83 protein-coding genes and 1 other RNA gene are annotated in these 88119 nt (G+C 68.0%); 45 read left to right on the top strand and 39 right to left on the bottom strand.

Annotated elements, in window-relative coordinates; translation table 11 throughout:
* Nucleotides 1-155: 155 nt before the first annotated feature.
* From K6V06_RS17965 to K6V06_RS18010, 10 genes are all read left to right on the top strand, one after another.
* Nucleotides 156-1169 carry a PhoH family protein gene (locus tag K6V06_RS17965; RefSeq protein WP_222245492.1) on the top strand — a complete coding sequence of 338 codons (1014 nt, stop codon included), beginning with the start codon at nucleotides 156-158 and terminating at the stop codon, nucleotides 1167-1169.
* Between the two features lies 1 nt (nucleotide 1170).
* Entirely contained in the window at nucleotides 1171-1923 is a 753-nt protein-coding gene (gene ybeY / locus K6V06_RS17970; protein WP_255581935.1) for an rRNA maturation RNase YbeY, read from the top strand.
* 164 nt (nucleotides 1924-2087) lie between these two features.
* Nucleotides 2088-2963, top strand: a complete 876-nt coding sequence (locus K6V06_RS17975) for an HlyC/CorC family transporter (protein ID WP_222245494.1) — start codon at nucleotides 2088-2090, stop codon at nucleotides 2961-2963.
* Complete coding sequence (lnt, locus tag K6V06_RS17980; RefSeq protein WP_222245495.1) at nucleotides 2960-4588, top strand: apolipoprotein N-acyltransferase; 1629 nt, start codon at nucleotides 2960-2962, stop codon at nucleotides 4586-4588. The genes K6V06_RS17975 and lnt overlap by 4 nt, the downstream gene beginning before the upstream one ends.
* Nucleotides 4589-5153: 565 nt before the next feature.
* Nucleotides 5154-6128 (top strand): glycine--tRNA ligase subunit alpha, encoded by a 975-nt coding sequence (glyQ, locus tag K6V06_RS17985; protein WP_222245496.1) that lies wholly within the window; start codon nucleotides 5154-5156, stop codon nucleotides 6126-6128.
* A complete protein-coding gene (locus K6V06_RS17990) occupies nucleotides 6125-6721 on the top strand; it encodes a hypothetical protein (RefSeq protein ID WP_222245497.1) in 597 nt (198 codons plus the stop codon). The genes glyQ and K6V06_RS17990 overlap by 4 nt, the downstream gene beginning before the upstream one ends.
* Nucleotides 6722-6823: 102 nt before the next feature.
* Nucleotides 6824-8959 (top strand): glycine--tRNA ligase subunit beta, encoded by a 2136-nt coding sequence (glyS, locus tag K6V06_RS17995; protein WP_222245498.1) that lies wholly within the window; start codon nucleotides 6824-6826, stop codon nucleotides 8957-8959.
* Nucleotides 8960-8976: 17 nt separating this feature from the next.
* Nucleotides 8977-9597 carry a D-glycero-beta-D-manno-heptose 1,7-bisphosphate 7-phosphatase gene (gmhB, locus tag K6V06_RS18000; protein ID WP_222245499.1) on the top strand — a complete coding sequence of 207 codons (621 nt, stop codon included), beginning with the start codon at nucleotides 8977-8979 and terminating at the stop codon, nucleotides 9595-9597.
* 10 nt (nucleotides 9598-9607) lie between these two features.
* The gene (locus K6V06_RS18005) at nucleotides 9608-10360 is read left to right on the top strand and encodes a 1-acyl-sn-glycerol-3-phosphate acyltransferase (RefSeq protein ID WP_222245500.1); all 753 of its coding nucleotides are present in this window, start codon (nucleotides 9608-9610) and stop codon (nucleotides 10358-10360) included.
* A complete protein-coding gene (locus K6V06_RS18010) occupies nucleotides 10360-11232 on the top strand; it encodes a M48 family metallopeptidase (RefSeq protein ID WP_222245501.1) in 873 nt (290 codons plus the stop codon). The genes K6V06_RS18005 and K6V06_RS18010 overlap by 1 nt, the downstream gene beginning before the upstream one ends.
* On the opposite strand, the gene K6V06_RS18015 is transcribed toward K6V06_RS18010, so the two are convergent.
* Nucleotides 11226-13076 (bottom strand): hypothetical protein, encoded by a 1851-nt coding sequence (locus K6V06_RS18015; protein WP_222245502.1) that lies wholly within the window; start codon nucleotides 13074-13076, stop codon nucleotides 11226-11228. The genes K6V06_RS18010 and K6V06_RS18015 overlap by 7 nt on opposite strands.
* 176 nt (nucleotides 13077-13252) lie before the next feature.
* On the opposite strand from K6V06_RS18015, the gene gloA reads away from it, so the two are divergent.
* From gloA to K6V06_RS18030, 3 genes are read left to right on the top strand one after another with little or no spacing between them, the layout of a single operon-like run.
* Nucleotides 13253-13660 (top strand): lactoylglutathione lyase, encoded by a 408-nt coding sequence (gene gloA / locus K6V06_RS18020; protein WP_222245503.1) that lies wholly within the window; start codon nucleotides 13253-13255, stop codon nucleotides 13658-13660.
* Nucleotides 13661-13716: 56 nt separating this feature from the next.
* Entirely contained in the window at nucleotides 13717-14598 is an 882-nt protein-coding gene (locus K6V06_RS18025) for a DMT family transporter (protein WP_222245562.1), read from the top strand.
* Between the two features lie 28 nt (nucleotides 14599-14626).
* Nucleotides 14627-15049 carry a DUF1801 domain-containing protein gene (locus K6V06_RS18030; RefSeq protein WP_222245504.1) on the top strand — a complete coding sequence of 141 codons (423 nt, stop codon included), beginning with the start codon at nucleotides 14627-14629 and terminating at the stop codon, nucleotides 15047-15049.
* Between the two features lie 19 nt (nucleotides 15050-15068).
* Here the strand turns inward: K6V06_RS18030 and rsmA are convergent, their stop codons facing one another.
* From rsmA to K6V06_RS18050, 4 genes are read right to left on the bottom strand one after another with little or no spacing between them, the layout of a single operon-like run.
* Nucleotides 15069-15881 carry a 16S rRNA (adenine(1518)-N(6)/adenine(1519)-N(6))-dimethyltransferase RsmA gene (gene rsmA / locus K6V06_RS18035; protein ID WP_222245505.1) on the bottom strand — a complete coding sequence of 271 codons (813 nt, stop codon included), beginning with the start codon at nucleotides 15879-15881 and terminating at the stop codon, nucleotides 15069-15071.
* A 10-nt stretch (nucleotides 15882-15891) separates the two neighbouring features.
* Nucleotides 15892-16968, bottom strand: coding sequence for a 4-hydroxythreonine-4-phosphate dehydrogenase PdxA (pdxA, locus tag K6V06_RS18040; RefSeq protein WP_255581936.1), 1077 nt, complete (start codon nucleotides 16966-16968; stop codon nucleotides 15892-15894).
* Between the two features lie 2 nt (nucleotides 16969-16970).
* Nucleotides 16971-18485, bottom strand: coding sequence for a peptidylprolyl isomerase (locus tag K6V06_RS18045; RefSeq protein WP_222245564.1), 1515 nt, complete (start codon nucleotides 18483-18485; stop codon nucleotides 16971-16973).
* A 10-nt stretch (nucleotides 18486-18495) separates the two neighbouring features.
* Complete coding sequence (locus tag K6V06_RS18050) at nucleotides 18496-20919, bottom strand: LPS-assembly protein LptD (protein ID WP_370637498.1); 2424 nt, start codon at nucleotides 20917-20919, stop codon at nucleotides 18496-18498.
* Between the two features lie 156 nt (nucleotides 20920-21075).
* Between K6V06_RS18050 and K6V06_RS18055 the strand changes: the two genes are divergently transcribed.
* The 16 genes from K6V06_RS18055 to K6V06_RS18130 all read left to right on the top strand — a co-directional run bounded on the left by K6V06_RS18055 (nucleotide 21076) and on the right by K6V06_RS18130 (nucleotide 36488).
* A complete protein-coding gene (locus K6V06_RS18055) occupies nucleotides 21076-22110 on the top strand; it encodes an aminoglycoside phosphotransferase family protein (RefSeq protein WP_222245506.1) in 1035 nt (344 codons plus the stop codon).
* Nucleotides 22110-22901 (top strand): AzlC family ABC transporter permease, encoded by a 792-nt coding sequence (locus K6V06_RS18060; protein ID WP_222245507.1) that lies wholly within the window; start codon nucleotides 22110-22112, stop codon nucleotides 22899-22901. Before K6V06_RS18055 ends, K6V06_RS18060 begins: the two co-directional genes overlap by 1 nt.
* A complete protein-coding gene (locus tag K6V06_RS18065; RefSeq protein WP_222245508.1) occupies nucleotides 22898-23221 on the top strand; it encodes an AzlD domain-containing protein in 324 nt (107 codons plus the stop codon). Before K6V06_RS18060 ends, K6V06_RS18065 begins: the two co-directional genes overlap by 4 nt.
* Complete coding sequence (gene murU / locus K6V06_RS18070) at nucleotides 23218-23946, top strand: N-acetylmuramate alpha-1-phosphate uridylyltransferase MurU (RefSeq protein ID WP_222245509.1); 729 nt, start codon at nucleotides 23218-23220, stop codon at nucleotides 23944-23946. The genes K6V06_RS18065 and murU overlap by 4 nt, the downstream gene beginning before the upstream one ends.
* Before the next feature lie 62 nt (nucleotides 23947-24008).
* Entirely contained in the window at nucleotides 24009-25394 is a 1386-nt protein-coding gene (locus tag K6V06_RS18075; RefSeq protein ID WP_222245510.1) for an aminopeptidase P N-terminal domain-containing protein, read from the top strand.
* Nucleotides 25391-25939, top strand: coding sequence for a hypothetical protein (locus tag K6V06_RS18080; protein ID WP_222245511.1), 549 nt, complete (start codon nucleotides 25391-25393; stop codon nucleotides 25937-25939). Before K6V06_RS18075 ends, K6V06_RS18080 begins: the two co-directional genes overlap by 4 nt.
* Nucleotides 25920-27176 carry a UbiH/UbiF/VisC/COQ6 family ubiquinone biosynthesis hydroxylase gene (locus K6V06_RS18085; protein ID WP_222245512.1) on the top strand — a complete coding sequence of 419 codons (1257 nt, stop codon included), beginning with the start codon at nucleotides 25920-25922 and terminating at the stop codon, nucleotides 27174-27176. The genes K6V06_RS18080 and K6V06_RS18085 overlap by 20 nt, the downstream gene beginning before the upstream one ends.
* 364 nt (nucleotides 27177-27540) lie before the next feature.
* Nucleotides 27541-28587, top strand: a complete 1047-nt coding sequence (dusB, locus tag K6V06_RS18090) for a tRNA dihydrouridine synthase DusB (RefSeq protein WP_222245513.1) — start codon at nucleotides 27541-27543, stop codon at nucleotides 28585-28587.
* Nucleotides 28584-28817 (top strand): Fis family transcriptional regulator, encoded by a 234-nt coding sequence (locus K6V06_RS18095; RefSeq protein ID WP_222245514.1) that lies wholly within the window; start codon nucleotides 28584-28586, stop codon nucleotides 28815-28817. Before dusB ends, K6V06_RS18095 begins: the two co-directional genes overlap by 4 nt.
* A gap of 16 nt (nucleotides 28818-28833) precedes the next feature.
* Entirely contained in the window at nucleotides 28834-30408 is a 1575-nt protein-coding gene (gene purH / locus K6V06_RS18100) for a bifunctional phosphoribosylaminoimidazolecarboxamide formyltransferase/IMP cyclohydrolase (RefSeq protein ID WP_222245515.1), read from the top strand.
* Nucleotides 30409-30643: 235 nt separating this feature from the next.
* Complete coding sequence (gene ruvC / locus K6V06_RS18105; protein WP_222245516.1) at nucleotides 30644-31189, top strand: crossover junction endodeoxyribonuclease RuvC; 546 nt, start codon at nucleotides 30644-30646, stop codon at nucleotides 31187-31189.
* A 91-nt stretch (nucleotides 31190-31280) separates the two neighbouring features.
* Entirely contained in the window at nucleotides 31281-32498 is a 1218-nt protein-coding gene (locus K6V06_RS18110) for a glycerophosphodiester phosphodiesterase (RefSeq protein ID WP_255581938.1), read from the top strand.
* Between the two features lie 91 nt (nucleotides 32499-32589).
* Nucleotides 32590-33171 carry a Holliday junction branch migration protein RuvA gene (gene ruvA / locus K6V06_RS18115; protein WP_222245517.1) on the top strand — a complete coding sequence of 194 codons (582 nt, stop codon included), beginning with the start codon at nucleotides 32590-32592 and terminating at the stop codon, nucleotides 33169-33171.
* Between the two features lie 81 nt (nucleotides 33172-33252).
* Nucleotides 33253-34326 (top strand): Holliday junction branch migration DNA helicase RuvB, encoded by a 1074-nt coding sequence (gene ruvB / locus K6V06_RS18120; protein ID WP_222245518.1) that lies wholly within the window; start codon nucleotides 33253-33255, stop codon nucleotides 34324-34326.
* 122 nt (nucleotides 34327-34448) lie between these two features.
* Nucleotides 34449-35657 (top strand): ankyrin repeat domain-containing protein, encoded by a 1209-nt coding sequence (locus tag K6V06_RS18125; protein WP_222245519.1) that lies wholly within the window; start codon nucleotides 34449-34451, stop codon nucleotides 35655-35657.
* Nucleotides 35658-35753: 96 nt separating this feature from the next.
* Entirely contained in the window at nucleotides 35754-36488 is a 735-nt protein-coding gene (locus tag K6V06_RS18130; RefSeq protein WP_222245520.1) for a queuosine precursor transporter, read from the top strand.
* Between the two features lie 51 nt (nucleotides 36489-36539).
* Here the strand turns inward: K6V06_RS18130 and K6V06_RS18135 are convergent, their stop codons facing one another.
* The 4 genes from K6V06_RS18135 to tyrS are packed head-to-tail and all read right to left on the bottom strand — an operon-like array spanning nucleotide 36540 to nucleotide 39700.
* Complete coding sequence (locus K6V06_RS18135) at nucleotides 36540-37214, bottom strand: histidine phosphatase family protein (protein ID WP_222245521.1); 675 nt, start codon at nucleotides 37212-37214, stop codon at nucleotides 36540-36542.
* 60 nt (nucleotides 37215-37274) lie between these two features.
* Nucleotides 37275-37934 carry a YbhB/YbcL family Raf kinase inhibitor-like protein gene (locus tag K6V06_RS18140; RefSeq protein WP_222245522.1) on the bottom strand — a complete coding sequence of 220 codons (660 nt, stop codon included), beginning with the start codon at nucleotides 37932-37934 and terminating at the stop codon, nucleotides 37275-37277.
* 34 nt (nucleotides 37935-37968) lie between these two features.
* Nucleotides 37969-38454: a D-aminoacyl-tRNA deacylase gene (gene dtd, locus K6V06_RS18145; RefSeq protein ID WP_222245523.1), complete on the bottom strand. Its 486-nt coding sequence runs from the start codon at nucleotides 38452-38454 to the stop codon at nucleotides 37969-37971.
* 4 nt (nucleotides 38455-38458) lie between these two features.
* Nucleotides 38459-39700 carry a tyrosine--tRNA ligase gene (tyrS, locus tag K6V06_RS18150; protein WP_222245524.1) on the bottom strand — a complete coding sequence of 414 codons (1242 nt, stop codon included), beginning with the start codon at nucleotides 39698-39700 and terminating at the stop codon, nucleotides 38459-38461.
* Nucleotides 39701-39924: 224 nt separating this feature from the next.
* Here tyrS and K6V06_RS18155 point away from each other — a divergent pair, with 224 nt between their 5' ends.
* A complete protein-coding gene (locus K6V06_RS18155) occupies nucleotides 39925-41301 on the top strand; it encodes a M23 family metallopeptidase (RefSeq protein WP_222245525.1) in 1377 nt (458 codons plus the stop codon).
* A gap of 36 nt (nucleotides 41302-41337) precedes the next feature.
* Nucleotides 41338-42477: an anhydro-N-acetylmuramic acid kinase gene (locus K6V06_RS18160; RefSeq protein ID WP_222245526.1), complete on the top strand. Its 1140-nt coding sequence runs from the start codon at nucleotides 41338-41340 to the stop codon at nucleotides 42475-42477.
* Nucleotides 42478-42566: 89 nt separating this feature from the next.
* On the opposite strand, the gene erpA is transcribed toward K6V06_RS18160, so the two are convergent.
* The 4 genes from erpA to rplM form a co-directional block, all read right to left on the bottom strand.
* Nucleotides 42567-42935 carry an iron-sulfur cluster insertion protein ErpA gene (gene erpA, locus K6V06_RS18165; RefSeq protein WP_222245527.1) on the bottom strand — a complete coding sequence of 123 codons (369 nt, stop codon included), beginning with the start codon at nucleotides 42933-42935 and terminating at the stop codon, nucleotides 42567-42569.
* Nucleotides 42936-43067: 132 nt separating this feature from the next.
* Nucleotides 43068-43484, bottom strand: a complete 417-nt coding sequence (locus K6V06_RS18170) for a polymer-forming cytoskeletal protein (RefSeq protein WP_222245528.1) — start codon at nucleotides 43482-43484, stop codon at nucleotides 43068-43070.
* Nucleotides 43485-43727: 243 nt separating this feature from the next.
* A complete protein-coding gene (rpsI, locus tag K6V06_RS18175) occupies nucleotides 43728-44120 on the bottom strand; it encodes a 30S ribosomal protein S9 (protein WP_222245529.1) in 393 nt (130 codons plus the stop codon).
* 11 nt (nucleotides 44121-44131) lie between these two features.
* Complete coding sequence (gene rplM, locus K6V06_RS18180; RefSeq protein WP_006576930.1) at nucleotides 44132-44560, bottom strand: 50S ribosomal protein L13; 429 nt, start codon at nucleotides 44558-44560, stop codon at nucleotides 44132-44134.
* A gap of 399 nt (nucleotides 44561-44959) precedes the next feature.
* On the opposite strand from rplM, the gene K6V06_RS18185 reads away from it, so the two are divergent.
* The 9 genes from K6V06_RS18185 (at nucleotide 44960) to K6V06_RS18225 (ending at nucleotide 55219) form a co-directional block, all read left to right on the top strand.
* Nucleotides 44960-45481, top strand: a complete 522-nt coding sequence (locus tag K6V06_RS18185) for a sigma-70 family RNA polymerase sigma factor (protein ID WP_222245530.1) — start codon at nucleotides 44960-44962, stop codon at nucleotides 45479-45481.
* A gap of 6 nt (nucleotides 45482-45487) precedes the next feature.
* A complete protein-coding gene (locus K6V06_RS18190) occupies nucleotides 45488-46555 on the top strand; it encodes a FecR domain-containing protein (RefSeq protein ID WP_222245531.1) in 1068 nt (355 codons plus the stop codon).
* 90 nt (nucleotides 46556-46645) lie between these two features.
* Nucleotides 46646-49108 carry a TonB-dependent receptor gene (locus K6V06_RS18195; protein WP_222245532.1) on the top strand — a complete coding sequence of 821 codons (2463 nt, stop codon included), beginning with the start codon at nucleotides 46646-46648 and terminating at the stop codon, nucleotides 49106-49108.
* A gap of 13 nt (nucleotides 49109-49121) precedes the next feature.
* Nucleotides 49122-49862, top strand: a complete 741-nt coding sequence (locus tag K6V06_RS18200; RefSeq protein ID WP_222245533.1) for a DUF4198 domain-containing protein — start codon at nucleotides 49122-49124, stop codon at nucleotides 49860-49862.
* Nucleotides 49863-49865: 3 nt separating this feature from the next.
* Nucleotides 49866-50165, top strand: coding sequence for a DUF3649 domain-containing protein (locus tag K6V06_RS18205; protein ID WP_222245534.1), 300 nt, complete (start codon nucleotides 49866-49868; stop codon nucleotides 50163-50165).
* Nucleotides 50162-51793 (top strand): PepSY domain-containing protein, encoded by a 1632-nt coding sequence (locus tag K6V06_RS18210; protein WP_222245535.1) that lies wholly within the window; start codon nucleotides 50162-50164, stop codon nucleotides 51791-51793. Before K6V06_RS18205 ends, K6V06_RS18210 begins: the two co-directional genes overlap by 4 nt.
* Complete coding sequence (locus K6V06_RS18215) at nucleotides 51793-52074, top strand: DUF3325 domain-containing protein (protein WP_222245536.1); 282 nt, start codon at nucleotides 51793-51795, stop codon at nucleotides 52072-52074. The genes K6V06_RS18210 and K6V06_RS18215 overlap by 1 nt, the downstream gene beginning before the upstream one ends.
* A gap of 210 nt (nucleotides 52075-52284) precedes the next feature.
* Nucleotides 52285-54255 (top strand): kelch repeat-containing protein, encoded by a 1971-nt coding sequence (locus tag K6V06_RS18220; RefSeq protein ID WP_222245537.1) that lies wholly within the window; start codon nucleotides 52285-52287, stop codon nucleotides 54253-54255.
* A 541-nt stretch (nucleotides 54256-54796) separates the two neighbouring features.
* Nucleotides 54797-55219 carry an OsmC family protein gene (locus tag K6V06_RS18225; RefSeq protein WP_222245538.1) on the top strand — a complete coding sequence of 141 codons (423 nt, stop codon included), beginning with the start codon at nucleotides 54797-54799 and terminating at the stop codon, nucleotides 55217-55219.
* Between the two features lie 19 nt (nucleotides 55220-55238).
* Here K6V06_RS18225 and rnpB read toward each other — a convergent pair.
* The 4 genes from rnpB to K6V06_RS18245 form a co-directional block, all read right to left on the bottom strand.
* An RNA gene (rnpB, locus tag K6V06_RS18230) (RNase P RNA component class A) lies at nucleotides 55239-55570 on the bottom strand.
* A gap of 12 nt (nucleotides 55571-55582) precedes the next feature.
* Nucleotides 55583-56425: a DUF3025 domain-containing protein gene (locus K6V06_RS18235; RefSeq protein WP_222245539.1), complete on the bottom strand. Its 843-nt coding sequence runs from the start codon at nucleotides 56423-56425 to the stop codon at nucleotides 55583-55585.
* A gap of 11 nt (nucleotides 56426-56436) precedes the next feature.
* A complete protein-coding gene (gene pyrC / locus K6V06_RS18240; RefSeq protein ID WP_222245540.1) occupies nucleotides 56437-57471 on the bottom strand; it encodes a dihydroorotase in 1035 nt (344 codons plus the stop codon).
* A gap of 58 nt (nucleotides 57472-57529) precedes the next feature.
* Entirely contained in the window at nucleotides 57530-58858 is a 1329-nt protein-coding gene (locus tag K6V06_RS18245) for a glycerate kinase (RefSeq protein WP_222245541.1), read from the bottom strand.
* A 167-nt stretch (nucleotides 58859-59025) separates the two neighbouring features.
* On the opposite strand from K6V06_RS18245, the gene K6V06_RS18250 reads away from it, so the two are divergent.
* On the top strand, nucleotides 59026-59856 hold the full coding sequence (locus K6V06_RS18250; RefSeq protein WP_222245567.1) for a class II glutamine amidotransferase: 831 nt from the start codon (nucleotides 59026-59028) through the stop codon (nucleotides 59854-59856).
* Between the two features lie 175 nt (nucleotides 59857-60031).
* Here the strand turns inward: K6V06_RS18250 and K6V06_RS18255 are convergent, their stop codons facing one another.
* From K6V06_RS18255 to K6V06_RS18280, 6 genes are all read right to left on the bottom strand, one after another.
* Nucleotides 60032-60766 (bottom strand): amino acid ABC transporter ATP-binding protein, encoded by a 735-nt coding sequence (locus tag K6V06_RS18255; RefSeq protein ID WP_222245542.1) that lies wholly within the window; start codon nucleotides 60764-60766, stop codon nucleotides 60032-60034.
* Complete coding sequence (gltK, locus tag K6V06_RS18260) at nucleotides 60763-61446, bottom strand: glutamate/aspartate ABC transporter permease GltK (RefSeq protein WP_222245543.1); 684 nt, start codon at nucleotides 61444-61446, stop codon at nucleotides 60763-60765. Before gltK ends, K6V06_RS18255 begins: the two co-directional genes overlap by 4 nt.
* A gap of 9 nt (nucleotides 61447-61455) precedes the next feature.
* A complete protein-coding gene (locus K6V06_RS18265; RefSeq protein WP_222245544.1) occupies nucleotides 61456-62184 on the bottom strand; it encodes an amino acid ABC transporter permease in 729 nt (242 codons plus the stop codon).
* A gap of 64 nt (nucleotides 62185-62248) precedes the next feature.
* Nucleotides 62249-63148 carry a glutamate/aspartate ABC transporter substrate-binding protein gene (locus K6V06_RS18270; RefSeq protein ID WP_222245545.1) on the bottom strand — a complete coding sequence of 300 codons (900 nt, stop codon included), beginning with the start codon at nucleotides 63146-63148 and terminating at the stop codon, nucleotides 62249-62251.
* 269 nt (nucleotides 63149-63417) lie between these two features.
* Entirely contained in the window at nucleotides 63418-64722 is a 1305-nt protein-coding gene (locus K6V06_RS18275) for a Glu/Leu/Phe/Val dehydrogenase (protein ID WP_222245546.1), read from the bottom strand.
* 130 nt (nucleotides 64723-64852) lie between these two features.
* Nucleotides 64853-65806 (bottom strand): LysR family transcriptional regulator, encoded by a 954-nt coding sequence (locus tag K6V06_RS18280; protein WP_222245547.1) that lies wholly within the window; start codon nucleotides 65804-65806, stop codon nucleotides 64853-64855.
* Between the two features lie 161 nt (nucleotides 65807-65967).
* On the opposite strand from K6V06_RS18280, the gene K6V06_RS18285 reads away from it, so the two are divergent.
* Both K6V06_RS18285 and K6V06_RS18290 read left to right on the top strand, forming a co-directional pair.
* Nucleotides 65968-66573 carry a cysteine dioxygenase family protein gene (locus tag K6V06_RS18285; protein WP_255581940.1) on the top strand — a complete coding sequence of 202 codons (606 nt, stop codon included), beginning with the start codon at nucleotides 65968-65970 and terminating at the stop codon, nucleotides 66571-66573.
* A 59-nt stretch (nucleotides 66574-66632) separates the two neighbouring features.
* Complete coding sequence (locus K6V06_RS18290; RefSeq protein ID WP_222245569.1) at nucleotides 66633-67091, top strand: Lrp/AsnC family transcriptional regulator; 459 nt, start codon at nucleotides 66633-66635, stop codon at nucleotides 67089-67091.
* Between the two features lie 155 nt (nucleotides 67092-67246).
* Here the strand turns inward: K6V06_RS18290 and K6V06_RS18295 are convergent, their stop codons facing one another.
* The 4 genes from K6V06_RS18295 to K6V06_RS18310 form a co-directional block, all read right to left on the bottom strand.
* Nucleotides 67247-68020, bottom strand: coding sequence for an ABC transporter permease (locus K6V06_RS18295; protein ID WP_222245548.1), 774 nt, complete (start codon nucleotides 68018-68020; stop codon nucleotides 67247-67249).
* Nucleotides 68021-68022: 2 nt separating this feature from the next.
* Nucleotides 68023-68895: an ABC transporter ATP-binding protein gene (locus K6V06_RS18300; protein ID WP_255581941.1), complete on the bottom strand. Its 873-nt coding sequence runs from the start codon at nucleotides 68893-68895 to the stop codon at nucleotides 68023-68025.
* Nucleotides 68892-69911 (bottom strand): ABC transporter substrate-binding protein, encoded by a 1020-nt coding sequence (locus K6V06_RS18305; RefSeq protein WP_255581946.1) that lies wholly within the window; start codon nucleotides 69909-69911, stop codon nucleotides 68892-68894. The genes K6V06_RS18300 and K6V06_RS18305 overlap by 4 nt, the downstream gene beginning before the upstream one ends.
* 336 nt (nucleotides 69912-70247) lie before the next feature.
* Nucleotides 70248-72125: an ABC transporter ATP-binding protein/permease gene (locus K6V06_RS18310; protein WP_222245550.1), complete on the bottom strand. Its 1878-nt coding sequence runs from the start codon at nucleotides 72123-72125 to the stop codon at nucleotides 70248-70250.
* A 157-nt stretch (nucleotides 72126-72282) separates the two neighbouring features.
* Between K6V06_RS18310 and K6V06_RS18315 the strand changes: the two genes are divergently transcribed.
* Complete coding sequence (locus tag K6V06_RS18315) at nucleotides 72283-72687, top strand: acyl-CoA thioesterase (protein WP_222245551.1); 405 nt, start codon at nucleotides 72283-72285, stop codon at nucleotides 72685-72687.
* 183 nt (nucleotides 72688-72870) lie between these two features.
* On the opposite strand, the gene K6V06_RS18320 is transcribed toward K6V06_RS18315, so the two are convergent.
* From K6V06_RS18320 to clsB, 6 genes are all read right to left on the bottom strand, one after another.
* Nucleotides 72871-73647 carry an enoyl-CoA hydratase gene (locus K6V06_RS18320; RefSeq protein WP_222245552.1) on the bottom strand — a complete coding sequence of 259 codons (777 nt, stop codon included), beginning with the start codon at nucleotides 73645-73647 and terminating at the stop codon, nucleotides 72871-72873.
* Between the two features lie 70 nt (nucleotides 73648-73717).
* Nucleotides 73718-74917: an acetyl-CoA C-acyltransferase gene (locus K6V06_RS18325; RefSeq protein ID WP_222245571.1), complete on the bottom strand. Its 1200-nt coding sequence runs from the start codon at nucleotides 74915-74917 to the stop codon at nucleotides 73718-73720.
* A 19-nt stretch (nucleotides 74918-74936) separates the two neighbouring features.
* Entirely contained in the window at nucleotides 74937-77363 is a 2427-nt protein-coding gene (locus K6V06_RS18330; RefSeq protein WP_222245553.1) for a 3-hydroxyacyl-CoA dehydrogenase/enoyl-CoA hydratase family protein, read from the bottom strand.
* A gap of 86 nt (nucleotides 77364-77449) precedes the next feature.
* Entirely contained in the window at nucleotides 77450-79237 is a 1788-nt protein-coding gene (locus tag K6V06_RS18335) for an acyl-CoA dehydrogenase C-terminal domain-containing protein (RefSeq protein WP_222245554.1), read from the bottom strand.
* 73 nt (nucleotides 79238-79310) lie between these two features.
* A complete protein-coding gene (locus K6V06_RS18340) occupies nucleotides 79311-79901 on the bottom strand; it encodes a TetR/AcrR family transcriptional regulator (protein WP_222245572.1) in 591 nt (196 codons plus the stop codon).
* Nucleotides 79902-80244: 343 nt separating this feature from the next.
* Nucleotides 80245-81660 (bottom strand): cardiolipin synthase ClsB, encoded by a 1416-nt coding sequence (gene clsB, locus K6V06_RS18345; protein WP_222245555.1) that lies wholly within the window; start codon nucleotides 81658-81660, stop codon nucleotides 80245-80247.
* Between the two features lie 130 nt (nucleotides 81661-81790).
* Between clsB and K6V06_RS18350 the strand changes: the two genes are divergently transcribed.
* Complete coding sequence (locus K6V06_RS18350; protein ID WP_222245556.1) at nucleotides 81791-82369, top strand: molybdopterin-guanine dinucleotide biosynthesis protein B; 579 nt, start codon at nucleotides 81791-81793, stop codon at nucleotides 82367-82369.
* 21 nt (nucleotides 82370-82390) lie between these two features.
* On the opposite strand, the gene K6V06_RS18355 is transcribed toward K6V06_RS18350, so the two are convergent.
* From K6V06_RS18355 to K6V06_RS18380, 6 genes are all read right to left on the bottom strand, one after another.
* Nucleotides 82391-83194: an endonuclease/exonuclease/phosphatase family protein gene (locus K6V06_RS18355; protein ID WP_222245557.1), complete on the bottom strand. Its 804-nt coding sequence runs from the start codon at nucleotides 83192-83194 to the stop codon at nucleotides 82391-82393.
* The gene (gene nudB, locus K6V06_RS18360) at nucleotides 83191-83682 is read right to left on the bottom strand and encodes a dihydroneopterin triphosphate diphosphatase (RefSeq protein ID WP_222245558.1); all 492 of its coding nucleotides are present in this window, start codon (nucleotides 83680-83682) and stop codon (nucleotides 83191-83193) included. The genes K6V06_RS18355 and nudB overlap by 4 nt, the downstream gene beginning before the upstream one ends.
* Nucleotides 83683-83822: 140 nt before the next feature.
* On the bottom strand, nucleotides 83823-84704 hold the full coding sequence (locus tag K6V06_RS18365) for a hypothetical protein (RefSeq protein ID WP_222245559.1): 882 nt from the start codon (nucleotides 84702-84704) through the stop codon (nucleotides 83823-83825).
* Nucleotides 84705-84919: 215 nt separating this feature from the next.
* Nucleotides 84920-86728 carry an aspartate--tRNA ligase gene (gene aspS / locus K6V06_RS18370; RefSeq protein ID WP_222245560.1) on the bottom strand — a complete coding sequence of 603 codons (1809 nt, stop codon included), beginning with the start codon at nucleotides 86726-86728 and terminating at the stop codon, nucleotides 84920-84922.
* A gap of 44 nt (nucleotides 86729-86772) precedes the next feature.
* The gene (locus K6V06_RS18375) at nucleotides 86773-87438 is read right to left on the bottom strand and encodes a DUF502 domain-containing protein (protein ID WP_222245573.1); all 666 of its coding nucleotides are present in this window, start codon (nucleotides 87436-87438) and stop codon (nucleotides 86773-86775) included.
* Nucleotides 87439-87475: 37 nt separating this feature from the next.
* Nucleotides 87476-87823: an FmdB family zinc ribbon protein gene (locus K6V06_RS18380; RefSeq protein ID WP_222245561.1), complete on the bottom strand. Its 348-nt coding sequence runs from the start codon at nucleotides 87821-87823 to the stop codon at nucleotides 87476-87478.
* Between the last annotated feature and the right edge of the window lie 296 nt (nucleotides 87824-88119).

The raw sequence follows: 88119 nt of genomic DNA on the forward strand, positions 1-88119 counted from the left end.
CCCGGGGGTAATGGCGCGGGGCGGCCCGGCGGCCGTGCGGGGGGCCCCGCCCCCGGTTTCCGGCCCGGTTGGGGCAATGCCCCGGGGCGGGGGGGGGGGGGCCGGTGGGGGCCCCCCCCGCGCCCCGGAACCACCGAAAGGAGCTCTCCCGCACGATGAAAATGCCATCCGCCGAATTCGTCGCGCCCAAGGACGACAACGTCCGGCTGCAGAACCTGTGCGGTCCGCTGGACGAGAACCTGCGCCAGGTCGAACAGGCGCTGGACGTCACCATCCAGCGGCGCGGCCACAAGATGACGGTGCGCGGCGCCAACGCCAGCGAAGCCGCCGCCGCGCTCGAACGCTTCTACAATCAGGCGCGCACGCCGCTGTCGATCGACGACGTGCAGCTGGGGCTGGTGGAGACGCGCCAGATCGCCGCCCATGGCGAGGCCCTGCCCGCGAGCGCCGGTGTTGCTGTCAACGACGCCGCCGCAGGCGAGGACGAGGGCGACGAGTCGCCGGTCCTGCATACGCGGCGCAGCGGCCTGCACGGCCGCACCGCGGCGCAGCGCGACTACCTGCGCAAGGTGCTGTCGCACGACCTGACGCTGGGCATCGGCCCCGCGGGCACCGGCAAGACCTATCTGGCGGTGGCCTGCGCCGTGGATGCGCTGGAGCGCGACGCGGTCAAGCGCATCATCCTGACCCGGCCGGCGGTCGAGGCAGGCGAGCGCCTGGGCTTCCTGCCCGGCGACCTGGCGCAGAAGGTCGACCCGTACCTGCGGCCGCTATACGACGCGCTATACGATCTGCTCGGCTTCGACCGCACGCAGAAGATGTTCGAGCGGCAGATGATCGAGATCGCGCCGCTCGCCTACATGCGCGGCCGCACGCTGAACCATGCCTTCATCATCCTGGACGAGGCGCAGAACACCACGCCCGAGCAGATGAAGATGTTCCTGACCCGCATCGGCTTCGGCTCCAAGGCGGTCATCACCGGCGACACCACGCAGATCGACCTGCCACGCGGACAGAAGAGCGGGCTGATCGAGGCGCAGCACGTGCTGCGCGACGTGCGCGGCATCGCCATTACCCGCTTCAGCAGTATCGACGTGGTGCGCCACCCGCTGGTCGCGCGCATCGTCGAGGCTTATGACGACTATCACGCCCAGCACAAGGACACCTGACTTGACTCGCCGCACTCCCTCTGCCGCCGCCGCGCCGGCCGCCGCCAGCCTGATCCTGTTCGACGCCGACGGACGCGCGCGCAAGAGCCATGCGCACGCGCTGCGGGTGCAGCTGGCGGACGGGCGCAGCCTGACACTGGACTTGTCGCAGGCCGCCGACGGCGTGGTGGCGCTGGTGGGCGAGCACAACGACCCGCGCCAGCGCGCCGGGCTGCTGGTGCGCCCCGACGGACAGGACGCGGTGGCGGTGGCGGTGACCGCGACGCCGGCGGTCACCACCACGGGCACCCCCGCGACGCCGCCCGCGCTGGAACTGGACGTGCAATACGGCGACGGCGTGCGCGGCCGGCGTGGCCTGCCTTCGGCGGCGCGGCTGCAGACCTGGATCCGTTCGGCGCTGTTCGCCGACGCCGAGCTGACGGTGCGCTTCGTCGACGAAGAGGAAGGCCGGACGCTGAACCGGGGCTTTCGCGGCAAGGACTACGCGACCAACGTGCTGACCTTCGCCTACGCGGAGAGCGAGGACGACCCGGTCAGCGCCGACATCGTGCTGTGCTGTCCGGTGGTCGAGCGGGAAGCGCGCGAGCAAGGCAAGACACTGGAAGCGCACTACGCCCATCTGGTCGTGCACGGCGCGCTGCATGCGCAAGGGTACGAGCACGAGGACGATGGCGAGGCCGAGGAAATGGAAGCGATCGAAACCGAGACACTGCTCGCGCTCGGGTTCGCCGATCCCTACCAGGTGCAAAGCTGACAGCCTGCAAGAGGCGGCGAGGCGCGGCGAGATCACTTTAACGAAAAATCGCCGGGTTTTATGCGCCGTTGCCGGCAATCGTGCGGCCCCCGGCACATTGCGCCGGCGGCCTGCCGCACGATTGGTGTATCCTTGCCCAGGTATCAACCACGCGCTTTTGCGCCATGAACGACCCTTACCCTAGTTCGAAGCACATCGACCGTCCCCGGTCTCTGCTCGAACGACTGAGCGATCTCATCTCACCCGAACCGGATTCCCGGGACGAGTTGCTCGAAGTCCTGCAGGACGCCCATGCCCGCAATCTGATCGACGCCGAGTCGCTGTCGATGATCGAGGGCGTATTCCAGGTATCCGAACTGACCGCCCGCGACATCATGGTGCCCCGCGCCCAGATGGACATGGTCAATATCGCGGACGCGCCGGAAACCTTCATCCCCTACATGCAGCAGACGGCGCACTCGCGCTTCCCGGTCTACGAAGGCAGCCGTGACAACATCATCGGCATCCTGCTGGCCAAGGACCTGCTGCGCTACTACACCGACGACGATTTCGACCTGCGCGCGACGCTGCGCCCGGCGGTCTTCATTCCCGAGTCCAAGCGGCTGAACATCCTGCTGCGCGAGTTCCGCAACAACCGCAACCATATCGCCATCGTGGTCGATGAATACGGCGGCGTGGCGGGTCTGGTCACCATCGAGGACGTGCTCGAGCAGATCGTCGGCGATATCGAGGACGAGTTCGACCTCGACGAGGACGACGACAATATCGTCGCGCTGCCCGATGGCAGCTGGCGCGTGCGCGGGCTGACCGAGATCGAGCAGTTCAACGAAACCTTCGGCACCGCCTTTCCGGACGACGACGTCGATACCGTGGGCGGGCTGCTGGTCAACCACGTCGGGCAGGTGCCGCACCGCGGCGAAGTCATCTACCTGCCGCCGATGCGTTTCGAGGTGCTGCGCGCCGACGCGCGCCAGTTGCACCTGCTGCAGGTCCGGCGCGAACTGCTGGACGACGCGCACGACGGCGTGGCTCACGCATGACGCTGGGCGTAGACGATCCGCGCGCGCTTGACGCAGCGCGCGGGGGCCGCGCGAACGGCGGCGCGGGTCGCATTGCCCGCTCGGTCCGCGCCGCCCTGCAACCGCGCGTACTGCTGGCGGCGGTGCTCGGCGCCATTCATACCCAGGGCTTCGCCCCGCACAACTGGTGGTGGCTGCAGATCCTCGCGCTGGCCGGGCTGGCCGCGCTGGTCGCCGACACCCGGCGCGTGCGCGACGCCGCGCTGACCGGCTTTGCCTTTGGCCTGGGCTGGTTCCTGTCCGGCATCTGGTGGCTTTACATCAGCATGCACGTCTACGGGCTGATGCCCGGGTGGATGGCGGCGCTGGCGGTGTTGCTGTTCGGCACCTACCTGTCCATCTACCCGGCGCTGGCCGCCACGCTATGGCGGCGCTTCTCGCCGCCGGGCACGTCGCGCTGGCCGGCCGTGCTGGGCGGGCCGGTGCTGTTCGCCGCCGCCTGGGCGCTGTCCGAATGGCTGCGCGGCGTGGTCTTCACTGGCTTTCCGTGGCTGGGCAGCGGCTATGCGCATACCGACGGACCGCTGGCCGGCTATGCGCCGCTGGTCGGGGTCTATGGCATCGCCGCGCTGGCCGGGTTGTGCGCGGCCGCGCTGGCGGCCGGCATCCGGGCCTTGCGCGCCGACGGCGGCCTGCGCCTGGCTGCCATGCCCGTTCCGACCGCGGCGGCCGTGCTCGCCGTGGGCGCTGCCCTGGGCCCGGCCAGATGGACCGAGCCGGTGGGCGAGCCGATCTCGGTGCGCCTGCTGCAGGGCAATGTGCCGCAGGACATCAAGTTCGAACAGGCGGGCATCGACCGCTCCAATGCGCTCTACCGCGACATGATCACGGCCGCGCCGGCGGATCTGGTGGTGACACCGGAGACGGCGTTCCCGCTGATCCTGCAGGACATGCCGGTCGAGATTGCCACCGCCCTGCGCGACTTCAGCGCGCACAGCGGCACCGCGGTGCTGTTCGGCGCGGCCGGCGCCGATTCGCCGGTGGACTTCACCAACAGCGTCTTTGGCATCGGCCCCGGGCTGAGCAGCCTCTACCGTTATGACAAGCACCATCTGGTGCCCTTCGGCGAGTTCATTCCGCTGGGCTTCCGTTGGTTCGTCGACATGATGAAGATGCCGCTGGGCGACTTTCGCCGGGGCGGGCTGGCGCAGTCGCCGCTGCCGGTACGCGGGGTGCTGGTCGCCCCCAACATCTGCTACGAGGATCTGTTCGGCGAGGAGATCGCGCGTACGCTGCGCGGGCAGTCGGCGCCGGCCAATATCCTGGCCAACGTGACCAATCTGGCCTGGTTCGGCGACACCCTTGCACTGGACCAGCACCTGCAGATCTCGCGGATGCGGGCGCTGGAGACGCAGCGGCCGATGCTGCGCGCCACCAATACCGGGATGACGGCGGTCGTCGCGCCGGACGGCTCGGTGCAGGCGCGGCTGCCCACCTTCACCACCGGCGCGTTGAGCGCCAATGTGCAGGGCACACGGGGGCTGACGCCTTACGTGCGCCTAGGCAATGCACCGGTGGTCGCGGCCTGTGTGCTGGTGCTGCTGTTCGCGGCATGGCGCGTGCGTGCAAGCGCCCAGGCGCGCTGAGCGAAGGCATCGGCGCAGCAGCAGCCGCTCCCCTGTCGCGACCACTGCGGCGGGGGCCGCTGCGCCGTTCGTCGGTCCCTTTAGACCGCGACGCGAACCAGCAGGGATACCGCCGCGGCGCCTGCCATCACGAGCAGCGCGACCAGATAGGGCTTGCGGGTAAGGATCGACATATCGGGGTCCCCGTTGGAGAGAAAGGTCTCGAAAGGCGCGGCGCCGCGATGGCGGCCGCGCCGGCTGGTCTGGTCCGGACCCGGGATGATCGTGGCGAAGCGCTCCCTGGGCACTTTCCGTCATTGATACTGTATACAAAACGCCTTATCGGTCGAGTCAGACTCAGTCTTAAGTCGCATTGGGATTTACCCCAATCCGCCTCCCCGCGCGGTTGTTCAAGCGGCGTCTGCGCGGCTGCCGGGGCGGCGAGAAAAACCCGCTAGAATTCTGGGTTTGGTAAATCCTGGCCGCGGCGGCCGCATGGCCGCCAGCCGCCCCGCCCGATGCCAGGCGCTCCGTCCCCGCACGCCATCCCGGGCACCCACGAACTGTCGCGATTTCCGCTTCGCCTATGCTGACTTTCCAACAAATGATCCTCAACCTGCAGGCCTACTGGGACCGGCAGGGATGTGCGCTGTTGCAACCCATCGATCTGGAGGTCGGCGCCGGTACGTCGCACGTTCATACCTTCCTGCGGGCGATCGGCCCCGAGCCGTGGCGGGCCGCCTATGTGCAGCCGTCGCGCCGCCCGAAGGACGGCCGCTATGGCGAGAATCCCAACCGGCTGCAGCACTACTACCAGTACCAGGTGGTGCTCAAGCCCGCGCCCGAGAATATCCTCGAGCTGTATCTGGGATCGCTGGAAGCGCTGGGTCTGGATCTGAAGCAGAACGACATCCGCTTCGTCGAGGACGACTGGGAAAACCCGACGCTGGGCGCCTGGGGGCTGGGCTGGGAAGTGTGGCTCAATGGCATGGAAGTGACGCAGTTCACCTACTTCCAGCAGGTCGGCGGCATCGATTGCAAGCCGATCACCGGCGAAATCACCTACGGCATCGAGCGCCTGGCGATGTACCTGCAGGGCGTGGAGAATGTCTATGACCTGGTCTGGACCGAGTGGGAAGAGAACGGCATGACCCGGCGCCTGACCTATGGCGACGTCTACCACCAGAACGAAGTCGAACAGTCCACCTACAACTTCGAGCAGAGCAATACCGAAATCCTGTTCCGCCATTTCGCCGAGCACGAGAGCGAGGCGCGCCGCCTGATGGGCGCGGCCGACGGCGGCAAGGATGCGACCGGCACCGAGGCGGCGCAGGACGGCAACCCGGCCGCCGCGGCCCGCCTGGCCCTGCCCGCCTACGAACAGGTGCTCAAGGCCGCCCATACCTTCAACCTGCTCGACGCCCGCGGTGCCATCTCGGTCACCGAGCGCGCCGCCTATATCGGCCGCATCCGCAACCTGTCGCGCCTGGTCGCGCAGGCCTACTACGACTCGCGCGAAGCACTGGGCTTCCCGATGTGCGAGCGCGAGGCCAGCGCATGACAGCCCGGGCGCGCCGGATGCTGTGCTTCGCCGTGGCGCTGGTCGCCGCGGGGACCGCGCGCGCCCTTGTGCCTCCCGTTCATGCGCAGGCGCAGCAGGTACTGGTGCCGCCCGCCCCGCTGGCCAACGTCTGCGAAGGCGACGCCCATGGGCTGCAGCAGGCCATCGAGCAGACGCTGAAGCCCGCGGCCAATGCACTGGACCAGTGGACCATGCTGGTGCGCTCGATGTCCTGCGATCTGTCGGGATCGCGCGACCTCGGCTGGCGTCGCGTGCCGCTGCGGGCGTACGAGAGCGCGATCCGCTATCCGTTGACCTGGGTCGAAACCAGCAGCCGCAACGGGCGCCAGCGCCGCATGGTCCGGACCTATCATTCGGCGGCCCAACTGCCGTCCCGGATCGACTTCTGGATCGGCGGACGGATCGACGAGATCCGCTACGACCGCCGCCAGCGCCGGCTCGAGGCCCGCTTCTCGGCCCATGGCACCCGCACCGCGGGGCAGGACCGGCCCGCCGCCTGCCAGGCCACGACCCTGCAGTTCCGCCAGCAGCACGGGCTGTGGCTGCTGTCCGGCGTCGAGCCGCGCTGCTGAGGACCGCCACCGCATGGCCTGCCGCCTGTCTCGCACCTCGTTCACCATTTCCATGGCGCGCCGCCCTGCGCGGCCCGCCTTCCAAACCGCTGGATACGATTCATGTCGCAACCCCTGACCGACTCGCTGCTGATCGAACTCTTTACCGAAGAGCTGCCGCCCAAGGCGCTTGCCCGCCTCGGCGACGCCTTCGCCCAGGGGCTGTTCGCCGGCCTGGGCGAGCGCGGCCTGCTCGACGACGGGGCGCAGTTGACGGCATACGCCACCCCGCGCCGGCTTGCCGCGCTGGTCAGCGGCGTGCGTGCCGCGGCGCCGGACCGTGAGCAGCGCGAGAAGGTGCTGCCCGTCTCCGTCGCCCTGGACGCCGCCGGCGAGCCAACCGCGCCGCTGGGCAAGAAGCTGGCCGCGCTGGCCAGGTCCGTTGGCGTCGAGGCCATCGAATGGCGCGAGCTCGAACGCGCCGGCGAAGGCAAGGCCGAAGCGCTGTTCTACCGCTATACGGCGCGCGGCGCGACGCTGGCCGAGGGTCTGCAGGCAGCACTGGACGAGACCCTGCCGCGGCTGCCGATCCCCAAGGTCATGAGCTACCAGCGGCCGGACGGCAGCACGGTCCACTTCGTGCGTCCCGCGCACCGGCTGATCGCGCTGCACGGCGACAAGGTAGTGCCGGTCTCGGTGCTGGGCCTGCAGGCCGGCAACGCGACGCTGGGCCATCGCTTCCTGTCGCAGGGCGAGATTGCCATCCCCAACGCCACGCAGTATGCGTCGGTGCTGGAGCAGCAGGGCAAGGTCATCGCCAGCTATGCCGAGCGCCGCGAGCGCATCCGCGCCGACCTGCTGGCCGCGGCCGGCGAGGACCGCGTGGTCATGCCTGAAGCGCTGCTCGATGAAGTCAATTCGCTGGTGGAGTGGCCGGTGGTATACGCCTGTCACTTCGAGCCGGACTTCCTCGCCGTGCCGCAGGAATGCCTGATCCTGACGATGCAGACGAACCAGAAGTACTTCGCGCTGACCGACGCCAACGGCCAGCTGCGCAATCGCTTCCTGATCGTCTCGAACCTTGCCACCGACACGCCGCAGTCGATCATCGGCGGCAACGAGCGCGTGGTACGCCCGCGCCTTGCCGACGCCCGCTTCTTCTTCGACCAGGACCGCAAGAAGACGCTCGCCTCCCGCGTGCCGCAACTGGCCAGCGTGGTCTATCACAACAAGATCGGCACGCAACTCGAGCGCGTGCAGCGGCTGCAATCCATCGCGGGCCATATCGCCGACGCGCTGAACGCTGCCGGCGTCGCCGTCGACAAGGCGGCCGCCATGCGTGGCGCCGAGCTGGCCAAGGCGGACCTGCTGACCGACATGGTGGGCGAATTCCCCGAGCTGCAGGGCACCATGGGCACCTACTACGCCCGCCACGACGGCGAGGCCGACGAGGTGGCGCAGGCCTGCTCCGAACACTACCGGCCGCGCTTTGCCGGCGACGCGCTGCCCGCCAGCAGCGTAAGCCTGGCCGTGGCATTGGCCGACAAGCTGGAAACGCTGGTCGGCATCTGGGGCATCGGCCTGCAGCCGACCGGCGAGAAGGACCCGTTCGCGTTGCGCCGCCACGCGCTGGGCATTCTGCGCATGCTGATCGAAACGCCGCTGCCGGTCTCGCTCGACGCGTTGCTGACGCTGACCGGGCAAGCCTTCGCCGGCGTGCCGGCGGTCAAACCCGCGAGCGCCGAGATTACCGAGTTCCTGTACGACCGCCTGCGCGGCTACCTGAAGGACAAGGGCTACACCACCAATGAAGTCGAAGCGGTCGTGAGCCTGCGCCCGCAGCGCCTGGACGACATCCTGGGCCGCATGGAAGCGGTGCGCACCTTTGCCGCGCTACCGGAAGCCGCCGCGCTGGCCGCTGCCAACAAGCGGATCACCAACATCCTGCGCAAGAATGCGGAAGCCAGCACCGAGGCAATCGGCGCCGTGGACCCCGCGGTCTTCCAGGAGGCAGCGGAGACCGACCTGCATGCCGCCATCGAAGCGGTGCGGCCCGGCGTGGAAGCGGCGTTTGCCCGTGGCGACTTCACCGGCGCGCTGCGCGACCTGGCCCGGCTGCGCGACGCGGTGGACCGCTTCTTCGACGGCGTGATGGTGATGGCCGAAGACGCGCGGCTGCGGCAGAACCGCCTTGCCCTGCTCGCCTCGCTGCACGACCTGGCCAACCGCGTCGCCAACATCTCGACGCTGGCCGCCTGACGGAGACCGATCGCGCCATGCCCCACAGCACGCCCAAGTTCGTGATCCTCGACCGTGACGGGGTCATCAATCTCGACAGCGACCAGTTCATCAAGAGCCCCGAGGAGTGGATTCCCATCCCGGGCAGCCTGGAAGCGATCGCCGCGATGAACGAAGCGGGCTACCGCGTCGTCGTGGCCAGCAACCAGTCGGGCATCGGCCGCGGCCTGTTCGAGATGAGCGCCCTGAACGCGATGCACGAGAAGATGTACAAGGCGCTGGCCCGGTTGGGCGGGCGCGTCGAGGCGATTTTCTTCTGCCCGCACACCGCGGCGGACGAATGCGATTGCCGCAAACCCAAACCCGGCCTGATCGCACAGGCGGCGCATCGCTTCGGTATCGACGTGCGTGGCGTGCCCATCGTGGGCGACTCGCTGCGCGACCTGCAGGCTGGCGTGGTCTACGGCTGCGTTCCCCATCTGGTGCGCACCGGCAAGGGCGAAGCGACGCTGGCCAAGGGCGAGCTTCCCCCCGGCACCCGCGTGCACGACGACCTGATGGCCTTCTCGCGCTGGCTGCTGCAGCGCGACAGCGCCGCCAAGGCCGCCCCCGCCTCCACCGACAACTGCCCGCCGGCGCAACCCGGCCAACCGGCGTGATCGCTCTCCCATGATTTTCATCCGTTCGCTGCTGTTCGCGCTGTTCCTGCTGGTGTGGACGCCCCCGTACGCCTGCGCCTGCTTCATCGCCTTCCCCTTCATGAACGCCGAGGGCCGCTATCGCTTCGTGCGCGGCTGGCCGCGCACGGTGATTGCCGGCGCGCGGCTCATCTGCGGCATCGACTACCGCATCGAGGGCCACGAGCATCTGGATGCCGTGCTCGACAAGCCGGTGGTGCTGCTGTCCAAGCACCAGTCGGCCTGGGAGACCGTCGCCCTGGTGGCAACCATGCCCAAGCCGCTGTGCTTCGTCTTCAAGCGCGAGCTGCTGTTCGTGCCGTTCTTCGGCTGGGCGCTCGGCATGCTGCGGATGGTCCATATCGACCGCAAGGACGGTTCGCGTGCCTTCGCCTCGGCGGTCCGGCAGGGCCGCCAGCGGCTGGCCGAAGGCGCCTGGATCATCATGTTCCCCGAAGGCACCCGCACGCCCTCCGGCCTGGAGAATCCGCGCTACAAGAGCGGCGGCGCCCGGCTTGCCGTGGAAACGGGGGCGCTGGTGGTGCCGATCGCCATCAACTCGGGCCGGCTGTGGCCGCGCAACTCCTTCCTCAAGTATCCGGGCACCATCACCATCTCGATCGGCCCGGCCATCTCGCCGGCCAACAAGGTGGCGGACCAGCTCAACCAGGAAGTGGCGCGCTGGATCGAGCGCGACATGCGGCGCATCGATCCCGACAGCTACCGGACCTCAGCGACCGCCTGATGGCACGCCCGGGCAGCGACAGCATGGACCGGCAGATGGAGCTGCCCTTGCTCGATGCAGGGCCGCTGCCTGACGCGGCGGGAAACCGGGGCCACGGCCCCGCAGTGCCGGCGGACGAGCCGCCGGCCCGCCACTGGCCGCCGGTGCATGCCAATTCGCGCCGGCTGCAGCTGGGCGAGCGCGCGCTGCACTACACGCTGAAGCGCTCACCCCGCCGCACGATTGGCTTTACCATCGACGACCGGGGGCTGACCGTCGCCGCGCCGCGCTGGGTGACGGTCGGCGACATCGAGTCGGCCATCGGGCAGAAGCAGCGCTGGATCTTCACCAAGCTGGCCGAATGGCAACGGCGCGACGCCCAGCGCGTGCTGCCGGCGCTGCAATGGCGTGACGGCGCCACCGTGCCCTTCCTCGGCAAGCCGGTCACGCTGCGGCTGCCCTCCCCCACCGGCACGCTGCTGTTCGACGCCCTGACCGGCACCTTGCATCTTGCGCTGCCCGACCAGGCCGACGAGCAGCAGATCCGTGACCGGGTGCAGGCCTGGTTGCAGACCCAGGCGCGCCGGCTGTTCGCCGAGCGGCTTGATGTGTATGCGGCAAAGCTGGGCGTGCGGCACAAGGCCTTCGCGCTCAGTTCCGCCAATACCCGCTGGGGCAGTTGCACCGCCGACGGCAAGATCCGCCTCAACTGGCGGCTGCTGCATTTCCCGCTGTCCGTGATCGACTATGTCGCCGCCCACGAACTGGCGCATCTGAAGGAAATGAACCACGGCCCGCGCTTCTGGCAGACCGTGGCGTCGATCTTTCCCGAGTTCGAGCAGGCGCGGGCAACGCTGAAAGCGGACGCCCGTGACACCGTGCCGGCTTACTGAGCCTCGGGGAGTTCGAGCAGGCTGTGAAGCTTGAGGTGGCGTTCCTCGAGCTCGCCGACGATGGTGTAGCGCCCGCCCTCCACCACCAGCGGCATTTTGGCCCAGGCGTTGCTGCCGAACCACAGGAACAGGAAGAACCGAAAGAAGGGATTGCGCTGGCGGTGCTTGACCTTTGCATCCTTCAGCAGCGGCGCGAGGTCCTTCTCCGCAGCGCCTCTGTGCAACATGCGTACGATGAGCTCCTGGGCACCAGACGCATCCGTCTGCTGCGGGCCGTAGCGGGCCACCTGCTTCCAGTTCCCTTCCTGCATGGCTCGACGCAGCACCCATGCGCCGGCCTCGCTGTCCGCCCCGATGTCGTAGCTCTGGGTGAGCACCGTGGACAGTCTCATTGCCGCGGTCTGGCGACCCCGCGTTTCCAGCGAGTCAGCGAAATTCAGCAGTTCCCCGCCGAGGCGAGGCCCTGACCCCCTCGCGTTCAACGCCATTGCCCAGTGTGACTTGTCTGCCAGCAGCGCTCTCGTCAAGGTCGCCGCGCGTTGGTCAAGCAACTCCTCCTTCGCATCGTCGCCTGGATAAAGCAGCGTATCGACAAATGCGGCCCGCCACTCGGGCGAGACGTCGAGGGCTGATTGCGGCCAAGGCAAGTGGACTGCGTCGAACAGCGCCATCAATGGCCTCGCCGCTCTGGCGCTCGTGCATTCATCGAGCACGGTGCGCCCTTCGACGTCCCTGGTGTCCAGCCGCGCGCCATCTGCGACGGCGATGGGAATCAAGGCGAGGCAGCGGTGCCTGACCAGCAGATGCAGTACGCTCGCCCCGCCGACCGACGTCTGGTACACGCTCTGCTCCAGGCCCAGACCAAAAACGGCGGACAGCAGCGCGGTAACGTGCTCCGGCGCGACCGTACCAGCCTTGGTGGCCTCGTCCAGCGCCACGAGAAGCGGAGGGGCGGGGGGCCGATTTGTTACGGTATGCAGCAATCTGAGCAGCCACGCCGCTACCTCGATGTTGCCCGCGCGAATCAGCCTGCATGCGGTTTCCGCGGCAGATTCCGCGGCGTGTTCCGGTTCGTCCGGCAAGGACTGCGATGCCACCGTCTCGCGCAGAACGGGGGGAATCACCTCATGGATCTCCAGCATTTGCTCCCGGTAGTCCGCTACGATGGGCAGGTTCTCGCTGCACGCGATGCCGTCGATCCAATGCAGGATCCGCGCAGCGCTTGCCTCCTCATTGCGCACTGCGGCGAACGGATCGATGGGAGAAGGCTTGAATTCCAGATCGGCTCGCTCGGCGGTATCGACCAACCGCACCAGCGCATCCACGTCCAGGCTGGCCAGCGCCTCTCCCCACTGCATCACGAGCGCGTCCTGCGCCGTCTTGCGGAAATTCGGTTCAGCTTCGACCAGTTGCTTCAGTGCATCCGCCGCCTCCGACCGCGGGGGTATTGCAACACCGCCCTGGGCTGCCGGGTCATCGCAGCCTTTGATCAGCATTTCGACCGTGAGGCGCATGGCGTCGGGGAACCTCTCGCGCAGTTGCGACTTGACCGACTGGAGTTGCAGCAAGCGGCTCAGGAGGAGAGCCTGCCCGTTGTCCGCCGCGTAGCGGATCGCTGGCAGCAGGTTGACCCGCAGGTCGGCCTGCACGTCCTTCTCGATCTCGTCGCGGTCGCCTTGGCGCAGCGCCTGCAGCAGCGGTTCGGACGGAGCGGCGGCCAGCTGAAAGGGGTGCCGAACGCCCCGCTCCTCGTCGACGTCCTTGTCCGGGTTCCGAACCGACGGGCGGGTCAGCTCCAGCTGGCGACCGTCGCCCGGTGTCCTGGCACGTTGCAATCGGATCATGATGACCCCCCGCTTGTCGGGCAGAAGAAAGATGCGGGACTTTCACGCCAACTGGGTTCCGACGCTTTCTGTTCGTCCAATTGACTATTGGTTCCGAACCGACAGAAGCCGATTTCATCGTATCGGCGTAAACTATCGGCTTCCCCGCTTAACCCTTTCGCCAAGAAATTAAAGACATGCGAATGCTCCACACCATGCTGCGCGTCGGCGACATGCAGCGCTCGATCGACTTCTACACCCGTATCCTCGGCATGCAGCTGCTGCGCGAGAGCGACAACCCCGAATACAAGTACCGGCTTGCCTTCGTCGGCTACGGCCCGGAGACCGAGACGGCGGTGATCGAGCTGACCTACAACTACGGCGTCGACAAGTACGACCTGGGCACCGCCTACGGCCATATCGCGCTGGAGACCGACGATGCGGCCGCCGCTTGCGAGCGCATCCGCGCGGCGGGCGGCAAGGTGACCCGCGAAGCCGGCCCGGTCAAGGGCGGCACCACGGTGATCGCGTTCGTCGAGGACCCGGACGGCTACAAGATCGAGCTGATCGAGCGCAACACCACCCGCGACGCCAGCCGACCGTGACGACCGCGGGCGCGATCGCGAGCCGCCGCCCGCTGGACGGGCTGGCGGTGGGCCTGATGGTGCTGCTGTGCGCGGCATGGGGCCTGCAGCAGGTGGTGATCAAGTCCACCGCGCCGCTGATGGGTCCGGTGCTGCAGGCCGGCCTGCGCTCGTTGATCGCCGCGCTGCTGGTGCTCGGCTTTGCGCTGTGGCGCCGCATCCCGCTGACGCAGCGTGACGGCACGCTGGCCGCGGGCATCGGCGCCGGACTGCTGTTCGGCGCCGAGTTCTTTTGCATCTTCGTCGGGCTGGAGCACACCACCGCCTCCCGCATGGCGGTGTTTCTCTATACCGCGCCGATCTTCACCGCGCTCGGCCTGCACCTGGCCATCCCCGGGGAACGGCTGGGCCCGACCCAATGGGCGGGCGTCGTGCTGGCCTTCGCTGGCATGGCACTGGCCTTCGCCGATGGCATCCTGGCGCCAGCGAACGGCGATGGCACGCTGCTGGGCGACGCGCTGGGCATCCTGGCCGGCGCCCTGTGGGCGGCGACCACCGTGCTGGTGCGCGCCACCCGCCTCGCCTCGGCGCCGCCAAGCAAGACGCTGCTGTACCAGCTGGCCGTCTCCGCCGCGATGCTGCTGGCGATGGCGTGGGCCTTCGGCCAGCAGGCGCCGGTGATCTCCACGGCCGGCGAGGGCTGGTTCGTCTTCGCCAGCCTGTTCTATCAGTCGGTGCTGGTTGCCTTCGCCAGCTACCTGACCTGGTTCTGGCTGCTGCGCCACTACCTGGCGTCGCGGCTATCGGTGTTTTCCTTCCTGACGCCGCTGTTCGGCGTCGCCTTCGGCGTGATGCTGATGCAGGACCCGGTCGGTCCCCGCTTCGCCGTCGCGGCGGCGCTGGTACTGGCCGGGATCGTGCTGGTCAACCGTCCGCCCGCGCGCAAGGCACGGGCGTAACGTCTACGTTTCTGCTGGAGGATCGGCGATGGACGAAGCGAACCGGGACAAGCCCAGGCTGCTGGCGGGCGGCAATCCGCAGATACCGAAGGGCCATGGCGACGCGCCGGTGCAGGCGTATATCGATGCCATGCCGGGGTGGAAGAGCGCGCTCGGTCGACGCATCGACGCGCTGATTACCGAGGCCGTTCCCGGCGTACGCAAGGCCGTGAAATGGAACTCGCCGCTCTACGGCATGGAGGAGCAGCACTGGTTCCTGGGCATCCATTGCATGACCCGCTACGTGAAGGTAGCTTTTTTCCGCGGCGCCGAGCTGGACCCCGTACCGCCCGGCAAGTCGAAGCAGCAGCACGTGCGCTACCTCGATATCCATGAGGACGATGCCTTCGACGAAGCGCAGTTCACCCGGTGGGTGAAGCAGGCAAGCCGCTTGCCGGGCGAGAAGATGTAGCGCTCGTTCGCGCCGCGCTTCAGCCGCCGATGCGCCGCGCCAGTTCGACGTACTCGGCCACCGGCACCTCCTCGGCGCGGCGGCCCAGGTCGAAACCGATCGCATCGAAGTCGACCTGATCGCGCATCATCGACAGCGTATTGCGCAGGACCTTGCGCCGCTGCGAGAACGCCGCGGTGACGACGTCGCCGAGCACCTGCATGTCGCAGGTTGCGTAGGGCGAGCGCAACCGGCCGTCCTCCTGGCGGGGCCAGGGAATCATCCGCACCACCGCGGAATCGACCTTCGGCGGTGGCTGGAACGATTCGGGCGGCACGTCCAGCACGTACTCCATGTGATAGCGCACCTGCAGCATGATCGACAGGCGCCCGAAGGCCTTGCTGCCGGGCTCGGCCACCATCCGCTCGACCACCTCCTTCTGCAGCATGAAATGCTGGTCGCGCACCTGGTCGGCGAACTCCATCAGGTGGAACAGCAGCGGACTGGAGATGTTGTAAGGCAGGTTGCCGACGATCCGCAGCGGGCGGGCAGAGCCCGTCAGCTGGCCGAAATCGAAGGCCAGCGCATCGCCGGCGTGGATGGTCATGCGCCCGCCATAGCGGCGGTGCAGCCGCTCGACCAGGTCGCGGTCCAGTTCGACCACGTGCAGATGGTCGAGACGGTCCAGCAGCGGCTGGGTCAGCGCGCCCAGCCCCGGGCCGATCTCGACGACGAGGTCGTCGCTGCGCGGGTCGATGGCATTGACGATGCCGTGGATGACGGCATCGTCGACCAGGAAGTTCTGGCCGAATCGCTTGCGGGCGGTATGGCCCTGATGAACGTTGGAACGCATCGCGGTGAAGTCAGAGGCCGGTCGCGCGGGCGGCGGCCGTGTGGCCGGCCATCGCGATGGCAGTACGGATCGCCTCGATCATGCTGCCGTGCTCGGCCTTGCCGGTCGCGGCCAGGTCCAGCGCGGTGCCATGATCGACGGAGGTGCGCACGAACGGCAGCCCCAGGGTGATATTGACGCCATGGCCGAAGGTGCCGTACTTGAGCGGCGCCAGGCCCTGGTCATGGTACATCGCCAGCACGCAATCGGCATCGCGCAGCAGCCGCGGCTGGAACAGGGTGTCGGCCGGATAGGGGCCGCGCGCGTCGATGCCTTGCGCACGGGCCTGCGCCAGCGCCGGCACGATGATGTCGATTTCCTCGCGGCCAAGATGGCCGCTCTCGCCGGCATGCGGATTCAGGCCGGTGACGAGGATGCGCGGCGCGGTGATGCCGAACCGTTGCTGAAGATCACGGGCGACGATGGCCAGCGTATCGGTCAGCAGTGGAATCGTCAGGGCATCGGGCACCGCCCGCAGCGGCAGATGGGTGGTGGCCAGCGCCACGCGCAGCATCGCGTTGTCATGGGCGGGCTGCGGTCCTGCCAGCATCATCACGACGTGGGCGACCCCCGCACGTTCGGCGAGATACTCGGTATGGCCGCTGAACGACACGCCGGCATCGTTGATGGTGCTCTTCTGCACCGGCGCGGTGACCATCGCGTCGAAGCGGGTAGTGACTTCGCTGCCGGGCCCCGCAAGCAGGCCGGCCAGCGCGGTATCGAGCAGCGCGAGCACATGCCGCCCGTTGCGCGGATCGAGCCGGCCGGGCTCGGCCGGCACGGCCAGCGGCACCGGGCACAGCGCCACGGCGCCCCGATCCATCGCCCGCTGCCACGCGTCCTGATGGCCCATCGCCGCGGCACGCGCGGCCAGCAGGCCCGGGTCGCCGATCACATGGAAACGCGCCGGACAGCCCTGCTGCAGCAGGTCCAGCACGGCCGCGACGGTGATATCCGGGCCGATCCCCGCCGGCTCGCCGGTCGTGATGGCGATCGCGGGCACGGCGGCCGAAGCCGCGGAGGAGGCAGGGTCGGGGTCGGTGGGCATGGTTATCGGTTGACGCGGTATTCGACGTAGGCCGCTTCGCGCAGCTGCTGCAGCCAGTCGTCATAGGCCGCGCGCAGCTTCTGCTCCCGTACCTGGGCACGGGCGAAGTCGCGCTGCTTCTCGGCCGACACCTCGACTTCGCGGCGGTCCAGCACCTGGATCAGGTGCACGCCGAACTGGCTGACCACCGGCTGCGACACTTCGCCCGGGCGCAGGCGGTTCATCGCCTGCTCGAACTCGGGCACCAGCTCGCCCGGGGAGATCCAGCCGAGTTCGCCGCCATTCTGCGCCGAGCCGTCCTGCGAGTAGCGGCGTGCCAGGTCGGCGAAGTCGCCGCCGTGGGTGACGCGGTCGCGCATGGTCGACAGCTGCCGCTGCGCCTCGCCCTCGGGCATGTTGGGGCCCGTGCGGATCAGGATATGGCGCACCTGGGTCTGGGTGATCCGGCTGGGCATCGCGTCACCGCCGCCGGCCGACCCCTGGCGCTTGCTGGCCAGCTTCACCACATGATAGCCATTGGCGCTTTCGATGACCTCCGGCACCACCGCACCGGGTTCGAGATCGAGCACGGCGTTGGCGAACTGGGTCGGCAGCCGGCCGATCTCCCGGTAACCGAGCGAGCCGCCGCGGGCCGCTTCCGGCCCCTCGGACTGGCTCTGCGCCAGCTGGGCGAAGTCGGCGCCGCCCTGCACCTGCTTGAGCAGCCCCTCGGCCTTGGCGCGCAGCTCGGCCTTCTGGGCTTCGCTGGCGTTTTCCGGCACGCGCACCAGGATATGGGCCACGTCGTACTCGACCGGACCGCCCGCGGCAGCGCCGCCGCCACTGGCCTGGGCCGCCTGGGCGGCCAGGAAGTTGTCGATCTCGCCGTCGTACACCTGCACCTTGGAGTCGACCTCGCGCTCGCGCAGGCGAATCACCTGCACCTGCTTGCGCAATTCGCCACGGTACTTCTCCCAGCTCATGCCGCTGCGCTCGACCTGATTGCGCAGCGCCGTGACGCTGATCTTGTTCTGCTGCGCCACCGATTCGATGGCGCGGTCCACTTCCTGGTCGTTGACGCGAATGCCGGCGCTCTCCGCGGCCTGCGTCTGCACGCGCTCCATCACCAGGCGCTCCAGCACCTGGCCCAGCAGATCGGCGCGCGGGGGTACCGGGCGACCCGCGGCGCGGACCTGGGCCTCGATCTCGTCGGCGCTGTCGAGCAGCTCGCGGCGGGTGATCACCGAGTTGTTGACCACCGCCACGACCTCGTCCACCAGCTGCGAACGGCCTTCGCCGCCGCCCTGCGTGCCCTGGCCCAGTTGCGGCTGGGAGGGCGAGGCGGGCGCCGCGGAGGCGCCGGATTGCGGCACGAAGATGCCGGTGGCGCGCGGCGAGTTGGGCGCGCGCAGTTGCGCCGCGGCGGGCAGCGCCGCGGCCGCGACCAGCGTCCCCAGCAGCGCGCCGAGCAGGACGCGAGCGGTGCGGCGCGACTGTCCGCGGGCCAGGGGTACAACAGAGACTGCGTGACGCTTCATCATTAATCCGTCATTCGTAATGGTCGAACTGGGTCTGGGGGATCGGTGCCGCCACGGCGGGCGTGTAGCCCGGCACGTTCAACCTCAGGATATCCAGCGGATTGGAACCGATCTTGGACAGGCCGCGGAACTCCACCTGCAGGAAAATGCGGCCGTTGTAGCCCTGCTGTGTATTGCGGAAGCGCTGGTACGCCACCCGGCCAACCCAGCAGTCGGCCGCGTACTCGAGGCCGAGCAGCGTGTCGACCAGCTCCTTGCCGTTCAGGTCATAGGCCACCCGGCCGATGCCGTAGGCATTGCGCGTGATTGGCCACTGGCTGGAGATCTCGAACTGATCGATGGCGGTATTGTCCGTCACCGTGGTCGGCCGCCGGTAGCGGTAGCCCACGTTCAGCAGCTTGCGCGCCTCCGGCCGCCAGGCGAAGGCGATGTTCGATTGCACCACGCGGTCGTTCTCGGGGTTGTACTGCACGCCGAGATTGACATAGTAGCCACGGAACATCTGGATGGTGGTGGCGGCCAGCAGGTCCGAATAGCCACGCTTGACTGCCTCGTCGCTGGCGGTGCCGAACAGCTGCACGCGCTGGCCGTCGAAATCGAAGCGCTGCGCCAGCGTGCCGCGGAAGCGCTCGATACCGGTTTCGGTTTCGATCAGGCGAGTGGTGACACCGGCCGTCAGCTTGTTGTTGTCGGCGATGCGGTCATAGCCGGTGAACGGGTTCTCGCTGAAGATCTGCCCGTAGCCGAAGTCGGACTGCACCGTGTCAAACAGCGGGAATGCGCTCTGATCGCGGAACGGCGTGTAGACGTAGAACAGGCGCGGCTCCAGCGTCTGCAGGTAGTTCACGCCGAACAGCCGGCTGATGGTCGGCGCCTCGCGCTCGAAGGTCATGCCGGTATCCAGGCTGACCGTCGGCACCGTGCGCGTCAAGGTGTTGTCGCGGCCCGGCGTATTGCTGGACGGCTCCATCTGGTACTGCGTGGCGTTGAACATCACCTTGGGCGTGACGAACCAGCCGGCGCGCACGATCGGATAGCTGATCGAGGGCTGGATGAAGACGCGCTCGCCCTGCGGCTGCTGGAACCCGTCCGTCGTCAGCGGGATGCGGAAGCGCGTGTAGTCCGCTTCCACCTGCACGTCGAAACCGCCCCAGTTGTAGCGGGTGAAGCGGCCGTTCAGCTGCGGCACCCGCTCGTACGGGGGCTGGCTTGGCGCCAGCGTCTGGAACTTCTGCACGCGCGCCAGCACGGTGAAGTCCTGCCAGTTGTAGGTGACGCCGCCTTCCTGCACGTACTGGCGCAGCGTGGACTGCGCGACGGTGCGCGTCAGGTCGTCCGGATAGCGGTCGTCCGATACCCGGTTGACGTTCAAATAGGCGTTCAGGCCGGTGGCGAGGTTCTGCGAATGCTGGATCGAGTAGAGCCAGCGGTTCGTGTTGGTCTGCTTGTCGTTGGGCAGGAACTCGCCGCGAATGCGCCCGGAATAGCCGTCGCCGATATAGCGGAAGTCGCCGCCGAGCTGCGCGCCCCGGGTGGTCAGCACGCGCGGGTACAGCGTCAGGTCGCGGTTGGGCGCGATGTTGAAGTAGTACGGCACCGTCAGGTCGACACCCGAGCGCGAGCTGTAGGCCAGCAGCGGCGCCAGCACGCCGCTGCGGCGCTCGTCGTTCAGCGGGAAGCTGACCTGCGGCGCAGCCAGGATCGGCACGTCGAAGAAGCGCAGCACCGCGCCGTGCGCCGTGCCCACCTGGCGGTCGCTGTCCAGATCGAGCTGGCGCGCGCTGAAATACCAGTCGGCGTTGTCGGGCGAGCACGTCGTGTACGACGCGCGTTGCACCTTGCTGCGGCTGGGGTCGAGGAAGTCGATGCGCTCGGCCCGTCCGGAGCCGCCGGTCTGCTGGAAGTAGTAGTCCGGCGACAGCATGTAGCCTTCATTGGCCTCGATGCGCAGCTTCGCCTCCGGTCCCACCACCAGCGCGCCGTCGCGCGCCAGCCGCACGTTGCCGACCGCGTGGGCTTCGTCGGTGTCCTGATCGTAGCTGAGCCGGTCGCCCTTGACGACCGCGCCGCCACGGCGCAGCTCGGCATTGCCCTCCAGCTCCAGGCCGCGCTCGTTGTAGCCGCGAATGCGGTCGCCGGACACGAAGGTCGGCGCATCGCCGTCGGCATCCGGCCCGGCGCTCCAGGTCGCGGGCTCGGACAGGTAGGGAATCAGTTCACCGGAGGTCGGCGGCTTGCGCGGATCGCCGGCCGGCGCGGCTTCCTGCGGCGGGGCCGCCAGCGCGGGGATCGCGGAACCGACGGCCTGCCCCTGCGCCTGCGCTCCGATGGCCCATCCGGCCATTGCCAGCACCAGCGGCCGCAGCGCGTGGGCGGGCAGGCGGGCCGGCATCCGGATTGCTGTGTTCTTCGATGATCGTGATAGTCGGGTCATGCGAGCGGTTGTCGGTCGAGCGGCGCGCCGGCTCCAGGGGAACCTCCGGCGCGCTTCCAGGCAGGGCTGTGGGGCGCGGCGGGACCCGGCAGTGGAGCCCCCGGCACCGTGTGCCGGTCGGGTATTATACGGGGCAACTTATCGACCCTTTCCGGCATGGCAGCACTTCCCACCGACCCGCGCCAGGACCAGCTCAAAGCGTGGGTGTCCGGACTCGCTCCGGCATGGTCCATCGATCCCGATTCCTGCGCCCCTGCTTCCGCGGACGCCAGCTTCCGGCGCTACTTCCGGCTGCGCAGCGCCAACCCCTCGCATCCGACCGTGATCGCGATGGACGCGCCGCCCTCGCACGAGGACTGCCGGCCCTTCCTGCATGTGGCGGGCCTGTTCGCGCAGGCCGGCGTCACCGTACCGCAGGTGCTCGCGCAGGATCTGTCGCAGGGCTTCCTGCTGCTGTCGGACCTGGGCAGTACCACTTATCTGTCGCGGCTGGACGTCACCAACGCCCGCGCGCTGTACGGCGATGCGGCGGCGGCGCTGGTCAAGCTGCAGCTGGCCACCCGCCCCGACGCCCTGCCTCCGTATGACCGGGCGCTGCTGCAGCGGGAGCTGGACCTGTTCCCCGAGTGGTACGTGCAAAAGCATCTGGGCGTGACGCTGGACGCCGGCCAGCAGGCCGACCTGGCCGAAGTCATGCAGACGCTGATCGCCAACAACCTGGCGCAGCCGCAGGTCTACGTGCACCGCGACTACCACTCGCGCAACCTGATGGTGCTCGACGGGGAAGGCAACCCCGGCATTCTCGACTTCCAGGACGCGGTGATCGGCCCGATCACCTACGATGCGGTCTCGCTGTGGCGCGACGCCTATATCGAGTGGGACGAGGAGCTGCAGCTGGACTGGCTGATCCGCTACTGGGAGCGCGCCCGCAAGGCCGGCCTGCCGGTCGCGGGCGATTTCGGCGAGTTCTACCGCGACTTCGAATGGATGGGCCTGCAGCGGCATCTGAAGGTGCTCGGCATCTTTGCCCGCCTGTACCACCGCGACGGCAAGGACGGCTACCTGGCCGACATGCCGCTGGTGCTCAAGTACGCGCGCTCGGTGGCCGGCCGCTACGGCGAGCTGCGCAAGCTGGTGCGCCTGTTCGATACGCTGGAGGGCGTGCAGCGCCCGGCCGGCTACACCTTCTGATGGCTCCCGCGGGCGGCAGCCGCAGCCGCAGCGCCGAGTGGTGGGCGGGCGTGCGCGCGCTCGCGCCGATGCTGCTCGGCGTGATGCCGTTCGGCCTGATCTACGGGGTGCTGGCAGTCGGTGCCGGCATGCCGGCGTGGCTGGCCTGCGCGATGAGCGCGATCGTCTTCGGCGGCGCCTCGCAGATGATCCTGACCCAACTGTGGGCGGCGGGCACCCCGGCGGCGGTGGTCGCGGCCACGGTGGCGATGGTCAACCTGCGGCACGCGCTGTATTCGGCGACGATGGCGCCGGCGCTGGCCCACCTGCCGGCGCGCTGGAAAGCCCTGCTTGCCTATCTGCTGACCGACGAGGCGTTTGCCGCGATGACGCGCCGGCTCGGCGAGCCGGACGCGCAAAGCCCGTATCGCCACTGGTACTTCTTCGGCGCCGGCGCTTCGCTGTGGGCCAGCTGGCAGCTGTCGACGCTGGCCGGCGTGCTGGTCGGCGCGCAGGTGCCGCGCCACTGGCCGCTCGACTTCTTCCTGCCGCTGACGTTCATCGGCATCATCGTGCCGGGGCTGCGGCATCGCGCTCATGTCGGCGCCGCGGTCACCGCCAGCGCCCTGGCGGTCGCCTGCTTCGCCATGCCGCACAAGCTGGGGCTGATGGTGGCGGCACTGGGCGGCATCGCCGTCGGCATGCTGCTGCTCGGCAGCGGCGGCGGGCGTCGGCAGGGCGCCGACGAGCGCCCCGACGCCGCGCCGCCCACCGACGAGCGCGACCGCCGCGCCGCGGAGCGTGCCGCATGAGCCCGTGGATGCTGCTCGGCGTGATGGTGGCCGCCGGTCTGGCGACCTACCTGATCCGCCTGTCCTTCATTGCCATCGAAGGCCGGCTGCGGCTGCCGCCTTGGTTTCGCACCGCGCTGCAGTTCGTGCCCGCGGCGATGCTGTCCGCGCTGATCGCCCCCGACCTGCTGATGCGCGATGGCGCGCTGGCGCTGTCGCCGGACAACACGCGCCTGCTCGCCGGCCTGCTTGCCATCGTCATCGCCGCCTGGACCCGCAGCGTGGCCTGGACCATTGCCGGCGGCATGGCTGCCCTGCTGCTGTTGGAGATGCTGTTTTGAAAGCGATGATCTTCGCCGCCGGACGCGGCGAGCGCATGCGGCCATTGACCGATACCTGCCCCAAGCCGCTGTTGCCGGTCGGCGGCAAGCCGCTGATCGTGCGCACCATCGAAGCGCTGGTGCGCGCCGGACTGACCGATATCGTCATCAATCATGCCTGGCTGGGCGCGCAGATCGAGCAGGCGCTCGGCGACGGCAGCCGCTTCGGCGCCACCATCGCCTGGTCGGCGGAAGGCGCCGAGGGGCTGGAAACCGCCGGCGGCATCGCGCGCGCCATGCCGCTGCTGCGGCCCGTGCCGGGCCGGGACGATGCCACCGGGGAGGTCTTCCTGGCGGTATCGGGCGACATCTTCTGCGATTTCGACTTCCGCACGCTGCTGCCGGTGGCCCGGCGCATGGCCGGCGCCGCGCGGCCCGGCATGCATCTGGTGATGGTGCCCAATCCCCCCTTTCATCCGCAGGGCGACTTCGCGCTGGACGACTCGGGCCGGCTGTGGCTGCCGGCCGACGCGCCGGCCGAAGGCGTGCAGACGCTGACCTTCGGCAACATCGGGCTGTACGACCTGCGCACCTTCGCCGACATCGAGCCGGGGCGCAAGATCGCCATGACGCCCTACTACCGCGCCGCCATCGCGGCCGGCCTGGCCAGCGGCGAGCGCTACGACGGCCGCTGGGAAAACGTCGGCACGCCGGCCCAGCTTGCCGCGCTCGACGCGCAGCTGTAGCGGGGCGCGCCGCCAGCGGCGTTAGAATCGGGCCATTCCCCGCAACTTGGAACGGCCCTCACATGACCGCACCAGATTCCGCACTTCTTCAGGCCTGCCGCGCACGGCGCGAGCGCGTGCTCGCGCATCTGCGCGCCGCCGGCGGCGGCGTGGCGGTGCTGCCCACCGCGCCGGAAGTCATGCGCAACCGCGACAGCGACTTTCCCTATCGCCACGACAGCTACTTCTACTACCTGAGCGCCTTCACCGAGCCCGAAGCGGTGCTGGTGCTGCTGGCCGGTCCCGCCGCGGGCCAGGACCGCAGCATCCTGTTCTGCCGCCCCAAGCACGAAGAGCGCGAGATCTGGGACGGCTATCGCTACGGCCCCGAGGCCGCGCGCGAGGCCTTCGGCTTCGACGAGGCGTTCTCGATCGAGGAGATCGACACGCGCATGCCGCAGCTGCTGGCCAACCAGCCGATGCTGTCGTACCCGCTCGCGGCCAGCGCCGAGATCGACCGCCGCGTGCGCCGCTGGCTCGATGGCGTGCGCACCCAGGGCCGCGCCGGCGTCACCGCGCCCGGCGCCGCCCAGGACATCCGCAAGCTGCTCGACGAGATGCGGCTGATCAAGGACGCGGGGGAACTGGCGCTGATGCGGCGTGCCGGCGAGATTTCCGCCAGCGCCCATGTGCGCGCCATGCAGGCGAGCCGCGCAGGCCTGCGCGAATACCATCTGGAAGCCGAGCTGCTCTACGAATTCCGTCGTCACGGTGCGCAGAGCGTGGCCTACAACTCCATCGTCGCGGCTGGGCCCAATGCCTGCGTGCTGCACTATCGCGCGGGACCGGCCGAGCTGCGCGACGGCGACCTGTGCCTGATCGACGCCGGCTGCGAGCTGGACGGCTACGCGGCGGACATCACCCGCACCTTCCCGGTGTCGGGACGCTTCTCGGCGCCGCAGCGCGAGCTGTACGACATCGTGCTGGCCGCGCAGCAGGCGGCCATCGCGCAAACCCGAGCCGGGGTGCCGTACAACGTGCCGCACGACGAGGCGGTGCGGGTGCTCGCGCAAGGCATGCTCGACACCGGGCTGCTGGACCGCAACAAGGAAGGCAGCGTCGACGACGTGATCGCCAGCGGCAGCTATCGCCGCTTCTACATGCATCGCACCGGCCACTGGCTCGGCATGGACGTGCACGACGTGGGCGAGTACCGCGTGCCCGGCCCGGCCCCGGCAGAAGGCGAGCGGCCATGGCGGCCGCTGGAGCCTGGCATGGTGGTCACCGTCGAGCCGGGCATCTATGTGCGTCCGGCCGAGGACGTGCCGGAGCATTACTGGCATATCGGCATCCGCATCGAGGACGATGCGGTGGTGACGAACGCCGAGTGCGAACTGTTGACCCGCGGCGTGCCGGTCGTCGCGGACGAAATCGAGGCGATGATGCGCGAGCGAGGCGCGGGACGATGAGTGGGTGGATTCGCAAGCTCTTTGGCCGGGCACAGGAGGCAACCGACGCACAGGCGCCGGCCCAGCCCTTTATCGTCAATCTGTTCGACGACTGCGTGGTGGTGCACCGCCCCGACGGCCAGCGCGAGGAAGTCCAGTGGCAACATCTGGCCAGCGTGGTGGTACGCGTCTCCGCGCGCGCCCCGTGGACCGGTCGCGCCTGGCTGATCCTGCCCGGCGACGTCGGCGCCGACGGACGCCAGCAGGGCTGCGTGGCGCCGTTTGACGCCATGAACTTCGACACGCTGCTCACCCGGCTGCAGGCCCTCCCCGGCTTCGACCGGGCCGCGCTGGACCAGGCGCTGGACGACGCCCGTGCCGGCAAGACCCGCGCCGATACGGTTTGCTGGGACCGCGCGCAGTCCATCGCCGCGGCGGAACAGCCCGTGGAACAGCCCACGATGCAGCACGCGGCGGCGCCGCACGCCGCCGCGCCGGCTGCACACCAGCCATTCGACCCGGCTGGTGCCATCAGGGGGACGACCGATGACAGGACCGCAAACTGACCTTGCCGCCGAGCCGGTGCTGCTGCTCGCCGACGATGGCTCGATCGATGTCGCCATCATCGGCGGGGGGCCGGTGGGCCTTGCCCTCGCTACTCGGCTGCTGCTCGCCACCCCGTGGCGGGTGGCGCTGATCGACGCGGCCACCCCGGCGCGCGCGTTGCGCGATCCGCGCTCGATCGCGCTGTCGCATGGCAGCCGCGAACTGCTGGCGCAGATCGGCGCCTGGCCCGGGGCGGTCACGCCGATCGAGACCATCCATGTGTCGCAACGCGGCAGCTTCGGCCACGTCAAGCTGCGGCACGAGGACTACGGCATCCCGGCACTGGGTTATGTGGTGCGCTACGGCGACCTGTGCGCGAGCATCGAACAGGCGCTCGCCCGTGCGGCGTCCAGCGGGCGGCTGGTGCGGGTGCAGGAGACGCGCATCGACAAGGTGGAACAGCCCGCCGGCAACGAGGCGGCGGGCATGGTGCGGCTGCATGGCACCGGCGCGGACGGCAAGCCGGTGGCGCTCGCCGCCACGCTGGCGGTGCAGGCCGAGGGCGGCCTGTTCCATGAACGGCGCACCCAGGCGGCACGGCATGGCGGCCGCAATCGCGATTACGGCCAGACCGCCATCGTCTCCCACGTACGGTGCTCCCGGCCGATGCCTGGGTGGGCCTTCGAGCGTTTCACCGCGCAGGGGCCGCTGGCGCTGCTGCCGCATGACCTGCCGGAGGCCGAAGGCGGCGCGGGCTATGCGCTGGTCTGGTGCTGCGCGCCCGACGAGGCGGCGCGGCGCCTCGCACTGCCCGAGCCGGTCTTCCTGGCGGAACTGGAGCAGACCTTCGGCCCGCGGATGGGGCGCTTTGTCTGGACCGGCAAGCGGCACGCATTCCCGCTCGGACTGCAGGCGGCCGAACTGACCGTCGAGGGCCGCGTCGTCGCCATCGGCAACGCCGCGCAGACGCTGCACCCGGTGGCCGGACAGGGCCTCAATCTCGGCCTGCGCGATGCCTTTGCGCTGGCCGACGAGCTGCGCACCGCCTGCACGCCCGCGACGCTGGCGTCGTTCGCCAGCCGCCACCGGCTCGATCGCGCGGTGACCATCGGCGTGACGGACCTGCTGCCCCGCACCTTCGGGGTCGGCGGGCCGCTGGCGGCCCATGTGCGGGGCGCCGGGCTGGCCGCGCTGGCCTGCTTCGCGCCGCTGCGCGACGCGCTGGCGCACCAGATGATCTACGGCATGCGGCGCTGACGCCGTGGCGACGGCCTGCTCTGCCGTCCGGCGCCCGGCCCCCTGCACCCCTGCCGCCGCCCGCGCAACAGCGGCCCTTGCTCATTTATTGGGCAGCGGGCCGGTTTAGCGGTAAAATCCCGCCCTCGCGCCAGGCCGGAGCTGACCGCCGGGGGCAATCGCCACCGGAAACGGCTTCCCGCCGCCGCCAGCGGTGTCCGTGGCCATTCCTGCTCGCGCGCCGCGCCAGCGATGCATCCGGCCCAGCCCTGGCTGATCCGCCTGCATTGCGCAGCCCCGAACGCCGCCGTTACCCCGACGCCACTCGCCCCAGCGGCTGCGCCGGTGTCCCGGCATTTCCGCCAACGCCAGCCGGACCGCCGCCGTGCAAATCGGACCCCATCGACTTCGCAACAACCTGTTCGTCGCGCCCATGGCCGGCGTCACCGACCGTCCGTTCCGCCAGCTGTGCAAGCGGCTGGGCGCGGGGTACGCGGTATCGGAGATGGTGGCGTCCAACGCGCAGCTGTGGAAGAGCGAGAAGACCATGCGCCGCGCCAACCATGCCGGCGAGGTCGAGCCGATCTCGGTGCAGATCGCCGGGGCCGAGCCGGGGATGATGGCCGAGGCGGCACGCTACAACGTGGACCGTGGCGCGCAGATCATCGACATCAACATGGGGTGCCCGGCCAAGAAGGTCTGCAACGTCGCGGCCGGATCGGCGCTGCTGCAGAACGAACCGCTGGTGGCCCGCATCGTCGAGGCGGTGGTGGGCGCGGTCGGCGACCGCGTGCCAGTCACGCTGAAGATCCGCACCGGCTGGGACCGCGAGCACCGCAATGCGCTGCGCGTGGCCCGCATTGCCGAGCAGTCGGGCATCAGCATGCTGACCGTGCACGGGCGCACCCGCGCCGATCTCTACCATGGCGAGGCCGAGTACGAGACCATCGCCGCGGTGAAGGCGGCCGCGTCGATCCCGGTGGTCGCCAACGGCGACATCGACTCGCCGCAGAAGGCGCGCCATGTGCTGGCCGTGACTGGCGCCGACGCCATCATGATCGGCCGCGCGGCGCAGGGACGCCCCTGGCTGTTTCGCGAGATCGAACATTTCCTGGCGACGGGCGGCCTGCTGCCGCCGCCCGAGGTGGCGGAGATCCGCGCCATCATGAACGAGCATCTCGAGGACCATTACGCCTTCTACGGCGAATTCACCGGCGTGCGCACCGCGCGCAAGCACATTGCCTGGTACACGCGCGGCCTGAAGGGCGCGAACCTGTTCCGGCACCGGATGAACACGCTGGAGAGCACCGCCGAGCAGCTCGCCGCGGTCAATGCGTTCTTCGACGAACAGGCGGCGCTGTCCGACCGGCTGGTCTACGACCAGACCGACGAGGCGCAACAGAACACCAACAAGGAGCTGCTGGCAGCATGAGCCGCAACGCCATCGACCAATGCATCCGGGACAGCCTGAGCGCGTATTTCCGGGACCTGGACGGCGAGCAGCCGTCCAATATGTACGACATGGTGCTGGAGGCCGTCGAGCGGCCGCTGCTGGAAACGGTCATGGCGCGTACCGACCGCAACCAGTCGCTGGCCGCCGCCTACCTTGGCATCAATCGCAATACGCTGCGCAAGAAGCTGCAGCAACACGGTTTACTTTGAAGCGTCCCTCCCCACCATGATCAAGCAAGCTCTCCTCTCCGTTTCCGACAAGACCGGCATCGTCGACTTTGCGCGCGAACTGCATGCGCTCGGCGTGACGCTGCTGTCCACCGGCGGCACCGCCAGGCTGCTGGCCGAAGCTGGCCTGCCGGTGACCGAAGTGGCCGACTACACCGGCTTCCCGGAAATGCTCGACGGCCGCGTCAAGACGCTGCATCCCAAGGTGCACGGCGGCATCCTCGCGCGCCGCGACCTGCCCGAGCACATGGAAGCACTGGCCCGTCACGACATTCCGACCATCGACCTGCTGGTGGTGAACCTGTATCCGTTCCAGCAGACCGTCGCCAAGGATGACTGCACGCTGGCCGACGCCATCGAGAACATCGATATCGGCGGCCCGACCATGCTGCGCTCGGCGGCGAAGAACCACCGGGACGTGACCGTGGTGGTCGATCCCGCCGACTACGCCGTGGTGCTGGACGAGATGCGCGCCAACGGCAATGCGGTCGGCTACGACACCAATTTCCGCCTGGCGACCAAGGTGTTCGCCCACACCGCGCAGTACGACGGCGCGATCACCAACTACCTGACCAGCCTGGGCAGCGACAAGTCGCACCAGGGCCGCAGCGCCTATCCGCAAACGCTGAACCTGGCCTTCGAGCAGGTGCAGCAGATGCGCTACGGCGAGAACCCGCACCAGTCGGCGGCGTTCTATCGCGACCTGAAGCGTGTGGACGGTGCCCTCGCCAACTACGTGCAGCTGCAGGGCAAGGAACTGTCGTACAACAACATCGCGGACGCGGATGCGGCGTGGGAGTGCGTCAAGTCCTTCTCCGCGGCGGACGGCGCGGCGTGCGTCATCATCAAGCACGCCAACCCCTGTGGCGTGGCGCTCGGCGCCAATGCGCTGGAAGCCTATGACAAGGCGTTCAAGACCGATTCGACCTCGGCCTTCGGCGGCATCATTGCCTTCAACGTCGAGCTCGACGGCGCGGCGGCGCAGGCCGTGGCAAAGCAGTTCGTCGAGGTGCTGATCGCGCCGTCGTTCACGGCGCAGGCGCGCGAAGTGTTCGCCGCCAAGCAGAACGTGCGGCTGCTGGAAATCCCGCTGGGCAACGGCGTCAACCAGTTCGACTTCAAGCGCGTCGGCGGCGGCCTGCTGGTGCAGAGCCCCGACGCCAAGAACGTGCAGCCGGGCGAGCTGCGCGTGGTGACCAAGCGTCATCCGACGCCCGGGGAGATGAGCGACCTGATGTTCGCCTGGCGCGTGGCCAAGTTCGTCAAGTCCAATGCCATCGTGTTCTGCGGCGGCGGCATGACGCTTGGCGTCGGCGCCGGCCAGATGAGCCGCGTGGATTCGGCGCGCATCGCCAGCATCAAGGCCCAGAATGCCGGTCTCACCCTGGCCGGCTCGGCGGTGGCCTCGGATGCGTTCTTCCCGTTCCGCGACGGCCTGGACGTGGTGGTCGATGCCGGCGCAACCTGCGTGATCCAGCCCGGCGGCTCGGTGCGCGACGATGAAGTCATCGCGGCAGCCGACGAGCGCAATATCGCGATGGTGCTAACCGGCACCCGGCACTTCCGGCATTGAGCGCCGCGGCGGCAGCGTCCGAGACGCCAGCTGCCAGGCCGGTTTGCTCCCCTCGCCCGCTTGCGGGAGAGGGGCCGAGGGAGAGGGCAGGCGGCGGTGGCCATGCCGCGCGGTCGGCAGACCAACCCCTCTCCCCGGCCCTCTACCCTTGAAGGGGAGAGGGAGGAAACCGGCAGCCCACCCACCGCTGCGCGTTTCCGCCTACACTAGCCCATCCCCGGGCCCAACCTTCCCCATGCGCATTCTCGGCATCGACCCCGGCCTTCGCACCACCGGCTTCGGCGTGGTCGAAAAGCACGGCAACCGTCTGGCCTATGTCGCCTCCGGCACCATCCGCAGCGACGGCAATGGCAGCCTGCCCGAGCGCCTGAAGACCCTGTACGACGGCATCGCCGAGGTCACGCGCACCTATGCCCCCGATTGCGCCGCGATCGAGAAGGTCTTCGTCAACGTCAATCCGCAATCGACGCTGCTGCTGGGCCAGGCGCGCGGTGCGGCGATCTGCGGCCTGGTCGGCCACGGGCTGCCGGTGTTCGAATACACCGCGCTGCAGCTGAAGGTGGCAGTGGTCGGCTATGGCCGCGCCACCAAGACCCAGGTGCAGGAGATGGTCACGCGGCTGCTGGCCCTGCCCGGCCAGCCCGGACCCGATGCGGCCGATGCCCTGGGCGTGGCGATCTGCCATGCCAACGGCGGCGATACGCTGAGCACGCTCAGCGGGCTGGCGCCCGAACTGGCGCGCAAGGGCATCCGCCTGCGCCGTGGCCGGCTGGTCGGCTAGGCCCCTGCCGGTCTGTCCCTCGACCGCTGCACGGTGACGAAGACGTCACCGGCTCGCTTACAATCGGGTCAGATCCGCTACTGGAGCCCCGATGTCCCGCACTCCCTCGATCCGGTCCGGCATGCGCCGGCGTCTTTTCCTGCTGCCCGGCGCCTGTGTTGCCGCGCTGCTGACCAGCTGCGCGATGGTGGGCCAGCAGCCGGCCCCGCCCGCACCTGCAGCGGAACCGGCCGCGACGGCGCCGGTTCCGGCGAAGCCGAAGGCCCTGGTGATTGGCCACCGCGGCGCCAGCGCGCTGCGCCCCGAACATACGCTGGCGGCCTACGCCAAGGCGATCGAGGATGGCGCCGACCTGATCGAGCCCGATGTGGTGATGACCCGCGACGGGGTGCTGGTCGCGCGCCACGAGAACGAAATCGGCGGCACCACCAACGTCTCGGCGCTGAAGCAGTTCGCCAGCCGCAAGCGCATCAAGGTAATCGACGGCAAGCGGCTGGAAGGCTGGTTCACCGAGGACTTCACGCTGGCCGAACTGAAGACGCTGCGGGCACGCGAGCGCATTCCCACGCTGCGCCCGTCCAACACCGAATACGACGACCGCCTCGAGATCCCGACCCTGGATGAGGTGCTGCGCCTGGCCGCCGACGCCTCGAAGCGCAGCGGCCGCACCGTGGGCGTCTACATCGAGACCAAGCACTCGAGCTACTTCCGCGGCATCGGCCTGCCGCTGGAGGAGGCGCTGCTGCGCGCGCTGCGTGCCAATGTGCATGCGCGCCAGGCACCGGTGTACCTGCAGTCCTTCGAAACCGCCAACCTGCGCATGCTGCGCCAGCAGATCGGCAAGTCGATGCCCAACGTCAAGCTGGTGCAGCTGATCGGCGGCGCCCGCAGCAAACCCGCCGACTGGGTGCTCGCCGGCGATACGCGCACCTACGCGGACATGGTGACGCCGCTGGGGCTGCGCGAGGTCGCCACCTACGCCGACGGCATCGGCCCCGAGCGCGGCCATGTGCTGCCGCGCAACGCGGCCGGTGCGATCGGCAAGCCGACCGCGCTGGTGGCCAATGCGCATGCGGCCGGGCTGGTGGTGCACCCCTACACGCTGCGGCCGGAAAACGCCTTCCTGCCGAAGAACCTGCGCGGCCCCGGCCCGGAGGACAAGCGCCACCCCGCCGGCATGATCGCCGAAGCGCGCGCGCTGCTCGACGCCGGCGTGGACGGCTTCTTCACCGACGATCCCGCGCTGGGACGGCGCGCGGTGGACGGCGCGGCAGCCAGCGGCAAGGGGGCGAGCAGCGCCGCGCGTTGAGCCCGTCGGGCCGCCCCCGCTGGGCTACACTGCGGCCCTTGCGAACTTCAATCGGCCGTGCCCCTCGCGGGCGCGGCCTTCCTGCGCGAACATGATCGGACGTATTGCCGGCACCCTCATCGAGAAGAATCCTCCGCACCTGCTGGTCGACTGCCACGGCGTGGGCTACGAGGTGGACGTGCCGATGAGCACCTTCTACAACCTGCCCGCGGTCGGCCAGCCGGTCACGCTGCTCACGCAGATGATCGTGCGCGAGGACGCGCACCTGCTGTTCGGCTTCGGTACCGCGACCGAGCGCAACACGTTCCGCGAGCTGATCAAGATCACCGGCATCGGCGCGCGCATGGCGCTGGCCGTGCTGTCCGGCCTGTCGGTGACGGAGCTGGCCCAGGCGGTGACGCTGCAGGAAGCCGGCCGGCTCACGCGCATCCCGGGCATCGGCAAGAAGACCGCCGAGCGCCTGCTGCTCGAACTGAAGGGCAAGCTGGGAGCCGAGCTCGATCTGCCGGCCGGCGCCGCACATCCGCACGACAGCGCGGCGGACATCCTCAACGCCCTGCTCGCGCTCGGCTACTCGGAGAAGGAAGCGGCCGCCGCCACGCGCCAGGTGCCTGCCGGCACCGGCGTCTCGGAAGGCATCAAGCTGGCCCTGAAGGCGCTCTCCAAGGGCTGAGCGCCGCTGCGGCGCGGTTCCCCCTGACCCGCCCGCGGCGGCCGGTCGGCTACAATCGAGGCAGTCTTTTGCCCCTGCCTCATGATCGAAACCGACAAGCTCGTCCCACACCGCCCGGAGCGCAACGACCGGGTCATCGCCGCCACGCCGGCCTCCAGCAGCGAGGAGGCCTTCGAACGCGCGCTGCGGCCACGCCTGCTGGACGAATACGTCGGTCAGCAGAAGGTGCGCGACCAGCTCGACATCTTCATGCATGCGGCGCGCAACCGCCGCGAGGCGCTGGACCATGTGCTGCTGTTCGGCCCGCCGGGCCTGGGCAAGACCACGCTGGCCCATATCATCGCCCGGGAGATGGGCGTGAGCCTGCGCCAGACCTCGGGCCCGGTGCTGGAGCGCCCCGGCGACCTGGCGGCGCTGCTGACCAACCTGGAAGCCAACGACGTACTGTTCATCGACGAGATCCACCGGCTTTCGCCGGTCGTCGAGGAAATCCTGTACCCCGCGCTGGAGGACTACCAGATCGACATCATGATCGGCGAAGGCCCGGCGGCACGCTCGGTCAAGCTCGATCTGCAACCGTTCACGCTGGTCGGCGCCACCACGCGCGCCGGCATGCTGACCAACCCGCTGCGCGACCGCTTCGGCATCGTGGCCCGGCTCGAGTTCTACAGCGCCGAGGAACTGGCCCGTATCGTCACGCGCTCAGCGCAGCTGCTGCACGCCCGCATCGATCCCCAGGGGGCGCTGGAGATTGCCCGCCGCTCGCGCGGCACGCCGCGCATCGCCAATCGCCTGCTGCGGCGTGTGCGCGACTACGCCGAGGTCAAGGGCGACGGCAACATTACGCGCGAGATCGCCGACGCCGCACTGGCAATGCTGGATGTAGACCGGGTCGGCTTCGACCTGATGGACCGCAAGCTGCTCGAGGCCATCCTGCACAAGTTCTCGGGCGGACCGGTCGGCGTCGACAACCTCGCCGCCGCCATCGGCGAGGAGCGCGATACCATCGAGGACGTACTGGAGCCCTATCTGATCCAGCAGGGCTATCTGCAACGCACCCCGCGCGGCCGGGTGGCCACCGCGCTGGCATACCGGCATTTCGGCCTGGCGGCCCCGGGCGGGATGCAGGGGAGCATTCTTCCGGACGAAGGCTGAAGCTCGCCATGCCGGTGCGCATGCCGGGGCGGTTCAGGAACGGTGCTCCCGCGCAATATTGCTAAAGGCGCGCGCGCATGGGCGGACAAAATCGGACCTTCCCCTATTCCGGAGTCCGCAACATGTTCGTGCATCAAGCCGGTACCCCCGCCCCGCAAGCCCCCATCAATGGCCGCAATTGCGGACCGGAACTGATCGCTGCCGTGCGGGAGGGGCGGCGCCATGACATCGAGCGGCTGCTTCATCAGTCCCCGGCCAGCGTGCAGTACCAGGACAACCACCTGAATACGGCCCTGCATCACGCGATCCTCGAGGGCCGCAGCTACGGCACGATCAAGCTGCTGCTGGGAAGCAATGCCAATCCCGGCGTCCGTAACGCGGACGGCGATACCTGCATGCACCTCGCTTTCGCACGCCGCCCCGTCTTGGGACAACTGCCAATCCTGCTGCTCGCCGGCACATGGAACGAGGAAGGGCTGGGCCTGGGCGCCATCGAACTGGAAAACCGCAGGGGCAAGACCGCGATCGACGAGGCGCGTGACTGCCGCGGCCAGGTGTTCCCGGGCTACATGGAAGCGGTGATGATGACCGAGGCAAGGCTGCGCGAAAGGAAGCGGGCGCTGACCGGCCAGCTTCGGCAAGCGATCCGGACCGATGACCCCTGTGCCGCGCGGGCAGCAATGGCACGGCTGCACTGGCCTTTCGACCTGCCCGTTGGCGAGAACGGCGACGTCCCGCTGATGGAGGCGGTCCGCCTGGGCGCGGACCGGGTTGCGGCCTGCCTGATCGGCGCCGCGAAAGAGGCGGGCGTGGCGACTCGCGTGCTCAATCGCAAGGATCGAAGCGGAGAATCGACGCCGCTGGCGTGGGCAGTACGCGCGGGCAGGGAAGAACTCGTGGAAGCGCTGCTGATCAACGGTGCGGCACCGAACGTCGTCGTGGTGGACGGCTACACCGCCCTGCACATTGCCGTACAGGAAAAGCACGCGAAGATCGTCCAGCTGCTGTTGAACTACGGCGCCGATCCCAACGTGCACGCTTCGTCGGAGCGCAATACCCCGCTGATCCTCGCTACAAAAGGGGCATTGACCGACATTGCGCAACAGTTGCTCGACCACGGCGCGAGGACCGATGCCAAGGACACGCACGGCTGCGATGCCACCGTCTATGCGGCGCAAGGGGGCCACATCAAACTCGCGTTCAAGCTGAGCCGAGCGCAACAGCTGGACGTCGAGGATCCGGCTGCCGCTTCGCAGGACGAGCGCAAGCCGCGCGGCTTCCGCCACCCGCCACGCCGGGCAGCGTTCCTGGCGTGCTGCGCGATCGTATAGGGTGCACCGGTCGACGCCCCCTCCCATGCGCCTGGCACGGGCAAGGCGCGCCCCTCGTCGCGCTGGCATAATCCGCCGAAACTCTCAGGGAACCTCATGTCCGAGCCTTCGGTAGCCGGCGCGTCCTCCGGACACGTCGGGCGCGTCTATCGCTACTACGACCTGGTGATGGTCGCCTTCGTCACCGTGCTGCTGTGTTCCAACCTGATCGGCGCGGCCAAGGCGGCGCAGGTCGACGTGCCCTGGGTGGGTCCCGTCACCTTTGGCGCCGCGGTGCTGTTCTTCCCCATCTCGTATGTGTTCAGCGACGTACTGACCGAGGTCTACGGCTACGGCCGTGACCGGCGCGTGGTGTGGGCCGGCTTTGCCGCGCTGGCCTTCGCGACGCTGATGAGCGTGGTGGTGCTCGGCATGCCGGTCGCGCCCTTCATGGCCGACTATCAGAAGAGCCTCGAGGACGTATTTGGCAACACCTGGCGCATTGCACTCGGTTCGCTGCTGGCTTTTTGCTGCGGCAGCTTCACCAACAGCTACGTGCTGGCGCGAATGAAGATCTGGACGCGCGGGCGCTGGCTATGGACGCGCACCATCGGTTCGACCATGGCCGGCGAGCTGGTCGACTCGTCGCTGTTCTATGTGATCGCGTTCTACGGCATCTGGCCGCTCGAACAGGTGGTGCAGGTGGCGGTTGCGCAGTACGTGATCAAGACCGGCTGGGAGGTCGTGATGACGCCGCTGACCTATCGCGTGGTGGCCTTCCTCAAGCGCGCCGAGAACGAGGACTGGTACGACCACAACACCGACTTCAATCCGTTCCGGCTGCGGGTATGACGGGACCAGGGGGCGGCAACGCCGCCCCTTCGCCCCGGCAGGGTCGCGGGTTCAGGGCACGCGCCGATCGACCTCGTCCAGTGTCACGGCCTGCAGATGGGAAACGTCCGCCCACTGGGAAACCGTCAGCCGCTGGCCATCGCAACGCAGCCGGTTGATGCCGGCATTGAGCAGCGCGTGCTCGCGCGGCGCCTCCAGCGTCATGCCGGTGGCCTCCCGGTAGAGGCAGTCGAGCACGCCGCCGTGCGTCACCAGCGCGATGCGCTCGCCGGGATGGCGGCGCACCAGCGCCAGCACCGCCTCGACCGCGCGCTCGTGAAAGCCGTGCAGCGATTCGCCCTGCTCCGGTGCCCAGCCTGGCACCCGTGCCTGCCAGCAGGCGAAGTCCTCGGCGCGGCGCTCGGCCACCTCCGCGTACGTCATCCCTTCCAGCACGCCATAGCAGCGCTCGCGCAGCCGCGGCTCGGCGCGCACCGTCAGCCCGGTCAGTTGCGCCAGGGGCGCGGCGGTCTGCATCGTCCGCGACAGGTCGCTCGCATAGATCGCATCGATCGGCTCGCCGGCCAGCGTGTCGGCCAGCGCCCCGGCCTGCGCCTGCCCCAGCGCGTTCAGCGGGATATCGAGCTGGCCCTGCAGCCGGCGCTCGCGGTTCCAGGCCGTTTCGCCGTGTCGGATCACGATCAGATGGGTGATGGCCAGCGACTGCGGCCCGGGCGTTGACATCATGCCGATTCCTTGCGCGCGCCGGGTGCGCGCCCTGTTGCGTTGTTGTGTGGTCCGGCTTGATCAGCCGGCCTGGGCGGCAACCAGCCGCGGATTCAACGTGTAGGTGCCAGTCACGCTCGCCTGGGCCAGCACATGGCCCTGCATCGCGTCACGGACCTGCTGGCCGGTGAACTTGCCTTCGATCGGCAGCCGGTCGATATCCAGCGCATACACGGTGAAGACGTAGTGGTGGATGATCGAGTCGTTCCACGGCGGGCAGGGGCCGTCGTAGCCGTAGTAGTCCCCGCCCATGTCCTTGTCGCCGGCGAACCAGCTGGTGTAGTCGTTGATGCCATGGCGCAGCCCGCCCGCCGCGGCGGTGCCGCCGGTTGCTTCCGGCCCCGGCTTGCCTCGGGCGATCACGCCATCGCTGTGCGAGCCGGCCGAAATGGTGGTCAGGCCGGGCGGCAGGTCGATCAGCACCCAATGGAAGAAGTCCACGCGCGGCAGGTCGGCCGGCACCTCGCGGCCTTCCTGGTTGACGTCGTCGCCGCGGCTTGGCACGTCGCGGTCGTGGCAGATCAGCACGAACGAACGGGTCTCCTCCGGGGCGCCCTCCCAATGCAGATCGGGATTGCGGTTCGCAGACAGCGCGACGTGGTTCGCTGCGTCCGGCACGGCGAAGGCGAATTCGCCCGGAATCGGCGCCATGTCGGCGAAGGCATTGGTCCAGAGTTTCATGCTTGGCTCCTTGCGCTGTTGGGTTTCTGTTACTTCAGGCGGCCCCGCGCTCGCGTCCGGCCGCGGGAGGCACCCGCAGCCAGAACGTGACAGGACCGTCATTGACAAGGCTGACCTGCATCATCGCGCCGAATTCCCCGGTCTGCACCACAGGATGCGTCTGGCGGGCGCGGGTGACGAAGTGGTCGTACAGGCGGCGGCCCGTCTCCGGGTCGGCCGCGGGCGTGAAGCTGGGACGCGTGCCGCTGTTGGTGTCCGCCGCCAGCGTGAACTGCGACACCAGCAGCAGACCGCCTGCGGTGCCGTTGCCGTCGATGTCGCGCACCGGCAGGTTCATCCTGCCATTGGCGTCGCTGAACACCCGGTAGCCGAGCAGCCTGGCCAGCAGACGCTCCGCCTCGGCCTCGCTGTCGCCGCGCTCGGCACAGACCAGCGCCAGCAGCCCGGCGCCGATCTCGCCGGTGACGCGCTCGCCGACGGTGACACTGGCGCGCGCCACGCGCTGGATCAGGGCGATCATCGGCTCAGCTCAGTGTGACGCGGGCGAAACGGCGCTTGCCCACCTGCACCACGTACGTTCCAGCCTCGACCTTCAGACCCTTGTCGCTGATGACAGTGCCGTCGATGCGCACGCCGCCCTGGTCGATATTGCGGTTCGCCTCGGATGTCGAGGGCGCCAGGTTGGCCTGCTTGAGCAGTTGCCCGATCGCCAGCGGCGCGCCGGTCAGCGCCACCTCCGGGATCTCGTCGGGCACGCCGCCACGGGCGCGATGGTTGAAGTCCTCCAGCGCCTTCTCGGCGGCCTGGGCATTGTGGAAACGCGTGACGATCTCCTGCGCCAGCAGTACCTTGCAATCGCGGGGGTTGCGGCCCAATCCCACTTCCTGCTTCATCAGGTCGATCTCCGACATCGGGCGGAACGACAGCAGCTCGAAGTAGCGCCACATCAGGTCGTCCGAGATGCTCATCAGCTTGCCGAACATCTCGCTGGCCGGTTCGGTCACGCCGATATAGTTGCCCTTGGACTTGGACATCTTCTCCACGCCGTCCAGGCCGACCAGCAGCGGCATGGTAAGGATGCATTGCGGTTCCTGGCCGTATTCCTTCTGCAGCTCGCGCCCGACCAGCAGGTTGAACTTCTGGTCGGTGCCGCCCATTTCGAGATCGGCCTTCAGCGCGACGGAATCGTAGCCCTGCATCAACGGGTAAAGGAACTCATGGACCGAAATCGGAATCCCAGACCGGTAGCGTTTGGTGAAGTCGTCGCGCTCCATCATCCGGGCGACGGTGTACTTCGCCGCCAGCTGGATCATGCCGCGCGCGCCCAGGGGATCGCACCACTCCGAGTTGTAGCGGATCTCGGTGCGGGAAGGGTCGAGCACCAGGCTGGCCTGCTGGTAATAGGTCTGCGCGTTGAGCTCGATCTGCTCGCGCGTCAGCGGCGGCCGGGTCGCATTGCGGCCGGACGGGTCGCCGATGGTCGAGGTGAAGTCGCCGATCAGGAAGATGACCTGGTGACCCAGGTCCTGCAGCTGCCGAAGCTTGTTCAGCACGACAGTGTGGCCGATATGGATGTCCGGTGCGGTGGGGTCCAGTCCCAGCTTGATCCGCAGCGGCGTACCGGTGGCCTCGCTGCGCGCGAGCTTCTGCAGCCATTCGGATTCGATCAGCAGTTCGTCGCAGCCGCGCTTGGTCACTTCCAGCGCGTGCAGCACGGACGGAGTCAGGGGGTAGGAGTTCGGGGCGCCGGAGGAACCTTCAGTCATGACGTAAGTCTTTGAAATACATGATTATTCTGGCAGACACCAGCGCAGTGTCTGATATAATCCGCCAGTTCGGCCCGGCAGGATGCGCTCCGCCAGGCTTCTCGAAGATGAAACCGCCATTGTAGGCGGCAAACAAGACAGCCCGCGCCGCACCTCGGGGGAGGAAGGCAGACGCAGCAGATCGTCGCGGTAGCGGAGCCCGAACCAAGGTTGAATTTTACGTGATGTGGTCCAGACTCCGCGAAGTTTTCGCGCGTGAGCTCGTGGTGCTCGTCGATCCGACCCATGCCCTGCATGCGCGCCGCCGCAAGCAGCTGACGGCATCGGTCGCGACGGTGTTCACGCTTGGCATGGCTGCCGCCATGGGCGTGGCGCCGAGCACGGCCTACGACGATCCCGACGCCCCCCGCGTGCTCGAAAGCATGCGCCTGCCCGATTTGCGCGATCAGCTCGACCAGCTGACCGATACCAGCGCCACCTACGTCCGCCAGGAACGCATGCAGCGCGGCGACACCATCGCCGCCCTGCTCAAGCGCCTCGGCGTGGACGATCCCGACGCACAGGAATTCATCCGCAAGAACTCCACCGCGCGCGGCCTGTTCAAGCTCGAGCCCGGCCAGACCGTGCAGGCGGAGATCGACCAGAGCAACCTGCTGGTCTCGCTGCAGGCGAACCTGGGCGGCGACGTTTCCTCCTCGCGGGAGCTGGTGATCGAACGCGTCGGCGACGTGACCAACCCTCGCTTCAAGGCGCGCGTGCAGACCGTCGACAACGAGCTGCACTACCAGATGGGTTCGGGCGTGATCGGCCCCGGCGGCTTCTTCAAGGCGATGGACGCGGCCAACGTGCCGGACGACGTGGTCGAGCAGATGATCTCGATCTTCTCCGGCGTGATCGACTTTCACCATGACATCGTCAAGGGCGACCGCTTCCGCATCGTCTACGAGTCCGGTTATCGCGACGGCGCCTTCGTGCGCAACGGCCGCGTGGTGGCGATCGAGCTGATCAACCGCGGCCAGCTGCACCAGGCGCTGTGGTACTCGGCGAACGGCAGCAACGGCGCCTACTACACCTTCGATGGGCGCAGCATGAAGCGGCCCTTCCTGCGCTCTCCGGTCGAGTTCTCGCGGATGTCGTCGGGTTTCGGCCTGCGCAACCATCCGCTGCACCATGAGTGGTCCCAGCACAAGGGCGTCGACTTTGCCGCGCCGACCGGCACCAAGGTGTTCGCCACCGGCGACGGGGAAGTCCAGTTCCTGGGCCGTCAGAACGGCTACGGCAACATCATCGTGCTGCGCCATCACAACGGCTACTCGACCTATTACGCACACCTGTCGCGCTTTGCCACCATCAAGCAGGGCCAGCAGGTGTCGCAGGGCCAGCTGATCGGCTATGTCGGCTCGACGGGCTGGGCAACCGGTCCGCACCTGCACTACGAGTTCCGCCACAACGACGTGCCGCAGAACCCGCTGTCGATCACGCTGATGGAGTCGCCGGCGCTGACCGGTCGCGCCCGCCAGCAGTTCCTCAGCTACAGCGGCGAGCTGATGAGCCGGATCAACGCGCTGCGCACCTACAACGTCGCCTCCAACGGCAACTGACGCGGCCGGACACCGGCCCGCGCACAAGAGCAAGCGATGACCGCCTCGGGCAGCAGTGAGCGCTATATCGGGCTGATGTCCGGCACCAGCATGGACGGCGTGGACGGCGTGCTGGTGGATTTCGCCGGCGCCTCGCCGGCCGTCCTCGCCGCGGTGCATCAGCCCTTCCCGGATGCGCTGCGAGAGGCGTTCGGCGCGCTGCAGCAGCCGGGCGAGGACGAAATCCACCGGGAGGCGCTGGCCGCCAATGCCCTGGCGCACGTCTATGCCGATTGCGTGAAGGCCCTACTGGGGGCCGCACGCCTGTGCGCCGGCGACATCATCGCCATCGGCGCGCACGGGCAGACCATCCGCCACCGGCCGGGCCGCTACGACGGCATCGGCTATACCCGGCAGAGCCAGCATCCTGCCTTGCTCGCCGAGCTGTCCGGCATCGACGTCATTGCCGATTTCCGCAGCCGCGACATCGCCGCCGGAGGACAGGGCGCGCCGTTGGTGCCGGCCCTGCACCGGGCGCTGTTCGCCGCGCCGGGCGAGGTCCGGGTGGTCTGCAATCTTGGCGGCATCTCCAATATCAGCATCCTGCCGCCCCTGCAGGGCGACGCCGGGCAAGGCACCGTGCTGGGCTTCGATTGCGGCCCGGCCAATGCGCTGCTGGACCACTGGATCGAAGCTCACCAGGGCCTGCCCTACGATGCCAACGGCGACTGGGCTGCCAGTGGGCAGGTCGATGCCGCGCTGCTCGACGTGCTGCTGGCCGAGCCGTATTTCGCGCTGCCGCCGCCCAAGAGCACCGGCCGCGATCTGTTCCATCCGCAGTGGCTGCGGGACAAGCTGGGCGATACGCCACGGCGGCCGCAGGACGTGCAGGCGACGCTGGCCGCGCTGACTGCCGAGGCCATCGCGCGCGACATCCGGCGCCATGCGCCCGAGGCTCGGCGGCTGATGCTGTGCGGCGGCGGGGCCCACAACGGCTATGTGCGGACCCGGCTGGCCCAGGCGCTGCCGGGGGTCACGGTGGAAACCACGGCGCAGCACGGCGTTCCGGTCAGTCAGGTGGAGGCGCTGGCGTTCGCCTGGCTCGCACGCCAGTTCATGCTGCGCGTGCCCGGCAATCTGGCGAGCGTGACCGGCGCAGCCGGCCCCCGCGTGCTCGGCGCCCTCTATCCCCGCTGACCGCAATAAAAAAGCGCACCCGAAGGTGCGCTTTTTTGTCGTTCCCGCACAGGCGGGAAGCCAGCGGCCTTGCCAGACGCCGAAAAGACTCAGACCGAGAACGACGAGCCGCAACCGCAAGTGGTCGTGGCATTCGGGTTCTTGATCACGAACTGCGCGCCGTTGATGTCTTCCTTGTAATCGATCTCGGCGCCCACCAGGTACTGGTAGCTCATCGAATCGATCAGCAGCGTCACGCCGTTCTTGACCATCGTCGTATCGTCTTCATTCACTTCCTCGTCGAAGGTGAAGCCGTACTGGAAGCCGGAACAGCCGCCGCCCTGCACAAACACGCGCAGCTTCAGGTCGGCGTTGCCCTCCTCCGCGATCAGATCCTTGACCTTGTCGGCGGCGCTGTCGGTAAAGACGAACGGGGCCGGCACGTCCTCGGTGACGGGTGCCTCTGCAACTGCGTTCATGGGGTGTTCTCCTGTTAGGTACGCCGTATTTTAAGCGTACTGGGAAGATCGTGCCGATCCCCCATCGATTCAAGGGGTTCTGGCTCCGGGACGTGCGCCTCGCGGCCACATGGCGGTGCCAGCAGTACCGCCTCAGGCGCTTTCTTCTTCCGCGGCCGGGGCGTTTGTCAGGTTGGGCAGTGCCTTGGGCTCGGAGTTTCCGAGCGGAATCAATCTTCCTTCCACCAGCGCGCCCTGATGCATTTCCAGAGCCGCATAGTGCACCTCGCCCTGCACGCGGGCCTTGGGCTGCAGCTCCAGCAGCTCGCTGGCGTGGACCGGACCGGTTACCGTGCCGTTGAGCACCAGGTGGCCGACGCGGACCTCGCCTTCGACCACGCCCTTCTCGCTGATGACCAGCATGCTGGACTGGTCGGCCGGCGCGATCACGTTGCCGCGCACCCTTCCATCCAGGCGCAGGCCGCCGGTAAAGGTCAGATCGCCTTCGACCACGGTGTGCTCGCCGAGCAGCGTGTCGATCGTCAAACCCTTCTTCTTCGAAAACAGCATTGCGGCCTCACTTGCAGCGATTGAGGCCGCCATTGTATCTGCCACGATGCATGGACAGCCTGAAAGGGCTGGATCGGTGGCACGGATGCAACGGCCATCGCGCAAAAAAATGCCGAACGAAGCACACCAAGCCACCTGCAAGGGCGAGCGACAAAAGAAAAAGCCGCACGGCAATGGCGTGCGGCTTTTCCGGCTGGCGTGGCTGTGGCTTGCCCAGGGGCAGGCCGCGGCCACGGCGGCATATCAGCGCTTCGAGAACTGCTTGCGACGACGTGCCTTGTGCAGACCAACCTTCTTGCGCTCGACTTCACGAGCGTCACGGGTCACGTAGCCCGCCTTCGACAGCGCCGACTTCAGCGAAGCGTCGTAGTCGATCAGCGCGCGGGTGATGCCGTGGCGAACCGCGCCTGCCTGGCCGGTTTCGCCGCCGCCGGTCACGTTCACCTTGATGTCGAAGGTTTCAGCGTTGGCGGTCAGTTCGAGCGGTTGGCGCACGATCATCAGCGAGGTTTCGCGAGCGAAGTACTCGTTGATCGGCTTGCCGTTGACGACGATGTTGCCTTGGCCCGACTTGATGAAGACACGGGCCACAGCGCTCTTGCGGCGGCCAGTACCGTAGTTCCAATTTCCGATCATGGATGGCCCCCTTAGATTTCCAGCGCCTTCGGCTGCTGCGCTTCATGCGGATGCTCGGCTTCGGCGTACACCTTCAGCTTCTTGATCATCGCATAGCCCAGCGGGCCCTTCGGCAGCATGCCCTTGACAGCCTTTTCCAGGGCACGGCCCGGGAAACGCTGTTGCATCTTGCCGAACGTGGTTTCGTAGATACCGCCCGGGTAACCCGAGTGACGGTAGTACTTCTTGTCGGTTTCTTTGGTACCGGTTACGCGCAGCTTGGCGGCGTTGACGACGATGATGTAGTCGCCCGTGTCGACGTGCGGCGTGAATTCCGGCTTGTGCTTGCCGCGCAGACGGCGTGCCACTTCGCTGGCGACACGGCCGAGGACTTTGTCCGTCGCGTCAATCACGAACCAGTCGCGCTTTACCTCATGAGGCTTGGCGGAAAAGGTCTTCATGATTTTTCCTGAGACTTGTAGAACCTGCCCGAAACATTGTCATCGGCCGACCGGCCCTTTGGACCTGGTTTGCCGGACGTCCTGCTTGTATGTGCAGGCTCTCCCTGTATTCTTCTTCCGCGGGCATGACGGAAAGCCGTCGATTATAGCCGGCAGGCGTCAACTCGCACAAGCAAATATTCCGGCGGTCGTCAAGGCGAGGGCCGCGGCGCAACGCGACGGGCCCCGGCGCCACACTGCCCGCCCGTTGTGGCGCCACTGCCGCTTTCCCGCCTTGACAGGGCCGTCGCCGCGCTGATATTAGTAATGATTATTATTACTATGTGCATCTTCTAATTCTTTCCGCTAGCCGTGCCCTTCCAGGGAAGCGGGTAGTACACCCGCTGGACGGGCCACGACATGACGACGCTGGGCATTCCTCCCGCCTCCACCATCGAAGCGCTATATAGCGACCACCATCTGTGGCTCAAGGGCTGGCTGCATCGGCGGCTCGGCAGCGCCGAGCAGGCGTGCGATCTGGCCCACGACACCTTCGTGCGGCTGCTGAGCAGCGAGCGCGTGCCGGCCACGCTCGACGAGCCGCGCGCCTACCTGACCACCGTGGCGCAGCGGCTGGTGTCCAACCACTGGCGACGCGAGAAGCTGGAGCGCGCCTATCTGGAAGCGCTCGCCCAGGCGCCCTCGCCGCTGGAGCTGTCGCCCGAGGAACGCGCCATCCTGCTCGAGACGCTGTTCGAGCTCGATTGCCTGCTCGATGGCCTGCCCACGCCCGTGCGCCAGGCGTTCCTGCTGTCGCAACTCGACGGCCAGAGCCATGCCGAGGTCGCGGCGGCGCTCGACATCTCGATCCCGACCGTCAAGCGCTATCTGGTCAAGGCGCTGCAGCGGTGCTACTTCGCCGATCTTTCCTTCATAGGCTGATCCCCCGTGGCTTCCCCCTGGTATCGCGCCACCGCCGACGCCGCCACCATTCCGGCCGACGTCGCCGAGCGCGCGCTGGAATGGCTGCTGCTGCTGCAGGAGCAGCCGGTCGCTGCCGGCGTGGTGGAGCAATGGACGCGCTGGCGCGCGGCGCACCCCGACCATGAGCGCGCCTGGCAGCGCATCGAATCCGTGCGCGGCCGGCTGCAGCCGCTCGCTGCCCCGGTCGTCTTCGATATCGCCCAGGCCGCCCTGACCGCGCCGCCACACCCCGGCCGCCGCCGCGCCATCAAGACCATGGCGGTCGCCGCGCTCGCTGGCGCGGTGACCTGGTCGGTCGGCCGGTCGCCGCTGCTTCCCGCGCTACAGGCCCGCTGGCTGGCCGACCATCGCACCGCGGTGGGCGAGCGGCGCGAGGTGCGGCTGTCCGATGGCACCACGCTCTGGCTCAATACGGCCAGTGCGGTCAACGTACGGTTCGACGCCACCCAGCGCCGCATCCGCCTGCTGGCCGGCGAAATCCTGGTCAGCACCGGCCACGGTGCGCAGGCCGGCGCGCGGCCCTTCCTGGTGGAAACGGCGCAAGGCACGGTACAGGCGCTGGGAACGCGCTACGCGGTGCGGCAGCATGAAGAGGACAGCGAGGTCGGCGTTTTCCAGGGTGCGGTCGAAATCCGTCCGCGTGACGGCCAGGGGCGGTCGCGCGTGCTGCGCGCGGGCTCTCGCGCCGCCTACACCGCCAGCGACATCTCGGCCTCCAGTCCGGCGGAAGCGGCGCGCATCGCGTGGGCGGAAGGCGTGATCGTCGCGCGCAGCATGCGCCTGGACGCGTTCGTCGCCGAGCTGGCGCGCTACAGCGAGGACCCGCTGTCGTGCGATCCGCGCGTGGCGGGGCTGCGGGTGTCGGGCTCCTTCCCGCTGGACGACATCGGCCGGGTGCTGGACGCGCTGGCCACCACGCTGGACGTGCGGACCGTCGTCACCGGGTCATGGGGCCAGCGCGCGATACGAGTGATACCGGGCTCGCGCGCGCCGGGGACGTCCGATACCGCCCGGCCAGACCCACCAGGATAAAAAACTTGTCCCGAAGTGATCCGTTTTGCGATCTCGCGGGTCATGGAGGATGAGCCATCCACTTCTCCTCCATTCCGAGGTCACAACATCATGGGTTACAACCTGGGTCACGGCGCCCGCAAGCGCCAGCCGGAAGTCCTTCGCCGCACGCTGCTCGCACGGGCCGCCCGCCATATCGCCCTGGGCGCCGTCCCCGCGGCCGCGCTGCTCGCCGTTCCCGTGTCGGTGCAAGCGCAGGCGGCCCAAGCGGGCAGCTACAACATTCCGGCCGGTACGCTCGAAGAGACCCTGAACCGCTTCGGCCGCGACGCCGGCATCATGCTGTCCTTCAAGCCGGAACTGACCGCCGGGCACAGGAGCCCGGGGCTGCAGGGCAACTATTCAGTGCGCGGGGGCCTCGATGCGCTGCTGGCCAATACCGGGCTGGTGGCGGTGCCGCAGTCCAACGGCAGCTATGTCGTCAATGCCGCCCCCGCCGCCGCACCTGCCGGCGCCGCCGATGCGAACCTGACGACGCTGCCCATGGCCACCGTCACCGCGTCGGCCATCGACGCGCTGCCGGCCCCGTACGCCGGCGGCCAGGTGGCGCGCGGCGGCGGCCTGGGCATGCTGGGCACGGCCGACGTGATGGACGTGCCGTTCAGCACGACCAACTACACCGAGCAGATGCTGCAGGACACGCAGGCGCGCACGCTGGCCGACGTGGTCACCAACGAGGCCTCGGTCCGTACGCTCACCTCGACCGGCGGCTTCGCCGACGAATTCCAGATTCGCGGCTACACCGTGGGCAGCGGCGATGTCGGCATGAACGGCCTGTACGGCATGGCCTCGGGCAGCCGCATGCCGGCCATCATGATGGAGCGCGTGGAGGTGCTCAAGGGCCCGGGCACGCTGATGTACGGCATCCCGCCCAGCGGCAGCATCGGCGGCGCCATCAATATCGTCACCAAGCGTGCCGGCGATACGCCGCTGACGCGCCTGACCGGCACGTTCCAGAGCAAATCGGTGCTTGGCGTGCAGGCCGACATCGGCCGGCGCTTCGGCGAGAACAAGGAATGGGGCGTGCGCTTCAACGGCGCCTACCAGAACGGCAAGACCACCATCGACGATGGCCGCATGGAGCAGACGGTAGGCGCGATCGGCCTGGACTACCGCGGCCGCGACCTGCGCTGGTCGCTGGACGCCTACACGCAGCACGAAGGCATCGACGAATTCCGCCCGCAGATCGCGTTCGCCGCCGGCGTGACCTCGGTCCCCGGCGCCCCGTCCGGGCATCGCAACTTCTATCCCGGCACCAGGCTGAACCTGCATGACACGGCGGTGACGAGCCGGCTCGAATACGACATCGCGCCGAACCTGATGGTGTGGGGTGCGCTCGGCTATCACGACGGCTCGACCTACCAGGACTTCCCCTCGGGACGTGCCAATGCGGCCGGTGACTTCACCGTGAACGGCGCCTGGTACGACGCCTACAACAAGACCAGCACCGCCGAAGTCGGCGCGCGCGCCAGCTTCGACACCTTTGGCGTCGGTCACACCCTGACCTTCAGCGCGACCCGGCTGGAGCGCGAGGAGGGCAATTTCTACTTCGCCAACCCGGCGTCCTCTGGCGTGCCGTCGAACATCTACAACCCCGCGCCGGTGCCACCGGTGCTGGGCGTGCGCGGCGACGTGACCAAGGCGTCGGAGACCGAGCTGACCAGCTTCGCGCTGACGGACACGCTGTCCTTTGCCAACGATCGGGTGCTGCTGACCGGCGGGCTGCGTCATCAGCGTGTCGCGGTGGACAACTTCTCTACCGCCACGGGCGCGCTGACCGGAAGCTACGACGAAAGCGCGGTCTCGCCGCTGGCCGGCATCGTCATCAAGCCGCTGTCCAACGTGTCGGTCTACGGCAACTACACGGCCGGCCTCACGCGCGGCGGCGCCGCACCGGCCGGCACGGCCAACGTCGGCCAGGTGTTCCCGCCGTTCAAGTCCAAGCAGTACGAAGCAGGCGTCAAGGTCGACTGGAGCAACAAGATCGCCACCACCGTGTCGGTGTTCCAGATCGAGCGCCCGAACGCGCTGACCGATCCGGTCACCAATATTTACAGCTTCGACGGCGAGCAGCGCAACCGCGGCCTCGAACTGTCGGCCTACGGCGAAGTCATGCGCGGCCTGCGCCTGATGGCCAGCGCGACCTTCTTCGATGCCGAGCTGACCCGCACCGCCGGGGGCGTCAACGACGGCAAGGACGCCAACAACGTGCCCAAGCGCACCTTCAACCTGGGCGTGGACTGGGACACCCCGTGGGTGCAGGGCCTGAGCCTGTCGGGCCGCGTGCTGCATACCTCGTCGATGCCGTTCAATGCCGCCAACACGCTGAGCCTGCCCAGCTATACCCGCTACGACGTCGGCGCGCGCTACCGTACCCGCCTGGGCAACACGCCGGTGGTGTTGCGCGCCAATGTGCTGAACGTGTTCAATTCGGACTACTGGCTCGCCAGCGGCATCTACGCGACAGCGGCCGCTCCCCGCACCCTGATGCTGTCCGCACAATTCGACTTCTGAGGCCCATTCCATCATGATCAAGCAGATTCCTTGCGCGCTGTCCCTCGCGGCACTGGCCGCCGCCGCCTTCACCGGCACGGCCCAGGCCCATCAGATCTGGATCGAGCCGGCCGGCCAGCAGGCCGTGGTGCGCTTCGGCGAATTCGCCGAGAACGTGCGCGAAGCCTCGCCGGGCAACCTGGACAAGCTCGGCCCGACCCGCGCCACGCTGGTCTCGGCCAAGGGCGACAAGACAGCGGCAGGTGCCAAGACCGCCGACGGCTTTGCCCTGCCCTTCCAGCCCGCCGCCGGCGATGCGGTGGTCGCCGAGGCCGCGCAGTATCCGCTCTACAAGTTCAAGAAGGCCGATCGCGAGATGCTGGGCTGGTACTACCCGACCGCCCGCATGACCACCGATTTCGCCGCGCAATCGCCGCGCAACACGCTGGACGTGGTGCCGGCGGGCAAGCCCGGCGAGATGCAGGTGTTCTTCCGCGGCAAGCCGCTGCCCAAGGCCAAGGTCGCGCTGGTCACGCAATCGGGCTGGGCCAAGGAGAAGCAGACCGACGAGCAGGGCAAGGTCGCCTTCGACATGCCATGGAAGGGCCTGTACGTGGCCGAGGTGACCCGCGACGACACCAGCGGCGGCGAGCGCCACGGCCCGAACGGCCTTGAGCGCTACAACACGGTCAATTACGTCGCCACCTTGAGCTGGGTGAAGCCGGACGGCCTGGAGCCGGTGCCGGTGCCCGCGCCGGCCCCCGCCGGCAAGTAAGCCGTGCCCGGCGCCGTGACGCGGGCCGTCAGAGCCGGCCCGCTGCTCTCCCGTATCGTCGCCGCCGTGTTCGGCGGCTACGCCCTGGCGGCGCTGGCCAGCGTTGCGGCACTCGCGCTGCCGATCAGCCGGCCCCAGGCGGTGCTGACCGGCATGCTGGCCAGCTTTGCGATCTACGCCGGCGCCGTGATCTGGGTCTTCGCGGTACGCAGCGCCACGCGGGCCTGGGCCGGCCTGCTGCTGGCCGCCCTGCCCCTGCTGCTGGCGGCGTGGCACGTGGGCACCCCGGGAAGCGGATCATGATGGCGGCCGACCGAGACGCGGCGCCCCCGAAGGCGCGCGGCATCCGCCAGACCATGTCCGACCTGCACACGTGGGCCGGGCTGCTGGTGGGCTGGTTCCTCTACGCGATGTTCCTGACCGGCACGGTCAGCTATTTCAAGGACGAGCTGTCGCAATGGATGCGGCCGGAACTGGCGCACCAGAGCGCGGCGCCCGACCCCGCCGCCGTGGCGCAGCGCGTTGCGTCGACGCTGGCCGTCGAAGCGGCCGGCAGTCCGCAGTGGAGCCTGCAGCTACCGACCGACCGCATCAACGTGGTCAACGCCTTCTGGCGCATCCCCGCGCCGGCGCCCGGCGCGCGCCCCTTCGGCGAAGCAGCCTTCGACCCCGCGACCGGCGAGCGCGTGGCCGCGCGCGACACCCAGGGCGGCGACTTCTTCTACCGCTTCCATTTCCAGTTCCACTACCTGCCCGCACAGTGGGGACGCTGGCTGGCCGGCTTCTGCGCGATGTTCATGCTGGTGGCCATCGTCAGCGGCGTGATCGTCCACAAGAAGATCTTCACCGACTTCTTCACCTTCCGCTGGGGCAAGGGCCAGCGCTCCTGGCTCGACGCCCATAATGCGCTGTCGGTCTTCGGGCTGCCGTTCCACCTGATGATCACCTACACCGGGCTGGTGACGCTGATGACGCTGTACATGCCCTGGGGCGAGCGGATCGCGTTCCAGACACCCGCCGAGCGCCAGCAGATGACCGCGCAGCTGAATGCCTTCCTGCCGCCGGGCAAGCCGACCGGCGAGAAGGTGCCGCTGGCACCGATCGATGCGATGGTGCGCCAGGCGCAGCAGCGCTGGGGCCAGCACAACATCAGCCGGGTCACCGTGACGCAGGGCGGCGACGCCGCCGCGCGCGTGATCGTCTCGCGCGGCGAGGCGGCGCGCGTGTCGATGAGCCCGCAATACATGCTGTTCGAAGGCGCGAGCGGCAAGCTGCTCGACGTGCGGGACGAGGTCGGCGCGGCGGCGGAGGTGCGCGGCGTCATGTATGCGCTGCACCTGGGCCGCTTCAGCGACCTGCAGCTGCGCTGGCTGTATTTCATCGTCAGCCTCGCCGGCACCGCGATGGTGGGCACCGGGCTGGTGATGTGGACGGTCAAGCGGCGCCAGAACCTGGCCGATCCGGCACGGCCGCACTTCGGCTTCCATGTGGTCGAGCGCCTGAATATCGCCGGCATTGCCGGCCTGTCGGTGGCGATGACGGCCATGCTGTGGGGCAACCGGCTGCTGCCTGCGGACCTGCCCGCGCGCGCCGAGATGGAGATCCGGGTCTTCTTCCTCGCCTGGGCGGCCACGCTGCTGCTGGCACTGGTGCGCCCGGCAAAGCGCGCCTGGATCGAACTGCTTTGGCTGGCGGCCGCCCTGCTGGCGTTGCTGCCGCTGCTGAACGCGCTGACCACCGCGCGGCCGCTGTGGCACAGCATCGCGCGCGGCGACTGGGTCTATACCGGCTTCGACCTGATGGTGTGGGCGCTGGCGGCATTGCACGCGCTGCTCGCCGTACGGGTCGCGCGGCACCGGCCGAAGCAGAAAGCGGCACGCAAGGGCCGGCGGACGGTTGCCGCCGGTGCGGTCAGCGAGGAGGCAGCCTGATGTCCCTGTTCGCCCTGGCCGTCTGCCTCGTTGCCTTTGGCGCGCTGGCGCTCGCCATGGAGCGCCACCAGCAAGCACTGTTCGGTGCGCCCCTCGCGCCGCCGCGGACCCGGCTGCTGCGCGCCGCCGGTTGGCTCGGCCTTGCCGTCGCGGCGGCCCTGCTCATCGGCCGCCACGGCTGGGCGCTGGGACTGGTCTACTTCAGCGGCCAGACCAGCGTCGCGGCCGGCATCGTGCATGGACTGCTGATCTTGCAGGAGCGCCGGCAGGCGACGCGGTAAAACTGACGGCCCGATGTCCTCTCCTCCCTCTCCGGTCCGCACACGGCAAGCGGGCGCGGGGAGCACGCCGGACGCGGGGGCGGCGCTGCCGCCTCGGGTCCGGAGCCCCGTCCTTTCCCGGGGATTTGAAGTAACCTATCGGTCGCGCGGCGGAATGCTTGGCAAGGCACCCGCATTCGGCGTCAACACAAATAACGTACGGGCACAGTCATGATTGCTTCCGCCATTTCCGCCACGCAGCAGCGTTGGCGCGACAGCTTTGTGCCAGGCCCGTCCTGGATCGCCATCCTGCTGCTGTGCCTGGCGTCCTTGCTGACCGCCTGTGGCGACGGCGGCGACGGTGGCGACGAGGCCGTCGTCACCGAGCCACCCGCTGGCTTGAGCTACGCCATGACCTCGGCCGTTTATGAGACGGAAGAGCCTATTGTGCCCAACCGCCCCAGCGCCAGCGGCGGCGCCGCCGAACGCTACACGGTTGCACCATCCTTGCCGGCCGGCCTCGTTCTCGACCCGCTGACGGGCGTCATTACTGGCACGCCTGCTGCTGTCTCGCCTGCCACCATCTACACGGTGACGGCCGAGAACGCCGGGGGCAGCGCAACCGCCCGCGTGCAGATAGAGGTGCGCAACACGCCGGCCGCCCCGGCCGGACTCGCCTACCGCGAACCCGCTGTCACCTACACCGTTGGCGAAGCCATCGCGGCCAACGCGCCGACCAGCAGCGGCGGCCCGATCTCGGCGTACAGCATTGCTCCGGCGCTGCCCGCCGGCCTTGCCTTCGATACGCAGACTGGCGCCATCACGGGCATTCCCACCGCCGTGTCCGCAGAAGCGGACTACACCGTGACCGGAAGCAATGCGGCGGGCGACACCACCGCCACCTTGCGTATCGCGGTGCAAGCCGCCGTGGTGGCGCCCGCAAGCCTGAGCTACAGCACACCCGCCGCGCTGTACGTCGCGGCCGAAGCCATCATTCCCAATACCCCGGTCCTCTCCGGTGGCGCCGCGGCCGAGTTCTCGATCAGTCCGGCATTGCCCCCGGGCCTGAGCCTGAATACCGAGACCGGCGTGATCGCCGGCACCCCCACGACAGTACAGGGCCAGGCGCTGTACACCGTCATCGCGCGCAACCGCGCAGGCAGCGCGCAGACCCAGGTAGCCATTGCCGTTACCTCGCGGGGAAGCTGGACAGCGGCCGCGCCGCTGCTCGTGCCTATGCACTATTCCTCCGCGACGACGCTGGCCGGTGGCAAGGTACTGCTCGCCGGAGGCTACACCGCGAGCGGCATCACCAATGCATGCGCCATCTACGATCCGTTGGCGAACAGCTGGACCGCCACGGGAAGCCTTGCCACCGGGCGCTCGGAAGGGACGGCAACGCGTTTGCCCAATGGCCGGGTACTGGTTGCCGGCGGCAGCACGGGCGGCACGGTCGGAACCGCCACGGCCGAGCTTTACGACCCGGTGACCGGTATGTGGCAGGCCACCGCCAGCATGGCGGAGGCCCGCATCCGCCATACCGCCACACTGCTGCGGAACGGCAAGGTCCTCGTGATCGGCGGCTATACCCGCAGTGGCGGCACCGTCCACGTCTCCGGCACCGCGGAACTGTATGACCCGGCCACCGGCACCTGGAGCGCACTGACCACGCGTCTTGCAGAGCCGCGCGGCCAGCATTCGGCGACACTGCTCGCCGATGGCTCCGCCGTGCTGGTAGTAGGGGGGGGCGGCAACGGGTTCGCGTCATCGTCCGAACTGTTTCCGGTCGGGGACAGCGGGCTCACGACTCCGGTGGCGGGAGGAGGCCAGGCCACCGTCAGCCAGGCGGTGCGGCTTGCCAGCGGCAAGGTACTGGCCATCGGCGAGGACGCCACGGCAAGGCTCTATGATCCCGCGACGTCCTCGTGGACGACCAGCACCATGAATGCGCAGCGCTTGCTTCCGACCATGACGCTGCTGCCGGACGGCCGCGTGTTGGTGGCTGGCGGAGCGGCCGTGGGAGGTAGGTTGGCGAGCACGGAGATCTATAACCCGGATGCCAATACCTGGACGGTGGGCGCCAGCATGTCCACGCCGCGCGGTGCGGCCATGGAGGCGCTGCTCTCCGATGGCAGTGTGCTGGTCATCGGCGGGTTCAATGAGAGCGGCGAGGTGTGGGGCGTGGAGCGATTCCGACCCTAGCCTTCGACACCGCCTTGGCGCTCCCGGTTTTCTCCCCTCTCCCACGTGGGAGAGGGGCCGGGGAAGCGGGCAATCGACGCATCTGCACCCTGCATCGCCCAGTTCGGATCGCACCGACGAAAAAAAACCCAAGCCGGTCTGGCCTGGGTTTGAATCCACCAAAGGAGGAGGGTGGAGGAGACACTGGGAGAGAGACAGGCGGCCGCGGAGGCGGTTCACTCGACGCGTCGCTCGCGTGTCGCTCAATGACTGCAATTATACCGATGGGCTTGTGCGACGCAAGAAAATTTACAATAAGAAATCGCATTTCGTTATGCGAAAAACGCCACAGATCGAACGTTGGCGCGGAAACGTGCGCCAAATCAACGGTTTGCTGTCATAACTTTGTCATCTAGCCGTCATGATAGAGTGACGACGCTGGCATAACGGCGGTTGCGGCGCGCTGGACGGCCAGCGCCAAACCCGCAAAGCGGCGAAAATGCAAGCCCAGGGATCAACTGGCGCCGCCAGCCGGCGTCCGCACCACCAAGGAACTCAAGCGATGGAATGCAAGGTAACGTGGATGGGCAACGAAGGCATGAGCTTCGTTGCCCAGACTGGCAGCGGCCATATCGTGGCGATGGACGGCGCACCGGAAGGCGGCGGTCACAATCTGGCGCCGCGGCCGATGGAAATGGTGCTGCTCGGTACCGGCGGGTGCACCGCCTACGATGTGGTGCTGATCCTGAAGCGGGGACGCCAGGATGTGCGCGGCTGCACCGTCAAGCTCGAAGCCGAGCGCGCGGGCGAGGACCCGAAGGTCTTCACCAGGATCCACTTCCAGTTCACCGTGACCGGCCGCAACCTGAACCCGGCAGCGGTGGAGCGCGCCGTGCAGCTGTCGCACGACAAGTACTGCTCGGCGTCGATCATGCTGGCCAAGACCGCGCAGATCACGCACGGCGTGGAGATCGTCGAGGGCTGAACGCCCTGACGGGAAAGAGAGGCAAAGCAGGCCGATAAGCCGGATTCTGTGCGCGGCGGACGGATCCGCCGCGTGACAACCATTCCTCTAGGCCGGCCGTTACCGGCCGGCTCCAGCTCCCTACCCGCAGACTCGGCGGGCCGCTTCATCGTCTGCCTATTTGGGATTGCTCCGGGTGGAGGTTACCGCGTTTCACCCTTCGCACCGGGAGACCCGGGGCGAAGACTCGTCTCTGTGGCCCTATTCCGCACGTTGCCGTGGATGGCTGTTAGCCACCACCCTGCCCTATGGAGTCCGGACTTTCCTCCCCCTGCCCGTTACCGGGCAGGCAGCGGTTGTCTGTCCTGCTTTGCGGCCCGCAGTCTAGCACCAATGGCGGCCGGCGTCGCCTGACCATGCCTGTGCCGCGCGCCGCCCGGGCCGGAACACGGCAGCATCGTCGTAGAACGACGGCTCCGCATTGGCATCGCACCAGCCCGGAATGCCGAGGACCGGCAAGGGCGCGAACGCGCGCCCATGCAGCGCCTCGCCATCCCGTGCCGCTGCCAGGCCGTGGGCCAGCGCCTGGTCCACGGCGGGCTCGCCCGGATCGTCCGCCGCCAGGGGAAATGGCAGCGTCCATGCATGCGCGGTCAGGGACTTGTACGGCGCCGCCAGCTTCTCCAGCAGCGCGTGGCCGAACGGCAGCACGGTCCGGCCGGCATGCCAGTCGCCCCGCTCCTGCACGAACAGCGCACGCCAGTCGAACGCACGCAGCTGCGCCTCGGCCCGCGCGTCACGAAACAGGAAGATTGCGCCGTTCTCGTCGAACAGCGTGGCGGCATCGCGCACCGGACCGCGCCGGCCCTGCACGCCGTCGGCGGCGATCGCTTCGGCCTGCAGGCGGTTCAGCATCGCCTTGGCGCGCGGAAAGCGCAGCCACACCAGGCCGTTGAAGATGTCGTGCAGATTGTCGCGCGTCGGCACTTTGCCGGTGGCGAAGATATGCGCCTCATAAGCGCGGCCCTCGGGCAACTCCTGCTGCGTCACGAACCGCAGCGGCAGGCCGGCGCCGTTGCGGACCTGCCCGGCGTCGCACGCGGCGTCCAGGCAGTCGTTGAGCGCCTGCGCGGCGCTGGCGCCCTGCTGCAGGCGCGCGGCCAGCCGGCGCCCGTCGTCCGCGAAGCCCGCAAACCAGGGGCGGCTCCAGTCGATCGCCGCCAGCATCTCGCCCAGCGTCAGGCCGCCTTCCAGCGCAGCGTCTCGCCGGCCCGCAGCGGCACCAGTTCGGCCTCGCCATAGGGCAGCGACGCCGGCAGCTCCCAGTCCTCGCGCCGCAGGGTCAGCGTGCCGGTATTGCGCGGCAGGCCGTAGAACGCCGGGCCATGGAAGCTGGCGAAGGCCTCGAGCTTGTCCAGCGCGCCAGCGGCGTCGAACGCCTCCGCGTACAACTCCATGGCGTGCAGTGCGGTATAGCAGCCGGCGCAACCGCAGCTGTGCTCCTTCAGGCCGCGCGCGTGCGGCGCGCTGTCGGTGCCAAGGAAGAAGCGCGGGTTGCCGGAGGTGGCGGCGGCCACCAGCGCCTCGCGGTGGGTCTCGCGCTTGAGCACCGGCAGGCAGTAGTAATGCGGCCGGATGCCGCCGACAAAGATCGCGTTGCGGTTGAACAGCAGGTGATGGGCGGTGATGCTCGCGCCGATCGGCCCTTCCGCCTCGCGCACATAGTCGGCCGCCTCGCGCGTGGTGATGTGTTCGAACACCACCTTCAGCGCCGGAAAATCGCGCCGCAGCGGCTGCATGACCTGTTCGATGAAGACCGCCTCGCGGTCGAACAGGTCGATGGCCGGATCGGTGACCTCGCCGTGCACCAGCAGCGGCAGGCCGACGCGCTGCATCGCTTCCAGCGCCGCGCTGCAACGGCGGATGTCGGTCACCCCGGCATCGCTGTTGGTGGTGGCGCCGGCGGGGTACAGCTTGACGCCGTGGACGAAGCCGCTTTCCCGCGCCGCCACGATCTCGTCGGCCGTGGTGTTGTCGGTCAGGTACAGCGTCATCAGCGGCTCGAACGACAGCCCAGCCGGCAGCGCCGCCAGGATGCGGTCGCGGTAGGCGCGAGCCTGCGCGACGGTGGTGACCGGCGGCTTCAGGTTCGGCATCACGATGGCGCGGGCGAACTGCCGCGCGGTGTCGGGCAGCACCGCGGCCAGGGCGGCGCCATCGCGCAGATGCAGGTGCCAGTCGTCGGGGCGGGTCAGGGTCAGGGTTTGCGTCATGTCAGGAAAGCGGCGCGGGTCCGCCCGGCGGGGTTCCGGGCATCGCCGCAAGCAGGCATCAAAGAATCAGGATGGCGCGATAGTCGTTCACGTTGGTGCGCGTCGGCCCCGTGACCACCAGGTCGCCAAGGGCGTCGAACAATCCCCAGCTGTCGTGCGCTTCCAGCTGGCGCCGCGCCGGCATGCCGGCGGCCTCGGCCCGCGCCAGCGTGCCGGGGTCGGCCACCGCGCCGGCGTTGTCCTCCGAGCCGTCGATCCCGTCGGTGTCGGCGGCGATGGCATGCACGTCCGGCATGCCATCCAGCTCGGTCATCAGCGCCAGCAGGAATTCCGAGCAGCGCCCGCCGCGTGGCCGCACGCCGCCGGCGCCGTGCACGCGCGGCAGCGTTACCGTGCATTCGCCGCCGGAAATCAAGGCCACCGGCGCGGCGAAGGGGGCATTGTACGCCCGCACCTCGCGCACCAGCGCGGCATACACCCGCGCCACCTCGCGCGCTTCGCCCGTGACCGTATCGCCCAGGATGACCGGCTTGACCCCGCGCGCGCGGAAGAGCGCCGCGGCGGCGGCAAGGCTGTTGTGCGCGGTGGCGATCATGCGGTTGTCGACGCGCTCGAACAGCGGGTCGCCCGGCTTGGGCGTTTCCTCCCGCTTGCCGCATGCGCCCGCTTGCAGCACCGCCAGCACCGCCGCGGGCACGCTTGCCTCGTAGCGGGCGAGGATGGCCAGCGCCTCCTGGTAGGTGCTGGGGTCCGGCACGGTTGGCCCCGAAGCGATCGCGCTGGGATCGTCGCCGGCGACATCGGAGATCATCAGCGCGGTGACCGGCGCACGGCTCGCCTGCGCCAGCCGGCCGCCCTGGATGCGCGACAAGTGCTTGCGCACGATGTTCATCTCCGTAATCGGCGCCCCGCAACGCAGCAGCTCCTGCGTGGTCGCGCGCAGGTCCGCCATCGACACGCCCTCGGCGGGCAAGGACAACAGACTGGATCCGCCGCCCGATACCAGCACGATCAGGCGGTCCCGCTCGTCCAGCGACGACACCAGCTGCAGGATCTGCGCCGCGGCGCGCTCGCCCGCCTCGTCCGGGACAGGGTGCCCGGCTTCGATCACGGACACGTGCTCGGTCGGCATGCCGTGGCCATAGCGGGTCACCACCAGCCCTTCGAGCCGCGCCCCACTGCCTGCATAGGCCCGTTCCACCGCCACCGCCATCGACGCCGCGGCCTTGCCGGCGCCTACCACCAGCGTGCGGCCGTCACGGGACGGCTCGGGCAGATGCGCCGCCACGATCCGCAGCGGATCGGCGGCGGCCACGGCGGCATCGAAGGACTCGCGCAGCAGGCGGGGGGCGTCCAGGCCGGTCGATTCGCGCTTGGTTTCGCTCATGGCGAGATGGGAGGGACAGTGGATTGGGTCGGTCGACGAGATTCCCCGGCCTCGGCTTGGCAGAACGGCCGGGCAGGCGAGATAATGTCCGCATTCTATTGCAATCCGGCAGCGTGCCGGTCCGCCCTGGCGCGGCACCGCCCGCGTTGCCGCACCTGTCGCCCGCCATGTGTCAGCTGCTCGGCATGAATTGCGCCACGCCGACCGACGTGACGTTCTCCTTCACCGGCTTCGCCGCCCGCGGCGGCCTGACGGACCATCATGCCGACGGCTTTGGCGTGGCGTTCTTCGAGGAGAAGGCGTGCCGGCTGTTCATCGACAACCAGTCCGCCGGCACCTCCCCGGTCGCGGATCTGATCAAGCGCTACCCGATCAAGTCCAGGAACGTCATCTCGCATATCCGCAAGGCGACGCAGGGCTCGGTGCGGCTGGAGAACTGCCACCCCTTCATGCGCGAACTATGGGGCAGGCACTGGATCTTCGCCCATAACGGCGACCTGAAGGGCTTTGCGCCGTTTCTGGGCGGGGTCTATCAGCCGGTTGGCGATACCGACAGCGAACTGGCGTTCTGCGCGCTGCTGCAGGGCCTGCGCAAGCGCTTTCCCGGCTCGCAGCCGCCGCTGAACGAACTGGGCCACGCGCTGGCGGACATCACGCGCGACATCACGGTACACGGCGTCTTCAATTTCCTGCTGAGCAACGGCCAGGCGCTGTTTGCCCACTGCTCCACCCGGCTCTTCTATCTGGTGCGGCAATGGCCGTTCTCGACCGCCCATCTGATCGATGCCGACCTGTCCGTCGATTTCGCCCAGGTGACGACGCCCGAGGACCGGGTCGCCGTGATCGCCACGGTGCCGTTGACCGACAACGAAGTGTGGACGCCGTTCGCGCCGGGAGAACTGGTGATGTTCGAGGACGGTCAGCCGACCGCGACGTGGATGGTGCCGATTCCGCCCGAGGTGCAGGCGCGCAATGCGTTGAATACGGCTTGTACTTGAGGGGCAGGCGCCGGCATGGAAAGGCAAGCGCCCGATGCCCTCTCCCCCGCCCCTCTCCCACAAGTGGGAGAGGGGAGCAAACCGGGAGCGTGCGACATGCTGGTGGTTCGCTCCCCTCTCCCGCCTGCGGGAGAGGGGCCGGGGGAGAGGGCCAGCGAGGGCCCGCTAGCCGCGCTCAGTGCTGCAGGATCTTCGACAGGAAATGGCGCGCCCGCTCCGAGCGGCCTTCGATATTGCCGAAGAACTCTTCCTTGGTTGCGTCCTCGACGATGTGGCCCTGGTCCATGAAGATCACCCGGTTGGCCACCTTGCGCGCGAAGCCCATTTCGTGGGTCACGCACATCATGGTCATGCCTTCGTGGGCCAGCTGCACCATCACGTCCAGCACTTCATTGACCATCTCCGGGTCCAGCGCCGACGTGGGCTCGTCGAACAGCATGCAGATCGGATCCATCGACAGCGCCCGGGCGATCGCCACGCGCTGCTGCTGACCGCCCGACAGCTGGCCGGGATATTTGTCCGCCTGGTTCTTCAGGCCGACGCGCTCCAGGTACTTCATGCCCTTGGCCATCGCCTCGTCGCGCGAGCGGCCCAGCACCTTGACCTGCGCGATGGTCAGGTTCTCGGTGATCGACAGGTGCGGGAACAGCTCGAAGTTCTGGAACACCATGCCCACGCGCGAGCGCAGCTTGGGCAGGTTGGTCTTGGACGAGCCGACCGAGGTGCCGTCGACCAGGATGTCGCCCTTCTGGAACGGCTCCAGGCCGTTGACGGTCTTGATCAGCGTCGACTTGCCCGACCCGGACGGACCGCACACCACCACCACTTCGCCCTTGGCCACCTTGGTAGTGCAGTCGGTCAGCACCTGGAAGCTGCCATACCACTTGGAAACGTTGTTGATTTCAATCATACAGCCACCTTTTTCTGGTAACGCTTGACCAGCAGCGAAGCGGAGAAACAGATCACGAAGTAGACGAAGCCAGCGAACAGCAGCATCTCGACGATGCGCCCATCGCGCTCGCCGATGCCGTAGGCCTGACCGAAGAAGTCAGCCAGCGCGCTGACGTACACCAGCGACGTATCCTGGAACAGGATGATGCCCTGGGTCAGCAGCAGCGGGACCATGTTGCGGAACGCCTGCGGCAGGATCACCAGCCGCATGGTCTGGCCATAGGTCATGCCCAGCGCCTGCGCGGCGTACAGCTGCCCGCGCGAAACGCTCTGGATGCCGGCGCGGATGATTTCCGAGTAGTAGGCGGCCTCGAACAGCGCGAACGCCACCAGCGCCGAGGTCATCCGCAAGTCGGTGGCAGGCGACAGGTTGAACAGCCCCTGCAGCACCTGCGGGATGATCAGGAAGAACCACAGCAGCACCATCACCAGCGGAATCGAGCGGAAGATGGTGACGTAGCCCTGGGCGAACCAGTTCAGCGGCTTGATGGACGACAGCCGCATCATGGCCAGGATCGTGCCCCAGACGATGCCGACCACCACCGCGGTGCCGGTGATCTTCAGCGAGACCAGCATGCCCTCCCAGAGCACGTGCAGCGTGTCGGCGTTGATCGAGGTGAAATCGAAGGAATATTCCATGGCGCCCCCTTACTTGCTGCCGATCAGGCCCGGCACGCGGGCGCGCTTCTCGACCCAGCGCATCACCAGCATGACGACCAGGTTGATCAGCATGTACATCAACGTCACCGCGATGAACGACTCATAGGGCCGCGCGGTATAGTCGACCAGCTGGCGCCCTTGCGCTGCCAGTTCCAGCAGGCCGATGGTCGAGGCCACCGCCGAGTTCTTGAAGATGTTCAGGAACTCGGACGTCAGCGGCGGCACGATGACGCGGAAGGACATCGGCAGCAGCACGTAGCGATAGGTCTGCGGCAGGGTGAAACCCATCGCCAGGCCGGCATTGCGCTGGCCGCGCGGCAACGAGTTGATACCCGAGCGCACCTGCTCGCAAACCCGCGCGGCGGTGAAGGTGCCCAGGCAGAACATCGCCGCCAGGAACTGCTGGAGGAACGGATCCATCTGCTTGATCGTCTCGCCGAACGGCAGCAGCTCGGGCGCGACGAAATACCAGATGAACAGCTGCACCAGCAGCGGAATATTGCGGAAGATCTCGACGTAAGTGGCCGCGATGCCCGCCAGGAAGCGGTTGGGCACGGTGCGCAGCACGCCGAGCACGGACCCGATGACCAGAGCGATGACCCACGAAGTCAGCCCGAGCGCGATGGTGACCTTCAGACCGGAGATCATCCAGTCCAGATAGGTCTCGTTCATCGCGGCTTCTTCGAGGAATACACCCCAATGCCAGTTGTAATTCATTGATGCGTCCTCAAAAAGAAACGGAAGGACCAGCCTTCCGTTTCGCACTCCTGATTCAAACGTCTCAGTCGAGCGCCTTGTCGTTCGGGTTCTTGATGAGTGCCTTCATGTCATCGGACATCGGGAAGTCCAGGTTCAGGCCCTTCGGCGGCACCGGTTGCGTGAACCACTTGGCGTAGAGCGTATTGATCTCGCCATTCTTCATCATGCCGGCGATGGTGGTATCGGCAATCTTCTTGAACGGCGCATCGTCCTTGCGCAGCATGCAACCGTAGGATTCGCGCGATTGCGGCTTGCCGGTAACGATCCAGTCGGCTGGATTGCGCGCCTTGGCCCGCTCGCCATACAGCAGCGCGTCGTCCATCATGAAGGCGACGGCACGGCCGGATTGCAGCGTCAGGAACGACTGGCCATGATCCTTGGTGCTGATGATGTTCATGCCGAGCTTCTGCTCGTCGTTCATGGTGCGCAGCAGGCGCTCCGAGGTGGTGCCGGCGGTGGTCACCACGTTCTTGCCCTTCAGGTCGGCCCAGTCCTTGATGCCGCTGTCCTTCTTCGTCATGAAGCGGGTGCCGATGATGAAGATAGTGTTGCTGAAATCGACCTGCTTCTGGCGCTCCAGGTTATTGGTGGTGGAGCCGCACTCGATATCGATGGTGCCGTTCTGCAGCAGCGTAATGCGGTTCTGCGAGGTGATCGGGATTTCCTTGACCTGCAGGTTCGGCATCTTCAGCTGTTCCTTGATCGCCTCGACGATGCGGACGTTGATGTCATAGGAATAGCCGACCTGGCGCACGCCGCCGAGGTTGTAGTTGAAGGGAACCGAGGATTCCCGCACGCCAAGCGTGATAACACCGGTGTCTTTGATCTTCTTCAGGGTACCCGTCAATTGCTCGGCGGCCTGCGCCGTTCCGCAGAGCACGCCTGCTGCCACCATCACCGAAGCCAACTTGGCAACGTTCATAACATCTCCTTGACCATGAGAGAAAGGCGGGACTCTACAAGAAACGTCCCCCCGACGAAATAGTATTGCGCAAGGGGCCACCCCCAGACAACGGGAATTTCCCTAGCCGCCGCATTGCAGCAATCGCTCGCGCAAGTCGTCATGGCAGCCACCCCGGCAAAGAAAAAAGCGGCAGCCGGAACAAATTCCGGCTGCCGCTTCGTCTTCCACATGCCTGACTTTGGTGCGTTGCAGCACGAAAGCCGCCCCATCCCGAGGCTTTCCTCTAATCAGGGATAGAGACCGCGCATTTCGCGCGCCTGAAGAATCCGCGTACAGGCCACGATGAACGCCGCGGTACGCAGCGTTACCTTGTTCTCCTGTGCGACCTGCCAGATCGACCGGAACGCCTCTTGCATGATCCGTACCAGCCGCTGGTTGATTTCTTCCTCCGTCCAGAAGAAGCTGGAGAAGTCCTGTACCCATTCGAAGTACGACACGGTCACGCCGCCGGCATTGGCGATCACGTCCGGCGCCACCAGGATGTTGCGCTCGCGCAGGATGTCGTCGGCTTCCGGCGTGGTCGGGCCATTGGCGCCCTCGATCACCAGGCGGGCCTTGATCCTGGGCGCGTTGTGCACCGTGATCTGGCCTTCCAGCGCGGCCGGGATCAGGATGTCGCAATCGACCTCCCAGAACTGCTCGGCGCCGATGGTCTCGGCGCGGAAGCCCTCGATGGTGCCGGTCTGGGCGGCGTGCTCCATCATGGCCGGGATATCCAGGCCCGCCGGATCGTACAGCGCGGTCTTGTGGTCCTGCACCGCGACGATCTTCGCGCCCGCCTCATGGAACAGCTTGGCGGCCACCCCGCCGACATTGCCGAAGCCCTGCACGACGACCCGGGCGCCCTTGATGTCCATGCCCAGGTTGCGCGCCGCCTCGGCGCCGACCACGAACACCCCCCGGCCGGTCGCTTCCCGGCGCCCCAGCGAGCCGCCCAGCGAGATCGGCTTGCCGGTCACGACGCCGGTCGCGGTGCTGCCCGAATTCATCGAATAAGTGTCCATCATCCACGCCATCACCTGCTCGTTGGTGTTGACGTCCGGCGCCGGGATATCCTTGTTCGGCCCGATGATGATGTTGATTTCGCTGGTGTAGCGGCGCGTGACCCGCTCCAGCTCGGCGCGCGACAGCTTGCGCGGATCGACGCGGATGCCGCCCTTGGCGCCGCCGTAGGGCACGTTCACCGCGGCGTTCTTCACCGACATCCAGGCGGACAGCGCCATCACCTCGGACAGTGTCACGTCCTGGTGGAACCGCACGCCGCCCTTGCCCGGGCCGCGCGACAGGTTGTGCTGCACCCGGTAGCCCTCGAAGTGGGCGATGGTGCCATCGTCCATCTCGATCGGCACATCCACGATCAGCGCGCGCTTGGGGCGCTTGAGCGTCTCTACCCAGCGGGCCAGCGAGCCCAGGTACGGGGTCACGCGGTCGATCTGTTGCAGGTAGATGCCCCAGGGGCCGAGATTGTCGGTGTTCAGATAGGAAGGAACGCCGTGCGCGGATGCGGTAACGATACGGGAGTCGGATGACATCGCAGTGAGGTCCAGAAATGGAAGTGGCACAAGCTTAGATTCCGCCCTTGCGGGAATCCAATGCTGTTTGTGAATCCCGTCATGCACAAGATGCATAACCTTTCGACCGCGAGACCCCCGCCTCGGCAAGCTACTGTGGGCCCGCGCTCAAGCTGGCCCAGACCCGGTCGACCAGCTCCCGCTTGCGCCGCAACTGCGCGCTGCGGCGGTCGTTGCCATGCTCGCCCGGCCGGGCCCGGTACAGCCGGATCTCCATGTCGATCGACAGCGGCGCGCCACGCGGCGGATCGGCCCGCACCAGCCGGCCCTGCGCCACGTCCTCGCGCACCGCGCTCTCCGGCAGGAAGGCAAGGCCGTGGCCGGCCAGCGCCATGACCTTCAGCGCCTCGGCCATGTCCGTTTCATAACACTTGTCCAGCTTCAGCGACTCGGTCGTATCGGACAGCAGCATGTCCACCATCCGGCCGAGGAACGCGTTCGAGGTATAGCTTAGGAAAGAAATCGGCTTCCTGTCGGTGCCTGGCAGCCGGTACATCGGCTTGCCAGTGGCATCCGGTACGCTGAACGGCGCCATGCGCTCGACGCCGAGCACCAGCATGTCGTAGTGGGACGGGTCCAGCTGGATCGCCTGGCGGGGATGGTGATAGACCATCACCAGGTCGCAGCCGCCCTCGACCAGCATCAGCACCGCGTCGTGCACATTCAGCGCCCGCAGCCGGCAGGGCAGCGTGCCGACCTTGCGCTCCAGCGCCTTCAGCCATTCCGGAAAGAAGGTCAGCGACAGCGTATGCGGCACGGCGAATTCCAGCATCTGCGCATTGGCCGAGCGCTGGCCGCGCATCAGCGCGCGCGTCTCGCTGACCTGGGCCAGCATCGCCAGCGCCTGCTCGTAGAACACCTTGCCGGCCGGCGTCAGGCTGGTCGGGTAGCTGGAGCGGTCGATCAGCTCTGTTCCCAGCCAGGCCTCCAGCGACTGGATTCGCCTGGAAAAGGCAGGCTGGGTGACATGCCGCAACTCGGCGGAGCGGGAGAAGCTGTGCGTCTCCGCGAGGGAAACGAAGTCTTCGAGCCATTTGATTTCCATGCCGCGCATTATCGCGCAGCGCGCGCGACTTGGCGGCACCGGGAGGGCGGCAACTACATTTCCTTAGATGGCCGAAAATTGGAATGGTATGCTCGTGCTCGTGCATCTGACGCAGAGTTTTGGGCGGGTATGCTCGCGCCGGCGAGCTAGCATCTGGAGCAATGACATTCCGCCATGACGCCATGATGCTGACCGCCTCGTCCCAGCCGCGCGCGCTGCCCGGCAACACTGCGCCCCCCGCCGCCGACACCGGCGCCGGAGAGCGGCCGTTCGACCTGCTCGATGGCGAGATGAACCAGTGGTTTGCCGCCGCGACGCGGAGCCTGGCGTCGGGGCTGGCGGCCGGGCTACCCGATGACGCGACCCTGCTCGGGATGCTGTCCGCCGAGCAGCGTGAAGGCAGCCCGCACGGCTATGTACGGCACCTGGTTCATGCCGATCCGCTCGGGCGCTTCAGCGCGATGCTGCTGGTCTGGCGGCCCGGCCAATGGAGCCCGGTCCACGGACACCGGACCTGGTGCGCGTATCGGGTACTGGAGGGCGCCTTGCGGGAGCGGCATTACCGCTGGGACCCGGCCCGCGCCGCGGCGCTGCCCCAAGGCGGCGCCGACCGCCCGGCCGGCTCGCTGATTTGCGTGCCGTCCGGGCTTGGGCATATTCATGCCTTTGGCAATGACGGAAACACGGTGGCGATTTCGCTGCACCTCTATGGTGTCGACGCCGGCGCCATTGCCACGGGCATCAACCTGCCGGTGCACGCCGCCTGAGCACGAAGGCGGCGCCGGCGATTGCAACGGAGGGCTGCGGCCCCGCAAGCATGGACAGACTGGACCGCTACGACCGCCAGATCCTGGCTGAGCTTCAACAGAATGCCGACCTGCCCATTGCGGAGCTGGCCGAGCGCGTCGGACTGACCTCGACGCCCTGCTGGCGCCGGATCCAGAAGCTGGAGCAGCGCGGCGTCATCCACCGCCGCGTCGCCCTGCTCGATCCCGCGCGTCTGAATGTCGGCGTGACGGTGTTCGTGTCGGTTCGCACCAACCAGCACAGCGCACGCTGGCTGAAGACCTTCCACGGGCTGGTGGCGTCGATCCCGGAGGTGATGGAGTTCTACCGGATGGCCGGCGATACCGACTACCTGTTGCGGGTGGTGGTACCCGACATCGCCGCGTACGACCGGGTCTACAAGCGGTTGATCCAGGGCGCGGAGCTGGCCGATGTCAGTTCCAGCTTCGCCATGGAGCAGATCAAGTACACGACGGCGTTGCCGCTGGACTATACCTGAGGTCGCAACCCGCGCTGTTCGGTTTTCCCCCTCTCCCCTTCAAGGGGAGAGGGCCGGGGAGAGGGGTTGGTCTTCAAGCGGCGGCGCAACGCCGGCGCCCCTTGCCCTCTCCCCCGGCCCCTCTCCCGCAAGCGGGCGAGGGGAGCAAACCCGCGTCACCCCCGGTGCGCCCAGCCCGTGACCCGCTTCTCCACCACCGCGAAGAACTCGTACATCGCCATCGCCATCACGGCAATCACTACCAGTCCGGCGAAGGCGAGCGGCATCTTCATCGCCGAGCCCGCCGATACCAGCAGATAGCCGATGCCCTCGTTGGCGGCATTCATCTCCGACACCGTGGTGCCGACGAAGGCCAGCGTGATGGCGACCTTCAGCGAGGCGAAGAAGAACGGCATCGCGCGCGGCAGGCCGACCTTGAGCAGCACATCGGTGCGCCGTGCACCAAGAACGCGCAGCACGTCCTCCAGCTCGGGCTCCAGCGTCGCCAGTCCGGTGGCGATATTGACCATGATCGGGAAGAACGAGATCAGGAACGCCGTGAGGATCGCTGGCCCGGCGCCGAGACCGAACCAGACCACGAGGATCGGCACGAATGCCGCCTTGGGCAGCGCGTTGAAGGCGGTCATCAGCGGATAGCCGGCCGCGTAGGCCAGCCGCGACGAGCCCATCAGCAGACCGAGCACGACGCCGACCACGATGGCCACGCCAAAGCCGACCATGGTGGTCCAGAAGGTCCGCCATGCATGGCCGGCAATGGCGTCCCAGTACTCCAGCAACGCGGCGACGATGGCGCCCGGGCTGGGCAGGATGAAGTCCGAGATCTCGAAGACCATGCAGACGCCCTGCCACAGCAGCAGCACCGCGGCGAGCAGCAGCCAGGGCGCGACGCGCTCGATGCGCTGCTGATGGGAGGTGGATAGCGTAGTCATCGTCAATGCTGCCTGACATGGCCGATCTTCTCGCGCAATCGATGCACGAGGTCGGCGAAGGGTTCGGTATAGGTCAGCTCGAGTTCGCGCGGGCGCGGCAGGTCGATCTCCTTGCGCATCAGGATGCGTCCCGGCCGCTGGCTCATCACGTACACCGTATCGGCGAGAAAGACCGCCTCGCGCAGATCGTGGGTCACCAGAATCACGTTGAAGCGCTGCGCCTGCCACAGATCGCGCAGCACGCACCACAGCTCCTCGCGGGTGAAGGCGTCGAGCGCGCCGAACGGCTCGTCCAGCAGCAGCATGCGCGGCTCGTGGATCAGCGCCCGGCAGATCGAGGCACGCTGCTGCATGCCGCCGGACAGCTGCCACGGGTACTTGTCCTCGTAGCCAGCCAGGCCGACGGTGCGCAGCAACATGCGGGCGCGCTCGACATATTGGTCGCGGCGCGCGCGCAGGGTGGAGCGGTAAGGCTCGACGATCTCCAGCGGCAGCATGACGTTTTCCAGCGTCGTGCGCCACGGCAGCAGCGTCGGCGCCTGGAACGCCATGCCCACCATCTTCAGCGGACCCGTGACCTTCTGGCCGGCGATGCGGACCACGCCACGGGTCGCGGGTTTCAGCCCGGTGGCGAGCTTCATGAAGGTGGACTTGCCGCAGCCGGACGGGCCGACGATGGCGATGAACTCGCCGGGGTCGGCCTGCAGCGAGATGTCCTCGACGGCAAACTCGCCCTTGCGCGCCAGTTCGTCGCTATAGGCAAGCCAGACCCGGTTGAAATCGACGAACGGCTGCGGCGCCGGGGCGCCTGCCGTTTCCCCCGTAGTCTCCCCGGCCGGCGCACTGCCGCGCCGTAGTGCCTCGGCTTGCGTCATCGCAGCACGTCCAGCTCTGCGGGTGCCGGCAGATAGGCATCGGTCCACAGCGCATCCGGATCGATCCGCGCCTTGGTGCCGAATGCATCGGCCACCTGGGACGCCATCAGCGACAGGCGTGGCTTGCTGACACGGCCAAAGCCCTCGGCGCGCGCGTCGGGCGAGCGCACCACGTTGTCCAGCGCCAGTTTCAGGCGCTTGGTTTCGAGCTTGACGTCGATGATGCCGTCGCGCGCCTTGACCGACTGGATGCCCTCATCGGGCCGGGCGATCACGTCGCGCGCGGACCTGGCGAACGCGCGCAGGAAGGCCTTGACCGCCTCGGGGTTCTTCTTCAGGAATTCCTCCGAGGTGATGATCGCATTGCCATACAGCTTGACGCCGTATTGCGGGTACGGCAGCACGACGATGTCCTCGTCCTTCACGCCGCGCGCATTGAGGTTGAGGATCGAGGTGAACGAAAAGCCGGTGATCGCATCGAGGTCGCCGCGCACCAGCATGGTTTCACGCAACGTCGGGTCCATCGCCTGGAAGTTGAACGTGCCGGGCAGCGCGTTGGCCTTGGCAAAGATCGGGAAGGCGCGGCGGCCGGCGTCGAACACGGGGGCGCCCAGGCGCTTGCCGGCCAGGTCCTTCGGCGCGCGGATGCCCGACTTCTTCAGCGCGAGCACCGCCGCCGGGGTGTTGTTGTAGACCATCATCACGGCCACCGGCTTGTTGCGCGCGTCCGGGTTGTTGCCGTGGAATTCCATCACCGATGCCAGGTCGGCGAAGCCCATGTCGTAGGTGCCCGAGGCGATGCGATTGACCACGTTGCCCGAGCCGTTGCCGGCGTCGATGCTGACGTCCAGCTTCTCGGCCTTGTAGTAGCCCTTCTGCTCGCCCTGCAGGAACAGCGCGGCCGGTCCTTCGAAGCGCCAGTCCAGCTGGAAGCGGACCTTGGTCTGGGCGCGTGCGGTGGCGGCGAATTGTGTCGACAGCACCAGCGCGGTGCCCAGCACCGTGGCGAGCCGCATCACGTGGCGGCGCGCGGTGGCACGGGGCACCACAGCGGACCGTTCGTACCCGGGCTCGGCAGCAGGCGTGACGGCAGGGAAATGGGCGGCGGATCTGGCTCGGCGGTACAGCATCGGTGGCTCTCCTTTTCGCGGTTCGGGCGTTTGTTGTTGCCCTACCGTCTGCAAGCCACATGCCAGCAAGATGCGCCCCACCGTGGGGCATCCCCGCATCGGGCTGTCTACCCAATGTTGTGCAGCGCCGGCTCGCATTGCCGATTGCCTGCGCGGATTGTCGACAAACAATGGCTGCCGCCAGGGCGCGGCGCCGCGGCAAAGGCCGCGGTCCCCTTCGGTTCAGGCAATGCCTGCCGCGTCTTCGCTGGCGGCGGTGCCGGCGGCGTCCTGTGCCGCGCTGCGGGCCTGGATGTGCCACATCTCCGCATAGCGGCCGTTGGCCAGCATCAGCGAGGCGTGGGTGCCGCGCTCGACGATGCGGCCGCGCTCCATCACCAGGATCTGGTCGGCATGCACCACCGTCGACAGCCGGTGCGCGATCAGCAGCGTGGTGCGATCCTGCGCGAGCCGCATCAGCTCGTGCTGGATCGCGCGCTCGGTGCGCGTATCCAGCGCGGAGGTCGCCTCGTCGAAGATCAGGATCGGCGGATTCTTCAGCAGCGTGCGGGCGATCGCCACGCGCTGCTTCTCGCCGCCGGACAGCTTCAGGCCGCGCTCGCCTACCTGGGTGTCATAGCCGTGCGGCAGGTCGCGAATGAAGGGTTCGATCTGCGCGGCGCGGGCGGCCTCCATGACCTCCTCGGGCGACGCGTCGGGGCGGCCATAGGCGATGTTGTAGTAGATGCTGCCGTTGAACAGCACCGTGTCCTGGGGCACGATGCCGAGCGCGCGCCGCAGGCTCTCCTGGGTGACGTCGCGGATGTCCTGCCCATCGACGAGGATGGCACCCTCGCCCACGTCGTAGAAGCGGAACAGCAGCCGGGCCAGTGTCGATTTGCCGGACCCGCTGTGGCCGACCACCGCGGTGGTGGTGCCTGCCTCGATGGTGAAATCGACGCCGTCCAGAATGCGGCGGTCGGGCTCGTAGCCGAAGCGGACATTGGCGAAGCGCACCTGGGCGCCGCGCACCTGCAACGGCCCTGCGCCCGGCTTGTCGACCACCTCCTGGTTGGTGCCGAGCAGCACGAACATCCGGTCCATGTCGGTGGTGGCCTGCTTGATCTCGCGATAGACCACACCGAGGAAGTTCATCGGGATATAGAGCTGGAGCATCAGCGTGTTGACCAGCACCAGGTCGCCCAGCGTCAGCGTGCCGGCCGCGACGCCCACCGTGGCGCGCCACAGGATCAGGATCAGGCCGATGGCGATGATGGCCTGCTGCCCGGCATTGAGCAGCGACAGCGAGTTCTGCGAGCGGATCGCCGCCGCCCGGTAGGTCAGCAGGCTTTCGTCGTAGCGGGACGCTTCATACGCCTCGTTGCCGAAGTACTTGACCGTTTCGAAGTTCAGCAGCGAATCGATCGCCTTCTGGTTGGCGCGCGAATCGAGTTCGTTCATGCGGCGCCGCAGATGGGTTCGCCATTCGGTGACGACGACGGTGAAGACGATATAGGTCAGCAGCGCGCCCCCGGTGATGCCGGCAAACCACCAGTCGTAGTGCAGCAGGAAGAAGCCGATTACCAGCGCCATCTCCACCAGCGTGGGCAGGATGCTGTAGAGCGAATACGAGATGAGCGACTGGATGCCGCGCGTGCCGCGCTCGATGTCGCGGCTCATGCCGCCGGTCTGCCGCTCCAGGTGAAAGCGCAACGACAGGCCATGCAGGTGGCGGAACACCTGCAGCGCGATCTCGCGTACCGCGCTTTGCGTCACCTTCGAGAACAGGATCTCCCGCAACTCGGTGAACAGGGTAGTCGATAGCCGCAGCAAGCCGTAGGCGACGATCAGCGCCACCGGCACGGCCAGCAAGGCACGCGGTTCGCCGGGGCCGATGTTCATGGCGTCGATCAGGCGCTTCATCAGCACCGGCACGCCCAGGTTGGCGAACTTGGCCGCCACCAGGCAGCCCAGCGCCAGCATCACACGCCATTTGTAGTGCCAGAGATAGGGCAGCAGGTTGCGCACCGTCTGCCAGTCACTGCGCTTGCCCTGCTGCGACCCGAACAGCGCCGACGGCGCGGGGGGCGCGGCGTCTGCGGAGGAGGAAATGCGTCGCATACGTTAGAATTCCGGCGAAGATGCGATTGTCGCACCGATCCGCAAAGCGGGTCGGCGCGCGCCTCCATCGCCTCCACTGCATTCACCACGCCGCGTCCAGCGGCGCCTTCCCTGTCCCTTCCGCGCCATGCGCGCGCGTTTTTTCCAGCATCACAATATGAGCGATACCGAGATCCTGTCGAGCCTGCCGCCGGGCAAGAACCCCGCACTGCGCGTCGTCCCCATGCCCGCCGACGCCAATGTGCATGGCGACGTGTTCGGCGGCTGGATCATGGCGCAGGTGGACATCGCCGGCTCGATCCCGGCCGTCGAGCGCGCCCAGGGCCGGGTCGCCACGGTCGCCGTGAACTCCTTCCTGTTCCGGCACCCCGTATTCGTCGGCGATCTGGTCAGCGTCTATGCGGATATCGTCAAGACGGGACGCACCTCGATCACTGTCTCGGTGGAGGTCTATGCGCAGCGGATGCGCCACAGCAACGAGATCGTCAAGGTGACCGAGGCAACATTGACGTATGTGGCAACGGATGACAATCGGCAGCCGAGGGTGTTGCCGAAGGTGTGATGTACTGAGCGTTGTGATCGCTCGCTGGCCCTCTCCCCCGCCCCCTCTCCCGCTGGGCGGGAGAGGGGAGCACACCGAGAGCCCTTGCCTGCCGCCGGCTTGCTTCCCCCTCCGCCGGTTTGCTCCCCTCTCCCACTTGTGGGAGAGGGGCCGGGGGAGAGGGGCAGCGAGCGCCGAACGCGATCAGCTGAACCGTGAGAAATCCGGCTTGCGCTTCTCGAAGAAGGCCGTGAACGCCTCCTTCGCCTCGGGCGATTGCAGCAGCCGCCCGAACACCTGCCCTTCCTCCGCCATCCGCGTCCTCACCGCGGCGATGTCGCCACCCTTCATCAGCCGCTTGGTCTCGCGCAGCGACGACGCCGGCAACGTGGCCAGCTTGCGGGCCTGGGCCAGCGCCACGTCGGCCAGCTCCGCGGCCGGCACCACCCGCGTCACCAGCCCGATCTGCTCGGCATGCGCCGCATCGAAGGGCTCGCCCAGCAGCAGCTTCTCCGCGGCGCGCTGGTAGCCGGCAAGACGCGGCAGCAGCAGGCTGGAGGCCGCCTCCGGGCACAGGCCCAGCGCCACGAACGGCAGCGAGAAGCGCGCGCTGTCCGCGGCATAGACCAGATCGCAATGCAGCAGCAGCGTGGTGCCGATGCCGATCGCCGGGCCGCTGACCGCCGCCACCACCGGCTTGGCCGCTTCGCTGATCTCGCGCAGGAAGCGGAATGCCGGCGCTTCGGCCGCCTCCTCGGCGGTGCGCGGCGGCCGCTGCATGAAGTCCTCCAGATCGTTGCCGGCGGTGAACACCTCTCGCTTGCCGCGGATCAGGATCACCCGCACGGCGTCGTCGCCGGCAGCGGCGGCGAAGGCCTCGGCCATCTGCGTGTACATCGCGGAGGTGATGGCGTTCTTCTTGTCCAGACGATCGAACTCGATCGTCAGCACGCCCTGGTCGATGGTGGTCAGGATGCTCATTCTTCTGTCTCCTCGGTGGCGGCTCGGGCCGCCATTCGTCGTTGAACTTCGGCGCGATCCCCCAGCTGCCTCAGACCCGCTCGAAGATGCCAGCGGCGCCCATGCCCGTCCCCACGCACATGGTGACCATGCCGTACTTCAGCTTGTGCCGGTGCAGCGCATGAATCGCCGTGGCCGAGCGGATCGCACCGGTCGCGCCGAGCGGGTGGCCCAGCGCGATGGCGCCGCCCATCCGGTTTACCTTCGACGGGTCCAGCCCCAGGTCGCGGATCACCGCCAGCGCCTGCGCCGCGAACGCTTCGTTCAGCTCGATCCAGTCGATCTGGTCCTGCGTCATGCCGGCCGCCTTCAGCGCGGCCGGAATCGCTTCCTTCGGGCCGATGCCCATGATCTCCGGCGGCACGCCGCGCACGGCGAACGAGACGAAGCGCGCGAGCGGCGTCAGGTTGCACGACTTGAGCACCTTCTCCGACACCAGGATCAGCGCACCGGCGCCGTCCGAGGTCTGCGAGCTGTTGCCCGCCGTCACGCTGCCCTTGCTGGCAAAGACGGGACGCAGGCGCGCCAGCCCTTCCAGCGAGGTGTCGGGCCGCGGGCCTTCGTCCAGCGCGATGGTGCGCGTCTTCGTGTCGATCTGGCCGCTGGCCAGATCCGGAAACTTCTCGACGATCTCGACCGGCGTGATCTCGTTGGCGAATTCACCGGCCTGTTGCGCCGCCAGCGCCTTCTGGTGTGAAGCGAGCGCGAACGCGTCCTGGTCCTCGCGGCTGACCTCCCATTTCTTCGCCACCTGCTCGGCGGTCAGGCCCATGCCATAGGCGATGCCGACGTTCTCGTCGCGCGTGAAGATCGACGGGGACATCGACGGCGTATTGCCCATCATCGGCACCATGCTCATCGATTCGACACCGGCAGCGATCATCACGTCGGATTCGCCCACGCGGATGCGGTCGGCCGCCATCGCCACCGCGCTCAGGCCCGAGGCGCAGAAGCGGTTGACGGTGATGCCGCCCACCGAAGTGGGCAGGCCCGACAGCAGCGCACCGATGCGCGCGACGTTCAGGCCCTGCTGGGCTTCGGGAATCGCGCAGCCAACCACCGCATCCTCGATCAGGGCCGGATCGAGATTGGGCACCTGCGCCAGCGCGGCGCGAATGATGGTGGCCAGCAGATCGTCGGGACGATAGTGCTTGTACGCGCCCTTGGGGGCCTTGCCGATCGGCGTGCGGGTCGCGGCGACGATGTATGCGTCTTGCAGTTGTTTCATGATCTGGTTCCTCGCATGCCGGTTAGTTGCGCACGGGCTTGCCGGTCTGCAGCATGCCCATGATGCGCTCCTGCGTCTTGGCGGTGCCGAGCAGGTCGATAAAGGCGCGCCGCTCCAGCGTCAGCAGCCAGTCCTCGTCGACCAGCGCGCCGCCTTCGACGTCGCCGCCACAGACCACTTCCGCGATGCGCATGCCGATCGCGAAGTCATGCGCGGAGATGAAGCCGCCATCGCGCAGGTTGACCAGCGATGCGCGGATGGTGGCGATGCCCGAGCGACCGGCCACCGGCACCAGCGTCCCGGGCAGCGGCGGCCGGTAGCCCGCTTCCCCCATCGCGCGCGCTTCGTTGATCGCCACGTGCAGCAGCTCGTGCACGTTGAAGACGATCGGGTCGGTCGGCTGCAGGTAGCCCATCTGGCGCGCCTCGATCGCCGAGCCGGAAACCCTGGCCATCGCCGCGCTCTGGAAGCGCGGCGTCAGGAACTGCACGTAGTTGGTGCTCCCCACTGCCTGCGCGGCGCGGCCTGCCGCGAGCGCCGCTTCCTTCAGGCCACCACCGGCCGGCACCAGGCCTACGCCGACTTCGACCAACCCGATATAGGTTTCCATCGCCGCGACACGGCGGGCGGCATGGAGCATGATTTCGCAGCCGCCGCCCAGCGCAATGCCGGATGCGGCCGTCACCACCGGCACCTGCGCGTACTTGACGCGCATCATGCCGTCCTGGAACTTCCTGACGAAGGGCTCGACGCCCTTGGCGCCGCCCATCATGAAGGCCGGCATCGCCGCTTCCAGGTTGGCACCCGCCGAGAACGGGCCACCCGGGGCGCCCAGCTGCAGCGAGGTCGGCTGCCAGACCACCAGTCCCTTGTAGCCCGCCTCGGCCAGATCGATGGCCCGCATCAGCCCGTCGAGGGTGTCCGGGCCCATGGTGTTCATCTTGCCCTTGAAGGACACCACCAGCACGTCGTCCTGGCCCGGCGCCTCCCAGATGCGCACGGCGTCGTTCTCCTCGACGGTGCGGCCCGCCTGGCGCGGATCCGCGGCCTGCGTGCCCTGCAGCGCGGCGCGGAACAGCTGGCGGTCGTAGACCGGCAGCGCCTTGCGCTCGACGAAGGCCTGCGCCGCCGGCGACCACGAACCCTGGGCCGAGTGCACGCCCTGGTTGTCCGCCACCGGCCCCGAGAACACCCAGTCGGGCAGCGCCACGCTCGCCAGCGCCTTGCCGGCCTCGACATCCTCGCGCACCCACTGCGCGACCTGCTGCCAGCCGGCGGCCTGCCAGTCCTCGAAGGGGCCGCTGTTCCAGCCGAAGCCCCAGCGGATCGCCAGGTCGACATCCGCCGCCGATTGCGCGATCTGCTCGAGATAGACGGCGATGTAGTGGAAGACGTCGCGGAACACTGCCCACAGGAACTGCGCCTGCGGGTTGGACGATTCACGCAGCAGCTTCAGCCGCTCGGCCGGCGCCTTCTTCAGCATCCGCGCGACGATCTCGTCGGCCTTGCGGCCCGCGTCGACGTAGCCGCCGCTCTGCGGATCCAGCACCTTGATCTGCTTGCCTTCCTTGCGATAGAAACCCGCGCCCGTCTTCTGTCCCAGCGCGCCGGCATCGATCAGCTTCTGCAGCACCTCGGGCGTGCGGTAGACCGGCGCGAAGGGATCGTCCTTCAGGTTGTCCTGCATGGTGCGGATGACATGCGCCATGGTGTCCAGCCCGACCACATCGGCGGTGCGGAAGGTCGCGGACTTGGCGCGGCCCAGCTTCGATCCCGTCAGGTCGTCGACCACGTCGAACGGAATGCCGTACTTCTGCGCCTCGGCGAATACGGCGAGGATCGAGAAAATGCCGACGCGGTTGGCGATGAAGTTGGGCGTGTCCCTGGCGCGCACCACGCCCTTGCCCAAGGTGGTGGTCAGGAAGCCTTCGAGCTTGTCGAGGATGGCAGGGTCGGTCGCCTCGGTCGGGATCAGCTCGACCAGATGCATGTAGCGCGGCGGGTTGAAAAAATGCACGCCGCAGAAGCGCGTCTTCAGTTCCGGAGCAAAGCCGTCCGACAGCGCGGTGATCGACAGCCCGGAGGTGTTGGTGGCGAAGATCGCGTCGGGCGACAGATGCGGCGCGATCCTGCCGTACAGGTCGTGCTTCCAGTCCATCCGCTCGGCGATCGCCTCGATCACCAGATCGCATTCCTTGAGCAGCGCGAGGTCATCCTCGTAGTTGGCCGCGCGGATCAGCGCGGCGTCGTCCTTCAGGCCAAGCGGCGCGGGGGACAGCTTCTTCAGGTTGTCGATGGCGCGCAGCACGATGCCGTTCTTCGGGCCCTCTTTGGCCGGCAGATCGAACAGCACCACCGGCACGCGGGCATTGACCAGATGGGCTGCGATCTGCGCGCCCATGACACCGGCGCCAAGCACGGCGACTTTTCTGACGATGAAATTTGACATGCTCGCTCCTGCTGGTGAGCGGTGAATGGTTCTCGTCTTGCGCCCCTCTCCCGCGGCGCGGGAGAGGGGCGCAAACCAGATGGTGCTTAGAACAGCTCCGCGTCCAGCGCCATCAGCGAGGCGGCGCCCGCCCGGGCCATGCGAATCTGGCTGGCGGTTTCCGGCAGCAGCCTGGCGAAGTAGAAGCGGGCGGTGGCGAGCTTGGCGACGTAGAACTTGTCGCCGCTGTCCTGCTTGTCCAGCGCGATCTTCGCCATCCGGGCCCAGAAGTAGGCGAACACCAGATGGCCGACCACGCGCAGGTACGGCACCGCGGCGGCGCCGACTTCGTCGGGATTGCCCATGGCCTTCATGCCGATTTCCATGGTCAGCTTCTGCACCTTGTCGCCCAGGTCCGCCAGCGGATTGACGAACTCCTGCATCGCCTCGTTGGTGCCCTCTTCCTCGACGAACTGCTGCACCAGCTTGCCGAACGCCTTCATCTTCGCGCCCATGTCGCCCAGGATCTTGCGGCCCAGCAGGTCCAGCGCCTGGATCGTGTTGGTGCCCTCGTAGATCATGTTGATGCGGGCATCGCGCACGTACTGCTCCATGCCCCATTCGGCGATATAGCCGTGGCCGCCGAATACCTGCATGCCCTCGTTGGTCGACTGGAAGGCGTTGTCGGTCAGGAAGGCCTTGATCACCGGCGTCAGCAGCGCGACCAGGTCGCCGGCCTGCTTGCGCACCGCCTCATCCGGGTGCGACAGCTCGCGGTCGATCTGCAGCGCGGTCCAGTAGCTGAAGGCGCGGCCGCCTTCGGCGTAGGCCTTCTGGGTCAGCAGCATGCGGCGCACGTCGGGATGCACGATGATCGGGTCGGCCGGCTTGTCCGGTGCCTTCACGCCGGTCAGCGAACGCATCTGCAGCCGCTCCTTCGCATAGGCCAGCGAGTTCTGGTAGGCCACTTCGGTCAGCCCCAGCCCCTGCATGCCCACGCCCAGACGCGCGGCGTTCATCATCACGAACATCGCGTTCAGGCCCTTGTTGGGCTCGCCCACCAGCCAGCCGCGCGCGCCATCGAGGTTCATCACGCAGGTGGCATTGCCGTGGATGCCCATCTTGTGCTCGATCGAGCCGCAGCGGATGCCGTTGCGCTCGCCCGGCTTGCCGTCGGCATCCGGAATGAACTTGGGGACGACGAACAGCGAAATGCCCTTGGTGCCCTGCGGCGCGTCGGGAAGACGGGCCAGCACCAGGTGGATGATGTTCTCGGCGAGGTCATGCTCGCCGGCGGAGATGAAGATCTTGGTGCCCGTCAGCAGGTACGAGCCGTCGCCGGCGGGCTCTGCCTTCGTGCGCAGGATGCCCAGGTCGGTGCCGCAATGCGGCTCGGTCAGGCACATGGTGCCGGTCCATTCGCCGGAGACCAGCTTGGGCAGATAGCGGTCGCGCAGCTCCTGCGTGCCGTGCGCATGCAGGGCCTCGTAGGCGCCGTGCGACAGGCCAGGATACATGGTCCAGGCCTGGCTGGCCGAGTTCAGCATCTCGAACAGCGCATTGTTCACGAGGATGGGCAGGCCCTGGCCGCCGTAGTCGGGATCGCAGGCCAGCGCCGGCCAGCCGGCTTCGACATACTGCCGGTAGGCCTGCTTGAAGCCCGACGGCGCCGTCACCACGCCATCGCCATGGAAGGTGCAGCCTTCCCGGTCGCCAGTCTGGTTCAGCGGGAAGACGACCTCCGCGCAGAACTTGCCGGCTTCCTCCAGCACCTGGTTGATGGTGTCCGCGTCGACTTCGGCGTGACGCGGCATCGCCTGCAGTTCTGCCTCGACGCCCAGCAGTTCATGCAGCACGAACTGCATGTCGCGCAGGGGAGCGGTGTATTGGCCCATCAGAATCTCCTTTGGATTTGTGGATGCCGCCACGCCGCCCGTGCCTCCAGGGCACGTCGCGCCTGTGACGGCGTCAGGTCCGGTAGGACTGGATCAGCTTGTTGAGTGCGACCATGGCAAGCTCGGCGCTGTCCGGCAAGCGCAGGAAACGGGCATCGTGATGCAGGCCCAGTTCCAGGCTGTACATCTCGAACAGCATCAGGCGCGGATCGCAGTCCGCGCGCAAATGGCCCTCTTCCCTGGCCTGGTCGATCGCGCGGGTCAGGGCGGCACGCCAGATGGTGACGCTCTTGACCAGTTCGTCGCGCACCGGGCTTTCCGCGCGGTCGTCGTACTCGACGGCGCCGCTGATATAGATACAGCCGGTGGTCACTTCCTGGATGCGCTTTTCCATCCAGCGCCGCACCATCGACCACAGCCGCGGCAGTCCCCGCGGCTCCTTCAGCGAGGGGTAGAACACCTCCTGCTCGAAGCGCCGGTGGTACTCGCGCACGACCTCGACCTGCAGGTCCTCTCGCGAACCGAAGTGCGCGAAGACGCCGCTCTTGCTCATCTGCATCCGTTCCGCCAGCAGGCCGATGGTCAACCCTTCGAGCCCGTCGCGGGACGACAATTCCAGCGCGGCGTCCAGAATCGCGGCGCGTGTCATCTCCCCCTTGCGCATGGGCGCGGGGGAGGCGGACGTGCCGGTTTCGAGACGGACTGACTGGTGTCGCATGATCTGTTTCTCCGTACTTTTTCAGCCGCTGCGCCGGCATTGCTGTACACCGGGGCAAGGGCGTTGGCTATCGCGTTCCCGACCTGCCCTGGGACGCCTGGCGAATGCACGCAGTCTAAGCCAAAAAAGAACGGTCGTTCAGATTATTCTGGCGCACGCCGACGGCATCAAGCTTTGAATTAGACCGGCGCTTCTAATCGCCCCGCGCTGCAGCACAAGTGCGCCCATGCTGCGTGCGCGGCTTCGCAAGCGTGTTTCGCGACATCGCGTTGCCGCATTGCGGCGAAGCTCAGTACCGGCCCGCGGCGCCGGCGACCATGACGCCGAAACGCAACAGCAGATAGGCCGCCCAGTCGCCGAAGCGCCGCAGCGCACCGCGGCGCGCGTGCGCTTCGGCGACGACCTGCCGGCTGCGCAAGGCGATGGCCCGCTCCAGTTCGTGGCGCAGCCGGGCGGCGAAGCCGGCGTCGTACACCGCCACGTTGGCCTCGCGGGCCAGCAGCAGGCTGAACGGGTCCATGTTGCTGGACCCCACCGTGGCCCAGCTGTCGTCGACGACGGCCACCTTGGCGTGCAGGAAGCTCTCGTTGTATTCGTGGATCTCGACGCCCGCTTCGAGCAGCGTGGCATACAGGGCGTGCGTTGCGTAGTGCTGCAGCTTGTATTCGACCATGCCTTGCAGCAGCAGCCGCACGCGCACGCCGCGCCGGCGGCAGGCCAGCAACGCTCGGCGCATCTTGTGACCGGGCAGGAAGTAGGCGTTGGCAATGATGACATCGCGCCGGGCGGCACCGAGCGCCTGCAGATAGGCGCGCTCGATGGTGCGCCGGTTGCGCAGGTTGTCGCGCAGCAGCAGCGCCGCGCGTACTCCGCGAGTACTGCCGCCATTGCTGCCCCCGCGGTTCGCCAGTCCCGCCGGCGCCTCGCCCGGCGGATCGGGCGGAACCGCGGCCGCCTGTCGAGGCTGCGGGAATTCCGCGGCAAGCGCCGCCAGCCCGCGCGGCTCGGCACGCAGGGCAACGCGCCACCAGAGCCGCTCGGCCGTCAGCGCCACTTGCCCGGCGACCGGGCCGGTCACCCGCACGGCGAAGTCGTAGCGCGGACCCAGCTGGGCCTCGTCGAACGGCCCATGATTGTGGTCGTCGATGATGTTGATGCCACCGACGAAGGCAATCTCGCGATCGATCACGGCAAGCTTGCGATGCAGCCGGCGCAACTGGCTGCGGCCGGGACGGAAGCGCCGCAAGGGCCGGTAGATGCGCACCTTGACGCCACCGTTGAGCAGCCGCTCCTTCAGTTCCGCCGGACAGCCGTCCGCGCCGAAGCCATCCAGCAGCAGCCGCACCGATACGCCGCGCGCCGCCGCGCGCATCATCGCATCGGCGACCGCGCGCCCGACCGTGTCGTCCTCGTAGATATAGGTTTCGATGCTGACCGACAGTTGGGCGCCGTCGATGGCGTCGATCAGGGCGGGAAAGAAGTCGCCGCCGCCGCGCAGCAGTTCTACCTGGTTGCCGTCCAGCGCACGATTGCCGGCCGCGCGCGGCAGCCGCGCCCAGGCAAGCCGATCCGCGACCCGGCTTGCGCCGCTGCGCCGCGGCGCCGTGTCGGGCGGCTGCGGGGACGCGACCGGCGCCGGCTGCTGCCCGGCAGCCGGCTGGCCGGCGGTCAGATGTTCGGGTTCCTTGCTATCGATACTGGACATGCCTCGATTATCCGTCGGGAGCGGGCGGCTTCTGCACGTAGCAGCGACTCTGCTATCGTGCGGACGTCATCCCGCACGGAAGCCCGGACGGGCCCTTCCTCTCTTCATATTCCATTTCCGCCTTCGCATCGTGAGACGTTTCGGCATTGCTGGCAGTTCAGGAAGCGGCAAGACCACCCTGCTGGAAGCCCTGCTGCCCTGGCTGGCGCCACAAGGGTTGGCGCTGGCGTGCATCAAGCACACCCACCATGCGCTGCCCCTGCCGGGAGCCGTCGACGGCGCGCTTGCAGTCCGCGTGCAGCCATCGGCCGACCAGCCGGGCAAGGACTCCTGGCGGCTTGGCCGCGCCGGCTGTCCGTGCGTGATCCTGGCGGGCCCCGGCCCCGGCCCTGGTCCTGTCGCGGCGACCGGGGCGGCGACCGGGGCGGCAGCACTGGAAGCGGCACTGGCGCTTGTCCCCGCCAGCACCGATCTGGTGCTGATCGAAGGCTTCAAGCAGGTGGACCTGCCCACCCTCGAAGTGTTTCGCCCGGCGGTGGGCAAGCCGCCCCTGTGGCCGAGCTGCCCCGGCATCGTCGCGGTCGCCACGGATGCCGTCGACGCGATCCGGGCGCGGACCGGCCTGCCGGTTCTCGATCTGGCCGACATCGATGCGATCGGCAAGATGGTGCTGCGCCATGCGCAAGCCTGGGCCGGCCAGCGCTGCTGACGGCGCCGCGACCGAGAGCGTTCAGGGCCCCACGTCGGCGACGTCGCCGCCGATCTTCTCGGCGTGCAGCGGATTGACCTCGGGCACCTGTGGCCGCGCCAGTTCGGCCACCAGCGGCACGTGGTCCGAGCGCTGGGCCCAGTCGCGGCCCGTCAGCACCCGCGCCCGCTCGATATCGAATCCCCGCACATAGATGCGGTCCAGTTGCCACCAGGGCATATGGCTGGGAAAGGTATGCAGCCGGCTGCCCCGCGCCTGAGACGCCTCCATCGCGCCGAGGGTATTGCAGATCAGTGCGTCGAGCCGGTGGTTCCAGTCGTTGAAGTCCCCGGCGATCACCAGCGGCGCATCCGGCGGCACCACGCTGCGCACGCGCTCGACCAGCGCCTCGGCCTGCCGGGCGCGGCTGCGGGCGAACAGGCCGAAATGCACGCAGATCAGATGCGACTCCAGCCCATGGATGTCAGCCACCGCATGCAGCAGGCCGCGCTGCTCGAAGCGGTGGTCGGAAATGTCCAGGTTTTCCGACATCAGGATCGGATGGCGCGACAGGATCGCATTGCCGTGATGGCCGTGATCGTAGACCGCGTTGCGGCCGTAGACCGAATGCTTGTAGACGTCGGTCGCCAGGTAGTTCAGCTGGGTATGGTCCGGATCGAACAGTTCGGCGGCGATCAGCCGGTCGTTGCGGTCCTGCACCTCCTGCAGGAAGACGATGTCGGCGTCCACTGTCTGCAGGCCGTCGCGCACGTGCTGGATGCGCGGCTTGCGGGAGATCCCCGTCAGGCCCTTGTGGATGTTGTAGGTGACCACCCGCAGCTTCATTGTGCCTCCCCGAGATCCGCCGCCCGCGCCGCGCCGCCTGCCCTGCCCGCGCTGCGCCAGGTCAGCTCGCGGATCGCCTCGGCATTGCTGCGGGAGAAGCACCGCTGCGCCGCCTCCTCCAGCGGCAGCCAGGCCCACTGCAGGTGTTCGCGCGGCGCCAGTACCACCGGCAGCGGCGTGGCGACGCACAGCCCGAACCAGTGCTCGACGTTGCGGGTGATGCCGGGGGCGTAGCGGTGACGCCACTCCGGATAGATCTCGTATTCGATGTGATGCCCCCAGTCCTGCAGCGAATGCTCGCCGGCAATGATGCCGGTTTCCTCCGCCACCTCGCGCGCGGCGGTCAGCGCCAGCGGCTCGTCCAGGCTGTCGAGACTGCCGGTGACGGACTGCCAGAAGCCGGGCCGGTCCGCCCGCTCCAGCAGCAGGACCTGCAGGTCGGGCGTGTGGATGACGACCAGCACGGATTCCGGGATCTTGTAGGGCATGGGATTGAGCAGGATCAGGCCAACAGCTTAACGCACGGGCCTGTCGTTTCCACCGGCGTCCGTCCGACATGACGCCTGCGGCCGGCGGAATCTAGGTGCGCTATACGGCGCTTGAGAAGGTGGCGCCGCCTTTTGGAACGTCAGGCCTGCTCCTCGCGCGGCACGGCGGGACGCTGCCAGCTGTCGAAGACGTCGGGCGAATCGCCATGGCCCCAGGCGGCACGAAGTTGCTGCATCAGTGGCGCCAGGGCCTCGGTGTAGCGGGCGGCGGCGGACTGCGCGTCGCGCGCCAGCGCCTCGGCGCTGGCATGGGCGCGCGCCTGCAGTTCGCTGCGCGCCTGCGCCACTTCCTTCTCGCGCTGGCCCAGCGAGTGGTATTTCTGGATCAGGAAGCGCTGGTAGTCGCCCGCTTCCGCCGCCGGGGCGGATTGCGCGTTGACCTGTTCGAAGCGCAGCACGATGCTGGCGGTTTCCTGTTCAATCTGGGTCGCTTCCGCGCTCAACGCCAGCAGCTGATCCTGCAAGGCCAGCGCCTCGCGCCGCTGCGCCTGCAGTTGCGACGCCAGCGACTCGAAGGTGCGCTGCGCCGCCAGGTAGGCCTGGACCACCGGCTGCGGGGCCACCACCAGCAGCGGATCCGCCCCGCTGCCACGGCGCCCGGTCAGCAGCGCATCCTCATGCAGCCGCAGGTTGCCGACCTCCTCCAGCCAGCGGCCGCGGGCCATCACGGCGGCGACGGTGTCCAGCGCGACCTTGCGCAGCGCTTCCGCGCGCTGCAGCTGCACGGCGTTGACATCTCCCGCGCCACCCGCCTGGGCAGCCGCGGCCTGGGCAATATCCGGCACGCATGCGGCCACCGTGGTCGCCACCGATTCCGACATCGCCTGGGCGGACTTGCGCACTGCGCGGCGCAGCTCGAACTTGGCCAGCAGCATCATCACCAGGCCGGCTACCAGCCAGGTCAGGATGATCTCGGCATGCTCGAGCAGGAATGCGCGGATCAGTTCGATATCCAGTGTCACGTTGATCTCCTAGCAGGACAGGCATGGGTGCGGTAGCCGTCACCGCCAATGGGTGGACAGACCGCCGGCCGAGTGGGTTCGTTCCGACAGGAAACAATTGGAAACCAGCGGCGGCGCGCGGTCAAAGCCGAACCGCGCGGCACCGGGGCGGTGCCGGGGCGGCGCCACAAACAAAAACGGCCGCGCTTCGCGCGCGGCCGCCTCGCTGCCGGGTATCAGCCGGCCGTCTTCGGCTCGGCCTGGCGCAAGCGGATATGCAGCTCGCGCAGCTGCTTCTCGTCGACCGAGCTCGGCGCCTGCGTCAGCAGGTCCTGCGCGCGCTGGGTCTTCGGGAAGGCGATCACGTCGCGGATCGAATCGGCGCCGGCCATCATCGTGACGATGCGGTCCAGGCCGAAGGCGATGCCGCCATGCGGAGGCGCGCCGTACTGCAGCGCGTCCAGCAGGTAGCCGAACTTGGCGCGGGCTTCTTCCTCGTTGATCTTCAGCGCGCGGAACACCTTGCTCTGTACGTCCTCGCGGTAGATACGGACCGAGCCGCCGCCGATCTCCCAGCCGTTCAGCACCATGTCGTAGGCCTTGGCGATGCACTTGCCCGGGTCGGTGGCCAGGTATTCCAGGTGCTCGTCCTTCGGGCTGGTGAACGGGTGGTGCATGGCCACCCAGCGCGCGTCTTCCTCGTCGTACTCGAACATCGGGAAGTCAACCACCCACAGCGGCTTCCACGCGTCTTCGAACAGGCCATTGGCCTTGCCGAACTCGGAATGGCCGATCTTCAGGCGCAGCGCGCCCATGGCGTCGTTGACCACCTTGGCCTTGTCCGCGCCGAAGAACAGGATGTCGCCGTCCTGGGCGCCGCTGCGCTTGAGGATCTCGGCGATGGCATTGTCGTGCAGGTTCTTGACGATCGGCGACTGCAGGCCGTCACGGCCCTTGGCCACTTCGTTGACCTTGATCCAGGCCAGGCCCTTGGCGCCGTAGATGGCAACGAACTGGGTGTAGGCATCGATCTCGCCGCGCGAGATCTGGCCGCCGCCCGGCACGCGCAGCGCGACCACGCGGCCGTTCTCGTTGTTGGCCGGCGCCGAGAAGACCTTGAAGTCGACGTCCTTCATGACTTCGGTCAGCTCGGTGAATTCGAGCTTGACGCGCAGGTCCGGCTTGTCCGAACCGAAGCGGGCCATCGCCTCGCGGAACTCCATCACCGGGAACTGGGCGTCCAGATCGACGTCGATGGTGTTCTTGAACACCGTGCGGATCATGGTCTCGAACAGATCGCGGATGTCCTGCTCGTTCAGGAACGAGGTTTCGCAGTCGATCTGGGTGAACTCGGGCTGGCGGTCGGCGCGCAGGTCCTCGTCACGGAAGCACTTGGTGATCTGGTAGTAGCGGTCGAAGCCGGACACCATCAGCATCTGCTTGAAGATCTGCGGCGACTGCGGCAGCGCGAAGAAGTGGCCCGGGTTGACGCGCGAGGGCACCAGGTAGTCGCGGGCGCCTTCCGGCGTGCTCTTGCCCAGCATCGGCGTCTCGATGTCGATGAAGCCCTGCGCGTCCAGGTACTTGCGCACTTCCATCGCCACCTTGTAGCGCAGGCGCAGGTTGTACTGCATCTGCGGGCGGCGCAGGTCCAGCACGCGGTGCGTCAGGCGGGTGGTTTCCGACAGGTTGTCGTCGTCCAGCTGGAACGGGGGCGTGACCGACGGGTTCAGCACCGTCAGCTCGTGGCACAGCACCTCGATCTTGCCCGAGGTCAGGTTGGCGTTCTCGGTGCCCGCCGGCCGCGCGCGCACCTTGCCGGTGACGCGGATGCAGAACTCGTTGCGGATCTCTTCGGCAACCTTGAACATCTCCGGACGGTCCGGATCGCAGACGACCTGCACCAGGCCCTCGCGGTCACGCAGGTCGATGAAGATCACGCCACCGTGGTCGCGGCGACGCTGGACCCAGCCGGTCAGGGCCACTTCCTGGCCCGTCAGTTGTTCGGTCACCAGACCGCAGTAGTGAGTACGCATGGAGGACATAGCGAGAGTTCCGGGAAAGCACGGCCGCGACACGGCGCGCGGTATCAATGGGGTTGCGTTGGGTCGGTCGCGGCGGACGCGCCGGCGGCGGGCACGGGGCCAGCCTTGCGCGGCAGTTCGGCCGGGGCCACCACGCCCATCGACACGATGTATTTCAGGGCGGCATCGACCGTCATGTCGAGCTCGATGGTGTCGGCCTTCGGCATCATCAGGAAGAAGCCGGAGGTCGGGTTGGGCGTCGTCGGCACGTAGACGCTGACGTACTCGCCCTGCAGGTGATTCTGCACGTCGCCGCCGGGGCGGCCGGTCAGGAAGGCAATGGTCCAGGAGCCTTCCCGCGGATACTGCACCAGCAGCGCCTTGCGAAAGGCATTGCCGGACGAGGACAGCAGCGTGTCGGACACCTGCTTGACGCTCGAATAGATCGGCCCCACCACCGGAATGCGGTGCACCAGCGCCTCCCACCAGCGCACCAGGCGCTGGCCGATGAAGTTGTGCGCCAGCATGCCGACCAGCAGGATGAACAGCAGCGTCAGGATGGCGCCCAGGCCCGGCACGCGCATGCCGAACAGCTGGCGGTCGAACTGCCACGCTTCGGGCAGCACCGCCAGGCTCTGGTCCATGGTGCCGATGATCAGGCTCAGCACCCACAGCGTGATGCCGAGCGGCACCAGGACCAGCAGGCCGGTCAGGAACCAGGTCTTCAGCATCGAGGTTTTCTTGTTGGATGCCACGTGTCTTCCTGCTTCAGTGGCAGGCGCAGGACGTGCCGCAGCCGCCCGAACCGCCGGTGGAGGCGGCCGGAGCAGCCGAGGCAGCCGGCGCCGCGGCAGCGGCCGCGCCGTCGGACGAAGCGGCCGCGCCGCTGCCGTTGTCGGCACCGCTGCTGGCGCCGCCGGCGCCGCTATTGCCGCCGCGGAAATCGGTCACGTACCAGCCGGAGCCCTTGAGCTGGAAGCCGGCGGCGGTCAGTTGTTTCTTGAAGGTGCCGGCCGAATTGCAGGACGGGCAGTCGGTAAGCGGCGCATCGCTCATCTTCTGCAGCACATCGCGGCCATGGCCGCAGGCGTCGCAACGGTAGGCATAGATCGGCATGATGGGTCTCCAGGAGATCCGGTATGGGGTCAGACGGAAAAATGGCACGGCATGGCCGGATGGCCATGCAAAGCCTTGAATTATAAACCGTTGCCGGGTCGGACGGCCGGGGGAAATAAGCGGGGCTTTGGAGCGTTGTCGCGCATGGAAAGACCAACCCCTCTCCCCGGCCCTTGTATCTTAATGGTTGGGATTTGGACCGGCTCAGTAGCCCGACTGCCCTCTGGGACCTCAAGCCCGTGGGAGAGCGCTGGGATCTGGGTCGGACCGTTCTTTCTTGCAACCCGTACGGTTGT

It is taken from the genome of Cupriavidus sp. AU9028 (genome assembly GCF_019795295.1).
Lineage (GTDB): Bacteria > Pseudomonadota > Gammaproteobacteria > Burkholderiales > Burkholderiaceae > Cupriavidus.

Bases quoted from the DNA above. Each gene is read 5' to 3' on its own strand.
- K6V06_RS17965 (WP_222245492.1), top strand. From the start codon at position 156: ATGAAAATGCCATCCGCCGAATTCGTCGCGCCCAAGGACGACAACGTC.
- K6V06_RS17975 (WP_222245494.1), top strand. From the start codon at position 2,088: ATGAACGACCCTTACCCTAGTTCGAAGCACATCGACCGTCCCCGGTCT.
- lnt (WP_222245495.1), top strand. From the start codon at position 2,960: ATGACGCTGGGCGTAGACGATCCGCGCGCGCTTGACGCAGCGCGCGGG.
- glyQ (WP_222245496.1), top strand. From the start codon at position 5,154: ATGCTGACTTTCCAACAAATGATCCTCAACCTGCAGGCCTACTGGGAC.
- K6V06_RS17990 (WP_222245497.1), top strand. From the start codon at position 6,125: ATGACAGCCCGGGCGCGCCGGATGCTGTGCTTCGCCGTGGCGCTGGTC.
- glyS (WP_222245498.1), top strand. From the start codon at position 6,824: ATGTCGCAACCCCTGACCGACTCGCTGCTGATCGAACTCTTTACCGAA.
- gmhB (WP_222245499.1), top strand. From the start codon at position 8,977: ATGCCCCACAGCACGCCCAAGTTCGTGATCCTCGACCGTGACGGGGTC.
- K6V06_RS18005 (WP_222245500.1), top strand. From the start codon at position 9,608: ATGATTTTCATCCGTTCGCTGCTGTTCGCGCTGTTCCTGCTGGTGTGG.
- K6V06_RS18010 (WP_222245501.1), top strand. From the start codon at position 10,360: ATGGCACGCCCGGGCAGCGACAGCATGGACCGGCAGATGGAGCTGCCC.
- K6V06_RS18015 (WP_222245502.1), bottom strand. From the start codon at position 13,076: ATGATCCGATTGCAACGTGCCAGGACACCGGGCGACGGTCGCCAGCTG.
- gloA (WP_222245503.1), top strand. From the start codon at position 13,253: ATGCGAATGCTCCACACCATGCTGCGCGTCGGCGACATGCAGCGCTCG.
- K6V06_RS18025 (WP_222245562.1), top strand. From the start codon at position 13,717: ATGGTGCTGCTGTGCGCGGCATGGGGCCTGCAGCAGGTGGTGATCAAG.
- K6V06_RS18030 (WP_222245504.1), top strand. From the start codon at position 14,627: ATGGACGAAGCGAACCGGGACAAGCCCAGGCTGCTGGCGGGCGGCAAT.
- rsmA (WP_222245505.1), bottom strand. From the start codon at position 15,881: ATGCGTTCCAACGTTCATCAGGGCCATACCGCCCGCAAGCGATTCGGC.
- pdxA (WP_255581936.1), bottom strand. From the start codon at position 16,968: ATGCCCACCGACCCCGACCCTGCCTCCTCCGCGGCTTCGGCCGCCGTG.
- K6V06_RS18045 (WP_222245564.1), bottom strand. From the start codon at position 18,485: ATGAAGCGTCACGCAGTCTCTGTTGTACCCCTGGCCCGCGGACAGTCG.
- K6V06_RS18050 (WP_370637498.1), bottom strand. From the start codon at position 20,919: ATGACCCGACTATCACGATCATCGAAGAACACAGCAATCCGGATGCCG.
- K6V06_RS18055 (WP_222245506.1), top strand. From the start codon at position 21,076: ATGGCAGCACTTCCCACCGACCCGCGCCAGGACCAGCTCAAAGCGTGG.
- K6V06_RS18060 (WP_222245507.1), top strand. From the start codon at position 22,110: ATGGCTCCCGCGGGCGGCAGCCGCAGCCGCAGCGCCGAGTGGTGGGCG.
- K6V06_RS18065 (WP_222245508.1), top strand. From the start codon at position 22,898: ATGAGCCCGTGGATGCTGCTCGGCGTGATGGTGGCCGCCGGTCTGGCG.
- K6V06_RS18075 (WP_222245510.1), top strand. From the start codon at position 24,009: ATGACCGCACCAGATTCCGCACTTCTTCAGGCCTGCCGCGCACGGCGC.
- K6V06_RS18080 (WP_222245511.1), top strand. From the start codon at position 25,391: ATGAGTGGGTGGATTCGCAAGCTCTTTGGCCGGGCACAGGAGGCAACC.
- K6V06_RS18085 (WP_222245512.1), top strand. From the start codon at position 25,920: ATGACAGGACCGCAAACTGACCTTGCCGCCGAGCCGGTGCTGCTGCTC.
- K6V06_RS18095 (WP_222245514.1), top strand. From the start codon at position 28,584: ATGAGCCGCAACGCCATCGACCAATGCATCCGGGACAGCCTGAGCGCG.
- purH (WP_222245515.1), top strand. From the start codon at position 28,834: ATGATCAAGCAAGCTCTCCTCTCCGTTTCCGACAAGACCGGCATCGTC.
- ruvC (WP_222245516.1), top strand. From the start codon at position 30,644: ATGCGCATTCTCGGCATCGACCCCGGCCTTCGCACCACCGGCTTCGGC.
- K6V06_RS18110 (WP_255581938.1), top strand. From the start codon at position 31,281: ATGTCCCGCACTCCCTCGATCCGGTCCGGCATGCGCCGGCGTCTTTTC.
- ruvA (WP_222245517.1), top strand. From the start codon at position 32,590: ATGATCGGACGTATTGCCGGCACCCTCATCGAGAAGAATCCTCCGCAC.
- ruvB (WP_222245518.1), top strand. From the start codon at position 33,253: ATGATCGAAACCGACAAGCTCGTCCCACACCGCCCGGAGCGCAACGAC.
- K6V06_RS18125 (WP_222245519.1), top strand. From the start codon at position 34,449: ATGTTCGTGCATCAAGCCGGTACCCCCGCCCCGCAAGCCCCCATCAAT.
- K6V06_RS18130 (WP_222245520.1), top strand. From the start codon at position 35,754: ATGTCCGAGCCTTCGGTAGCCGGCGCGTCCTCCGGACACGTCGGGCGC.
- K6V06_RS18135 (WP_222245521.1), bottom strand. From the start codon at position 37,214: ATGATGTCAACGCCCGGGCCGCAGTCGCTGGCCATCACCCATCTGATC.
- K6V06_RS18140 (WP_222245522.1), bottom strand. From the start codon at position 37,934: ATGAAACTCTGGACCAATGCCTTCGCCGACATGGCGCCGATTCCGGGC.
- dtd (WP_222245523.1), bottom strand. From the start codon at position 38,454: ATGATCGCCCTGATCCAGCGCGTGGCGCGCGCCAGTGTCACCGTCGGC.
- tyrS (WP_222245524.1), bottom strand. From the start codon at position 39,700: ATGACTGAAGGTTCCTCCGGCGCCCCGAACTCCTACCCCCTGACTCCG.
- K6V06_RS18155 (WP_222245525.1), top strand. From the start codon at position 39,925: ATGTGGTCCAGACTCCGCGAAGTTTTCGCGCGTGAGCTCGTGGTGCTC.
- K6V06_RS18160 (WP_222245526.1), top strand. From the start codon at position 41,338: ATGACCGCCTCGGGCAGCAGTGAGCGCTATATCGGGCTGATGTCCGGC.
- erpA (WP_222245527.1), bottom strand. From the start codon at position 42,935: ATGAACGCAGTTGCAGAGGCACCCGTCACCGAGGACGTGCCGGCCCCG.
- K6V06_RS18170 (WP_222245528.1), bottom strand. From the start codon at position 43,484: ATGCTGTTTTCGAAGAAGAAGGGTTTGACGATCGACACGCTGCTCGGC.
- rpsI (WP_222245529.1), bottom strand. From the start codon at position 44,120: ATGATCGGAAATTGGAACTACGGTACTGGCCGCCGCAAGAGCGCTGTG.
- rplM (WP_006576930.1), bottom strand. From the start codon at position 44,560: ATGAAGACCTTTTCCGCCAAGCCTCATGAGGTAAAGCGCGACTGGTTC.
- K6V06_RS18185 (WP_222245530.1), top strand. From the start codon at position 44,960: ATGACGACGCTGGGCATTCCTCCCGCCTCCACCATCGAAGCGCTATAT.
- K6V06_RS18195 (WP_222245532.1), top strand. From the start codon at position 46,646: ATGGGTTACAACCTGGGTCACGGCGCCCGCAAGCGCCAGCCGGAAGTC.
- K6V06_RS18200 (WP_222245533.1), top strand. From the start codon at position 49,122: ATGATCAAGCAGATTCCTTGCGCGCTGTCCCTCGCGGCACTGGCCGCC.
- K6V06_RS18210 (WP_222245535.1), top strand. From the start codon at position 50,162: ATGATGGCGGCCGACCGAGACGCGGCGCCCCCGAAGGCGCGCGGCATC.
- K6V06_RS18215 (WP_222245536.1), top strand. From the start codon at position 51,793: ATGTCCCTGTTCGCCCTGGCCGTCTGCCTCGTTGCCTTTGGCGCGCTG.
- K6V06_RS18220 (WP_222245537.1), top strand. From the start codon at position 52,285: ATGATTGCTTCCGCCATTTCCGCCACGCAGCAGCGTTGGCGCGACAGC.
- K6V06_RS18225 (WP_222245538.1), top strand. From the start codon at position 54,797: ATGGAATGCAAGGTAACGTGGATGGGCAACGAAGGCATGAGCTTCGTT.
- K6V06_RS18235 (WP_222245539.1), bottom strand. From the start codon at position 56,425: ATGCTGGCGGCGATCGACTGGAGCCGCCCCTGGTTTGCGGGCTTCGCG.
- pyrC (WP_222245540.1), bottom strand. From the start codon at position 57,471: ATGACGCAAACCCTGACCCTGACCCGCCCCGACGACTGGCACCTGCAT.
- K6V06_RS18245 (WP_222245541.1), bottom strand. From the start codon at position 58,858: ATGAGCGAAACCAAGCGCGAATCGACCGGCCTGGACGCCCCCCGCCTG.
- K6V06_RS18250 (WP_222245567.1), top strand. From the start codon at position 59,026: ATGTGTCAGCTGCTCGGCATGAATTGCGCCACGCCGACCGACGTGACG.
- K6V06_RS18255 (WP_222245542.1), bottom strand. From the start codon at position 60,766: ATGATTGAAATCAACAACGTTTCCAAGTGGTATGGCAGCTTCCAGGTG.
- gltK (WP_222245543.1), bottom strand. From the start codon at position 61,446: ATGGAATATTCCTTCGATTTCACCTCGATCAACGCCGACACGCTGCAC.
- K6V06_RS18265 (WP_222245544.1), bottom strand. From the start codon at position 62,184: ATGAATTACAACTGGCATTGGGGTGTATTCCTCGAAGAAGCCGCGATG.
- K6V06_RS18270 (WP_222245545.1), bottom strand. From the start codon at position 63,148: ATGAACGTTGCCAAGTTGGCTTCGGTGATGGTGGCAGCAGGCGTGCTC.
- K6V06_RS18275 (WP_222245546.1), bottom strand. From the start codon at position 64,722: ATGTCATCCGACTCCCGTATCGTTACCGCATCCGCGCACGGCGTTCCT.
- K6V06_RS18280 (WP_222245547.1), bottom strand. From the start codon at position 65,806: ATGGAAATCAAATGGCTCGAAGACTTCGTTTCCCTCGCGGAGACGCAC.
- K6V06_RS18285 (WP_255581940.1), top strand. From the start codon at position 65,968: ATGACATTCCGCCATGACGCCATGATGCTGACCGCCTCGTCCCAGCCG.
- K6V06_RS18295 (WP_222245548.1), bottom strand. From the start codon at position 68,020: ATGACTACGCTATCCACCTCCCATCAGCAGCGCATCGAGCGCGTCGCG.
- K6V06_RS18300 (WP_255581941.1), bottom strand. From the start codon at position 68,895: ATGACGCAAGCCGAGGCACTACGGCGCGGCAGTGCGCCGGCCGGGGAG.
- K6V06_RS18305 (WP_255581946.1), bottom strand. From the start codon at position 69,911: ATGCGGCTCGCCACGGTGCTGGGCACCGCGCTGGTGCTGTCGACACAA.
- K6V06_RS18310 (WP_222245550.1), bottom strand. From the start codon at position 72,125: ATGCGACGCATTTCCTCCTCCGCAGACGCCGCGCCCCCCGCGCCGTCG.
- K6V06_RS18315 (WP_222245551.1), top strand. From the start codon at position 72,283: ATGAGCGATACCGAGATCCTGTCGAGCCTGCCGCCGGGCAAGAACCCC.
- K6V06_RS18320 (WP_222245552.1), bottom strand. From the start codon at position 73,647: ATGAGCATCCTGACCACCATCGACCAGGGCGTGCTGACGATCGAGTTC.
- K6V06_RS18330 (WP_222245553.1), bottom strand. From the start codon at position 77,363: ATGTCAAATTTCATCGTCAGAAAAGTCGCCGTGCTTGGCGCCGGTGTC.
- K6V06_RS18335 (WP_222245554.1), bottom strand. From the start codon at position 79,237: ATGGGCCAATACACCGCTCCCCTGCGCGACATGCAGTTCGTGCTGCAT.
- K6V06_RS18340 (WP_222245572.1), bottom strand. From the start codon at position 79,901: ATGCGCAAGGGGGAGATGACACGCGCCGCGATTCTGGACGCCGCGCTG.
- clsB (WP_222245555.1), bottom strand. From the start codon at position 81,660: ATGTCCAGTATCGATAGCAAGGAACCCGAACATCTGACCGCCGGCCAG.
- K6V06_RS18355 (WP_222245557.1), bottom strand. From the start codon at position 83,194: ATGAAGCTGCGGGTGGTCACCTACAACATCCACAAGGGCCTGACGGGG.
- nudB (WP_222245558.1), bottom strand. From the start codon at position 83,682: ATGCCCTACAAGATCCCGGAATCCGTGCTGGTCGTCATCCACACGCCC.
- aspS (WP_222245560.1), bottom strand. From the start codon at position 86,728: ATGTCCTCCATGCGTACTCACTACTGCGGTCTGGTGACCGAACAACTG.
- K6V06_RS18375 (WP_222245573.1), bottom strand. From the start codon at position 87,438: ATGCTGAAGACCTGGTTCCTGACCGGCCTGCTGGTCCTGGTGCCGCTC.
- K6V06_RS18380 (WP_222245561.1), bottom strand. From the start codon at position 87,823: ATGCCGATCTATGCCTACCGTTGCGACGCCTGCGGCCATGGCCGCGAT.